The 115,343-nt window shown below is 36.1% G+C and carries 110 protein-coding genes and 1 other RNA gene (1 of these 111 only partly in view); 63 read left to right on the forward strand and 48 right to left on the reverse strand.

Going from position 1 to position 115,343, the window contains the following annotated elements; all coding sequences use genetic code 11:
* From RNZ47_RS05550 to RNZ47_RS05600, 11 genes are all read right to left on the reverse strand, one after another.
* Window positions 1-110: the 5' end (the start) of an LptF/LptG family permease gene (locus RNZ47_RS05550; protein WP_311937628.1), read on the reverse strand. Its footprint begins 1,879 nt before the window's first position; the window shows 110 of its 1,989 coding nt (coding positions 1-110); the start codon lies at window positions 108-110; its stop codon lies beyond the left edge, outside the window.
* 9 nt (window positions 111-119) lie between these two features.
* A complete protein-coding gene (gene lolA1, locus RNZ47_RS05555; protein WP_311937630.1) occupies window positions 120-755 on the reverse strand; it encodes an outer membrane lipoprotein periplasmic chaperone LolA1 in 636 nt (211 codons plus the stop codon).
* A 61-nt stretch (window positions 756-816) separates the two neighbouring features.
* Entirely contained in the window at window positions 817-3,192 is a 2,376-nt protein-coding gene (locus RNZ47_RS05560) for an FtsK/SpoIIIE family DNA translocase (protein ID WP_311937632.1), read from the reverse strand.
* 112 nt (window positions 3,193-3,304) lie between these two features.
* Window positions 3,305-3,553, reverse strand: coding sequence for a hypothetical protein (locus RNZ47_RS05565; RefSeq protein WP_311937634.1), 249 nt, complete (start codon window positions 3,551-3,553; stop codon window positions 3,305-3,307).
* A 305-nt stretch (window positions 3,554-3,858) separates the two neighbouring features.
* Complete coding sequence (locus RNZ47_RS05570; protein ID WP_311937637.1) at window positions 3,859-4,227, reverse strand: diacylglycerol kinase; 369 nt, start codon at window positions 4,225-4,227, stop codon at window positions 3,859-3,861.
* On the reverse strand, window positions 4,220-4,726 hold the full coding sequence (gene tpx, locus RNZ47_RS05575) for a thiol peroxidase (RefSeq protein ID WP_311937639.1): 507 nt from the start codon (window positions 4,724-4,726) through the stop codon (window positions 4,220-4,222). Before tpx ends, RNZ47_RS05570 begins: the two co-directional genes overlap by 8 nt.
* Before the next feature lie 142 nt (window positions 4,727-4,868).
* Window positions 4,869-5,126, reverse strand: a complete 258-nt coding sequence (locus RNZ47_RS05580; protein ID WP_311937641.1) for a DUF6952 family protein — start codon at window positions 5,124-5,126, stop codon at window positions 4,869-4,871.
* Window positions 5,127-5,234: 108 nt separating this feature from the next.
* On the reverse strand, window positions 5,235-5,543 hold the full coding sequence (locus RNZ47_RS05585) for a thioredoxin family protein (RefSeq protein WP_311937643.1): 309 nt from the start codon (window positions 5,541-5,543) through the stop codon (window positions 5,235-5,237).
* A 116-nt stretch (window positions 5,544-5,659) separates the two neighbouring features.
* A complete protein-coding gene (locus tag RNZ47_RS05590) occupies window positions 5,660-6,298 on the reverse strand; it encodes a peroxiredoxin (protein WP_311937645.1) in 639 nt (212 codons plus the stop codon).
* Between the two features lie 134 nt (window positions 6,299-6,432).
* A complete protein-coding gene (nhaC, locus tag RNZ47_RS05595) occupies window positions 6,433-7,929 on the reverse strand; it encodes a Na+/H+ antiporter NhaC (protein ID WP_311937647.1) in 1,497 nt (498 codons plus the stop codon).
* Between the two features lie 124 nt (window positions 7,930-8,053).
* The gene (locus tag RNZ47_RS05600) at window positions 8,054-9,253 is read right to left on the reverse strand and encodes an aminotransferase class I/II-fold pyridoxal phosphate-dependent enzyme (RefSeq protein WP_311937649.1); all 1,200 of its coding nucleotides are present in this window, start codon (window positions 9,251-9,253) and stop codon (window positions 8,054-8,056) included.
* Window positions 9,254-9,413: 160 nt separating this feature from the next.
* Here RNZ47_RS05600 and RNZ47_RS05605 point away from each other — a divergent pair, with 160 nt between their 5' ends.
* From RNZ47_RS05605 to RNZ47_RS05625, 5 genes are all read left to right on the forward strand, one after another.
* Window positions 9,414-9,872 carry an Lrp/AsnC family transcriptional regulator gene (locus RNZ47_RS05605; RefSeq protein WP_311937651.1) on the forward strand — a complete coding sequence of 153 codons (459 nt, stop codon included), beginning with the start codon at window positions 9,414-9,416 and terminating at the stop codon, window positions 9,870-9,872.
* Window positions 9,873-9,980: 108 nt separating this feature from the next.
* A complete protein-coding gene (locus RNZ47_RS05610) occupies window positions 9,981-10,499 on the forward strand; it encodes a CPBP family intramembrane glutamic endopeptidase (RefSeq protein WP_311937653.1) in 519 nt (172 codons plus the stop codon).
* 102 nt (window positions 10,500-10,601) lie between these two features.
* A complete protein-coding gene (locus tag RNZ47_RS05615) occupies window positions 10,602-11,129 on the forward strand; it encodes a hypothetical protein (RefSeq protein ID WP_311937655.1) in 528 nt (175 codons plus the stop codon).
* Window positions 11,130-11,142: 13 nt separating this feature from the next.
* A complete protein-coding gene (locus RNZ47_RS05620) occupies window positions 11,143-11,853 on the forward strand; it encodes a hypothetical protein (RefSeq protein ID WP_311937657.1) in 711 nt (236 codons plus the stop codon).
* Window positions 11,846-12,667 carry a sensor histidine kinase gene (locus tag RNZ47_RS05625; RefSeq protein ID WP_311937659.1) on the forward strand — a complete coding sequence of 274 codons (822 nt, stop codon included), beginning with the start codon at window positions 11,846-11,848 and terminating at the stop codon, window positions 12,665-12,667. The genes RNZ47_RS05620 and RNZ47_RS05625 overlap by 8 nt, the downstream gene beginning before the upstream one ends.
* Here the strand turns inward: RNZ47_RS05625 and RNZ47_RS05630 are convergent, their stop codons facing one another.
* The 3 genes from RNZ47_RS05630 to panB all read right to left on the reverse strand — a co-directional run bounded on the left by RNZ47_RS05630 (window position 12,668) and on the right by panB (window position 15,691).
* Window positions 12,668-14,050, reverse strand: coding sequence for an aldehyde dehydrogenase (locus tag RNZ47_RS05630; protein ID WP_311937660.1), 1,383 nt, complete (start codon window positions 14,048-14,050; stop codon window positions 12,668-12,670).
* A 22-nt stretch (window positions 14,051-14,072) separates the two neighbouring features.
* Entirely contained in the window at window positions 14,073-14,774 is a 702-nt protein-coding gene (locus tag RNZ47_RS05635) for an RluA family pseudouridine synthase (RefSeq protein ID WP_311937661.1), read from the reverse strand.
* 98 nt (window positions 14,775-14,872) lie between these two features.
* Complete coding sequence (gene panB, locus RNZ47_RS05640) at window positions 14,873-15,691, reverse strand: 3-methyl-2-oxobutanoate hydroxymethyltransferase (protein ID WP_311937663.1); 819 nt, start codon at window positions 15,689-15,691, stop codon at window positions 14,873-14,875.
* Between the two features lie 277 nt (window positions 15,692-15,968).
* Between panB and RNZ47_RS05645 the strand changes: the two genes are divergently transcribed.
* Window positions 15,969-16,106: a hypothetical protein gene (locus RNZ47_RS05645; protein ID WP_311937664.1), complete on the forward strand. Its 138-nt coding sequence runs from the start codon at window positions 15,969-15,971 to the stop codon at window positions 16,104-16,106.
* Window positions 16,107-16,175: 69 nt separating this feature from the next.
* Here RNZ47_RS05645 and RNZ47_RS05650 read toward each other — a convergent pair whose 3' ends face one another.
* Complete coding sequence (locus tag RNZ47_RS05650; protein ID WP_311937666.1) at window positions 16,176-17,711, reverse strand: helicase associated domain-containing protein; 1,536 nt, start codon at window positions 17,709-17,711, stop codon at window positions 16,176-16,178.
* Between the two features lie 169 nt (window positions 17,712-17,880).
* The gene (locus RNZ47_RS05655) at window positions 17,881-19,302 is read right to left on the reverse strand and encodes an L-serine ammonia-lyase (protein ID WP_311939042.1); all 1,422 of its coding nucleotides are present in this window, start codon (window positions 19,300-19,302) and stop codon (window positions 17,881-17,883) included.
* Between the two features lie 814 nt (window positions 19,303-20,116).
* Here RNZ47_RS05655 and dnaK point away from each other — a divergent pair.
* From dnaK to RNZ47_RS05675, 4 genes are all read left to right on the forward strand, one after another.
* Entirely contained in the window at window positions 20,117-22,024 is a 1,908-nt protein-coding gene (dnaK, locus tag RNZ47_RS05660; RefSeq protein ID WP_311937667.1) for a molecular chaperone DnaK, read from the forward strand.
* A 282-nt stretch (window positions 22,025-22,306) separates the two neighbouring features.
* Complete coding sequence (locus RNZ47_RS05665; RefSeq protein WP_376717819.1) at window positions 22,307-23,536, forward strand: class I SAM-dependent rRNA methyltransferase; 1,230 nt, start codon at window positions 22,307-22,309, stop codon at window positions 23,534-23,536.
* 62 nt (window positions 23,537-23,598) lie between these two features.
* Window positions 23,599-24,546, forward strand: coding sequence for an NAD(P)H-dependent flavin oxidoreductase (locus RNZ47_RS05670; RefSeq protein ID WP_311937671.1), 948 nt, complete (start codon window positions 23,599-23,601; stop codon window positions 24,544-24,546).
* A gap of 61 nt (window positions 24,547-24,607) precedes the next feature.
* The gene (locus RNZ47_RS05675) at window positions 24,608-25,885 is read left to right on the forward strand and encodes a hypothetical protein (protein ID WP_311937673.1); all 1,278 of its coding nucleotides are present in this window, start codon (window positions 24,608-24,610) and stop codon (window positions 25,883-25,885) included.
* Between the two features lie 264 nt (window positions 25,886-26,149).
* On the opposite strand, the gene RNZ47_RS05680 is transcribed toward RNZ47_RS05675, so the two are convergent.
* The 4 genes from RNZ47_RS05680 to RNZ47_RS05695 form a co-directional block, all read right to left on the reverse strand.
* Window positions 26,150-26,989 carry an OmpA family protein gene (locus tag RNZ47_RS05680; protein ID WP_311937675.1) on the reverse strand — a complete coding sequence of 280 codons (840 nt, stop codon included), beginning with the start codon at window positions 26,987-26,989 and terminating at the stop codon, window positions 26,150-26,152.
* A 98-nt stretch (window positions 26,990-27,087) separates the two neighbouring features.
* Window positions 27,088-28,077, reverse strand: a complete 990-nt coding sequence (locus RNZ47_RS05685) for a glycosyltransferase family 2 protein (protein WP_311937677.1) — start codon at window positions 28,075-28,077, stop codon at window positions 27,088-27,090.
* Complete coding sequence (locus tag RNZ47_RS05690; protein WP_311937679.1) at window positions 28,078-28,374, reverse strand: barstar family protein; 297 nt, start codon at window positions 28,372-28,374, stop codon at window positions 28,078-28,080.
* A gap of 13 nt (window positions 28,375-28,387) precedes the next feature.
* A complete protein-coding gene (locus RNZ47_RS05695) occupies window positions 28,388-28,843 on the reverse strand; it encodes a type I restriction enzyme HsdR N-terminal domain-containing protein (protein ID WP_311937681.1) in 456 nt (151 codons plus the stop codon).
* Between the two features lie 109 nt (window positions 28,844-28,952).
* Between RNZ47_RS05695 and holA the strand changes: the two genes are divergently transcribed.
* Window positions 28,953-29,957 carry a DNA polymerase III subunit delta gene (gene holA, locus RNZ47_RS05700; protein ID WP_311937683.1) on the forward strand — a complete coding sequence of 335 codons (1,005 nt, stop codon included), beginning with the start codon at window positions 28,953-28,955 and terminating at the stop codon, window positions 29,955-29,957.
* Between the two features lie 4 nt (window positions 29,958-29,961).
* On the opposite strand, the gene RNZ47_RS05705 is transcribed toward holA, so the two are convergent.
* A complete protein-coding gene (locus RNZ47_RS05705) occupies window positions 29,962-31,455 on the reverse strand; it encodes a YfcC family protein (protein ID WP_311937685.1) in 1,494 nt (497 codons plus the stop codon).
* A gap of 63 nt (window positions 31,456-31,518) precedes the next feature.
* Here RNZ47_RS05705 and RNZ47_RS05710 point away from each other — a divergent pair, with 63 nt between their 5' ends.
* Window positions 31,519-32,184, forward strand: a complete 666-nt coding sequence (locus RNZ47_RS05710; protein ID WP_311937687.1) for a uracil-DNA glycosylase — start codon at window positions 31,519-31,521, stop codon at window positions 32,182-32,184.
* Window positions 32,185-32,195: 11 nt separating this feature from the next.
* On the opposite strand, the gene RNZ47_RS05715 is transcribed toward RNZ47_RS05710, so the two are convergent.
* Window positions 32,196-32,372 (reverse strand): hypothetical protein, encoded by a 177-nt coding sequence (locus RNZ47_RS05715; RefSeq protein ID WP_311937689.1) that lies wholly within the window; start codon window positions 32,370-32,372, stop codon window positions 32,196-32,198.
* A 143-nt stretch (window positions 32,373-32,515) separates the two neighbouring features.
* Window positions 32,516-33,622 (reverse strand): C1 family peptidase, encoded by a 1,107-nt coding sequence (locus RNZ47_RS05720; RefSeq protein ID WP_311937691.1) that lies wholly within the window; start codon window positions 33,620-33,622, stop codon window positions 32,516-32,518.
* A 54-nt stretch (window positions 33,623-33,676) separates the two neighbouring features.
* Between RNZ47_RS05720 and RNZ47_RS05725 the strand changes: the two genes are divergently transcribed.
* From RNZ47_RS05725 to RNZ47_RS05735, 3 genes are read left to right on the forward strand one after another with little or no spacing between them, the layout of a single operon-like run.
* Complete coding sequence (locus RNZ47_RS05725; RefSeq protein WP_311937693.1) at window positions 33,677-34,516, forward strand: 1,4-dihydroxy-2-naphthoyl-CoA synthase; 840 nt, start codon at window positions 33,677-33,679, stop codon at window positions 34,514-34,516.
* Complete coding sequence (menA, locus tag RNZ47_RS05730; RefSeq protein WP_311937696.1) at window positions 34,517-35,419, forward strand: 1,4-dihydroxy-2-naphthoate octaprenyltransferase; 903 nt, start codon at window positions 34,517-34,519, stop codon at window positions 35,417-35,419.
* Between the two features lie 32 nt (window positions 35,420-35,451).
* The gene (locus RNZ47_RS05735) at window positions 35,452-36,129 is read left to right on the forward strand and encodes a metal-dependent hydrolase (protein ID WP_311937698.1); all 678 of its coding nucleotides are present in this window, start codon (window positions 35,452-35,454) and stop codon (window positions 36,127-36,129) included.
* 5 nt (window positions 36,130-36,134) lie between these two features.
* Here the strand turns inward: RNZ47_RS05735 and RNZ47_RS05740 are convergent, their stop codons facing one another.
* Entirely contained in the window at window positions 36,135-37,046 is a 912-nt protein-coding gene (locus RNZ47_RS05740) for a sterol desaturase family protein (RefSeq protein WP_311937700.1), read from the reverse strand.
* Between the two features lie 65 nt (window positions 37,047-37,111).
* Between RNZ47_RS05740 and RNZ47_RS05745 the strand changes: the two genes are divergently transcribed.
* The 5 genes from RNZ47_RS05745 to RNZ47_RS05765 all read left to right on the forward strand — a co-directional run bounded on the left by RNZ47_RS05745 (window position 37,112) and on the right by RNZ47_RS05765 (window position 45,473).
* The gene (locus RNZ47_RS05745) at window positions 37,112-38,152 is read left to right on the forward strand and encodes an o-succinylbenzoate synthase (protein WP_311937702.1); all 1,041 of its coding nucleotides are present in this window, start codon (window positions 37,112-37,114) and stop codon (window positions 38,150-38,152) included.
* A 9-nt stretch (window positions 38,153-38,161) separates the two neighbouring features.
* A complete protein-coding gene (locus tag RNZ47_RS05750) occupies window positions 38,162-39,145 on the forward strand; it encodes a CPBP family intramembrane glutamic endopeptidase (protein ID WP_311937703.1) in 984 nt (327 codons plus the stop codon).
* Window positions 39,129-40,211, forward strand: a complete 1,083-nt coding sequence (locus RNZ47_RS05755; protein WP_311937706.1) for an AMP-binding protein — start codon at window positions 39,129-39,131, stop codon at window positions 40,209-40,211. The genes RNZ47_RS05750 and RNZ47_RS05755 overlap by 17 nt, the downstream gene beginning before the upstream one ends.
* A gap of 47 nt (window positions 40,212-40,258) precedes the next feature.
* A complete protein-coding gene (gene sppA / locus RNZ47_RS05760) occupies window positions 40,259-42,022 on the forward strand; it encodes a signal peptide peptidase SppA (RefSeq protein WP_311937708.1) in 1,764 nt (587 codons plus the stop codon).
* A 151-nt stretch (window positions 42,023-42,173) separates the two neighbouring features.
* On the forward strand, window positions 42,174-45,473 hold the full coding sequence (locus RNZ47_RS05765; RefSeq protein WP_311937710.1) for a DUF2135 domain-containing protein: 3,300 nt from the start codon (window positions 42,174-42,176) through the stop codon (window positions 45,471-45,473).
* A 154-nt stretch (window positions 45,474-45,627) separates the two neighbouring features.
* Here RNZ47_RS05765 and RNZ47_RS05770 read toward each other — a convergent pair whose 3' ends face one another.
* Both RNZ47_RS05770 and RNZ47_RS05775 read right to left on the reverse strand, forming a co-directional pair.
* The gene (locus RNZ47_RS05770) at window positions 45,628-46,050 is read right to left on the reverse strand and encodes a DoxX family protein (RefSeq protein ID WP_311937712.1); all 423 of its coding nucleotides are present in this window, start codon (window positions 46,048-46,050) and stop codon (window positions 45,628-45,630) included.
* A gap of 57 nt (window positions 46,051-46,107) precedes the next feature.
* Window positions 46,108-47,736 carry an acyl-CoA carboxylase subunit beta gene (locus RNZ47_RS05775; protein WP_311937715.1) on the reverse strand — a complete coding sequence of 543 codons (1,629 nt, stop codon included), beginning with the start codon at window positions 47,734-47,736 and terminating at the stop codon, window positions 46,108-46,110.
* Window positions 47,737-47,888: 152 nt separating this feature from the next.
* Here RNZ47_RS05775 and RNZ47_RS05780 point away from each other — a divergent pair, with 152 nt between their 5' ends.
* From RNZ47_RS05780 to ettA, 7 genes are all read left to right on the forward strand, one after another.
* A complete protein-coding gene (locus RNZ47_RS05780; protein WP_311937717.1) occupies window positions 47,889-48,245 on the forward strand; it encodes a DoxX family protein in 357 nt (118 codons plus the stop codon).
* Window positions 48,246-48,776: an NADPH-dependent FMN reductase gene (locus RNZ47_RS05785; protein WP_311937719.1), complete on the forward strand. Its 531-nt coding sequence runs from the start codon at window positions 48,246-48,248 to the stop codon at window positions 48,774-48,776. It begins immediately after the preceding gene.
* Window position 48,777: 1 nt separating this feature from the next.
* A complete protein-coding gene (locus tag RNZ47_RS05790; RefSeq protein WP_311937721.1) occupies window positions 48,778-49,062 on the forward strand; it encodes a GNAT family N-acetyltransferase in 285 nt (94 codons plus the stop codon).
* A gap of 41 nt (window positions 49,063-49,103) precedes the next feature.
* The gene (locus RNZ47_RS05795) at window positions 49,104-49,541 is read left to right on the forward strand and encodes a MarR family winged helix-turn-helix transcriptional regulator (RefSeq protein WP_311937724.1); all 438 of its coding nucleotides are present in this window, start codon (window positions 49,104-49,106) and stop codon (window positions 49,539-49,541) included.
* A gap of 49 nt (window positions 49,542-49,590) precedes the next feature.
* On the forward strand, window positions 49,591-50,463 hold the full coding sequence (locus RNZ47_RS05800; RefSeq protein WP_311937726.1) for a pirin family protein: 873 nt from the start codon (window positions 49,591-49,593) through the stop codon (window positions 50,461-50,463).
* Between the two features lie 88 nt (window positions 50,464-50,551).
* On the forward strand, window positions 50,552-50,734 hold the full coding sequence (locus RNZ47_RS05805) for a CAL67264 family membrane protein (protein WP_311937728.1): 183 nt from the start codon (window positions 50,552-50,554) through the stop codon (window positions 50,732-50,734).
* Window positions 50,735-50,771: 37 nt separating this feature from the next.
* Window positions 50,772-52,463: an energy-dependent translational throttle protein EttA gene (gene ettA / locus RNZ47_RS05810; RefSeq protein WP_311937730.1), complete on the forward strand. Its 1,692-nt coding sequence runs from the start codon at window positions 50,772-50,774 to the stop codon at window positions 52,461-52,463.
* 63 nt (window positions 52,464-52,526) lie between these two features.
* On the opposite strand, the gene RNZ47_RS05815 is transcribed toward ettA, so the two are convergent.
* Entirely contained in the window at window positions 52,527-52,733 is a 207-nt protein-coding gene (locus RNZ47_RS05815) for a hypothetical protein (protein ID WP_311937732.1), read from the reverse strand.
* Window positions 52,734-53,071: 338 nt separating this feature from the next.
* On the opposite strand from RNZ47_RS05815, the gene RNZ47_RS05820 reads away from it, so the two are divergent.
* From RNZ47_RS05820 to RNZ47_RS05890, 15 genes are all read left to right on the forward strand, one after another.
* On the forward strand, window positions 53,072-54,418 hold the full coding sequence (locus RNZ47_RS05820) for a microtubule-binding protein (protein ID WP_311937734.1): 1,347 nt from the start codon (window positions 53,072-53,074) through the stop codon (window positions 54,416-54,418).
* 221 nt (window positions 54,419-54,639) lie between these two features.
* Window positions 54,640-55,704 carry a hypothetical protein gene (locus tag RNZ47_RS05825; RefSeq protein ID WP_311937736.1) on the forward strand — a complete coding sequence of 355 codons (1,065 nt, stop codon included), beginning with the start codon at window positions 54,640-54,642 and terminating at the stop codon, window positions 55,702-55,704.
* A 90-nt stretch (window positions 55,705-55,794) separates the two neighbouring features.
* Window positions 55,795-57,759, forward strand: a complete 1,965-nt coding sequence (locus RNZ47_RS05830; RefSeq protein WP_311937738.1) for an AAA family ATPase — start codon at window positions 55,795-55,797, stop codon at window positions 57,757-57,759.
* Window positions 57,759-58,040: a hypothetical protein gene (locus tag RNZ47_RS05835; RefSeq protein WP_311937740.1), complete on the forward strand. Its 282-nt coding sequence runs from the start codon at window positions 57,759-57,761 to the stop codon at window positions 58,038-58,040. The genes RNZ47_RS05830 and RNZ47_RS05835 overlap by 1 nt, the downstream gene beginning before the upstream one ends.
* The gene (locus RNZ47_RS05840) at window positions 58,037-58,621 is read left to right on the forward strand and encodes an NUDIX domain-containing protein (RefSeq protein WP_311937742.1); all 585 of its coding nucleotides are present in this window, start codon (window positions 58,037-58,039) and stop codon (window positions 58,619-58,621) included. Before RNZ47_RS05835 ends, RNZ47_RS05840 begins: the two co-directional genes overlap by 4 nt.
* 120 nt (window positions 58,622-58,741) lie before the next feature.
* Window positions 58,742-59,977 (forward strand): DUF6638 family protein, encoded by a 1,236-nt coding sequence (locus tag RNZ47_RS05845; RefSeq protein WP_311937744.1) that lies wholly within the window; start codon window positions 58,742-58,744, stop codon window positions 59,975-59,977.
* A gap of 66 nt (window positions 59,978-60,043) precedes the next feature.
* Complete coding sequence (locus tag RNZ47_RS05850; protein ID WP_311937746.1) at window positions 60,044-60,283, forward strand: four helix bundle protein; 240 nt, start codon at window positions 60,044-60,046, stop codon at window positions 60,281-60,283.
* Between the two features lie 182 nt (window positions 60,284-60,465).
* Window positions 60,466-60,999: a hypothetical protein gene (locus RNZ47_RS05855; RefSeq protein WP_311937748.1), complete on the forward strand. Its 534-nt coding sequence runs from the start codon at window positions 60,466-60,468 to the stop codon at window positions 60,997-60,999.
* A gap of 87 nt (window positions 61,000-61,086) precedes the next feature.
* Entirely contained in the window at window positions 61,087-62,781 is a 1,695-nt protein-coding gene (locus tag RNZ47_RS05860) for a DUF308 domain-containing protein (protein ID WP_311937750.1), read from the forward strand.
* 7 nt (window positions 62,782-62,788) lie between these two features.
* Window positions 62,789-63,061 carry a hypothetical protein gene (locus tag RNZ47_RS05865; RefSeq protein ID WP_311937752.1) on the forward strand — a complete coding sequence of 91 codons (273 nt, stop codon included), beginning with the start codon at window positions 62,789-62,791 and terminating at the stop codon, window positions 63,059-63,061.
* Between the two features lie 109 nt (window positions 63,062-63,170).
* Window positions 63,171-65,336, forward strand: a complete 2,166-nt coding sequence (locus tag RNZ47_RS05870; RefSeq protein WP_311937754.1) for a S9 family peptidase — start codon at window positions 63,171-63,173, stop codon at window positions 65,334-65,336.
* A 140-nt stretch (window positions 65,337-65,476) separates the two neighbouring features.
* Entirely contained in the window at window positions 65,477-66,016 is a 540-nt protein-coding gene (pyrR, locus tag RNZ47_RS05875; protein WP_311937756.1) for a bifunctional pyr operon transcriptional regulator/uracil phosphoribosyltransferase PyrR, read from the forward strand.
* Between the two features lie 78 nt (window positions 66,017-66,094).
* Window positions 66,095-67,024, forward strand: coding sequence for an aspartate carbamoyltransferase catalytic subunit (locus RNZ47_RS05880; RefSeq protein ID WP_311937758.1), 930 nt, complete (start codon window positions 66,095-66,097; stop codon window positions 67,022-67,024).
* A gap of 3 nt (window positions 67,025-67,027) precedes the next feature.
* The gene (locus tag RNZ47_RS05885; RefSeq protein WP_311937761.1) at window positions 67,028-67,360 is read left to right on the forward strand and encodes a ribonuclease Z; all 333 of its coding nucleotides are present in this window, start codon (window positions 67,028-67,030) and stop codon (window positions 67,358-67,360) included.
* Between the two features lie 72 nt (window positions 67,361-67,432).
* On the forward strand, window positions 67,433-68,338 hold the full coding sequence (locus RNZ47_RS05890; protein WP_311937763.1) for a ribonuclease Z: 906 nt from the start codon (window positions 67,433-67,435) through the stop codon (window positions 68,336-68,338).
* Window positions 68,339-68,341: 3 nt separating this feature from the next.
* Here RNZ47_RS05890 and RNZ47_RS05895 read toward each other — a convergent pair whose 3' ends face one another.
* From RNZ47_RS05895 to RNZ47_RS05910, 4 genes are all read right to left on the reverse strand, one after another.
* Entirely contained in the window at window positions 68,342-68,764 is a 423-nt protein-coding gene (locus RNZ47_RS05895) for a hypothetical protein (RefSeq protein ID WP_311937765.1), read from the reverse strand.
* Between the two features lie 202 nt (window positions 68,765-68,966).
* Window positions 68,967-69,380 (reverse strand): hypothetical protein, encoded by a 414-nt coding sequence (locus tag RNZ47_RS05900; protein WP_311937766.1) that lies wholly within the window; start codon window positions 69,378-69,380, stop codon window positions 68,967-68,969.
* A 135-nt stretch (window positions 69,381-69,515) separates the two neighbouring features.
* The gene (locus tag RNZ47_RS05905; RefSeq protein WP_311937767.1) at window positions 69,516-69,944 is read right to left on the reverse strand and encodes an SRPBCC family protein; all 429 of its coding nucleotides are present in this window, start codon (window positions 69,942-69,944) and stop codon (window positions 69,516-69,518) included.
* Between the two features lie 2 nt (window positions 69,945-69,946).
* A complete protein-coding gene (locus RNZ47_RS05910) occupies window positions 69,947-70,249 on the reverse strand; it encodes a DUF3784 domain-containing protein (protein WP_311937768.1) in 303 nt (100 codons plus the stop codon).
* A 53-nt stretch (window positions 70,250-70,302) separates the two neighbouring features.
* Between RNZ47_RS05910 and pdxH the strand changes: the two genes are divergently transcribed.
* Complete coding sequence (pdxH, locus tag RNZ47_RS05915; protein WP_311937769.1) at window positions 70,303-70,950, forward strand: pyridoxamine 5'-phosphate oxidase; 648 nt, start codon at window positions 70,303-70,305, stop codon at window positions 70,948-70,950.
* 165 nt (window positions 70,951-71,115) lie between these two features.
* A complete protein-coding gene (locus tag RNZ47_RS05920) occupies window positions 71,116-71,610 on the forward strand; it encodes a CAP domain-containing protein (RefSeq protein WP_311937770.1) in 495 nt (164 codons plus the stop codon).
* A 256-nt stretch (window positions 71,611-71,866) separates the two neighbouring features.
* On the opposite strand, the gene RNZ47_RS05925 is transcribed toward RNZ47_RS05920, so the two are convergent.
* From RNZ47_RS05925 to RNZ47_RS05950, 6 genes are all read right to left on the reverse strand, one after another.
* Window positions 71,867-72,904: a T9SS type A sorting domain-containing protein gene (locus RNZ47_RS05925; RefSeq protein WP_311937772.1), complete on the reverse strand. Its 1,038-nt coding sequence runs from the start codon at window positions 72,902-72,904 to the stop codon at window positions 71,867-71,869.
* Between the two features lie 114 nt (window positions 72,905-73,018).
* Complete coding sequence (locus RNZ47_RS05930) at window positions 73,019-74,938, reverse strand: OmpA family protein (protein WP_311937773.1); 1,920 nt, start codon at window positions 74,936-74,938, stop codon at window positions 73,019-73,021.
* Between the two features lie 43 nt (window positions 74,939-74,981).
* On the reverse strand, window positions 74,982-76,898 hold the full coding sequence (locus tag RNZ47_RS05935; RefSeq protein ID WP_311937775.1) for an OmpA family protein: 1,917 nt from the start codon (window positions 76,896-76,898) through the stop codon (window positions 74,982-74,984).
* Between the two features lie 18 nt (window positions 76,899-76,916).
* A complete protein-coding gene (locus tag RNZ47_RS05940) occupies window positions 76,917-77,846 on the reverse strand; it encodes a PorP/SprF family type IX secretion system membrane protein (protein ID WP_311937777.1) in 930 nt (309 codons plus the stop codon).
* A gap of 10 nt (window positions 77,847-77,856) precedes the next feature.
* A complete protein-coding gene (locus tag RNZ47_RS05945; protein ID WP_311937779.1) occupies window positions 77,857-83,679 on the reverse strand; it encodes an HYR-like domain-containing protein in 5,823 nt (1,940 codons plus the stop codon).
* A gap of 32 nt (window positions 83,680-83,711) precedes the next feature.
* The gene (locus tag RNZ47_RS05950; protein WP_311937781.1) at window positions 83,712-84,221 is read right to left on the reverse strand and encodes a hypothetical protein; all 510 of its coding nucleotides are present in this window, start codon (window positions 84,219-84,221) and stop codon (window positions 83,712-83,714) included.
* Between the two features lie 462 nt (window positions 84,222-84,683).
* Between RNZ47_RS05950 and RNZ47_RS05955 the strand changes: the two genes are divergently transcribed.
* The 4 genes from RNZ47_RS05955 to RNZ47_RS05970 all read left to right on the forward strand — a co-directional run bounded on the left by RNZ47_RS05955 (window position 84,684) and on the right by RNZ47_RS05970 (window position 88,920).
* Window positions 84,684-85,169, forward strand: coding sequence for a SixA phosphatase family protein (locus tag RNZ47_RS05955; protein WP_311937783.1), 486 nt, complete (start codon window positions 84,684-84,686; stop codon window positions 85,167-85,169).
* Between the two features lie 82 nt (window positions 85,170-85,251).
* The gene (ppk1, locus tag RNZ47_RS05960; protein ID WP_311937785.1) at window positions 85,252-87,315 is read left to right on the forward strand and encodes a polyphosphate kinase 1; all 2,064 of its coding nucleotides are present in this window, start codon (window positions 85,252-85,254) and stop codon (window positions 87,313-87,315) included.
* A gap of 1 nt (window position 87,316) precedes the next feature.
* Window positions 87,317-88,222, forward strand: coding sequence for a Ppx/GppA phosphatase family protein (locus RNZ47_RS05965; RefSeq protein ID WP_311937787.1), 906 nt, complete (start codon window positions 87,317-87,319; stop codon window positions 88,220-88,222).
* Between the two features lie 107 nt (window positions 88,223-88,329).
* Window positions 88,330-88,920, forward strand: coding sequence for a porin family protein (locus tag RNZ47_RS05970; protein ID WP_311937789.1), 591 nt, complete (start codon window positions 88,330-88,332; stop codon window positions 88,918-88,920).
* Window positions 88,921-88,990: 70 nt separating this feature from the next.
* On the opposite strand, the gene RNZ47_RS05975 is transcribed toward RNZ47_RS05970, so the two are convergent.
* The 3 genes from RNZ47_RS05975 to RNZ47_RS05985 are packed head-to-tail and all read right to left on the reverse strand — an operon-like array spanning window position 88,991 to window position 91,885.
* Window positions 88,991-89,572 (reverse strand): MiaE family protein, encoded by a 582-nt coding sequence (locus tag RNZ47_RS05975; RefSeq protein ID WP_311937791.1) that lies wholly within the window; start codon window positions 89,570-89,572, stop codon window positions 88,991-88,993.
* A gap of 2 nt (window positions 89,573-89,574) precedes the next feature.
* On the reverse strand, window positions 89,575-90,144 hold the full coding sequence (locus tag RNZ47_RS05980) for a hypothetical protein (RefSeq protein ID WP_311937793.1): 570 nt from the start codon (window positions 90,142-90,144) through the stop codon (window positions 89,575-89,577).
* A 10-nt stretch (window positions 90,145-90,154) separates the two neighbouring features.
* Window positions 90,155-91,885 carry a DNA polymerase III subunit gamma/tau gene (locus RNZ47_RS05985; RefSeq protein ID WP_311937795.1) on the reverse strand — a complete coding sequence of 577 codons (1,731 nt, stop codon included), beginning with the start codon at window positions 91,883-91,885 and terminating at the stop codon, window positions 90,155-90,157.
* Between the two features lie 350 nt (window positions 91,886-92,235).
* Between RNZ47_RS05985 and rnpB the strand changes: the two genes are divergently transcribed.
* An RNA gene (gene rnpB / locus RNZ47_RS05990) (RNase P RNA component class A) lies at window positions 92,236-92,558 on the forward strand.
* Between the two features lie 63 nt (window positions 92,559-92,621).
* On the opposite strand, the gene RNZ47_RS05995 is transcribed toward rnpB, so the two are convergent.
* The 5 genes from RNZ47_RS05995 to RNZ47_RS06015 form a co-directional block, all read right to left on the reverse strand.
* Window positions 92,622-93,374: a hypothetical protein gene (locus RNZ47_RS05995; protein ID WP_311937796.1), complete on the reverse strand. Its 753-nt coding sequence runs from the start codon at window positions 93,372-93,374 to the stop codon at window positions 92,622-92,624.
* A gap of 78 nt (window positions 93,375-93,452) precedes the next feature.
* Window positions 93,453-93,977, reverse strand: a complete 525-nt coding sequence (locus RNZ47_RS06000) for a nuclear transport factor 2 family protein (RefSeq protein WP_311937798.1) — start codon at window positions 93,975-93,977, stop codon at window positions 93,453-93,455.
* A 167-nt stretch (window positions 93,978-94,144) separates the two neighbouring features.
* Window positions 94,145-94,684, reverse strand: a complete 540-nt coding sequence (locus RNZ47_RS06005) for an RsmD family RNA methyltransferase (RefSeq protein ID WP_311937799.1) — start codon at window positions 94,682-94,684, stop codon at window positions 94,145-94,147.
* Window positions 94,684-95,505 carry a DUF3822 family protein gene (locus RNZ47_RS06010; RefSeq protein WP_311937801.1) on the reverse strand — a complete coding sequence of 274 codons (822 nt, stop codon included), beginning with the start codon at window positions 95,503-95,505 and terminating at the stop codon, window positions 94,684-94,686. The genes RNZ47_RS06005 and RNZ47_RS06010 overlap by 1 nt, the downstream gene beginning before the upstream one ends.
* Entirely contained in the window at window positions 95,489-96,226 is a 738-nt protein-coding gene (locus RNZ47_RS06015; protein WP_311939044.1) for a hypothetical protein, read from the reverse strand. Before RNZ47_RS06015 ends, RNZ47_RS06010 begins: the two co-directional genes overlap by 17 nt.
* 126 nt (window positions 96,227-96,352) lie before the next feature.
* On the opposite strand from RNZ47_RS06015, the gene RNZ47_RS06020 reads away from it, so the two are divergent.
* The 6 genes from RNZ47_RS06020 (at window position 96,353) to RNZ47_RS06045 (ending at window position 101,992) form a co-directional block, all read left to right on the forward strand.
* Window positions 96,353-97,777, forward strand: coding sequence for an ATP-dependent DNA helicase (locus tag RNZ47_RS06020; protein ID WP_311937803.1), 1,425 nt, complete (start codon window positions 96,353-96,355; stop codon window positions 97,775-97,777).
* Window positions 97,778-98,113: 336 nt separating this feature from the next.
* A complete protein-coding gene (locus RNZ47_RS06025) occupies window positions 98,114-98,689 on the forward strand; it encodes a DUF4126 domain-containing protein (RefSeq protein WP_311937805.1) in 576 nt (191 codons plus the stop codon).
* A 38-nt stretch (window positions 98,690-98,727) separates the two neighbouring features.
* On the forward strand, window positions 98,728-99,456 hold the full coding sequence (gene kdsB / locus RNZ47_RS06030) for a 3-deoxy-manno-octulosonate cytidylyltransferase (protein WP_311937807.1): 729 nt from the start codon (window positions 98,728-98,730) through the stop codon (window positions 99,454-99,456).
* 114 nt (window positions 99,457-99,570) lie between these two features.
* Window positions 99,571-100,275 (forward strand): HAD family hydrolase, encoded by a 705-nt coding sequence (locus RNZ47_RS06035; protein ID WP_311937809.1) that lies wholly within the window; start codon window positions 99,571-99,573, stop codon window positions 100,273-100,275.
* Window positions 100,276-100,359: 84 nt separating this feature from the next.
* Window positions 100,360-101,442, forward strand: a complete 1,083-nt coding sequence (locus RNZ47_RS06040) for an iron-containing alcohol dehydrogenase family protein (protein WP_311937811.1) — start codon at window positions 100,360-100,362, stop codon at window positions 101,440-101,442.
* 1 nt (window position 101,443) lies between these two features.
* On the forward strand, window positions 101,444-101,992 hold the full coding sequence (locus tag RNZ47_RS06045; RefSeq protein WP_311937813.1) for a 1-acyl-sn-glycerol-3-phosphate acyltransferase: 549 nt from the start codon (window positions 101,444-101,446) through the stop codon (window positions 101,990-101,992).
* Window positions 101,993-102,153: 161 nt separating this feature from the next.
* Here the strand turns inward: RNZ47_RS06045 and RNZ47_RS06050 are convergent, their stop codons facing one another.
* Both RNZ47_RS06050 and RNZ47_RS06055 read right to left on the reverse strand, forming a co-directional pair.
* Window positions 102,154-103,344, reverse strand: a complete 1,191-nt coding sequence (locus tag RNZ47_RS06050) for a retropepsin-like aspartic protease (protein ID WP_311937815.1) — start codon at window positions 103,342-103,344, stop codon at window positions 102,154-102,156.
* Window positions 103,345-103,441: 97 nt separating this feature from the next.
* Window positions 103,442-106,045, reverse strand: a complete 2,604-nt coding sequence (locus RNZ47_RS06055; protein WP_311937817.1) for a zinc-dependent metalloprotease — start codon at window positions 106,043-106,045, stop codon at window positions 103,442-103,444.
* 382 nt (window positions 106,046-106,427) lie between these two features.
* Here RNZ47_RS06055 and RNZ47_RS06060 point away from each other — a divergent pair, with 382 nt between their 5' ends.
* Window positions 106,428-107,156 (forward strand): NYN domain-containing protein, encoded by a 729-nt coding sequence (locus RNZ47_RS06060; RefSeq protein ID WP_311937819.1) that lies wholly within the window; start codon window positions 106,428-106,430, stop codon window positions 107,154-107,156.
* 63 nt (window positions 107,157-107,219) lie between these two features.
* Here the strand turns inward: RNZ47_RS06060 and RNZ47_RS06065 are convergent, their stop codons facing one another.
* A complete protein-coding gene (locus RNZ47_RS06065; RefSeq protein WP_311937821.1) occupies window positions 107,220-108,002 on the reverse strand; it encodes a S1/P1 nuclease in 783 nt (260 codons plus the stop codon).
* Window positions 108,003-108,207: 205 nt separating this feature from the next.
* Here RNZ47_RS06065 and RNZ47_RS06070 point away from each other — a divergent pair, with 205 nt between their 5' ends.
* The 7 genes from RNZ47_RS06070 (at window position 108,208) to RNZ47_RS06100 (ending at window position 115,307) form a co-directional block, all read left to right on the forward strand.
* A complete protein-coding gene (locus RNZ47_RS06070) occupies window positions 108,208-108,783 on the forward strand; it encodes an RNA polymerase sigma factor (protein WP_311937822.1) in 576 nt (191 codons plus the stop codon).
* The gene (locus tag RNZ47_RS06075; protein ID WP_311937824.1) at window positions 108,783-108,968 is read left to right on the forward strand and encodes a hypothetical protein; all 186 of its coding nucleotides are present in this window, start codon (window positions 108,783-108,785) and stop codon (window positions 108,966-108,968) included. The genes RNZ47_RS06070 and RNZ47_RS06075 overlap by 1 nt, the downstream gene beginning before the upstream one ends.
* A gap of 10 nt (window positions 108,969-108,978) precedes the next feature.
* On the forward strand, window positions 108,979-109,794 hold the full coding sequence (locus tag RNZ47_RS06080) for a mechanosensitive ion channel family protein (RefSeq protein WP_311937826.1): 816 nt from the start codon (window positions 108,979-108,981) through the stop codon (window positions 109,792-109,794).
* Window positions 109,795-109,977: 183 nt separating this feature from the next.
* Window positions 109,978-111,276 (forward strand): serine hydrolase domain-containing protein, encoded by a 1,299-nt coding sequence (locus RNZ47_RS06085; protein WP_311937828.1) that lies wholly within the window; start codon window positions 109,978-109,980, stop codon window positions 111,274-111,276.
* A gap of 182 nt (window positions 111,277-111,458) precedes the next feature.
* The gene (locus tag RNZ47_RS06090; protein WP_311937830.1) at window positions 111,459-112,004 is read left to right on the forward strand and encodes an SRPBCC family protein; all 546 of its coding nucleotides are present in this window, start codon (window positions 111,459-111,461) and stop codon (window positions 112,002-112,004) included.
* A gap of 237 nt (window positions 112,005-112,241) precedes the next feature.
* The gene (locus RNZ47_RS06095) at window positions 112,242-114,392 is read left to right on the forward strand and encodes an Ig-like domain-containing protein (RefSeq protein ID WP_311937832.1); all 2,151 of its coding nucleotides are present in this window, start codon (window positions 112,242-112,244) and stop codon (window positions 114,390-114,392) included.
* 84 nt (window positions 114,393-114,476) lie between these two features.
* Window positions 114,477-115,307: a DUF4261 domain-containing protein gene (locus RNZ47_RS06100; protein ID WP_311937833.1), complete on the forward strand. Its 831-nt coding sequence runs from the start codon at window positions 114,477-114,479 to the stop codon at window positions 115,305-115,307.
* Window positions 115,308-115,343: the final 36 nt, after the last annotated feature.

The raw sequence follows: 115,343 nt of genomic DNA on the forward strand, positions 1-115,343 counted from the left end.
TTTATATACAGCCAAATGGTTTGCAAAACAAAAATCAGCAAAAGAATTACAAATACGCTGAGAAAAGTTTTAAGATATGTGGTTAGTATGTAACGGTCAAGAATTTTCACAAAAGTTACCTAATCTAATTTATTGATGTAATAATCTTTGTATTTATTGGCATCAAAGGTAAATAAGCTTTTTGATAAAGGTTCGTTTGTTTTAAAAGAATTAACAGTAAGCGTTGTTTTGGTTCCGTTTTTACCGATTTGAATGAGGTTATAAATGTGTTTGGTTTGCTTATCTACACCCAAAAGAATGTGCTTGATTTCAGAGTTCGAATCAATGGGTGTTAACTTAACGTACTGTACTTTTCGGCCTTGTATATTTTGCTCAATATCCAAAGCATAGGTATAGCCATCTTCGTAAAACGACAGCATTTTACTTGGGGTAATGTTGTCTTCGTCGTCGGTATTATCAGATGAAATGGTAACTTCTTCGTCTTCGGGACTAATGCTGTATGTTGTTTTACCGTCGAAAAGACGCGTAATTCCCAAAATGTTCAATCGGTATTTTTCACCTTGCATCACCACATCGCCACGGGTTTCCTGTTTGATGTTTTCTGAGGTATTTTCAAGGACATATTTGAAATCTATTGAAATATTATCGTAGCTTTTTACTTTGGCCGAAACGTCTTGTAATAACGATTTACCTTCGTTTTGAGAAAAGGCACTAACTGAAAGAGTGAGTAATAAAATGCTAATAATTTTTTTCATTGAATAACTTTTTTTTCATTTCCGCACTTCGACTGCGCTCAGTGAAGCTATGGAAATCTAATTATAATTCGTTTTCTAAATGCTGATCGAGCGCCAATAAATCGGGTATTAAAACCTGTCTGGCTTTGCTGCCTTCAAAAGGCCCAACTATACCGGCGGCCTCTAATTGGTCTATTATTCTGCCCGCTCTGTTGTATCCTAATTTTAATTTTCGTTGCAATAAAGAAGCCGACCCTTGTTGCGCCGTTACAATAACAATGGCGGCGTCTTTAAACAGTTTGTCCCGATCTGATATATCTATATCAAGACTTGTGCCACTTTCCTCCCCAACATACTCGGGTAAAAGATAGGCCTCGGGATAGGCTTTTTGCGAGCCAATATAATCGGTAATGCGTTCTACTTCGGGGGTGTCAACAAAGGCGCATTGCACACGAATTACATCGTTACCTTGCGTAAACAGCATATCACCACGACCGATAAGTTGGTCGGCACCAGAGCCATCTAAAATGGTTCGTGAATCTATTTTGCTGGTTACCCTAAACGCAATTCGCGCCGGGAAATTGGCTTTAATAATACCTGTGATAACGTTAACCGACGGACGCTGTGTGGCAATAATTAAGTGAATACCAATGGCACGCGCCAATTGAGCTAAACGCGCAATGGGTGTTTCAACCTCTTTACCGGCAGTCATTATTAAATCTGCAAACTCATCAACAACCAAAACGATGTATGGTAAAAATTGATGACCGTCGTTCGGGTTTAACTTTCGTGCTTTAAACTTCGCGTTGTATTCGGCTATGTTTCTACATAAGGCATTTTTAAGCAACTCGTAGCGGTTATCCATTTCAATACATAATGAATTTAATGTATTGATTACCTTTGTGTTATCCGTGATAATGGCTTCTTCGCTATCTGGTAGTTTTGCTAAATAATGGCGTTCGATTTTATTGAAAAGCGTCAGTTCCACTTTTTTAGGATCGACTAAAATAAACTTAACCTCTGCCGGATGTTTTTTGTATAAAAGCGATGTTAATACCGCATTTAATCCCACCGATTTACCTTGTCCGGTTGCACCCGCCATAAGTAAGTGTGGCATTTTTGCAAGATCGACAACAAAGGTTTCGTTGCTAATGGTTTTACCTAAAGCAATAGGCAATTGCATTTCGGAAGTCTGGAACTTTTTTGAAGCGATTACCGAACGCATCGACACAATGGTTGAATTTTTATTGGGCACCTCAATACCAATAGTGCCTTTTCCAGGAATGGGCGCAATAATACGAATACCCAGAGCGGAGAGCGATAAAGCGATATCGTCTTCTAAATTCTTGATTTTCGAAATTCGCACGCCGGCTTCGGGAACAATTTCATACAAGGTAACCGTTGGGCCAATAGTGGCTTTTATGCTGGCAATGCCAATTTTGTAATTGCTTAAGGTTTCAACAATTTTATTTTTATTTTCCTCAAGCTCTTCTTGATTGATGGTAATGCCTTCGGTATCGTATTTTTTAAGAAGATCCAGTGGCGGAAATTGATAGTTGCTCAACTCCAAAGTAGGGTCGAATTGCCCGAAATCCTCAACCAATTTATTGGCCAAATTATCGGTTTCCGATTGTTCTTCGGCTACGGTTTCAACCTTCATTTCTAAATCCGGTTCTTCTTCCTCGGTTATTTTGACCTCCAAAGGTGTTGCGGTTTCGGGTTTAGTTTCTTTTTTTGCGGTTGGTGGTTTATTTTCCAAAGGAATGTCAAAAGCGGTTTTTATAGCTTCGGCTTCTTCAGATAAATTATTATCAAGCGGAATAGAAAACTCATCATTGGCTTTAGAAAATTCATCTTTTATATCTTTTTTGGCCGATTTGAAAAGTTTAGCAATACTGTGGAACGTCACTTTAAAACGAATGGCTAAATAGGTGATTAAACCAAATAAAAGTAGGAGTGAAGTGCCTATTTTACCGATATAATCTTGTAGAAACATATTTATTTCGAAACCGATTGTCCCTCCGAGAATATCCTTTTTATCGCCAAAAAAACCAAAAAGAACAGATATCCAAATGATGATGAATATGCCCCAGAACCAATGTTTGCGCAATTTTGCTTTGGCAATATCCATAAGGACGTAAACACCGGAAAGAAATAGCAATCCGGAAAATATAAAGGATGCGACGCCAAACCCGCGCTGTATAAATAAATCGCTTAACCAAGCGCCACTTTTGCTTAACCAGTTTTGGGTTTCTGCTTCGCGATTTGTGAAATTTGACAAGCTACTTTGGTCGGCTTCACCCGTAAAGAAAAACGAAATAAAAGCAATGCACAACAGTAAACCCAAAATAACCAAAAAGCTACCCAATACCAGTTTTTGCTGGCTAGACAACTTAAAATTAGGTTTTTTAATTCTTCGTTTTGGTGTTTTGTTGGTCTTTGTTTTTTTCTTCGCCATTAATGGTGTTTAATATCAATTTGAGACACTGAAACGAGTTCAGGGTTATATCGTTAAAAACGATTGAGCAAAAATACAAATTACTAACGTTTATCCTAAGGGTAATCGTATATTAAAAATCTTTAGAAAAGATATTATTTGATTTTAAAAAATCTTTTCTTGATTTCACGATTTTATATGGCTCTTTGTGTTTGTTTTTAATTTTAATAGCTGTATCATAATCAGTTAAATCTCCTTCTAGAAAAGCTTTACCATACTTGATTAAATCATTATTCGCTAATTCAATGTCTTGTTTTAATTCACTTGAAGAAGGAAGATTATAAGTCGCTAATTTTTTATCTGTTAAAGATTTTAATCTCAATATCGAAATCGATTTCCAGTCATATTCAAAGAAATCTTCACTATCTCCTTCACCTAAAAGAATATCAAAAGTATATGGATAGTCTTGGGGATAAGTTGAAGCACTAATTTTGACATATTAATTATTTTTTCTCCATATTATTGAAGTTGAATAATACTCAATAGACTCACTATGTTTAATGAAATTGAAGTTTGTTAATGTTGACCCTACTATCTTATTTGCCAATTTTGAAAAGTCGCGATGCTGTTTTGATGATTTTGATATTATACTTCTAAAGAAACTGAAAAATATCATAACCTTTATGTTTAAAAAATCTTAGGAAGGTAAATTATAAACCCAATTATGATAGCAAAAACACTGGCAATAAAAACGGCACCAGCAGCAATGTCTTTTATAAGTCCGATTTTTATATGGTGCTCCGGATGCATAAAATCGGCAATTTCTTCAATCGCGGTATTTATGCCCTCAACGCTCATAACCATGCCAATGGCTAGGCATTGCACAATCCATTCGTAGGTTGAAATATTAAAATAGAATCCAGCTATAGTCATTAAAATGGCTATAAAAAACTGTATTTTTATGCTGGATTCGGTTTTTAAAAGTAGTAAAGCGCCTTTAAAAGCATAGCCCACACTTTTTATGCGGTTGAACAAAAAGGACTCTTTTTTACTCATCTAATAAGGCCTCTAATGCCGCTTTGTAATTGGGCTCGTCTACGGTTTCGCTTACTTGTTCGGTGTATTTAACGGTATGGTTTTCGTCCAAAACCACCACACAACGCGAATGTAAAGCCTCTAAAGGGCCATCAATAAAGTTTAAACCGTAATCTTTACCGAATCTTCCATCTTTATAATCTGATAAACTGATGACATCTTCTAAACCTTCGGCGCCACAAAAACGTGCATGGGCGAATGGTAAATCGTGCGAAATGCAAAGTACTTTAGTGTTTTCCAATTCGCTGGCTTCTTGATTGAAGGTTCGTACAGATTGAGCGCAGGTGCCCGTATCAATGCTCGGGAAAATGTTTAAAACCAATTTACTTCCTTTATAGTTACTTAGGCTATGGGTAGATAAATCTGTTGCCGTAAGTAAAAAGTCCGGTGCTTTTGTTCCTATTGCAGGTAAACTTCCTGAGGTATTTATTGGGTTACCTTTTAATGTTACTGTTGCCATTTTATTTGTTTATTGGTTAAGAATTTAAAAATATGAATATTTAATGTTTTTACGCTTATCATTTTTAAAATTGTTTCAACAAAAAAACGCTTTATCCGTTAAATGGGACAAAGCGTTTAATATTTATTATAAAGGCAATCTTTTAAGTATCGATTGAGCCTAATACACGTTTCATAAAACTATTTAAGGCCTCTTTTTTGGGTGTACCGTCTTTTATCAATTTATTGACTTCGATAGCGCCGTACATGTTGGAAATTAACTCACCAATAACATCTAATTCTTCATCTTTTAAAGAAGATACTTCTGTTAAAGCCTCTAGGGTTTCAATAGTTTCTATTACAAAATCTTCATCGTTTTCTTCAATGAATTCTGTTAGGTGTTTAATTATTGGTAGCTTCATCAGTTATTCTGTTTTTTTATATCCGTTCTTCGACTATCGCTCAAGATAAACTTCGGCGGAAAACTTTTTAATTTTAAATACTGCTATTTTTTCACTTTCGCGGAAATTTTAGATAACGCCTTCAACAAGTTCTTTTAAAACATCGAATTTGTTGGTTTGTACTTGGTTTACAAAATTACCGTTTTTAAAGGTTGCAAAAGTTGGTAAATTATCAACGGTTGCTAATTTTCTGGATTCTGGAAATTTTTCGGCGTCGGCCATAACAAATGTAGCGTTTTCGGTTTCAGAAGCCAATTTCTTGAATTTAGGTTTCATAATTCTACAGTTGCCGCACCAAGAGGCAGAATATTGTACAATTACGGTATCGTTATTTGAAATGATGTCTCCTAAATTATCTTGTTCTAATTCTTGTACCATAATGTTTTGATTTTTTAAATTATAAGTACCAAATTCCAATTTATCTTTTTTGGAATTTGGTACTTTTTTATTGAATTTTTGTGAAAGTTTTTTAACCTAACTGGTTAGTGCAAACTCTAGTGAGTTGCTAAATACGCAGCAGTACCTTTGGCATTGGCTTGCATGGCATCTTTACCTTCTTCCCAGTTAGCTGGACAAACCTCGCCTTTTACTTGTACGTGCGTTAAAGCATCAACCAAACGAAGATATTCACCAACGTTTCTGCCTAAAGGCATGTTATTAATGCTTTCGTGCTGTACGATACCGTCTTCATCGATAATGTAAGTAGCTCGATATGTTACGTTGTCGCCTTCAACCTGAACGGTTCCGGTTTCTTCGTCGTAAGTTTCGTTTGTAATATCTAAAATACCTAAAATGCTTGACAGGTTTCGGTTGCTATCCGCTAAAATAGGATAGGTTACACCTTCAATACCGCCATTGTCTTTGGCTGTACTTAACCAAGCAAAATGAACTTCTGGTGTATCACAAGACGCGCCAATAACGATTGTGTTGCGTTTTTCAAATTCTGGTAAAGCTTCTTGAAAGGCGTGTAACTCTGTTGGACACACAAACGTAAAATCTTTTGGGTACCAAAATAACACCACTTTTTTCTTGTTATTTACTGCTTCTTCTAATACGTTTACTTTAAAAGTATCGCCCATTTCGTTCATGGCGTTTACGTTTAAGTCTGGAAATTTTTTACCTACAAATGACATGTGAATTTTATTTTTAATTGTTAATAATTTCTTCCATACAAAGATACTATACCCTTTCAATTTTATGAGGAAATAAAATTCTTATTATTTATCTGTCGATAGATTTTAATTATGGTAAAAAACAATATCAATAGTTATTTGTTATTCTCTTTCAATTGCTTGATTTTAATCGAAAAAGCGGCAAAAAGCAAAGTCATAATCGGACTTAAGATGCTAAAGAATGCGTAGGGAATATAAGCCGTAGCTCCGGCGTAACCAAAAAGGACTTTTGAATGATAGGCGCCACAGGTGTTCCACGGAATTAAAACCGAGGTTACCGTTCCGGAGTCTTCAAGCGTTCTACTTAAGTTTTCTGGCGCTAAGCCTTTGTCTTCATAAGCTTGTTTAAACATTTTACCGGGAACAACAATAGCCAGGTATTGATCGGATGCCGTTAAATTCAATGCCAAACAACTGGCAACGGTGCTCGCAAATAGCCCAAATGTAGTATGCGCCATCTTTAAGAGCGATTTTGTAATTCTGGATAAAGCACCAATAGCATCCATAACGCCTCCAAAAACCATGGCGCAAATTATGAGCCAAATGGTACCAAGCATGCCTTTCATACCGCCCGCGGTAAATAAATCATTAAGTTCTTCACTACTTGTCGTTACTGCGGTATCAATGGTTAAGGCATTCATAACGCCTTTGTATGCAGAATGAAAGTTTATCGATTCGGCACCTGCGATATTGGCAACAATATTTGGTTGTGCAATAATGGCAGCAGCACCACCTAAAAGGGCGCCTAATAAAAGGGCGATAAGTGGTGGTTTCTTTTTAATGATTAAAAAAATCACAAATCCAGGAATAATAAATAACCAAGGGCTTATATTAAATACGGCATCCATAGCGTCCAATTTATCTTGAATAACTGGCGCACTGGTCGTACCTAAATTTAAACCAATAATTATAAAGATAATGAGGGTAATTACTATGGTTGGTACCGTAGTAAGTGTCATGTATTTGATGTGTGTAAACAATTCGCTGCCAGCCATGGCGGGTGCTAAGTTTGTGGTATCGCTAAGGGGCGATAATTTATCTCCAAAATAAGCTCCAGAAAGTACGGCGCCTGCAGTCATGCCCATAGAAATGCCTAAAGTTTCGCCAATGCCAACCAAAGCAATACCTACGGTTGCAGATGTGGTCCAGGAACTTCCCGTTGCGATAGAAATAATGGAACAGATAATTACACAAGCCGCCAGAAAAATAGTTGGATTAAGTATTTGCAAGCCGTAATAAATCATGGTTGGAATAATGCCGCTTATTAACCACGTACCGGCCAAAGCGCCCACCATTAATAAAATTAAAATGGCACCAGTTGTAGATTTAACGTTTTCTGCAACTTCGGCAATCATGAGTTTATGGGGTACTTTGTTTTTGTAACCTACAATTGCCGCTACTGCAGCTCCCATTAAAAGTATGAATTGATTACTGCCGCTCAAGGCATTATCGCCATAAATGTAAATGTTGTAAGCCAGCATACCAATAAGTGCAACTACGGGTATTAAAGCTTCCCAAATGTTTAATTCTGTATTGTCAATTATTTTTTGATTTTTAATTTTTATCTCTGAAATATTTTTTTCGTCTTGCATCTGCTCGTTTTTGGTCTCGTAATGTTACGATTTTCATAAGATGTATGCAAATAGAAATGCTTTTGAAGTCGCTTTGTTTGTTTTCTTGAGAGGTTATGTTTTTTTCCGACCAATATAAAGTCGGCTACATAATGTTTAACGCTTTCATACAGTCATGCATCATTTTATAAGTCCGTTCAATATCGGCATCCAATCCAATGGAAAATCGAATTAAGCCATCGCTTAAGCCCATTTCTTTTTGTTCGTCTTCGGGTATTTCTGACGAGGTGGAGCTTCCAGGAGCAGAAAACAGGGTTTTGTAAAAACCAAGGCTCACGGCCAAATAGCCTAGGTTCCTGTTTTGCATCAATTCCATAAGTTCGTTGGCTTTTTCCAACGAGCCCACATCAATGGTTAGCATACCTCCAAAGCCGTATTTATCATTCATCATGGATTTAAATAGGTTGTGCGAAGGATGCGATTTTAAACCCGGATACACTGTTTTTAAACCATCAGCTTCAAATTTTTCAGCCAAAAAAGTAGCGTTAAAACTGTGTTGTTGCATACGAATGTGCAAGGTTCTTAAATTCTTTAAAACCGATGCCGCTCGCAAGCTATCCATGGTAGAGCCCAATAACATAGATGCGCCGTTGTTCACATTACGCAAATCGTTTATAAAATCTTGAGTGCCACAAACCACGCCTCCAACCGTATCGCTCGATCCGTTAATAAATTTTGTTAAACTGTGTATTACCACATCGGCTCCTAAAATGGCCGGGGAAATGGATAATGGCGAAAACGTATTATCCACCACTAATTTTAAATTGTGTTTTTTTGTCAAAGCTGCCAGCCCTTTAATGTCGGCAACTTCCAAAAGCGGATTGCTAACCGATTCGCAGTACAAAATCTTAGTGTTTTTTTTAATGGCGGCTTCAACCACATCGAGCTTTGTAATATCGACAAACGAAGTTTCAATATTAAAACGTGGCGTAAAGTTTTTAAGAAACGCGTAAGTGCCGCCGTAAATCGTCCGGCTTGAAACAATATGGTCGCCAGCCCCACAAAGTTGCAATAAAACCGGTGTGATTGCACCCATACCCGAAGCTGAAACGTTGGCGGTTTCGGTGCCTTCCATGGCGGCTAAAGCTTCACCTAAATACAAATTAGAAGGCGATGAATGGCGCGAATATAGATAACAGCCATCGGCGTTTCCTTCAAAAGTATCAAACATGGTTTTTGCCGATAAAAAAGTGTAAGTTGAAGAGTCGGATATTGAAGGGTTAACGCCGCCAAATTCGCCAAAGTATTGTAAATCTTGAATGTTGTTTGCAGGTTTAAAAGCCATAATAATTGATTTTAGTCGTTTTTACAAAACTCCATTAATTTAGATTATAATACAATATATATGATGTTGTTTAGAAAATAAATCTATAATAATAGTACAATACAGATATAAAGTTTATAGTTTCTTCATAAAATGTTATCTTTATGAAAAATTTTCGATTATGATTTTTGATGATATTGATAAAAAACTATTGTTTTATTTGCAAAAGGATAGTAAGCAGACCAATAAAGAGCTTTCAAATAAATTAAACCTATCGGTTACGGCGGTTTACGAACGTATTAAAAAACTGGAAAAGGAAGGGTTTATCAATAAATATGTAGCTCTGGTTAACAAGGAAAAAACCGATAAAGCTTTTGTGGCGTATTGTCATATAAAACTTGAAAAGCACAGTCAGGATTTTGTGGTTAGTTTTGAAAAGGAAGTCAATCGTTTAACAGAAGTTTTGGAGTGCTATCACGTAAGTGGCGATTACGACTATCTTTTAAAAGTATTGGTAAAGGACATGGCAGCCTTTAGGGAGTTTATGGTAAAAAAACTAACCACCATCAACCATATTGGCAGTACACACAGCATGTTTGTTATTAACGAGGTAAAACACACCACAGCAATTAAGGTTTAGATGAATTTGGTTTTATATAAAGGTTTCGAGTTTTTTATCATTTTTATTTTGATCCCCTTGAGTTTGGTTTTAAGCTATCCGTTTTGGATCAAATTAGGTATCGGGTTTATGGGCTTTTTCTACATTGTTTTTATGTTGTTGAAGGTTGAAAAGGAAAAATTCCGTATCGCCAAAAATTTAAATTTTCGGTTATTCATTAAACAAACGCTTGTTAAGTTTTTGGTAATTGTTTGCATAACGACGCTTTTTGTTTGGCTTACCAATAAAGAAGCACTTTTTATGGTGCTCATCAATAAACCAAAATTATGGCTTTTTATCTTGTTTATTTACAGCGCTTTTTCAGTGTACCCTCAAGAATTGGTTTACAGAACATTTTATTTTAAACGCTATCACAACCTTTTTAAAAACAAAAACCTTTTCATTTTTTTAAATGCCGTGGTTTTTTCTTTAGGACATATCTTCTTTAAAAACACATTGGTAATAGTGTTAACTTTTTTAGGCGGCTTATTATTCGCCATAACCTATAATAAAACAAAGTCCACACTTTTGGTTACTATTGAGCACGCCATTTACGGTTGTTGGTTGTTTACGGTTGGCATGGGAGATATGCTAGGTTTTCCTGAATAATGTATAAGCGAATTTTATTAAAACATAGGTAATGGTAACTCTAATAAAAACTTTTTACTATTTTAGACCAGCTATTACTAATATTAAAAACCGAATTATCACATGAAAAAACTAAGCTACATTATTTTAGGATTTATTGTTGGCGCACTCGCTACATATTATTTTTGCCCAAGACAAGTTGACGATGGAATAGATGATATAAAATTTGTAAAACCCAAAGGCGTTATTTCACCAGATCAGGCAAAAACATTAAATAATAATTGGACGATGTACAGAAAGGCGGCCGTAGATTCCGCGGCAAGCATGCAAGGTAGAAAGGTGGATAACCGCTCAACTTGGTGGTCTTTAGATGATATTGAAAACTACTTAGCTTTTGCTAAACATGAATCTGATAGTTTGGGTTATAGCATGACGGGAATTCGAGTTTACCTGGGTGTGTACGGTGAAAATGCTGGACAGGATAAAAAAGATTACACAACCATGTTTATGGTGCCAACAGCAAAAAAAGGTACAGATAGAGCCAGTATGAATCCGTTTGCTTTTCAGGGAGATGAAGAGGATTGTCCAGAATGTTCTCCTTTAAATGATGGAGGCACAGGTTATCCGCCAGGGGCACCATATCCTAATTAATAAATATTGAATATTGGAAGATTTTTTTAGACAAAACTATTTATTACTCACACATAGTTTTGAAATATTGGCAGCTATAACTGGTTTGGTTTTATATAAAAAATACAAGTTTGTAGCTGCTAAGTATTTTATATGGTTCTTGGTTTTTGTTGTATTGGCAGAGTTTATATCGACTTATACGCTATACATTGACAACGATGGTTACTTTGGTTTTTTAAAAGGGACCGTATTTCAAAAGAATTATTGGTGGGGCACAATCTATTGGAGTATAGGCAGTATAATGTTTTTTTCATTTTATTTTATAAGAGTTTTAGAAGCTAAATCTCATAGATTAATTCTGCGATTAACGTCATATTCCTTCTTGCTTTTCTCTGTTTTATACATCATTTTTAATTGGGAGGCGTATTTTACAAGAAACCTAACAACAATTAGAATTTTTGGCGCCCTTATTGTTTTTTTATGTGCTGTTTTTTATTTTGTAGAGGTTTTAATGAGCGATAAGATTTTAAACTTTTATAAGTCCATAAATTTCTATATTGCGATAACCATATTTGTGTGGTGGTTAATTACAACCCCATTAATGTTTTATGATATTTACTTTAGAAGTGTAGATTGGAATTTTATAATTCTTAAATGGCAAATCTATTTATTCGTAAATATATTTATGTACTCCACTTTTACTTTTGCACTCATTTATTGTAAACCAGATATTAATAATGATTAACTATTTAACTGTTTTTTTAGCCCAAACCCAACCTGTTACTACACCAGCCGAACGCTACTTGCTCGTGTACATGATTATGGTTTTAATCATTATTACAGCTTTGGTTGTGGTGTTTTTTGTGGTGTTTCAAAAACGAAAAAACAAGTTGCTTTTAGATAGGATTAAACAACAGCAAGCCTTTGAAAAGGAAATTGCCATGGCCCAAACCGAAAGCCAAGAACAAACGCTAAAAAATATTGGTTGGGAATTGCACGACAATGTGGGTCAGCTCTTGGCTTTTGCAAGTATGCAATTAAGTATTTTAAAAACCCAATTTACCGATAGCGATATAAAAGATAAGTTTAAAGACACCTCTGATGCGCTAAAGGAAAGTTTAAAAGAAGTCCGTTCGCTTTCAAAAACCTTAAACAATGAAGTGGTGTTGAACATTGGATTTGAAAAATCGATTAACAATGAATTGAATCGTTTAAAAAAAATGAAATTTACCAGTGCCGAATTAGTGATTAAGGGCGATAAGGTAGATTTTGAAAACAGAAAACACGAAATTATTATTTTTAGAATTTTACAAGAATTTTTATCCAATTCAGTGAAGTATTCTGAAGCTAAAAACCTTAAAATAGTTTTGGAGTACCAACCAAAACGTATTACCATTATAGCTTCAGATGACGGTAAAGGCTTTGATATGAATACCGTTGAAAAAGGCTCAGGTTTAATAAATATGAAAAGTAGGGCAGCTTTGATTAATGCCACATTGGATTTATACTCAAAACCAAACGAAGGTGTTACACTTACGCTAAATTACCCAACGTCGTAACTACGAAAACCACTTAAACATGGTTTTAATCAATCTTAAGTTGCTCGTGCTGTACGGCGCATATCTAAATGGCGGGTCAACCCAATTGCCGCGTTTAACAATCGCCTTATTATGGGTAAACGTATCGAAACCAAACTTGCCATGGTAAGCTCCAATACCACTGGCGCCAATACCTCCAAACGGCAAATTGGCGTTGCCATAATGAATTAAAGTATCGTTAATGGCTCCACCGCCAAAACTGAATTTTTCAATTGTGTTTTCAACAAAACGTTTGTTTTTTGAAAAAACGTAAAGCGACAAAGGCCTGTCAAAATGCTGTATAATGGACGTTATATCGTCTTCGGTTTCATAAGAAAGAATGGGTAAAATAGGTCCGAAAATCTCATCTTTCATAACCTCACTATCTAACGGCGGTTCATCAATAAGTGTGGGCGCAAGGTATAATTCCTCTTCATTATAATCGCCACCAAAAGCAATCGTTACACCTTTTAAAAGCTGTGTTAACCGTGTAAAGTTTTTACGGTTAATAATCCTTGGGTAATCTTCAGAATTTTTAGCATCGCCATAAGCTTTAAGTATTTCATTCTTTAATGCATCGATCAAATCATTTTTTATGGATGTTTTTACAATCAAATAATCCGGTGCTATACAGGTTTGACCGCCATTAAAAAACTTGCCCCAAACCAAACGTTTCGCCGTTAGGTTTAAATTAGTGGTGTCGTCAATAATGCAAGGCGATTTTCCGCCCAATTCCAAGGTTACGGGCGTTAAGTGTTTTGCTGCCGCCTGTGCCACTATTTTACCAACCGAAACGCTGCCCGTAAAAAAAATATAGTCCCAATGCTGTTTTAAAAGCTCGGTAGAAACGTCAACGCTACCCTGAACCACCGTAGCCATCTCTTTTGGGAAAATATCTTTTACAATATCTGCTACCAATTGCGATGTATTTGGTGTGAGCTCACTCGGTTTTAAAACTACCGTATTACCAGCGGCTATGGCCATAATTAAAGGGTTTATGGCAAGTTGAAACGGGTAATTCCAAGGGCCAATAATAAGCACTGTGCCGTAGGGCGATTTATAAATATAATCCTTGGATGGAAATAAAAGAACAGACGATTTAACCCGCTCTGGTTTGCTCCACGATTTTAGGTGTTTTATGGCGAGGTTTATTTCGGCAATAACCAAACCGTTTTCGCTTAAAAAGGCTTCAAACGATGGTTTTTTAAAATCGTTGTGCAAGGCTTCAAAAATGTCTTTTTCGCGACTTATAATCGCCTGTTTTAACTTTTTAAGCACATTTATCCTAAACGAGACATCTTTAGTTTTTTGTGTGTTAAAAAAGGCCTTTTGATTTGAAATTATGTCTGGAATGTTATTCAACATGTTTTTTTATAAAGATACAGAATTAAGACAAACAAGCATCCCAAATTGGGTCTATGGGTAGCGGTGCAGTAATATGAATGGTTATTTGGGAAACAGGATGAATAAACTTAATTTCCCTGGCGTGCAAATGAATGCCCGCATCTTTGTTGCTTCTGTCAAATCCGTATTTTAAATCGCCTTTAATGGGGCAACCTATGGTTGATAATTGGCTGCGTATTTGATGGTGCCTTCCGGTTTCCAAATGAACCTCCAGTAAAAAGTAATTGTCGAGTTTTTTTATGGTTTTGTAATGTAAAATCGCTTTTTTGCTATCGGTTACCTCTTTGTTGTGGGCATACGATTTATTGTTTTTCGGATTCTTTTTAAGCCAATTAATAAGCGTGTCTTCCTGTTTTGGAGGTTGGTTTTTTACAACTGCCCAATAGATTTTACTAATATCTTTTGAAACAAATAATTTGTTGAGCCTCGGTAAAACCTTACTCGTTTTAGCAAAAATCACGAGGCCTGAAGTGGGTCGGTCCAACCGATGTACGGTGCCTAAATACACGTTTCCCGGTTTGTTGTATTTCTCTTTAATATAGGCTTTTACAACATCGCTTAAGGGTTTGTCGCCCGTTCTGTCTCCCTGTACAATGTCGCCCACACGTTTGTTAACAATAATGATGTGGTTGTCTTCGTAAAGCACATTGAGGTTTGATTTATTTGATAGAACTTTTTCGGCCACTAATTCACGAATATTTAATTACTGATATTTTTTGTTGAATTATAAATCAAGGTTTTTGCGTTTGAGCGAAACTGGATACTGCGACTGCGAACGGAAACTTAATACTGCTCGGAATCATTTGGGAAATCCCGCGATTTAACATCATCCACATATTGCGAAATGGAGCTGGTCATGTCTTCAAATAAATTCATATATCGACGTAAAAAACGGGGATTAAACTCATGGGTCATTCCCAACATATCGTGCAATACCAAAACCTGTCCGTCAACACCATTACCAGCACCAATACCAATAATTGGGATGCTGACACTTTCGGCAACCTGTTTGGCAAGTTTGGCTGGAATTTTTTCGAGCACAATGGCAAAACATCCAATTTTTTCGAGCATTTTGGCATCGTCAATAAGTTGTTCGGCTTCAACTTCTTCTTTCGCCCTAACCGTATAAGTTCCAAATTTATATATCGATTGTGGCGTTAAACCCAAATGCCCCATCACTGGAATACCGGCATTCAAAATGCGTTTTATAGATTCCTTTATTTCGCGTCCGCCTTCCATTTTTACCGAGTGCGCACCGCTTTCCTTCATAATGCGAATGGCCGAACGCAGGGCTTCTTTAGGGTCGCTTTGGTAGCTTCCAAAAGGCAAGTCTACAACCACCAAACATCTTTCTATGGCTCGAATCACAGACGATGCGTGGTATATCATCTGGTCCAACGTAATGGGCAATGTGGTTTCGTGGCCCGCCATAACATTACTGGCCGAATCGCCCACAAGAATAACGTCAATTCCGGCGCCATCAACAATTTTCGCCATGGTATAATCGTATGCGGTAAGCATCGATATTTTTTCGCCATTGGCTTTCATATCAACCAATGTTTTTACGGTAATGCGCTTGTATTCCTTTTTTGCTGTAGACATAGTTTTTGCTTTGTTTTGATAGTTGGTAAAAATAGTAAATTAAGGTTTATTTGGTGTTTTTGTTAAACTTTTCTTTATGAGGTGCTGATTATGAGGTGTATCGCGTATTTTTAGATTAAAATTCAGAATTATGGCACGCGCAATATTATATTTAGCCATGTTGATTGCATCCACGGTTTTTGGTTAAACACATAAAAAAACACAAGTTAAAGTAACTGTCGATACGTTTTTTGAAGGTTTTCATAAAAATGACACAGCACTTATGAAATCTGTGAGGATGGATAAAATAATCTTGCAAACAGCTTATACCAATAAAAACAATGAGGCCACTGTAATGGATACCGGAAGAAAAGAAGCGTGCCAAGAATGGATTGTTGGATTTTTAAAAGGGAAGGTAGTTGTAGCTCACGTGTAACTGTTTTTGGTTAAGCTTAAATACGTAATTTTTTAACTCAGTTCTTTGTTGTGCTTTCGTGTTTTTTAGTTATTCAATAGGAAATCCTTCATTTTTTAATTCTTTTAACTCTTCTTGGTTAAATTTGTCAATTACTAAATCCATTTTACTTTTATTCTTTCTTTTACCCCAAACCCATTCATAAATATTTCCCATGTATGGTTTTGGCTTAAACCATTTTCCTTCTGGATTAATAGATTTATTATTTCTAAATTTTTTCCATTCCTCTGTATAATCTTTAACTCTTGACTTTTTTATCCAACTTCTATCTTCTTTAAATTTCTGTTTCCACAATTTATTTATTTCATTGATTAGATAATCTGGTATTTTATCTTTTCTATGAATGATTCTTGAATTAAATAAAGTCTGATATTTGGATTTTTTTGGATTTATATCCTCTTCGAGGTGTGCTAAAAACCTTATTGCAGAATTTTTAGGACTTCTACTTTTTTTGTTATAATCAAAACCCGTTTTTTCAATTAAAGCTCTTGTTTCTGGGTCTTTTTTAGATTCTTGTAACCATGTTCCAAGATTTTCTCCCTCAAATGTGTAACTATGAATTTGACTAACTTCTTCTCCTTGTTTTAAAGCTTTACTTAATAATTTTAACCATCTTTTTCGGATGAAATCACTTCTTTCATCTTTTCCATCTCCGAAATAAAAATCAATTGATTCTAATTTTTTTAAATGCTCTTCAGGCATTTCAAGTTCAGAGTCATTATAAATCCATTTTTGTTTGTAATACCATCCAATTAAAGTTTTATCATCTGTATTATTTTTACTAACAGTAGTACGACCAAACTTTTCTTTATAGGCTTTCATGCGTTCAAACATTCCATCCCATTTTTCTAAATACTCTTCTGTTATTTTAAATTTATATTTTTTTGATTGACGAGCATTTTCGGTTATTTCTATTTCGCCAAGTGTTCCTATTTCAGGGTTTTTAAAACGTCTTTTAGAATTGTCGTGAAAGTCCAATAGCGAATTTTCATCAGATTCATATTTTTCAATTGAAATTAGAGACTCGTTTGCTAAATAATCTATGTGTTCTTGAGTGACTTTATCAAGATTATCACTTGTGAATTCCAATAAAGGTGAGAAGTAATCTTTGAGTTGATTCAAAACCTTATTTCCACCTTTGTCTTCATTTGTAAAGTCGAGTAAAATAGATGATTCTATGTTATAGAATAGACCTGATTTTGTTAGGTTGGAAGAGCCAGTAATAATTCGGTTCCTAACATCTCCTTCAAACACATAAACTTTTGGATGATAAATGTACTGTTTAGATGAATATACGTAACTGTCAATTTTCAATTCCAACAGCATTTCAAGAGCTTCTTTTGATGTAATCTTATCATCGATACCAATAAAAAAAGTGAAATTAGTTCCATTTTCCTGCGCTTTTTTTATGAAAGGTTTAAGTTTTTCAAGACCTTTTGACCTTAAAAAAGCATTAAAAAAAGTTACTTCGTTAAATGAAATTTTATTCAGAGTAGAACACACGTGATTTCCGATACTTTCTTCGGTATCTTCAAACAATCCTTGTCCTATGAATTCTGCAATCATTTATTTGATAGGTTTTTCGACATGAAGCACAACAATCATATATAATTAATATTAACTATATATTTATTATGTACGAAATATATCTTTAATTTTCGTACACGAATTTAGAAATTTTTTCTGACAAATTCAAGTTTTAAATAAAGCTAACCAGAGTAACGGGTTGCCCAAACTAACAATCGGTAAGATGCACACCAACCGCTAAACCGCCTTCGCTGGTTTCTTTGTATTTGGTATTCATGTCTTTGGCGGTTTCCCACATGGTATTTACCACTTTATCCAAAGGTACTTTTACATTATTTGGGTCGGTGTCCAAAGCCAATTCTGCGGCATTAATGGCCTTAATGGCGCCCATGGCATTGCGCTCTATACACGGTATTTGCACGAGTCCGCCAATGGGGTCGCAGGTTAGCCCTAAATGGTGTTCCATGGCAATTTCGGCGGCTACCAAAACCTGTTCCGGGGTGCCTCCAAGCAATTCGGTTAAGGCGCCGGCCGCCATGGCCGACGACACGCCAATTTCGGCTTGACAGCCACCCATGGCCGCACTTATGGTGGCGCCTTTTTTAAAGATGCTTCCAATTTCGCCAGCCACTAATAAAAAACGTTTGATGTCTTCAAAATCGCCATCGTGGTTTTCAATAACCAAATAATACATAAGCACTGCGGGAATAACACCTGCGCTTCCGTTTGTTGGTGCCGTAACCACCCGACCCAAGGAGGCATTAACCTCGTTTACCGCCAATGCAAAACAGCTTACCCATTTAATGATTTGCCTAAATTTTACTTCGGTATCCCTAATGGAATAAATCCATTCTACAGGTGTTGTATAGGGTTTGCCGCTTTTTAGGTTTTGGTGCATATCGTAAGCGCGTCGCCGTACATTTAAACCACCAGGGAGATGGCCTTCGGTATGGCAGCCGATATACATGCATTCCAGCATGGTGTCCCAAATGCGTTTTAGTTCGCTATCGATTTTTTCTTCTTCGCGGATGGATTTTTCGTTTTCCAAAACGACCTGCGAAATTGGTAAATTCAGGTTTTTACAAAACTGTAAAAGCTCTGTGCCTTTTTCGATTGGGTACGGAAAGGTGCACTTGATTTCAAAATTTCGTTTATGGTTTGTGCGTTCTTCTTTTACAACAAAACCGCCACCGATGGAGTAGAAGGTCGATTTTGATTTCCTACCATTGATGAGGGCAGTAAAAATCATGGCATTGGCATGAAACGGTAAAAACTTTTTATTAAAAACAATGTCGGTTTCTGGGTTAAACGCAAGGGTTTTTTCGTTGTTAAAACGTATTGTTTTAGTGTTTTTTATGGCCGCAATGGTTGAATTAATGTGTTCTGTAGGAATGGTTTCCGGGTCGGCACCGCTTAAACCAAGCATAATGGCAAAATCGGTGGCATGCCCTTTGCCTGTTAATGACAGCGAACCGTACAAATCGACGGAGATGGCTTCAACTTTATCAAACTTGTTTGCCGTTTTTAATTCTTTAATCCAACGTTCGGCGGCGCGCCAAGGCCCGAGTGTATGCGAGCTTGAAGGGCCAACGCCTATTTTTAGCATATCGAAAACCGAAATACATTCCATAATTACGCAATCGTTATAGTTTGGCAAATATAGAGAGTTTGTTTTTGATTCATAATTTTTTTTGACACGGATTTCACCGATTTTCACGGAAGGGTTAGTATTGTGGATGTTACACGGAGATTAGCGGAGGTTGTTTATAGTTTTACTTACATTGGAAAAAAGAGATGAGATGATATGTAAAAGATAGAAAGCCGATGACCGAAGGTTTTGTTGCGTTTGAGTGCGATTGAATACTGCGACTGTGACTTAAAACCTTTATGTCGCGCAAAGATGCTAAGGGACAAAGTGTTGTGTTGAAAAAATATTAGGCGTTAAGTTACTGTTGCTGCGAGCAAGTGCGCAAGGGATTGCAGCGGCAGCTTTTGGCGAGGCGCGCATCGAGCCAAAACTATAAGCGGAAAGCCCGACCTGCCACCCTGAACGCAGCCGAAGGGCAAAGGTTGCGCCCATATTAAAAAATGAGATGAGAGAATACGCAGAAGGCAGGAGACCGATGACAGGAGGCCGCAGTTTTTGTTGTATTTGAGTGTGACTGTAAACTGCTTACTGTCGACTAAAATATGACACTGTGTCATACTTTTTGAGTTGGCATAATGATTGACTTAACCTACCTGAAATTAAAAATGAACATTGAGAAGATTTACATGTTATGAGAACAAAAAATAATTTATTTACCTTAAAGCTTAATGCTAATAAAAAGGGACATACTTGGAACGAGAAAAGGCGTTACAATAATGTTAGATAAGTAGAAATTGAGAATTAAAAAAGACTAATTATAAAAAGTAAACACAACAAATTAAAAGTATAAAATATTATGAGTAAAATTATTGGAATCGATTTAGGAACAACCAACTCTTGCGTTTCTGTTATGGAGGGTAACGACCCTGTTGTTATCCCAAACGCAGAAGGTAAACGCACGACACCATCGGTTATCGCTTTTGTTGAAGGCGGTGAGATTAAAGTTGGTGATCCTGCAAAAAGACAAGCGGTAACTAACCCTACAAAAACTGTTTATTCGATTAAACGTTTTATGGGTAATAAATATTCTGAATCTAAAAAAGAAGCAGAACGTGTACCATATAAAGTGGTAAAAGGTGATAACGATACACCACGAGTTGATATTGACGGACGTTTGTATACGCCTCAAGAATTATCGGCCATGATTCTTCAAAAAATGAAGAAAACAGCCGAGGATTATTTAGGCGCAACGGTAACCGAAGCGGTTATTACCGTACCGGCTTATTTTAACGATGCACAACGTCAGGCTACCAAAGAAGCAGGTGAGATTGCAGGTTTAAAAGTTAGAAGAATTATTAACGAACCTACAGCTGCAGCTTTAGCTTACGGCATGGACAAAAAGAGTACAGACCAAAAAATTGCTGTATTTGATTTTGGTGGAGGAACACATGATGTATCCATTCTTGAATTAGGTGATGGTGTTTTTGAAGTATTATCTACTGAAGGCGATACCCACTTAGGTGGTGATGATGTTGACGAAAAAATCATTAACTGGTTAGCTGATGAGTTTAAAGCAGAAGAGTCTTTGGATTTACGCAAAGACCCGATGTCTTTACAACGATTAAAAGAAGCAGCCGAAAAAGCGAAGATTGAATTATCATCTTCTGAGCAAACAGAAATTAACTTGCCATATATTACAGCAACAGCGAGTGGACCAAAGCACTTGGTGCGAACTTTAACACGTTCTAAATTTGAGCAATTAATTGACGACTTGGTAAAACGTACTATCGAGCCTTGCCAATCTGCATTAAAAGCAGCTGGTTTATCAAAAGGAGATATCAACGAAGTTATTTTGGTTGGTGGTTCAACACGTATTCCTGCCGTACAAAAAGCCGTTGAGAAATTCTTCGGAAAAGTACCGAGCAAAGGTGTAAACCCAGACGAGGTGGTATCTTTAGGAGCTGGAATTCAAGGTGGTGTTTTATCAGGAGATGTTAAAGACGTATTGCTTTTGGATGTAACGCCTTTATCATTAGGTATTGAAACCATGGGTAATGTAATGACGAAGCTTATTGAAGCGAATACTACGATTCCTACCAAGAAATCGCAAGTGTTCTCTACAGCTGCCGATAATCAACCATCGGTTGAGATTCACGTATTACAAGGTGAGCGTGCTATGGCTGCCGACAACAAAACCATTGGACGTTTTCACTTAGATGGTATTCCACCTGCAAGACGTGGTACACCGCAAATTGAAGTGACTTTCGATATTGATGCAAACGGTATTATTCACGTTACTGCAACAGATAAAGCAACAAATAAAACCCAAGATATTCGTATTGAAGCATCTTCTGGTTTAACTGAAGAGGAAATCCAAAAAATGAAAGCAGATGCTGAAGCGAATGCTGAAGCTGATGCAAAAGCAGCGGAAAATGCTAAGAAATTAAACGAAGCAGATTCTATGATTTTCCAAACCGAAAAGCAATTGGAAGAGTTTGGCGATAAATTATCCGATGATAAAAAGAAGCCTATCGAAGATGCTTTGGAAGAGTTGAAAAAAGCTTACGAAACTAAAGACATTGAGGTGATTACGCCAGCTTTAGACAAAATAAACGAAGCTTGGAAAGTAGCTAGCGAAGAAATGTACAAAGCACAAGCTGAAGCTCAAGGTGGCGGAGAAGCGCAACCCGGACCAGATGCCAGCCAAAACGGTCAAGCAGAAGGTAGCGATGTGGAAGATGTAGATTTTGAGGAAGTGAAGTAAGTTGTCATTCCTGCGAAGGCAGGAATCTCATCAAAATATTCTGTGTGCATGGGTTCGATTCCCATATTCTCCACAAGTAATTAATATTGGGGAATTAGCTTAGTGGAAGAGCAGCAGGTTGATAATAATAAAAAACGCAATCATTAATTTGGTTGCGTTTTTTTGTTTCTGAAAAATAGAACGTATAATTATGACCTTAAGTTCCGATGGCGTCCGAATCGAAGCAAAATGAATCAGAAAAAGCGTTTCTTTGTAAATTCAATCGTTATAATTAAAATTTTAATGCCTTTTTCACCAAAAATAAAATCAAATTACAAACCAAAACGTTTAGCCGTTAAGCTTAGCGCTAAAGGCGAACAGTTTGTTGTAAAAGGACATCCGTGGGTTTTTTCCAATAATATTGTAAAAATAAACGATGATGCCAAAACCGGGGATTTGGCCATCATTTTTGGTAAAAATAAAAACCGGGTTATAGGTTTGGGGTTGTATGATGCGCATTCGCCCATTCGCATTAAGATGCTTTATAGCGAGCAGGAAAAGGTTCAAATCAATGCCGCTTTTTTTCAAGATAAAATTGAGGAAGCGTATGCGAAACGGCTTGGTTTATTAAAAACAAATACGAATAGTTATCGTTTACTATTTGGTGAAAACGATGGGTTTCCGGGTTTAATAGCCGACGTTTATGCCACTGTATTGGTTGTTAAAATTTATTCTGAGATTTGGCTGCCGTATTTAGATGCCATTATTCCGAGTTTGCAACAAACCTCGAAAGCTGAAACCGTTGTGCTTCGATTAAGCAGAGGTTTAGAGCAGTCTAAAAACCATCAATTTAAAAACGGCGATGTTGTTTTTGGAGCCTTGGAACATGATGTCGTTCAGTTTGTTGAACATGGTGTTAATTTTTCAGCTAACGTAATCAAAGGTCATAAAACCGGTTATTTTTTAGATCATCGCGCCAATAGAAAACAAGTGGGTATGTGGAGCAAAAACAAATCGGTTTTGGATGTGTTTAGTTATGCTGGTGGGTTTTCGGTTCATGCACTGGCAAATGGCGCCAAAGAAGTAACCAGTTTGGATATTAGCAAACAAGCTTTGGAAATCGCCATTGAAAACGGAAAATTAAACACTTACACCGGAACACATAAAACCATTGCTGATGATGCTTTTAAAGCGTTAAATGATCTTATAAAAAACAAAACAACTTTTGATGTTGTTGTTATCGATCCACCTAGTTTTGCCAAACAAGCTTCGGAAATTGCGCTAGCCAAAAAAAAATATGCGCAATTGGCAGCATTGGGTGAACAGCTTACAAGTAAAAACGGATTGTTGGTATTGGCATCGTGTTCGTCCCGTATCCAGGCACAGGTTTTTTACGATATTAACAATCAAGTGCTATTGGAAACCCAAAGAGCATTTAAGGTGCTTTTAAAAACACAGCACGATATCGATCATCCAATAGGTTTCCCCGAAGGCGCTTATCTTAAAACCGGCTATTATCGTTTTTTAGATTAGATTTATCTTAATTTGTTATGCGTGCATAATATTTATTATATTTGCTCAAATCAATTTAAAAAATGGCAACCAAACTCACACAACTTTTAAATATTAAATACCCCATCATTCAAGCGCCCATGTTTTTGGTATCAAACGTGGCCATGGTTACTGAAGCCATGAAAGGCGGTATTGCAGGCTGTATTCCGGCACTTAATTATAGAACACTTGATGAATTACGAGCGGCTATAAAAGAATTGCATGCCAACAAAGTTGAAGGTGGTTCGTTTGGTTTTAATTTAATTGTAAACAAATCGAATGTTAAATATAAAGATCAGTTACGCGTAATTTGTGAAGAAGGTTGCGATTTTATAATAACCTCGTTAGGCAGTCCGGAAGAAACCATTATCCAAGCACATAAAGCTGGTATCAAAGTGTTTTGCGATGTGGTGGATTTAAAGTTCGCCAAAAAAGTTGAAGACTTAGGTGCCGATGCTGTTATAGCTGTGAACAACAAAGCCGGTGGCCATAGAGGTGGTAAATCGCCTGAAGATTTGATTAAGCAATTGGTGTCTAATTGCAACATTCCCATAATTTCTGCCGGTGGCGTAGGTTGTAAAGCAGATGTTGATAAGATGTTGAGTTACGGCGCAGCGGGTGTATCGGTGGGCAGTCCGTTTATTGCATCAACCGAAGCCAGTGTTACCGAAGAATACAAACAAGCTTGTGTAGATTACGGCGCTGACGACATTGTGGTGACCGAACGTATTTCGGGCACGCCGTGTACAGTTATCAATACACCTTATGTCCAAAAAATAGGTACTAAGGCCACATGGATTGAAAATTTACTCAATAAGAATAAAAAGCTCAAAAAATGGGTGAAGATGATTCGTTTCTCCATTGGGATGAATGCCACAAAAAATGCAGCAACCAAGGCGACTTACAAAACAGTTTGGGTGGCAGGTCCAAGTATTGAGCACACCACAGAAATTTTACCCACCAAAGCTATTATTGAACGTTTGGTTGTTTAATTAAACATGAAACAGGTTGTGAGTTATAGTGTTTGAGGTAATAAATTCTTAAATTGCTGTAATGAAAAAGTTTTTATTATTCCTATTACTGTTTTTAATACTTGCCATTGGTTTAATATATTGGTCTGTTTCCAGTACAGACAAAGAGTTTGAGCGCGGACATCTTATAAATATCGATAACGTAGAGTCGATAAATTTTAAAGATTACGATTCGGTTCGTATCGCAGCAAGCATGCTATACGAGGGTGAAACCATTAAAAAACTCATTCAAGGCGAACAATATAGAGAGGCATGGGCAACACCAATAAAAGCACCGGTTGTTTATCTAGATACGCTTTTTGGAGGGATGAGCATAATTAAAGAAGGTGGCGGTAAACAAACACACTCGTTAAAGCTCAAGGCACCAAGTGGAATTGTTTACACTTTACGAAGCGTTAATAAGGATCCACAGCCTTTAATCCCCGAGTTTTTAAGAACCCTAGGCCTCGAAAATATAGTTGTTGATGGTATTTCAGCACAGCATCCTTATGGTGCTATACTAGCGGCAGAACTGGCCGAATCATCAAAAGTACTGCACACACATCCCAAGTTGGTTTTTATTCCCAAGCAAAAATTATTGGGTGATTTTAATGATAAATTTGGAAATCGATTGTTTTTGTTGGAATACGAATCGGACAGCAAAAAAAATTGGACTGCACTTGAAAATATCATTGAAATTTTGGATACTGAAGACTTGCAAGAACTTAAACGCAATCATCCAGAAACAGTAAGCATAGATAAAAATGCATTGGTGCGCTCGCGCTTATTCGATTTTTTAATTGGTGATTGGGATAGGCACACAAAACAATGGGGTTGGGCGATTCAAAAAAACAACAATCAATATACGGGCATACCAATTGCAGCAGACCGTGATAATGCTTTTTTTAATATTGAAGGAGTTATTCCGTCGTTAATTGCTAATAAAAATATAGAACCCATGTTGCGACCATTTGAAAAAGATATAGATTTTTTACCTGGTCTTGTTTACCCCTTTGACAGATATTTTCTGCTTAATACACCGGAATCTATTTTTATAGGAGAAGCCAAGTTTTTACAGAAAAAATTAACGGATAAAACCATTGAATCCGCTTTGCATGTTTGGGACAAAGCCATTGCCAACCGTGATGGAGAGGAGATTGTTGAAAAAATTAAAAGCCGAAGGGACAACCTTGTGCAGTATGCCATTGAATTTAAAAAAGTAATTGATGAACGAGGTAAACTCCATGAGGCATTAAAAGGTTCGGAGGATATAGATTTACCAGACTCATTAATAGCGTGTTTTGAATGTTATAGTGAATGAGTTTTGTTGTTTTACCAAAAATGCCAATATTAAAATGGACTTTAATCAAGAGCTACACTTGGCAAATAAGCGCGTTAAGGATTGCAGTGGCATCCTTTTTTGAGTGCGCGAAAAAAAGATATAACGGAAAGCCTGACCCCACTTGCCCTGAGCAGAGTCGAAGGGTGGGGTAACGCCATAATATTGAAATGCATTCAGCTAAAATCAGCATAAAAAAAAGCCCAATCGAAAGATTGGGCTTTTAAAATTATAATTGAGAGCTAATTAGTTTCCACCAGCTTCTAGGTTTTTCATTTCCTTTTCAATCATTTCGTAGAACTGATCGATTTTAGGTAGCACAACAACACGTGTACGTCTGTTTGTTGCTCTGTTTTCAGCAGTATCGTTATCAACTAAAGGCACGTAATGGCTACGTCCGGCTGCGATTAATTGTCCTGGGTTTACACCAAGATCCTGTAACTCACGAACAATTGATGTAGCGCGCTTAACACTTAAATCCCAGTTGTCTAACAACACACCTTTTTGGAACGATCGGCTATCGGTATGACCTTCGATCATTGCTTCAAATTCTGGTTTGCTGTTTATAACTTTAGCCACTTTGGCTAAAACTTCTTTGGCTCTAGGAGTTACGTTGTAGCTTGCGGTTTTAAACAATAGTTTATCGGCAATTGAAATAAATACAACACCTTTTTCTACGTTTACCTCAATATCCGGATCGTTAATACCAACCTCACGTTTAAGGCTAGTTACCAATGCCAATGTTACGCTGTCTTTTTTGGTAAGCGCATCTTGTAAACGCGTTATTTTTAGTTCTTTTTCTTTTATGCTTTCAAGTGTTTTTTCAATGCTACTTGCACCTTTGGCAGATAATATTTGTAGGTTGTCGTTGCTTTTACGCAAATCTGCAATTTGCTCTTCTAAAGCGGTTGCTCTTGCTGTTACAGCTGCTTTGTCTGCTAAACAAGAGTTTAGTTTAACGGTTGCAGAATTTAACAAATCCTGAGTTTCTTTTTGTTTTGCTTGTAAGTCGGTAAATTGTTTTTTTGATACACATGAGCTTAATAAAAAAATAGTTGCTAAGCTAAGTAATAAAACTTTTTTCATAATTATTAAATGGATTAAAATTTCTGTTTTTGTTGATACGCAAAAGTATGAAAAAAACTCCTGATTAAGGCATTGTTAACAAAACTTTTACTACCCTTTCATAAACTTTTATAAAGGGTATTTTTATTTACGAAATATGCAAATACTATGGATGTTTTTTGATAATATTTTATGGTTTGATTTAGTGTTTTTCGCTGTTTGAGTAAATAGGGTAAATGCGCGTAAAAACCAACATGCGCTTTAATAATGGCTAAAATATGTTTAAACTTTAATTCGAATAAAAATTTTACGCCTGCAACGCCATCTAGAATTAATCGGGCAAGTATTAAAAAGAAAAGGTTGCCCTTAGCGTTTTTTGTTACGGCGAATAAACTGTTTCTGAAATTTAAAAAAGTTTTTTTCGGATGGGTATTGCTTAAAGTGGCACCGCCCACATGAAAAATTGTTGAGCTGCCAACATATTTTACCTTGTATCCCAAATTATTGGCGCGCCAGCATAAATCTATTTCTTCCATGTGTGCAAAAAAGGCTTCATCAAATCCGTTTAAGGTATTAAAAACCTCTTTTCTGATAAACAAGCAGGCACCCGATGCCCAAAAAACCTCAGTGGTATCGTTATATTGTCCGTTGTCTTTTTCAAGGGTGTTAAATATGCGTCCGCGACAATACGGATACCCAAATTTGTCGATAAAACCACCGGCTGCTCCGGCGTATTCAAAATAATCCCTTTTGTTGTAATCTAAAATTTTAGGCTGGATTATCGCGGTATTTTCTTCAGCATTAAACGTATCTATAATAGGAGTGAGCCATTTTTTGGTCACTTCCACATCACTGTTCAACAAACAAAACACATCAGCTTCAATATTTTTTAACGCTTCATTGTACCCTTTGGCATAACCGCCGTTTTCTTTATTTTGAATGATTTTAATTGTAGGGAAAGTGGTTTTGATGAATGCGACAGAGTCATCGGTCGAGGCATTATCGGCTACATAAATTTCAGCTTCGTTTGAATGCTGAATGACCGATGGCAAAAATTGCTCCAACAATTTTTTTCCGTTCCAGTTTAATATGACGATGGCTGTTTTCATTTAATTAACCTTAATGAATGTAATATTTTCACTTTCATCAATAATTTCCAATACTCTATTTAAAAAAGCTTGACTAAGGTATTCTTCACTTTTTTTGAAGTTTTTCCACTTCAATATTATTTTTTCATCACAGTCAAAACGACCGAATCCACCACGAAGAACATCATTAAAAGCATTTAAATTTCTTCCAATTTTCCATGTCAAACCAAAAGTGAGTTGCTTTTCTACTTGATTGTAAAAACTTTTTTCACTTTTGATACTACTCCCGTTTAAAATATATTCTGACTTTGTTTTCATTGACTGTGGCTGTTTACCGCGACTGCTTACTATATTTTGGAATTTCCTTTAAAAAATTATAGCGCTCCTTTTCAAAATCCATTTGGCAATAATAGTGATTTAATCCGTTGGTTACCATTAAATAACTCGCGTTAAGCACCAAATTATATTGTGCAATTTGATCGAAAGTATTTTGGTTAATCGCAATGTTTGGCGCTTTGCACTCTACAATTAAATGGATGCTTCCGTCTGGATTAAAAACCACAATATCGTATCGCTTTTTTAACGTGTTCACAATCAATTCCTTTTCAACGTTAATTAAAGATATCGGATAGCCTTTTTCTTCTATTAAATATTGAACACAATGTTGTCGCACCCATTCTTCGGGTTGTAAAACCACAAATTTTTTACGAATACTATCGAATATAGAAATTTTATTTTCGCTACTTTTGAAACGAAACGAAAACTTTGGAAAGTTGAGCTCTTGCAATGCGATATTAATATTTTTTCAAAGTTAAACACAAAATAACAAATCGCAATATTCAAATACCAAATTCCAATAGATTGTTGTTTCTTTTGGAGTTTTAAATTTACATGGTGTGGACGAAGTCAAACAATTAGTTACCGATATAAAAAACAAAAACCTTAAACCTATTTATTTTTTAATGGGCGAGGAGCCGTATTATATTGATAGGATTTCAGATTTTATTGAAGATAATGTGCTTTTAGAAGAAGAAAAAGGGTTTAACCAAATGGTGCTTTACGGACGCGATGTGACCATTGACGATATTGTTGGGAATGCCAAACGTTACCCCATGATGGCAGAGCGTCAAGTGGTAATAGTAAAAGAGGCACAAGATTTATCGCGTACCATTGAAAAGCTTGTGGATTATGCAAACAATCCGCAACAAACCACGGTTTTGGTGGTAAACTATAAGTACAAAAAAATTGATAAACGCAAGGCCTTATATAAAGCTGTTAAAAAAGTTGGGGTTGTTTACGAAAGCAAAAAATTGTACGAAAACCAAGTCGCCGATTGGATTCGCAGAGTGCTATCGTCAAAAAAATATACCATTTCCCCTAAAGCGGCGCAAATGTTGGTTGAGTTTTTGGGTACCGATTTGAGTAAAATCAATAACGAGTTGGAAAAACTTCAAATTATTTTGCCCAAAGGCACTCAAATTTCGCCCGAACATATCGAAGAGAACATTGGTATTAGCAAAGACTTTAATAATTTTGAATTACGAAAGGCTATTGGCGATAGAAACGCTGTTAAAGCGTATCAGATCATTAATTATTTTGCCGAAAACCCAAAGGACAACCCCATGGTTGTTACGGTGTCGCTTTTGTTTAATTTCTTTTCGCAACTGCTTCATTTTCATGGGTTAAATGATAAATCGCCCCGTAACGTGGCATCGGCATTAAAGGTGAATCCTTATTTTGTAAACGAATATATTACGGCGGCCAAAAACTACCCGATGCGAAAAGTTAGTACCATTGTTTCTGTGTTGCGCGAGTTTGATGTAAAAAGCAAAGGTGTTGGTAGTAATGCCGTGCCTCAAGGGGATTTGTTAAAGGAGTTGTTGGTTAGGATTCTGTCGTGATTTTTTATATATAAACCGAAATAGTTAGTACAAGCATCGTAAATAGCAACAGGATGATAACCAATGGCATTACAAATTTCAACCATTTGTTGTAGCCTACTTTTACAATGGCCAAAGAAGCTAAAATTAACCCTGTTGGATTTACAAATGCGAACAAGCCCATACCGTATTGGTAAGCGTTTACTACCATTTCCCTTCCCATACCAACGCCATCAGCTAACGGAGACATTATAGGCATAGTTAATACCGCCATTCCAGAAGATGAAGGAATAAAGAACGACAATCCGCCATAAATATATAGCATAACATTTATAAATAGACCTTTATTCATGCCGTTAGTTGTGTTGCTGGCATAGTACAAAAGGGTGTCACTAATTTGTCCGTCATTCATTATTATAGTAACACCTCTGGCAATTCCGATAATAATGGCGACACCCAATAAATCGCCGGCGCCTTTTACAAAAACATCTACAAAAACGTGTTCTTTTATTTTTCCAATAACACCTATGGCAATGGCGCCTATTAAGAATACTACGGTCATTTCTACAAACCACCATTCCAATTGAGAAACCCCATAAATCATAACGATAAAGCACATAATAAAAATGAAAAGGATAATGCGTAACCGCGTAGTTAATTTTAAAGAAGCGTTTGTAGTATTGCCAAAGTGTTGTTCTATGTCTTCTTTTTGATCGTAGATAATAGATTTTGTAGGGTCTTTTTTTACACGTGTTGCATATCTAATGATATACAAAATACAAATAAGTGTGCCTAAACCCAACATGATAAACCTTCCGGTAATTCCCGTTGTCCAATTTATACCAGCCGCATCAGATGCTATAATAGAGCTAAAAGGATTTGTAGTAGAGCCCATAGTACCAATAGTAGAGCCAATATAAATACATGCTAACGGCACCAAGGCATCATATTTAGCCGCTAAAAATATAGGAATGAGAATAGGGTAAAAGGCTATGGTTTCTTCTGCTAAACCAAAGGTGGTCCCTCCAGCAGCAATAAGTAAGGTAACTAAAATAATTAAAATATACTCGTTTCCTTTTAATGTTTCTGCCAACCAAGAAATACCAGCATCAAAGGCACCTGTAAAATTTATAATACCAATTAACCCGCCAATAATTAACACTAAAAAAATAATATCTGCACCTTCAATAATACCTTTAATGGGAGATTTTATAAATTCAACAAAGCCTTGAGGAGAGGCTTCAACTTCCTTATATGTATTTGGGATGCTTATAGGTTTCCATATATCGCCATTAGTGAATTTCTCTAACGGAATTTTAATTTCCAGGGCATTTAAGGTTTCTTGAGTAGCTGCTAATTCTACAGTTTTATTTAAACTTGTTTTGGTAAACGTATTTTCGGTTTTATTATAGGCTAATGAATCGTATTTTCCTGAAGGAACTAACCAGGTTAAAATAGCAACTAAGCCAGCAATTATTAATAGTATGGTTTGGGCCGTTGGAAATTTTATTTTTTTCAATCCTGATTGTTTTATTTAATCGAAAGATAGTAATATTTTTAGTGTAATTTTAGATATATAAAAATGACCTTAGAAATTCACAAAAGTTGGCAACCCTATTTACAAACCGAATTTGATAAAGCGTATTTTAAAAAACTTGCTGATTTTGTTAAATCTGAGTATAAAAATGAAACCTGTTTTCCTCCTGAAAACCAGATATTCAATGCTTTTAATCAGTGCCATTTTAACGATGTAAAGGTTGTAATTATTGGTCAGGATCCCTATCATGGCGTTGGGCAAGCAAATGGTTTGTGCTTTTCGGTAAATGAAGGTATCGCACATCCGCCATCGTTAATTAATATTTTTAAGGAAATTGAAAGCGATTTAGGCATACCGTATCCTAAAAACGGAAACTTATCACGTTGGGCAAACCAAGGTGTTTTATTGTTAAATGCCACGTTAACAGTAAGGGCGCATCTAGCAGGTAGCCATCAAAAAAAAGGCTGGGAACTGTTTACAAATGCAGTGATAAAGCTAATAAGTGATAATAAAGAAGGAGTTGTATTTTTACTTTGGGGCGGTTTTGCAAAACAAAAAGCCAAATTAATCAATACGAAAAAGCATTGTATTTTAGAGTCGGGACATCCTTCTCCGTTAAGCGCAAATAGAGGATATTGGTTTGGCAATAAGCACTTTAGTAAAGTGAATTTACTATTAAATCAAAAAGGGAATAAAACGATAGCCTGGTAAAATATATGCTGTTAACTTCCTGTAGGTGCAAGTTTTTCAGATTCTTGTTTTAAAACAATAGTTGGCTTTAAAACAATAGGTTTTTTATTTACTTTTGAGGTTCTGTTTGTTTTGTTGCTGCTAAATTTTAACAATAAAAAATTTATAGCAACGAGCGTAGAAATTGAAATGGTAATTGTAAATAGCATAGATGTTGGGATTAAATAATCGATAAAATAAAAAACAGGTTAAAGTGCTTGTTTTTACCGATTAAATTTTAAATCTGGACAAAAATAATAAATAAAAGACTACAAACCTATGTTTTTCAATTTATTTTCAAATTTATTTCATTTTAATTCAATAAATTTTTTGGCAAAACATCTTTATGCACCATGATAGAAATGGTTTTTAACCTAAAATAAGACTCACTCATATATATATAACCGTCATTTGCTACACGGTCTGAATTTTTACCCCAAGAATTCTTTACCTTATAATACGTCGTTCCATTTTGGTCTTTTAGAATTCCGGTAATATGCATTAAATGGTCGTCGGTGGTATTGTAATTTTCAAATTCTTGTTGCCTTAAACCTTGGGTGATTTCTTTTTCCGGCAGTACACGTTCCAAAGCTTCAATTTGGTTAATGGTATCCTCAGGAATTACCGCTAAACCATGTTTTGATGAAAAGGTTTTTTCGCTTACATCGCAATCCAATTCAACAGTATAACCCGCTTTTAGCGCCTTATTTGTTATGTCCACTAAATCGTCTAGCTTAACGTTTAAAAACGACCCGTTGGAAAAATTATCCGGAATGTTTAGTATAAAGCTTGAATTAAAAGGTTTGTGTGAAAACGAGGTAATGCTAATATAATCTTTCGGGTTTATTTTAGTCATTTTTAAAAATGATTTCGGGGTGTATTGTACGCCCTCATAATTAAAAGTTGATATGTTTTTGCCCAAATAAATATCCAAAACACTTTCGGTTACCTGTTTCCATTTTGGAGATAACTGGCGCCCGGGATTTTCAATATAAACATCGAGAATGCCCTTTAAAACGGCTATCATTTCAGCGTGATTGTGTCTTGTTGTATGAGCTTCCAAACCAGGATACACAGCGTTTGGTACCAAGCCATAATCTGCAACACTATTAATTACATCGTGGGCTAAACCGCCTTCGCTAAACTGTGCTTTGCCTTGTCGCATAATGTAATTCCAAGCCTTTTTCGGATAGGTGTTTCGTACGGTGTACATTTCTGATAAATCTATTTTTTTGCCCGTAGTACGCATGATTTCACTTTCCAAAAACGACGATGCAGAAAAACTCCAGCAAGTTCCCGTATTGCCTTGGCTAATCACATCGGTTGTTTCTAAATCTATTAGGGTTTCAAATTCATAAGATTGCGAATTGCTTAAAAATGAAACAAAAATTAAAATGACTACAATAAGGCTATTTTTCATGCTGAAACAAGTGTTTTAATGAAATAAAATTTATTTTTGACTAAAATATAAAAAATGGAACAAGCAAAATGGGTAACCGCTAAAGAATATCAAGATATTACCTATAAAAAATATAATGGCGTAGCACGAATTGCGTTTAATAGACCAAATGTTCGAAATGCTTTCCGTCCAAAAACAACCAGCGAGCTTTATGATGCCTTTTATGATGCCAACGAAGATGTAAATATAGGGGTGGTATTGTTATCGGCCGAAGGGCCATCAACCAAAGATGGCGTTTGGAGTTTTTGTTCGGGTGGTGACCAAAAAGCCAGGGGACATCAAGGTTATGTGGGAGAAGATGGCTACCACCGGTTAAACATATTGGAAGTGCAACGGCTTATCCGGTTTATGCCAAAGGCAGTTATTGCAGTGGTTCCTGGTTGGGCAGTAGGAGGCGGACATAGTTTACATGTGGTTTGCGATTTAACTTTAGCAAGCAAAGAGCACGCTATCTTTAAACAAACCGATGCCGATGTAACCAGTTTTGATGGCGGCTATGGGTCGGCATATTTGGCAAAAATGGTGGGACAGAAAAAAGCCCGTGAAATCTTCTTTTTGGGTCGGAATTATTCCGCTCAGGAAGCTAACGATATGGGTATGGTAAATGCCGTAATTCCGCATGACGAATTAGAGGATACCGCTTATAACTGGGCTCAGGAAATATTGGCAAAATCGCCAACATCAATTAAAATGCTAAAATTCGCTATGAATTTAACTGATGATGGCATGGTAGGGCAACAGGTATTTGCTGGCGAAGCAACCCGTTTAGCCTATATGACCGACGAGGCTATTGAAGGTCGAAATGCTTTTCTTGAAAAACGAAAACCTAACTTTGTAAAAAAATGGATTCCGTAAATGAAAAATATCTCTATTTGGATTTCAACCATGCGTTTACGAACGCTACCGCTATCGGTTTCCGGAATTATTTTAGCGACTTGTTTAGCGGCATATAATGGTTATTTTAACTGGAAAATCTGTGTTCTGGCTATTTTAACGACCCTAAGTTTACAGATACTTTCCAATTTGGCAAACGATTATGGCGATGGTATTAAAGGCACCGATAATAAAGACCGTATAGGGCCGGAGCGCGCCATTCAAAGTGGTAAAATATCACCCGATGATATGTTTCATGCCATCCGAATTAATATTTTAATTTCAATAACATTGGCTTTCGCTCTAGTATTTACGGCTTTTGGCGTTAAACATTTTTTACTCACCTTGCTCTTCTTTGTATTGGGTATTGCAAGTGTTGTAGCGGCAATGCGCTATACTATTGGAAAAAATGCTTATGGCTACCGAGGTTTAGGCGATGTTTTTGTTTTTGTTTTTTTTGGATTGGTAAGCGTTATTGGTTGTTATGTACTGTACGCGAAAACCATTGACCATGTGGTTTTTTTGCCAGCCTGCACTATCGGCTTGTTGAGTATGGGCGTTTTAAATTTGAACAACATGCGTGATATAATTTCGGATGAAAAATCGAATAAAATTACACTAGCGGTAAAATTGGGACAAAATAAAGTTAAAATTTATCACACGGTGCTTATAGTATCCGCTATAATTTTATCGGGGTTATTCGGCATTTTGTATTATACCTCGCCATTAAATTTAATTTTTGTGGTTGCCTATTGGCCATTAATTGTTCACATAAAAAAAATAAACAACATTAAAGAGCCTAAATTGTTAGATCCCGAACTGAAAAAATTAGCCTTAACCACGGTGTTTTTAGCTATTTTAATGGGAATTGGACATTTGTTATAGTTTTTGTATTTTTCTGTTAAAATTTAGAACACATGAAAATCACATTTTACGGTCACGCGAGTTTGGGCATTCAAGTTGAGGACACTCATATTTTAGTCGATCCTTTCATTACGGGAAATGATAAAGCGTCACATATTGATATAAATACGCTTAAGGCAGATTATATTTTGCTAACCCATGCGCACCAAGATCATATTTTGGATGTTGAAGCCATTGCAAAACGAACCGATGCCGTTATTGTTTCTAATTTTGAAATTGTTTCGCACTTCGAGAATTTGGGATTGGAAGGCCATCCCATGAATCATGGTGGCACTTGGGATTTCGAGTTCGGAAGTGTAAAATACGTTAATGCCATTCATACGTCATCATTTCCCGATGGTAGTTATGGTGGGCAACCAGGTGGTTTTGTAATTGAAGGCGAGCACAAAAATATTTATATCGCCGGCGATACGGCTTTAACTTTTGATATGAAATTGATTCCACTTCAAACAAAATTAGATTTAGCGATTCTTCCAATTGGCGATAATTTCACAATGGGTATCGATGATGCTATTTTGGCCAGCGATTTTGTAGCATGTGATAAAATTTTAGGCTATCATTTTGATACGTTTGGCTATATTGAAATTGATCACGAAGTTGCCAAACGCAAGTTTTTTGAAAAAGGTAAAGATTTAATGCTATTAAAAATTGGCGAGAGTTTGGAGTTGTAGTTTGTTTACATTCTTTTTTCACTGCCAACTGAATCCATCCATTCTTTGCGTAAATCGTCAGAGATTTTGCCTGTGCCATCGTGTCTCCAACCCGGTGGTTTTATAAAGTATAGAAATCTTTTAGTAATGGATTTTCTACCGGAAAACACATCTTTAAACATATTAAACCATTCAATAAATGCAATCTTGATAGGGTTGTAGGTGTCGATGTTTTTCACCAATCCGTAAATCACTTTTTCATCTTTAAGTTCTGGCTGAAAGGTGCCAAACAACTTATCCCAAATAATTAAGATGCCCGCATGATTTCTATCCAAATAAATGGGGTTGCTGCCATGGTGCACGCGGTGGTGCGAGGGTGTATTAAATACAGCTTCGAACCACTTGGGCATTTTATCAATTGTTTCGGTATGTATCCAAAATTGATAGAGTAAACTAATAGACATTTGCAACATAATCATCGCGGGATGAAACCCGAGCAATGGCAGCCACAACCAAAAAATAAACGAATAAAAACCCCCGGACCAGGTTTGTCGTAACGCCGTACTTAAATTGTAATGCTGCGACGAGTGGTGCACCACATGCGATGCCCAAAACAAACGACACTCATGCGAAATGCGATGAAACCAATAGTAGGCAAAATCATCAGCAAAAAAAATAAGCACAAAACTCCACCATGCAACGGGGATGGTAAACAATCTAAAGTGTTCATAAACAAATAAAAACGACAACAAAACCAGAGCTTTGCTAAAATACCCTAAAAACACGTTGCCCAAACCCATGGTAATGGACGATATGGCATCTTTTTTTTCGTAAGAATTAATGCCTTCCTTTACCGTTAAATATAATTCGATAATCATGGAAAGGATAAAAAAAGGAATAGCAAATAGTATAATATCAGGAAATTCGGGAGACTGCATGGTTTTTAAATTAGTTTTAAAGCTTTACAAATTAAACATTTTTATTGATTATTTTTGAAAATTCTATGATTGCAACGTACCACAAATACATTTTAAACTTTAAACAAGCCAGCGGAACATCACGCGGGGTTTTAAAAACCAAGGAAACTTGGTTTATTGTTATTGAGCACAACGGAAAAAAAGGCATTGGCGAATGTGGTGTTTTTCGTGGTTTGAGTGTTGACGATGTGCCGCATTACGAAGATATTTTACAATGGACCTGTGTGAACATTCATTTAGGATTAGGGCTGTTATTGGATGAGTTGAAAAAATTCCCCAGCATACAATTCGGGTTGGAAATGGCCTTTAAATCTTTAGAAAGCGAAAATAAATTTGAATTATTCCCTTCCGAATTTACAAAAGGCAATGCATCAATTCCTATAAACGGACTCATTTGGATGGGTTCCGAGGCATTTATGAAACAGCAAATAAAAGAAAAGATTTCTGCCGGTTTCCATTGTATAAAAATGAAAATTGGAGCGATTGATTTTCAAACGGAAATTAATCTGATTAAATCGATTAGAAAGGAATTTTCATCAAAAGATATTGAATTACGTGTGGATGCCAACGGCGCTTTTTCAAAAGATGAAGCTTTGGAAAAGTTGAAGATGTTGTCGGATTTCGATTTGCATTCCATCGAGCAACCCATAAAACAGGGTCAAATTGAATCCATGGCAAACCTTTGCGAAAATACGCCATTGCCCATAGCTTTAGACGAAGAATTAATAGGGGTTTTTTCTGTAACAAAAAAACAGGAACTGCTACAAACCATATGTCCGCAATACATCATTTTAAAACCCAGTTTAGTGGGCGGTTTTAAAGGTAGCGATGTGTGGATAGAAATTGCTGAAAAATTGAATATTGGTTGGTGGATTACCAGTGCTTTGGAAAGTAATATTGGGCTAAATGCCATAGCCCAATACACTTTTGTAAAGCAAAGTGATTTACCCCAAGGACTTGGTACTGGCGCATTATTTACCAATAATTTTGATAGCCCATTACAAGTAAAAAATGGTACATTGCAATACCATAAAAAACGAGCTTGGAATTTAGAACTTTTAACATAAAATTTTATAATGTATATAAATCAAACATTTAATGTATTACACGATTGGTGGCGGTATTTAGTAGGCTCTGTTTTGGTATTTGTTGCGTGGCAATTAATAGGGATGATTCCTTTAGCCATAGGCATAGGTATAAAAGTTATGGGCGGTGGCGATATTCCGGGAGACATACCGCAAATGGTAGCGCTTTTAGGCAATAATTTGTTTTTGTTTTTAATGCTTTTATCGTTTGCCATTGGTTTGGTTGGCTTGCTTTTAACAACAAAGTTTTTACACAAACAGCCTTTAACACACTTAACAACAGCTCGAAAAAAAATAGATTGGAAACGCTTTTGGTTTATATTTTTTCTATGGGGCATAGTGTCTAGCGGTTTTGTGCTTGTCGATTATTTTTTCTTAACACCCGAAGATTACGTTCTCAACTTTCAATTACAGCCCTTTTTAATATTATGTGTTATAGCTATTTTGCTTGTGCCTTTACAAACCAGTTTTGAAGAATATTTATTTAGAGGCTATTTAATGCAAGGGTTTGGGGTTGTTTTAAAAAATAAATGGGCGCCATTATTAATCACATCTATAGGTTTTGGCTTGCTACATATTGCAAACCCGGAAGTTGAAAAATTAGGATATATCATAATGGTATATTATATTGGGACAGGCTTGTTTTTAGGTATCATTACCTTAATGGACGATGGTTTGGAGCTGGCCTTAGGTTTTCATGCGGCAAACAATTTGTTTACGGCTTTGTTGGTTACGGCAGATTGGACAGCGTTTCAAACGGATTCAATTTTAAAGGATATGTCTGATCCAGAAAAAATGGGAATAGCCGAAATATTTGTCCCCGTATTTGTTATATTTCCAATACTGCTTTTCATCTTATCAAAAAAATACAATTGGTCCAATTGGAAAGACAGGTTGTTGGGCGATGTTGTAGAGCCTCCAAAAGAAAATTATAAAATAATAGAAGAAATAGGAAATCATGATACCCGATTATAGTAAAGTACATTCAAAATTCAAACTCGATAGAAATCATTATTCATTTGAAGACCTTGATGAGGTGGCCTATAGTTTTGTAAAAGAAGGCCGCCCTTTTGAGCAGGATATTGGCAATTTTCTACTCGATTGGTTGGATAAAAAAGATTATATAACGGTAAACACTTCGGGCTCTACGGGCAAACCAAAACCTATTAAGATAAGCAAGCAAGGCATGGTGAATTCGGCCGTTGCGACGGGCAATTACCTTAAATTAAACCCGGGCGATACGGCTTTATATTGTTTGCCAGCACATTATATTGCAGGTAAAATGATGCTGGTTAGAGCCATCATTTTAGGCTTGGAACTAGATTTAACACAGCCTACATCGCAACCTATTTTCGATTACAAAAAGCATTACGATTTTGTGGCTATGGTGCCTTTGCAACTTGAAAAAATCTACGGCTATTGCGATGCCATTAAAACCATTATTGTTGGTGGAGCTCCCGTTTCAAACAACTTGAAAAAAGTTATTCAAGGTATAAAATCAAATGTTTATGAAACTTATGGAATGACGGAAACCATAACGCATATCGCATTAAAAAAGCTTAACAATTTTAATGAAGCAGGGTCTGTTGCTTCATCCCATTTTAAAACACTGCCAAATATTTTATTGTCTCAAGACGAGCGAAATTGTTTGGTAATTGATGCTCCTAAAATTTCAACCGAGCCCATAGTAACCAACGATATTGTAAAGTTGTATTCTGAAACCGAATTTGAATGGCTGGGTCGTTTTGATAACATTATAAACTCGGGAGGCATTAAGTTTTCCCCGGAACAGATAGAGGCCAAACTTCAAAATAAAATAAAACAACGCTTTTTTATAGCTTCTGAAAAAGATGAAAGATTGGGCGAACAGGTAATTTTGGTTGTTGAAGATGAATCCAACACCATGGCTGATTCCGTGTTTTCAGAGTTGGAAAAGTTCGAGAAACCAAAAGCTATTTACAACGTTGCACAATTTAATGAAACCACTTCGGGCAAAATCCAGCGCAGCAAAATCTTAAAACAATTAAAAGTTCAAAATTAATTGTAACATTGCCACCGTTTAATCTACTAACCATCAAAATTTAAAATATGAACTTTATAAAGCGCGTCCTTTCTACCGTTACGGGAATTTTTGTATTCCTGTTTATTTGTTTTGCATTACTCATAGTAATCGGGTTGTTGGCAGGTTCGTCGGCAGATGACAATATTATTGTTAAAAACAATTCGGTGTTAAACCTGAAACTGGATTTCCCTATAAAAGACTATGCCGGAAAAACGGTTTTTAAGCAATATAGCTTTTTAAATGAAGATAGAAAAGATGGTCTTTTTAATATTATTGATGCCATAAAATATGCGGCTACCGATGATAAAATAAAAGGCATCACTATTGATAATAATTTTATTCAAGCGGGAATTTCGCAAACCAAAGCGATTAGAGATGCCCTTTTGGAGTTTAAAAAATCGGATAAGTTTATTGTGGCGTACGCCGATATTTATACGCAAAAGGACTATTATTTAAGTTCTGTTGCCGATACTATTTACATGAATCCCGCAGGTATGATGGAGTTTAACGGCTTATCTACAGAGCATTTGTACTTTAAGGATTTCCAGGAAAAATCGGGGATTAAAATGGAGGTCATCCGTTTAGGTAAATATAAAAGTGCCGTTGAGCCTTTTCTGGAAAACGAAATGAGCGCCAATAATCGCGAGCAAATCGAAGGGTATTTAAATGGGATTTGGAGCGAACTTAAAAAAGAAATTTCTGTAAGCAGAAATATATCTGCTGAACGCTTAAACACTATTGCCGACAGTTTGTTGTCGAGAACTGCACCATTGGCAAAAGCATCAAAAATGATTGATAAGATTGCATATTTCGATGAGTTTCAAAATGGTTTAAGACACGCTCTAGATTTGGAATCTTTAAAAAAGATAAACAGCATTTCTATAAAGGATTATGCCATTCATACGGCCAATAAACTTAAAACAACATCAAGCAGTAATCACATTGCTGTTATTTATGCCGAAGGTGAAATTATATATGGCGAGGGCGACGAGAAATATGTCGGTCAAGGCGCTGTAAACCGTTCGTTAAAAAAAGCCAGAGAAGACGATAAGGTTAAAGCAGTGGTAATTCGTGTAAATTCACCGGGTGGAAACGCTTTGGCAAGCGAACTTATTTGGCGCGAAATAGAACTGACCAAAAAAGTAAAACCGGTTATAGTATCGATGGGCGATGTGGCCGCTTCAGGTGGTTATTACATAGCCAGTAATGCCGATAAAATTATAGCGGAACCTACAACAATTACTGGCAGCATAGGTGTTTTTGGCATGCTACCAAATGTAAAAGGGCTCGCCGATAAATGGGGCATAAATGCCGAACAGGTTTCAACCAATAAAAACGCCGTGGTTTATAGTTTGTTTGAACCCATGAGCGATACCCAAGAAGCTTTTATAAAAGAAAGTATCAATAATATTTATGAGTTGTTCACTAATAGGGTTGCCGAAGGTAGAAATATGACACAAGATGATGTTAAAGCCATTGCACAGGGCAGGGTGTGGACAGGTGTTGACGCCTTAGACAATGGACTGGTTGACGAACTTGGTGGTTTGGAAGTGGCACTAAAACATGCCGCAGACATGGCGCAAATTGAGGATTATAAAATTAAAGAGTTCCCCGTTTTTGAGAAAGACCTCGATAAAATTTTGCAAAGTTTTGGTTTGGCTAAAACAAAAGAAACTATATTAAAAGAAGAATTAGGTGAGGCCAATTACAAAATCATGCAGGATATAAAAGCGATGTCGCAACGAAAAGGCATTCAGTTGCTGCTTCCTTTTAGTACCGACATTAAATAATAATAGTAAATCAATAATTTAAAAGGTTAGGCGAGAGCTTAACCTTTTTTGCTTTTATAGTTAACTCACCCAAAAGCACGCTTCACTCATTTCTGGTTTTTTAATATATAGTTTGATGATAGTTTTATGCTAAACTTAAAAATCAACTATTATGAAAACCTTATTAAAAGTTATTTTTTTAATCCTTCCGATTGCTTTCTTTTCCCAAAATATGCCATCAATAAAAGTAGGGAACGATAAGTTGGGAATTACATCGTTAGATGTAAAAGTAGACGTTGTTGGAAACATAGCTACCACGACTTACGACATGCTTTTTTATAACCCGACATCCAATGTTTTAGAAGGCGAATTGGCTTTTCCGTTAGGCGAAGGGCAACGTGTATCGAGATTGGCGCTTGAAGTAAACGGAAAACTTAGAGAAGCCGTTGTAGTGGAAAAAGAACAAGGTCGCGTTGCTTTTGAAGCTGTAGTAAGACGACGCGTAGACCCTGTTTTATTGGAAAAAGGAACCGGTAATAATTACAAAGCAAGAATTTACCCGATTCCGGCAAAAGGTTATAAAAGAGTGGTTTTGGCACACGAGCAAGAATTGATTTTTAGTGAAGAGGCGCATTACTTTCATTTGCCTTTGGGGTTTAAAAAACATTTAGATCATTTTGTTTTGGAAATGAATGTGTTCGATCAAAAAATGAAACCTTCATTAAAAGAAGGACATATTGAAAATTTTCAATTTAAAGCCTTGTATAATAATTTTTACGCTAAAGTTGAAAAGAAGAATTACACCCCGAGTGAGTCTTTAACCATTAAAATTCCACAGTATTTCAACAGTAATAAAACCATAACTTATGATGATTATTTCTATATCTATAAAACCTTAAAAACCAATAAAGAACTCAGGGAAAAAGCTGGTGAAATTAGTATTTATTGGGATGCATCATTATCAATGAAATCAAGAGATTTGGAAAAAGAACTTGAGTTTTTAGATAATTACATCAACCATTTAAAAGATGTAAAAGTAGAACTGGTAAAATTCAGTAATCAAATACTATCGACTAAAAACTATATAATAACTAAGGGAAATTGGTCAAATCTTAAACAAGCATTAATAAATACGGTTTATGATGGTGGTACATCTTATGCTAATTTATTTTTGAATAATTCATCCCAAGAAATTCTAATGTTTTCTGATGGCATGAAAAGTTTAAGCGAATTGGCAGTTAATACAAGTCAGCCCATTTATGTTGTAAACAGTATTGTTAAAGCAAATCATAGCGAGCTGAATAGTATTTGCGAAGCTACCAACGGAAAGTATATCAATCTAAAAAATGCTACCGTTAAAGAATCAGTTGATAAAGTGATGTATCAATCTTTTAAGTTTTTAGGTTTTGAGTCTTCAAACAAAAACTTGGAAGTTTATCCGAATAATGCCATAACCGTTTCAACGGATTTTTCGTTTACCGGTAAAAATTTTAAGAAAAATGATATGGTGATTTTGCAGTTTGGTTACGGAAACAAGATTACTCAAAAAGACACTTTAGTTATACAATCGGAGGCTTCAAATAATTTAGTAAAACGTATTTGGGCTCAAAAGAAACTAAATAAACTTCAGCAAGAAAGCGATATGAATAAAGATGAAATCGTAAAACACAGTATGTTTTATACTTTGGTAAGTAATCACACGTCTTTAATTGTTTTGGAAACCGTTTGGGATTATGTGCGATATAAAATTACGCCACCGGAAGAATTACTTGAAGAATACTATAGAATCATCAACAGAAATAATGGTAAAAAGGTTATTGCTGTACAGGAAAATGAAACCCAAACTGAAGAAAGACAAACAAACCAAACACCGAATTCTGGGAATATTTCAGGAACAGTTTTAGACAAATCTGGACTGCCACTTCCAGGAGTTAATGTAATTTTAAAAGGAACAAACACAGGAACACAAACCGATTTTGATGGTAATTTTTCGATAAATGCAGATGAAGGCGCAGACTTAATATTTAGCTACATCGGCATGCAAACTCTTGAAACAACAATAGGCAGGTCATCAACGGTAAACATTTCAATGCAAGAAGATTCGGCGCAGTTAGATGAAGTTGTTGGATACGGTACTCAAAAAAGGAAATCATTGACAGGTTCGGTTACAACCATAAAAAGTGAAGATTTGAGTACTGGATATCATGGAAATATTGCCAGTGCTTTACAAGGAAGAATTGCTGGTGTACAAGTAGGTTCTGGAAATAATCCAGGTGCTAGTTCTAATATTATGATAAGAGGCGCTACGTCATTAAATGGCAACAATCAACCGTTATATGTCATTGATGGTGTACCAGTAAGTGGCGATGTTGACGACTTAATCGATGTTAATAATATTGAAAGCATATCAGTGCTAAAAGGCCCTTCTGCCGGAGCTTTATACGGCAGTAGAGCGGCAAATGGCGTTATTATTATAACGAGTACGTTTAATAATAATAGAACGAATACAGCGCGCAATTTTAATAGCTCAAGAAAGAACAAAAACCGATATAAAGGACGATTAAAAATAAAAGCACAAACACTGAATGCACCGTATATTGTTGAATTGAACAATTCGAAATCTTTGGAAGATGCCTATAAAACCTACTTGTCTCAAAGGGGAAAATATGAACACGTACCCGCGTATTATATTGATGTGTTCGATTATTTTAAAACATGGAACAATAAAGAAATTGCGCTAAGAATATTAACGAACATAGCCGAATTGGATTTCGATAACTACGAACTTTTAAGGGTTTTGGGTTACAAATTAGAAGAAGCAAATAATTATGGGTTGGCCGCTTATATTTACAATCAAGTATTAAAATTGCGACCGGAAGATTCACAATCGTACAGAGACTTAGCTTTGGTTTATCAAGAAATAGGTTTGGCTCAGGAGTCTTTTAATTTATTAAACGGTATTGTTAGTGGTGCTATTTACAAAAATAACGACCGAAGAAACTTTGCAGGCATACAGCAAATTTCGAGAAATGAAATCAATACATTACTTCAAAATAATGCTGAAATAAAAAAAGAAGATTTCATAAATACAAATAAAAAAGAGGCATCGTTTGATATAAGAGTTGTTATAGATTGGAACCATAACGACACCGATATTGATTTGCATATTATTGACCCTAATCTTGAAGAATGTTATTACAGCCACCCAAAAACCAAAACAGGAGGTAGGTTATCGCAAGATATGACCCAAGGTTTTGGACCAGAGGAATTCACGTTAAAGCATGCAAAAGAAGGGAGGTATTTTATAAAAGTGAATTATTTTGGAGATCGATATCAAAAAATAGAAAACCCAACGTTTATGAAGGTTACCATGTTTAAAAATTTTGGAAAACCAAATGAAACAAAAGACATTAAAATAATTCGATTAACCAAAACCAAAGACAAACAAATAGTTGCTAAAATTGAAGTATAGTTTAAATATTAAAAGAGGTCGTCCAAAAAAGTCAATTTCTATTCTAAATGTCACATTGAGCGCAGTCGAAATGCTTTGGTTTTCAAAACATAAAAACTTAGACTGTGCTCAATTTTACACTGGATTATCACGTACTAGATAACCTTTTTAAATCTCACTGCTGCATCTTAAAATAATAATCTGCCGAGTGTTTTCCCGAGCCGTAAAACAAAAAGAAAACACAAACTAAAAACGTGATTAATGCCAATGTTAAATTGTCCGAATTCATCTCGCCCAAAAAATTAATGGCAATCGCGCCAATTAATATTGGCAATTGCGCCATTATAGCCCAACGAGTTAATAAACCAAAGGCAATTAAAATACCGCCAATAAAGTGTGCCGGTGCCACATAATGGATAATAAACATGCCACCGGCCATATTTTGAACAGGTTCAAAAAGGCTCATAAGCATTTCACTGTTTCCCATAAAGTTGATGCCTTTAATAAAAAGAAAGACACCAAGGGCAATGCGAATTAAATCAAGTGGCAAGTAAGTATGCGCATTGGCCCATTTGTTTAATGATTTTATTGTTCCCATGATTGAAATTATTGATTTTCAATACAAAAGGTACAAAATTTTCGTAAGATTGAAAAATTACACTTGCAAAACACCCATGTTAAATTGCTTTTCAATGGGCGCGTGATTAGCCGCTTCAATCCCCATTGAAATCCATTTTCTGGTGTCTAATGGGTCTATAATGGCATCGGTCCAAATTCGAGCAGCCGCATAATATGGCGAAACTTGGTTGTCGTATCTGTCCTTTATCTTTTTGTATAGTGCATCTTCTTTTTCTTTGGTGAATTTTTCACCCTGTTTTTCAAGTGATGCTTTTTCAATTTGGAGTAAAACCTTGGCTGCAGAATTCCCGCTCATAACAGCCAGTTCTGCACTTGGCCATGCCACAATTAATTTGGGGTCGTATGCTTTTCCGCACATGGCATAATTTCCTGCGCCATACGAATTACCTATAATAATGGTGAATTTAGGAACCACACTATTGCTTACTGCGTTTACCATTTTAGCACCGTCTTTTATAATGCCCGAATGTTCAGATTTACTGCCAACCATAAAGCCCGTAACATCTTGTAAAAACACTAAGGGTATTTTCTTTTGGTTGCAGTTGGCAATAAACCGCGTCGCTTTGTCGGCGCTATCATTATAAATAACGCCACCAAATTGCATTTCGCCCTTTTTGGTTTTTACCAATTTGCGTTGGTTGGCCACAATACCAACGGCCCAACCGTCAATTCTGGCGTAGCAAGTAATAATGGTTTGTCCGTAGCCTGCTTTGTATTCATCGTATTCCGAATGATCAACTAAACGCTTAATAATGTCGTACATATCGTATTGGCCGGCACGACTTTTCGGGATAATACCATAAATATCTTCAGGGTTTTCTTTTGGCTTTTTTGATTCACTTCGGTTAAAACCAGCTTTGTCAAAATCGCCAATTTTATCCATAATGTTTTTTATGGTATTTAAGGCATCGGCATCATCTTTTGCTTTATAATCGGTTACACCAGAGATTTCACAATGTGTTGTGGCACCGCCCAAAGTTTCATTATCAATGGTTTCCCCAATGGCAGCTTTAACCAAATAACTTCCGGCTAGAAAAATGCTTCCTGTTTTATCAACAATCAACGCCTCATCGCTCATAATCGGCAAATAGGCGCCACCGGCAACACAACTACCCATTACCGCAGCAATTTGGGTAATGCCCAAACTGCTCATTACAGCATTGTTCCTAAAAATGCGTCCAAAGTGTTCTTTATCCGGAAAAATTTCATCTTGCATGGGTAAATACACGCCGGCAGAGTCGACTAAATATATTATCGGAAGTTTGTTTTCAATGGCGATTTCCTGTGCCCTTAAATTCTTTTTTCCCGTAATGGGAAACCAAGCGCCGGCCTTAACCGTAGCGTCGTTGGCAACAACAATACACTGTTTGCCTTTTATATAACCCATTTTAACCACTACGCCACCAGACGGACAACCACCGTGTTCGGCATACATATCTTCGCCGGCGAAAGCCGCAATTTCTATGGTGTTCCTTTTGGAGTCCAGAAGATAATCAATGCGTTCCCTCGCGGTCATTTTACCTTTGGCTTTATGTTTTTCGATTCGCGATTTACCGCCACCGAGGCTAACTTTTGCTAATTTTTTATTTAATTCGGAAAGTAGAAGTTTATTGTGGTCTTCGTTTTTATTGAAGTTAATATCCATGTATTTTAAGTTTGACGCTAATGTACAAAAGTTTCAAATTTTATTTTCGAGTTTGTTGATGAATTCGCAAAAACAGTTACATGGAAATATATTCCTAGGAATATAAATATTTTTATGCTATATTTGCAGTATTAATAAATATATAAATTAAAATGAAACGAGACAAAATAATTTATTACACGGCCACAGGATTGCTAACGGCAATAATGCTATTTTCAGTAAGCATGTATTTTTTTCAACACGAAGCTATTAAAGAAGCTTTTACAGGTTTTGGATATCCAACCTATATTATTTACCCCTTTGCTACAGCAAAATTACTTGGTTTGATTGCTGTTTGGAATCCGAATTTTAAAGCCATTAAAGAGTGGGCTTATGCAGGCTATTTTTATGCCTTTATATTAGCGTTTTTTGCTCATTACATGATAGGCGATGGGCAAGAAGGAACCGCTGTTTTGGCTATTGTGGCATTAATTGTATCTTACATTTTTAATAAAAGAATAGCTAAATAAATGAAAAACATTATAGTGTTTGCAGGAAGCAATAGTAAAACCTCAATTAATAAGCAATTAGCGACTTATGCTTCTGGTTTGGTTGAAAATGTTAAAACTGATATTTTAGATTTAAATGATTTTGAATTACCGCTTTTTGGGGTTGATTTGGAAAAAAAATCAGGAATTCCAGAACCTGCTCATCAATTTTTGAAATTAATAAAGGAATCTGATGGCATTGTTTTATCGCTTGCCGAACATAACGGGGCGTATTCAACGGCATTTAAAAATATTTTTGATTGGATGTCGAGAATTGAAGCAAAAACTTTTTACGGAAAACCCATGCTATTGATGGCGGCATCACCGGGCGGAAGAGGTGGTGCATCGGTATTGGCTATGGCCCAAGATCGTTTCCCTAGGCACGACGCCCATATTGTTGAAACGTTTTCATTGCCTTTTTTTGGTGATAATTTTTCAGAAGGTAAAATCGTGAATAAGGATTTAAATTCAGCATTAAAAAATAAAGTACAAACATTTCAAAAAGCACTATAATATGGAAATCAAACAATTTGACGACGGCAAAAAAGGAAAGTTCTATATAGAGATTGAAGGCAGTCAAGAGGCTGAAATGACCTATACCTATGCAGGAAAAGAGAAGATTATTATTGACCATACCGAAGTTAGCGAAAAATTAAAAGGAAAGGGTGTTGGTTATAAATTAGTAGAAGCGGTAGTAGATTTTATGCGAGCGAATAATATTAAAGCTATACCGTTATGCCCATTCGCCGCCGCTGTTTTTAAAAAGAAGCACGACGCGTATAAAGATGTCTTATCTTGATAGGATGATTGAATGTTTTAACCATAATTTGAAGATGTGCCATGGGCGATATTTCTAAAGATGTTAACTCGAAGTTTGAAAACAACAAAGTAAAAGCGTTAATCAATATTTTATTTACCGCAAATTGGATTACGTCACATCAAAATGCTTTTTTTAAGCCTTTCGGTATTTCGCCACAGCAGTACAATATTTTAAGAATTTTGCGCGGTGCCAAAACACCTTTAAAAGTACAAACGATTAAAGAACGCATGATTGACAGGGCACCAAATGCAACACGGTTAATGGATAAGCTTTGCGCTAAAAATCTCATCGAGCGCATGCCTTGTAGTAGTGATAGGCGGGTAGTTCATATTCAAATTACCAAAGCGGGATTAGCGCTTTTAGAAAAAATATCAATAGATTTTAATGTGGATTTACTGGATAATTTAACAGAAAAAGAGGCAGAACAATTAAGCGATTTACTCGATAAAATACGCTAGTGCTTTTTTTTGCCCACATAGTTTCCATGGAAATTAAAATGCCAACATTATGAAACAAAACACAATAAAAACCATAGGACGAAGCGATTTTGTAAACATGGGCCCCATAAAATTGCGCCAACCTATACCTACACAACACATCGATATGATAGACCCGTTTGTATTATTACACCATTACGGACCCTATGCTATTGATGAAAGAAACAACCCGTTCGATTTAGGCCCGCATCCGCATCGTGGTTTTGAGCCCATCACATTTTTGGTTCAGGGCGAACAATTGCACCGCGATTCTTTGGGGCACGAAAGCGTGGTAAAAGCCGGAGACGTACAATGGACTACCGCGGGCAGAGGGATTATTCATGCAGAGCGACCAACAAAAACCTTTGTAGAAAAAGGTGGCACTTTAGAAGGTATTCAATTATGGTTGAATTTACCAGCCGAAAAAAAAATGATTCAACCCAATTATCAGCATGTTAAAAAAGATGAATTTAACCTGGTTTTTTCCGAAGACAAAAAAGTAAGCATTCAAGTAATAGCCGGAAGTTTAGAAGGTAAAAACGGAAAAATTGCCACGCAAACGCCGGTTAATGTATATATGATTGATGTTGAAGCAGGTGGTAAGCACCATATCAAAATTGATAACGAGCATCAACCAGTACTGTATTTGCTCAGCGGAAACGTAAAAGTGAATAATGAAGTCGATTTAATTCAAAATAAAAATCAATTGATTGAATTTAATCAAGACGGCAATCAGTTTTCAATAGAGGCAAAGGCAGAGAGCAAGCTTTTATTTTTATCGGGAAAACCATTCCATGAAAAGGTAACAACTTATGGCCCTTACGTTATGAATACGCAAACCGAAATTATGGAGGCCATGCGCGACTACCAAATGGGTAAAATGGGGTTTCTTCCAAACAGTTAATAAAAAGCATCCGTTAAAGGGTGCTTTTTTTATGTAAAAAAGCGATATTTGCTTTTAAACTAACCATCAAAAATTTAAGAATAAGATTATGGCAATGAATAAAAACACGGTATTGGCTTGGGCTACTTGGATTATGATTTTTGTAGGCCTTGGCTTAATAGGATTGGGCGCTTTTAGATATGACGATGTTGCAGGATGGGGATTTGCAGCCGTTGGAGGTGGCTTTTTCTGTATCGCTTGGGTATTTAATGCTTTAAAAGGTAGGGTATAGCCTTTATGTACAACTTAACAAATTACAACAAACAAAAATGAGCGACGATAAAAAGATAATCTTCTCAATGTCGGGGGTTACAAAAACATTCCCGAGTGCCAATACACCCGTTTTAAAAAATATATATTTAAGTTTTTTCTACGGTGCCAAAATTGGAATCCTTGGTTTAAACGGTTCGGGTAAATCCACTTTGCTAAAAATTATTGCGGGTGTAGATAAAAACTACCAGGGCGATGTGGTGTTTTCGCAAGATTATTCCGTGGGCTATTTAGAGCAAGAACCAAAACTCGACGAGAACAAAACCGTAATGGAAATTGTTCGAGAAGGCGCAGCAGAAACGGTTGCCATACTTGACGAATACAACAAAATTAACGATATGTTTGGGCTGGAAGAAGTCTATGGCGACCCAGACAAAATGGAGAAATTGATGAACCGTCAAGCAGTACTTCAAGATCAAATTGATGCAGCAAATGCTTGGGAGCTCGATACAAAACTTGAAATTGCCATGGACGCGCTGCGTACACCTGATGGCGATAAAAAAATCTCGATATTATCTGGTGGGGAACGCCGTCGTGTAGCCTTATGTCGCTTACTTTTACAAGAGCCGGATGTGTTATTGCTGGATGAGCCAACCAACCACTTAGATGCGGAATCTGTACATTGGTTAGAGCATCATTTGGCACAATATAAAGGCACCGTAATTGCAGTAACCCACGATAGATATTTTTTAGATAATGTGGCTGGCTGGATTCTCGAGCTCGATAGAGGCGAAGGGATCCCTTGGAAAGGCAACTACTCCTCTTGGTTAGACCAAAAATCGAAACGAATGGCTCAAGAAGGTAAAGCGGCATCAAAACGCCAAAAAACGCTTGAGCGCGAGCTGGAATGGGTGCGACAAGGAGCAAAAGGCAGACAGACCAAACAAAAGGCACGTTTGAAGAATTATGACAAACTCATGAGTCAAGACCAAAAACAGCTCGATGAAAAATTGGAGATTTACATTCCTAATGGGCCACGGTTGGGTACCAACGTTATCGAAGCCATCGGCGTTAGCAAAGGTTACGATGATAAATTGCTTTACGAAGATTTAAACTTTAACCTGCCACAAGCGGGAATTGTGGGTGTTATTGGACCAAACGGTGCTGGTAAAACCACTATTTTTAGAATGATAATGGGCGAAGAAACCCCAGATAAAGGCGAGTTTAAGGTAGGCGATACGGCAAAAATTGCCTACGTAGACCAGAGTCATTCCAATATAGACCCAGAAAAAACGATTTGGCAAAACTTTAGCGACGAGCAAGAGTTGATTATGATGGGCGGAAAGCAAGTAAATTCCCGAGCTTATTTAAGTCGTTTCAACTTCTCTGGGAGTGAGCAAAACAAAATAGTAAAATTACTTTCCGGTGGTGAGCGTAACCGTTTGCACTTGGCTATGACGCTAAAAGAAGAAGGTAACGTGCTGCTTTTGGATGAGCCAACCAACGACTTGGATGTTAACACATTGCGAGCTTTAGAGGAAGGCTTGGAGAACTTTGCAGGTTGTGCCGTTGTAATTAGTCACGACCGTTGGTTTTTAGATAGAATATGTACGCACATTTTAGCATTTGAAGGCAATTCGCAAGTGTATTTCTTCGAGGGTAGTTTTAGCGATTATGAAGAAAACAAAAAGAAACGATTGGGTGGCGATTTGATGCCCAAACGAATAAAATACAAGAAATTAATACGGTAATGCTTAAATTAAAAAGCCTGCAATTGCAGGCTTTTTAATTTTAAAGCGTTTTGTCTTTTTTAATTAGTTGCCACCATACATGTGCCCATCGGTAAAATCTTTATAGGGCTTTTCATTTTCTTCTTCAATAGTTGTATTCATACTGTTTAAACGGTCGTTTTCTTTTTTTAGCATATAAGATTTTCTAACACCAAGTATCAACAGAAAAGAGAAAATAACAACAACAATAATTAACACGGTAACTATATCAATTTGTGTAATTAATGGCATGCGGAAAAATGAGAGACTTATGTAATTTACAAGCATTTACGGTGCTTTATTTGGGTTAATAGCTATTCAAATATACCATTTTTTTGTTAACTATTATAAATAATAATGGTATCGCATTGGATTTTAGAGGTTTAAATTGTGCTAAAAGTCCGATGTTTATTCCCTTCCCGTAAAAAAATATTTTTTAAAATAAGTTTTGATGGCACCTATAAAATTCAATGTAACATTTTGTAAAAAAAACATACCAATAATTTAAGCAGGATTAATTTTGAAATTGATATTTTTTAACGAAATTGCTTGTTTATAAAAATTGTTAAACCTAAAATACAAGATATACCATGTCAGATGATTTTGATTTATTAGAAACCTCTTCAAACGAAAAGAACGAAAAAGTAGATGTCAATTGGGGAAAAGCCATTGATACGATGAAATCTAAATTGTCTCAAGAAGATGACCCGGAAGTTCGGCAAAAAATACTGAATGCCACTTTGGATGATGTGGTGCACATGGCCGAAAAAGACAGAACCACACTTTTGGATGCCATTAAAGATTTAACCGATTATCAAGATGAGGTGGGCATTATTTTTGAAAAATTCTCATCGCTTAACGCAACCGAACAAAAAGTAATTGACGATGCCCAAAAAGCATTGGATCGGGCGAGAATAGAGTTGGAGGATGCTAAAAACAAGCCAGACACTTGGTGGAACAACCTTTGGGGCCGCAAAAGCAAGATTAAAAAGGAAGAGGAAGAATTTAAAGCCGCCGAAAAAGTACGTGCCGGAGCCGATAATAAGGCCAAAGCCATGTTTCAGGAGCGTATTGAGAACGCCGATGTTCAAACGCTTTTAAGTGAGTTGTCTTATAAAAGTCAAGCCGCTGTTAGCCGTTTAAAAAACAGGGAAATAGAGATAAAAGAAGTTGAAGAAAAACTAAAAGATGCCATTGTTGAGGCTTCTAAAAACCATACTAAAGCCTTAGAAAAAAAGAACGAAGTTGAAGCTAAATTAGAGGAACGCTACGCGCTTTTAAAACAGGCCCGCCAGGAACTTGGGGACATTGCCGATAAACAATCTCCAGAATACTCCGAGGCTATTGGTAAAGTAACCGCTTTAGAGCAAAAGGTTGAAGAACTGGAAGGTCTTAAAAACGCCTATACAACGCTTGCAGCAAGTAAAGACAGCTTTGTGCACAAGCACAATTTAACCATTAAAGTATTAACATCGTTACGCAGTAACTTGCAAACACATCGCGCCAAATTAAAGAGTGATACCGAAGAGCGCCTTAAATATTACGATGGTTACGTGGTGGCTTTAAAAGCGAGAACCGACCAGGAATTTGCTGCTATTTTAGAACATTTAGGCGTTAAAACCGATGAGCATATTGGCGAAACCTTAGCGTCTATGCATACGGCAAGTGCCAAGGCACGACAAGATATGATGGACAATATTCCGGTGCACGAAAAAGTGATGCAAGGTGTTTATAGCAGTTATGCCGAGGCTTTACAGGAAATTCGTGCGAAGGATAGCGACATCCAAAAGAATTTTGCTGAGCGCTACGGCATCGATATGAAAGAGATTTTTGAAGATTATTATAACGCCGATGCCAACAAACCAGCTGATGGCGGCGGAAAAGGCGATAAGCCTAACCCGAAACCAGAAGCTAAAGAAGACGATCTATTAAGTTAGCTGTCATTCCTGCCAAGGCAGGAATCTTATTAAAGGGCGTTGTAAGTTTAAAACCAGTTTCGTTTTCCGCGTTAGGGATTGAGCGGTATGTTTGAGCTCGCCGACGATAGGAGGAAGCGAGTAGTGAAAGCCCGACCCCTCGGGTAACGCCCAAATTATTAAAATATTAGTGTATTCGTGGCAAAACTGCTTATTGGATACTGCATACTGAAGACTAAAAAATGTCCATAAACCACATAGTAACACCATTGGATTCTGCTGTTCTCGATTCTAAAGAGCATTATGTTTTCTATCATAAAATGGTCGATTTTGCTTTTAAGGAATTGATTGTTGCCGTGCAACGCCAAAAGATTTGTAATGACGTTGAGGTGCAATTGTTTAAGCAATACTGCGATTTGTTATTGTACTCTATTGAAGCCATGCGCATTAAATATATGTACGACGACGAGGATAATATGAAGGTGGATTTAACGTATTCTGGGTTTCCCAATTATTTGGAATTTAGGTATTTGTTTAACGATTTGGAGTTGCGCGATGAGTATTTGGGCAAGCTTACACCCATTGATACTTTTAAGGAAGAGTTTTTGGATACCTTAATGCGAAAAAAAGAACCGATTAAGAAAAGCAGGTTGTTTCAGGCGGCATCGATAGTGTATTACTCGTCGGTTAAAAAGGAATATATTTTCAATCGGTTTGTGCAGGGAAAAATACTGAAGGCTCCAGAAAAATCGGTTGCCGATTTGTTGGTGAGCTGGAGTTTTTATGATGTATCGCATAACCGGCCCTTTATATGTTTTATGTATTTTAATTATGACGGAAAGGATGTAAACGATTATAAAGATGCTATTTACGAGGTTTTAAAAACGGTTGCCGACAGAGACATGACCCTGGATACCATGGCCTATACCATTGATAGAAAACTGTCAAAGGTTTTGCCAAAACTGATAAAACGCATTGATTTGGGTCCCATGCACAATGTGTTTGCAAAAGATGAAAACGAAATAACGCATGCCCTTTTAAAGGCTATTGGTAAAAAGGATATTCCGTTGGAATCGTATGCCATTTCGTTACGATTGGATGAAGTTAGCTCCGGTAGCGAATTTAAGGAAGGCGGTTTTTTTAGCAAGCAAACGCTGCAAAAATGGGATGCTATTTTTAAACGAAAATATGTGTTTGCTCCCCACAGGATCATTCAATTATTATATAACAAAACTCCGGAGATTATGAATGGGCTTGAAAAAGCTCCGATTCAGATAGCTGGTTTAGAAATAGATTTAAAAAATTAACGTCATAACGAGGAGCAAAGCGACGTGGTTATCTCATCAAATTTAACAGATTGCCACGTTTCACTCGCAATGACGTAAAAGAATAAACATATGAACCACAACTCAACTTTCCCAATAAAACTAACCGAACTCGACATGATTCGCGACGAAGCGTCATCGTATTTAAAATCTATACAATGGGTTCAAGGTGACCGTGCTAAAAACCGAGAAAAAGATGCAAAAGATGAATCTATTTTACTGTATTTATCGCGTGCCAATAACGGTAGTAAATCGACTGAAATCACCGCGGTTTCAAAAACAATTTTGGCTTTAAAAAAGCGATTGTTGCCAGATTCGGTAGCGATTCCTGTTTATTTAAACCAAGCCCTGTATGCCGTTCAAGAAGGTATCACATTAGGGATTTGGATTAAGGATAGCTATTACGACGCCTCGGGTTTATCGAGTTTGAACGAGAATAAATCGGCTTTGGATAACAACGGAAAGCGCGAGTTTGAAAGCAAAATGCACACCGCAACGGCGTTTATGCTTTTTGCTACGGCATACAAAATATTACACGATTTAAAACCCCACGCTTCAGACGATTTAAGTGTGATGAAACAGAAGTTTGCCGGTATTCCGGAAGTGTCTTTCTTATCGCCCTTAAAAGGCATATCGTGCAGTTTGTTCTATTTTGATAAGTATTTGAGTCATCCTGAAATTATAAAGTCCGATAAAGATGTTATCAATTTTACGGTGGTTTATTTTGAAGCTTTGATTGATGAAATCCAACTACGCAAAAGTACTTTGGAATACACCGAAACCATTGAAGACAGAACCTATAAATTGGAGAAATCGGAATTCGCCGTTTCCGGTTGGAACAATGTGTTTTCGGGAACCGCAAAAAGCATCGAGTTCAATAAAATCCAATTCGAACAAATTGTGGGTAATCGGGATGCCAAACATTTTGCACGCCGATTAACCGAGCGTATGTTGAGTTACGATTTTATCGCCAAAAAAAATCCGTTTCAAGAATTAGGCGGTTTTATGCCCGTTTTTATGGGTTATGGCATTCCGGGAACCGGAAAAAGCATGCTTATTGCCGCCATTGCAACGCTTCTAAAAGAGCATTGCGATCATTTGGATATTCCGTTTTTGTTTCACCCCATGCCAGATACTTTGATTAGTACATTTCAAGGTGGTTCTGCTGAAAAAATGGTAGAATGGATGAAGCCTTTACAAGACCCATCAAAACTCATTTTTGCTCCTATTGACGATGCCGAAAATAATTTACAGGAGCGAACAGCGCAGGGTGTTTCGGCGGGTGTAAAAGAAGTTATTGGCGTATTTTTAAGATATACCGAAGGCGCTTATGCGGTTAATTACGGCAACAGTTCCATCGGGTTATTCACCAATCTTCCCGAAATGTTGGATAAGGCTGTGATTTCGCGTGTGCAAGGGCGTTTTAAAATTGATGGCGCACGTACCGAACACGACTTTTTAGATCAAGATTATCTGTGGTGGAAAAAGTTTGATAAGACCATGCCCGATTTCGTGAATATGCAAAACCCACAAGGTTATAGCTATTTAAAAGACCAAGGGTTGGCAAAAAGCATGGGCGATATTTTAAATGTTATTGAAAGACCATCGGAAGAGCGGGTTTTAGAGGCTTTTAAAAAAGCGGATAAAATGCACGACACCAACGAGCATCTGTTTTACGCGAGTTTGTATAAAGAAATCCAAAAGATATTTCCGTTCTTTTCATCGCGTGATGTTCGGAATATTCAAAGTGCCATTTCTTTGCGTTTAACCGATTTCGATTTGGAAACCGATTGGTTCGACAATCCCGAAATTTATTTCAAAAAAGATTACGATACCAAATTTGGGATGCTTCAAGAACTCATGAAAGCGAATATGAAAGGTTTGGATTTTTCTGAAATTCGCCGACAAGAAGTGGTGCGTTATTTAGATAATGTGGCCACCATTGCCGATACTGATTTTAAACGAAAAGTAGATGCCAGAGTAAATCAATTGAATATAGAAACTGAGGCTAGAGCACAATTTAAAAAAGATAGTTAATGACTAATCTGAAATTTAGATATACTCTAACAATTTTAAATACTTCAGTATTTATTGGAGAATTAATAGTTATAGTTTTCACTATTTTCAAATGGGACGAATTATCTAGAGGAGAAGGCTGGGGTGTGGTTTATATGATAGGATTTGGTGTTTTTATTGCAGCAGGTTTACTTGTGGACTTAATATTGCAAATAACTTTAAAACATAGACCGCTATTAAATGGTGTCGGGCTCTTTGTTGTATTAGTGTATTTATATATGATTTTTTTAGGTGATTTATGAACAGAATAAAAAACATTACATCAACCGTATTATCCCAATTTTGGGGCAAATTGGAACGCATCGATTTCGATTTTAAATTTAAAAACGGCAATTGGAAACGCTTGTCGCACGAAGCTTACGGCAAGAGCGATGGTGTAGCGATATTATTGTATAACTCAGAAACCAAAAAAGTTGTTTTATCAAAGCAGTTCAGGATACCGGTTTACATTTCCGGGGTTTCCCAAGGCGTTTCTATCGAAGTTTGCGGTGGCGCGATTGACGAGGGCGAATTGCCAGAAACAACGGTAATTAGAGAAGCCAAGGAAGAGTTGGGGTATCATATTTCAAATTTAAAAGCCATAAATACTGTGTTTTTATCCCCGGGCATAGTGAGAGAGCGCGTGCACTTATTTATTGGAGAATATAAAGATTCCGATAAAATTGATAACCACGGCGGCGGTTTGGAAATTGAAGGGGAAGAAATTGAAGTGATGGAAATACCTTTTAACAAAGCTATGGAAATGATTGATTCACGAGAAATTATTGATGCCAGAACGATTATGTTGTTACAGCATATAAAAATTAAAGGATTGTTAAGTTAGTTTGTCATTAATGCTATGGCAGGAACCCAGTTTTGAAAAGATATTGTATTCGTGAATTCGTGGCAAATAAAAAAATATAAAAATAAATAATGAGATTCCTGCCCGCGCAGGAATAAAAAAATGGAAAAACTAAAACAAGCTAAACTATACAGAAACGAACTCATTCCCGTAAGCGGAAAATTGGTTGAGCGTTACAATAAATGCTTGAAAAAACTTGGGTTTACAGAAACAAAACTGAAAACTTTTTCTATTGATGGCATTGGCTGGAGCCCGGAGATTGCTGAAGAAAAACAACAACTCCATTACTTAAATAATGGTGAATCCAATCCGCATGGCATCATCATTACGCCATTGCAAAAGGGCAAGCCGGTGTATGTGCCGTTTCATACGTTTGATAGGGATTTAATGAAATTCGTTTTCAAAGTTCACGGCAACAAAATAAACGATATTACACGAGATTGTGCCATTTGTTTGGATTTCGACCAAAATATCGATGCGTTTTACGAGCCTTTGGATGTTTTAAAATACAATGCGATTACTATCAGTTTTCATTTAATAAACGATTTAGACAAAATTAAAGCGCAGCAACTGGAACTCGTTGAAACCTTCAATAGAGGCAATAATTTTATAGACGAAGCCATGCATCAACAATTGTTGGAATCGGCAAAAACCTATGGCGATTTACGGCATCGCGATTTAGATTTGCACGAGCTTCAGTTTACCACAGATTCCTTTTATACCAGAGCCTTTGGTGGCGTTTACGTGTTGCGCGATTTCATTAAACCCATCGTGGTGTTTGAGGATAAAAAATGGCATAAAGAAGCTATTAAAGACGTGAGTTACGATGTGCTTATCTACCATATCCATCAACCCGAATTAATGGCTAAACTCCGCGATCATGTGATTATTGAATACGATTTAGAAGCCGTTGTAAAAACAAAGCGCTATGAGCGCATCAAGAAATTCGAAATGTTTCAGGCCCTAAAAAAAACGCAACATCCCATAAAGAATATTTTAAACGACCCTTTGTTGTACAAGAGTTACCTTAATAAATTAGATATCAAAGCTCGGAAAAAAGTAATGAGTGTGGAGCGCTATTTAGAAAAATTGGAAATAAGTAATGAGTACAAAATAGCCGATATTGTTGACGAAAAACTCTTTGAAGCCTTGCATCAGCCACATTCCTCATTGGAGGGAAAGCACCAAGATTTAATTTGGATGCTTTTGGTAAACATATCACCAAAAGATGTGCTTTATCTGTATTGGTACGATAAGGAAGCGTTTTATAATAGTTTTAAAACTTGGGACGATTCCTTTAAGGATTGGGTAATTGAAACAATTGGTAACAATATATAAGTTGGAAGCACGAAGTTGGAAGCACGGAGTTTGAAGTTTGTTTATAGGTAATTTAATGGAATTAATATGAAGTTTAAATTCGAAAGTTTGATTATTTGGCAAAAAGGAATGGATTTAGGTGAGGATATGAATACTTTATCTAAAAAGTTTCCAAAGGAAGAACTATTTAATTTATCGTCACAATTAAAACGAGCTGCCGATTCCATTGCTTTAAACATTTCAGAAGGTTCCATATTGCAATCAGGAAAAGAGTATAGAAAATTTTTAGGCTACTCTATTAGGTCTATTGCAGAAGTTGTAACTTGATTGCACAAAGCAAAAAGAAGAAATTATATTAAATTAGATGAATTTGAAATATTCTATAAAAACTGTTTCGACTTAATGAATATGACTATAGCATTTAGAAATAAAATAAAAGATTAAAATATAAACCAAGCACAAGAGTAAGCAACTTCATGCTTCCAACTCCAAGCTTCAAACTTAACACTATGGGACTAGAATTAGTAATATTTATTGCGGCGATACTTTTTGGTATCTTTTTATATTGGCGGGAATCCAACGGAAATGGATTGTACCGTTTTGTTAACAAAATGGTAAACTCCAAAGCACTTCAAATGAAACCGGAAAACAAGAAAGGCTTTGTGTACAAACAAGCTTTTTTGCCACGATTGGTTTTTGTTGCTACCGTTTTTTTATTGATAGGATTGATATTTCAATTTTTAACACCTTTTAAAATATTTGGTAGTTATAACGGTATTTCGGCATTCGCATCAATCGTTTTTGGAACATTAATTGGCACTTATTTGGCAAATTTTGTGTTAAAATCTGGTAAAGTAATCGAGGAGAAGAGCGATTCTCTTGGAGATATTATGGAAGATGCTGTTGAAAAAGGAAAAGATTTTATCGAAGATTTAAAAGCTAAAGATACCGATACAATTGAAGAAAATGAAGCTATAGAAGAACCTCCAAAACCCCAGGAGAAAAGTGCGCGCGAACGATTAAAGGATAAAGGATTGTTGTAGTTGTCATTCCTGCGAAGGCAGGAATCCAATTTTAAACAATTTAGTATAAATAAAAAGATTCCTGCTTTCGCAGGAATGACAAAGATTATGATTAAAAACTACTGGAATAAAGGAAAAAAGCAGAAAAAAATAACTGTCATTGTCGGTTTAATTTTATTAATCGCTTTGTTTGTGTTGCGCGACGATTATCAACCAGCCTTATTATTTATTAGAAAATTCATTTTCATAATCCTGTTAAGTGCCGCAGTCTTGTTTTTTGGTTTACATAAGTTTAGAAACTCAGCCAGTACGGGATCTCGTTTGGGTATCTTAGGGTTGCTGGTTCTTTTCTTCGGAATTTTATATGTAATTGGTTGGCATTTTAAAATGTACGATTATATGAAAACCTACAATGTGTTCAATAATCTCAATCGTATTGAAATAAACGAATTACCTTTAACACAAAACGAGCGCATTCAGCCCTTGCAAAACATTACCTCAATGGCAAATGAAAGCGTAGGCGAAACCAAGGATGTGTCTTTGCCACATTTGGTTAGGGTTGATGGCGAAAACAAATGGACTATGGCCATCCAGCCCACCGAAAAGTACGTGTGGCAGGGTATAACCGATAATACCGAGGAGGTTTTTTCGGTATCGAGTACCACGCCATTTCCTAGATTTTCGAGCGAAAACCGGATTCCGGTTACATTCTCCATTGGCGAATCTTTAAAATTTAGCCGAAACACCTATAATGCGGTGGTGCAGCGCTTCAATCTGTTGCAGTTATTTACCATGGAACCCAGCGATACGTTTTACATGAAAAACGATACCGGACAATGGGTGCAAGTGGTGAGTTTAATAAAATGGAAAGGTTTTTTGTTTCCGTATCCAACCTTTGGTGGCGTGATGGTAATTGATAATGGCGCGCACGATTTTAACGATTATATCGAGCGTATTTTAATAGGAAAGGGGACTTATATAAGTCCGAGTGACATGAAAAATTATCCGTATTTAAACGGACAAAACACCTTGGCCGAAAAGGTATCTAGGATTCAGGCTGAATCTTTAAAGTTTTTAGGTGGTTTTAGCGATCCCTTACCTTGGAACATGGAAACGGCTGTAAAAATACCGCAGCTACCAAAAGACCAAAATCAGCAGCCCTTTGTAACCGATTTTGATTTTTCGGATACTGACTCAAATGCATACAGCGGCTTGTACCATTGGTTTGGCTTAGAGCCTGTGGGCGACGAGCGTACCAGTTTAACCTTTAGTGTTTTTGTACCCGCCGATGGCAGTAACGCGTTGTATTATTACGACCATGCTTCGAAAAAACAAGGTTACGCGGGTGTTTCGGCAATGCCGTTAAAGGTAAAAGAATCGAGAAAAGAATACGATTGGACCGCCAATACACCAGTCGAGTTCCGACCCTACATTAAAGACATTGCAGGCAGAAAACGCATGTTCTTTTTAGGCACCGTGTCCGCTATTAGCGAAAAAAATGCAGGACAATTTGACGGCTCAGCGACACCAGATTTGGTGTTGATTGATAGCGAATACCGCGATGTGATTTGGATTGATGTAAAAAAACCTAGCCAATGGGATAAAACCGTTTACGACCAGTTAAATGAAGCGTGGAGGTCCAGCGAAGGCATTGGTTATTATTTTGCCGAAGAGACTAAAACCATTGATATGGTTGAACAGGTTTCAGATTCAACGTTGGTAATTCCTGTTGTTGATAAAAAGTCAGAAGAGATTGAGCGTTTACAAAAGCAGATAGATTCTTTAAAGGCAACAAGTAACTGATTGAATTATGCATGGAAGTTTAGGGCATTTTAAAGCAACATTACAAAGAAAAATGGAACGTAAAGCTAAAGCTGAAGGCAGATTTGATAAAAAGAGGCTTAAGTATAAAGCTTCAGAAAATAAAGCAGAATTCAATTTTCCTGTACTTACTAAATCTGAAATAGATAAAGTAAAAAGGGAAATAAGAAATAAAATGAGAAGAGAGAAGCTATTAAATTCGGTTTTAGTTTTTGCTGTTTTTTTAGGTCTTCTATTGGCATTCTATTTTTTACTTTACTAATTCTCTAAAGAAAGACTTTTCTTTTTTTTGATATAGTTTATAGCTCTAAATTTTAACAAAACATTTAGAAATTATTTCCGTTCCTTTACATACCAACAAACACTAAATTATGAAAAATTCCATTTACGCTTTTTTAACTTTAACGATTCTGATTTCATCTTGTAAATCAAATGAAACCGAAAGACCGCACGCGTCTCTCGAAACTCCAATTGCTAAAAAAATTCCCAAAGAATTAACCGTTCACGACGATACGCGGACCGATAATTATTTCTGGATGCGCTTAAGCGACGAGCAAAAAAATGCCGAAACGCCAGATGCACAAACCCAAGACGTGTTGGATTACTTAAATGCCGAAAACGAGTATTTGGGTAAAGCCATGGCGCATACCCAAGGGCTTCAAGACAAGTTGTACAACGAAATTGTAGGCCGTATAAAAAAGGACGATCAATCCGTTCCGGTAAAAGACAACGGCTATACCTATTATACGCGCTTTGAAGAAGGTGGCGATTATGCTTTGTATTGCAGAAAAAAATTAGAAGAAGGCGCAAAAGAGGAGATTATGCTTAACGGACCTGAATTGGCAATGGGTTATGCCTATTATGGCTTTGGCGGACGTTCGGTTAGTCCAGACAATAAAATGCTGGCCTTTGGTATCGATACCATTTCCAGACGCCAATACACCATTTATTTTAAAAATTTGGAAACCGGCGAGTTACTAAAAGACAAACTCAGTAATACGGGTGGTAGCGCCGTTTGGGCAAACGATGGAAAAACCGTGTTTTACACCACAAAAGACCCTCAAACATTGCGTCAAAACAAAATTGTAAAGCATGTTATTGGCACCAATCAATCAGACGATGTGGTGGTTTACGAAGAAAAAGATGATACGTTTAGATGCTGGGTAAGCAAAACAAAATCGGATGCTTATTTGCTTATTGGAAGTTTTCAAACCTTATCTACAGAATACAGGGTTTTAGATGCCAATACTCCAAATGGTGAGTGGAAAGTGATTCAACCCAGAGAGAAAAATTTAGAATATACCATCGATCATTTTGAAGACCATTTTTATATCAGAACCAATAAAGATGCTAAAAATTTTAAACTGGTAAAAACTCCGGTAAATAAAACCGAAAAAGAGCATTGGGTAGATGTTATTCCGCATCGCGATAATGTGTATTTTCAAGGGATGGATTTGTTTAAAAATTATTTAGTTGCTGAAGAACGAAAAGATGGTTTACGAACCATTAGAGTTATAAAATGGGACGGAACAGACGACCATTATATCCAATTTAACGACCCTGCATATTTTGCCGCAACAACCTCTAATTTAGATTTTGACACCGACGTTTTGCGCTACAGATACAGTTCGTTAACCACGCCAAATAGCACTTTTGAGTATAATATGACCGATAAAAGTCAAGTGCTTTTGAAACAAGATGAAGTTATTGATTCGTCATTTTCCGTTGATAATTATACATCAGAGCGTTTATTTGCAACAGCTGCCGATGGAACAAAAATCCCCGTATCCATTATTTACAAAAAAGGTGTCGAAAAAAACGGTAAAAACCCGTTATTACTTTACGCCTATGGATCTTACGGAAATAGTATGGAGCCCACATTTAGTTCTACCCGTTTAAGTTTACTCGATAGAGGTTTTGTTTACGCCATTGCCCATATTCGTGGTGGTCAGGAAATGGGAAGGGATTGGTACGAAAACGGCAAGCTGCTTAAAAAGAAAAATACCTTCACCGATTTTATTGATGTCGGCAAATTTTTAATTGATGAAAAATTCACAACAAGCAACCATTTATATGCTTACGGCGGATCTGCCGGCGGCTTGTTAATGGGCGCTATTTTAAATATGGAACCCGATATGTGGAATGGTGTTATTGCCGCTGTTCCTTTTGTTGATGTAGTTTCAACCATGCTGGATGAAACCATTCCGTTAACAACGTTTGAATTTGACGAATGGGGAAATCCGAAAAACAAAGAATATTATAATTATATGAAATCGTATTCGCCGTATGATAATGTTGAAGCCAAAGATTACCCAAGCATTCTCATTACCACAGGGTATTGGGATAGCCAGGTACAATATTGGGAACCTGCAAAATGGATTGCTAAATTACGCGAGTTAAAAACCGATGATAATTTATTAATTATGGATTGCAATATGGAAACCGGTCACGGTGGAGCATCCGGACGTTTCGAGCGTTATAAAACCTTGGCGTTAACCTATGCTTTTATGCTTGATTTAGAAGGTGTTACAGAGTAAAAATTAAACTAATCACGATAATTTATTAAGGCCTGTTAAGTTTTTAAAACCTAACAGGTCTTTTATTTATTAGGCACAAATACCCTTTTATTTTTAAAATTTTGCATTACCTTTGTATTCCAAATACGTTTGGATAAAATATGAGTCAAAAAGTTTTACTTAACGCAAAAGAGGTAAACATCATTCTTCATCGATTGGCTTGTCAACTTATTGAAAAACATAACGATTTCTCTAACACCGTTTTAATTGGCTTACAGCCTCGTGGCATTTTTTTGGCCGATAGACTGGCTAAAATATTAACCGAAGACTATAAGGTTAAAAACATAAAATTAGGGCACTTGGATATTACATTTTTTAGAGATGATTTTCGAAGAAGTGACAAACCCTTGGAAGCTAATGCCACTAAAATTAATTTTTTGGTTGAAGATAAAAACATAGTGTTTATTGATGATGTGTTGTACACCGGACGCAGTATTAGAGCCGCATTAACAGCCATCCAATCTTTTGGAAGACCAAACGAAATAGAACTGCTAACGTTGATAGATAGACGTTTCAGTAGGCATTTACCCATTCAACCCGATTACAGAGGGCGACAAGTAGATGTGATAAATAATGAAAAAGTAAAGGTAAACTGGAAAGAGCACGACAATGAAGATTCGGTTTATTTAATTGAAAAATAATAATGAACAACTAAAGTTTGAGTTTTAGATACGCATGGGTAACTTTTAACTTTTGACTTTTAACTTTTAACTTTGACGATGAGCGAATTAAGTGTCAATCACTTATTAGGAATAAAATATCTTAACAAGGAAGATATTCAACTTATTTTTGAAACTGCCGATCATTTTAAAGAAGTGATTAACAGACCTATTAAAAAAGTGCCCTCGCTTAGAGATATTACCATTGCCAACTTATTTTTTGAAAACTCAACTCGCACAAAGCTATCTTTCGAGCTGGCTGAAAAACGGTTGTCTGCCGATGTTATTAATTTTTCCTCGTCACAATCTTCAGTAAAAAAGGGCGAAACTTTAATTGATACGGTAAACAATATTTTATCTATGAAAGTAGATATGGTTGTTATGCGGCATCCAAATCCTGGAGCTGGTGTGTTTTTGTCAAAACACGTAAAAGCAAGTATTATAAATGCCGGCGATGGTGCGCACGAGCACCCAACACAAGCCTTGTTGGATTCGTATTCAATTAGAGAAAAATTAGGTACTGTTAAAGGTAAAAAAGTAGTAATAGTGGGCGATATTTTACATAGTAGGGTAGCGCTTTCAAATATATTTGCTTTACAGTTACAGGGTGCTCAAGTTATGGTTTGTGGCCCAAAAACCTTAATACCAAAGTACATCGATAAGTTGGGGGTGAAGGTGGAGACAAACCTGCGCAAAGCCTTAAATTGGTGCGATGTGGCCAATATGCTGCGCGTGCAAAACGAACGGATGGACATTAGTTATTTTCCATCAACAAGAGAATATACACAACAGTTTGGAGTTAATAGAGAACTACTGGATTCTTTAAATAAAGACATAACCATCATGCACCCGGGCCCCATAAATAGAGGTGTGGAAATTACCAGTGATGTTGCCGACTCAAAGCAAGCCATCATTTTAAATCAGGTTGAAAACGGCGTAGCTATACGTATGGCCGTTATTTATTTATTAGCTTCAAAAATAAAACAGTAAGTCATGATTTTAGACCAACACGAGAATACCGCTATCATTACCCAAGAAAAAGCTACCATTGTTGAATTGGTAAAAAAAATTCAAGCTTTATATCCTAAGTTTAAAACCAATAATATTATTGTCTGCCTAACAACACTTTCTAAAATTAGTTTGTCCGAAATTGTTGAATTCCTTGAATTGTCCAATACGCACAGAGCCTCAAAACTCTCGTTTGTTATTGTTTCGGATAAAGTAGATTTGGATGAGATGCCAGACGAAATTGTAGTTGTGCCAACCATTCAAGAGGCATACGATATTATTGAAATGGAAGACATGGAACGCGATTTAGGGTTTTAAAGTTCATTCGCTAGTCGTTTAGTTGTTTAGCTGATTCGACTCAACGACTTAACAACAAACAAAAGACATGTAATGAAATTAACTATTCTAGGCTGTTACAGCGCCACACCGCGCGCTTTAAATAATACAACTTCGCAGGTTTTAGAAATTAATAATCACATGTTTTTAATTGATTGTGGCGAGGGCACCCAAGTTCAGTTACGCAAACATCGTATTAAATTCAATCGCATAAAGCACATTTTTATATCGCATTTACATGGCGACCATTTTTTTGGTTTAGTGGGATTAATTTCAACATTCCGATTATTGACTCGCGAAACCGATTTGCATATTTATGGGCCAAAAGGCATCAAAGAAGTGATTACGCTTCAAATGAAATTAGCCGATTCGTGGACCAACTACAATCTTATTTTTCATGAGTTAACCTCAAAGAAATCCAAATTGGTTTTTGAAGATGATAAGGTTGTGGTACACACTATTCCGTTAAATCATCGGGTTTACACCAATGGTTTCCTTTTTAAAGAAAAAGAAGGCGAACGCAAATTGGATATTGTGGCTGTTGAAAACGCCAATATCGATACCGCCTATTTTAGAAAATTAAAGCAAGGTTTTGATGTAGAAAATAGAGATGGTGTTTTAATTGATAACAAAAAGGTTACCAAACCAGCCAAAAAACCTAAGAGTTATGCCTTTTGTAGCGATACCATGTATAAAGAAGATATTGTGCCAATTATTAAAAATGTAGATGTGCTTTACCACGAGTCTACTTTTTTAGAAAAGCACGCAAATTTGGCACTGAAAACAAAGCACTCAACCGCAAAAGAAGCCGCTAAAATTGCCAAATTCGCTAATGTTGGTACGTTGGTTCTTGGGCATTATTCTACGCGTTACGATGGATTAAACGCGTTTAAAGAAGAAGCGCAAACTGTTTTTGATAATGTTGAATTGAGCGAAGACGGAAAGGTTTTTAATTTTTAGTATTTATTCATTTTGGCTTATAGCCCACTCAATGGCTTCATCTAAAGTATGGCAGCATTTAATATTGGCTTTGGAAAACATTTTTTCAATGGAGGCATTGGTATACGACCAACTGCTGTATGTAACAATAGCGCGTGTGTAGGAAACCCCAAATTTGGCCTCGGTTTTTATCCATGAATTTGGGTCCAATGAATAGGAGTTTATTTTATTGGTAATGTAAATTAATTTTTTGGGATCTTGTGTTTTGGAATCTTTGTAAAATTTTATAACCTCTTCTGAGATAATATCAATCATTTGACAATTGAAATGCACACCCTCGTGAATTTCGGAAATAGCAAATTGATCTAAAAAATAAAAATTACCAAATGGTTTTTCTACTTTTTTGTGATTTAAAATTTTAAAATATTTTGAATCTTCAAACTTCATTTTAGATTTTTATACAGGGTAATTTAGGAATTTTCTTTAAAATCAAAAAAAAGAAAAAATTGTTTTTGGTTGTTTCACTGGCATGTTGTAGGTAAATACTTTTTTTATAATCAGAACTTATTTTAATTGGTTTTAAATGGAATACACCTTCATTATTAAACCCTGCGGATTTGTGTTGGGCAAATACAAAAAAATTCAGGCATTAATTAAATTCTTTTAAATTTTGCATCCAATCAATGGCTTCTTTTAAAGACAAGCATCGCTTAATACTTTTTTGCGTAAACTGCTTTTCAATTGAAGCATTCATATAAGTTGAACTGTTGTACATAACAATGGCACTGGCAATAATTAAACTATACTTTTCTTCAACTTTTTTCCAATTATTCGGATCTACAGAGTAGTGGTTTATTCTATTGGAAATAAACCCGATTATAGCATCGTCGCCATAAAATTCAAAAACCTTTTTTATAATTTGTTCTGCTTTGTCCCAATCAAAATGGACGCCTTCATCCAATTCAACAATTAAGAATTTTTCGCATAAATAATAGGTGCCAAAAGGCATTACCAACTTGGTAGGGTTTAAAATTTTAAAATATTCAGAATTTTCAAACTTCATTTTTAGGTAAATTAGGGACTGCAAACTTAATAAGAATAAAAATGAATAGGTAGGATAAATGGCATGTAATTTGTTTAAAATGATGGAAATATTTTAAACCGCAAAACTCAACTGAATATATTTTAACCCGATATTTTATTGTTTTTCGCAAAAGGATTTAAACCTTAGCAACCACTTGTCCACCTGTTTTTTAAACATATTCGGAAACAGTTTTGCCATTAGTTTTATAAAAAAACCTTTAAATTCGGTGTAATCAATTTCAGCGGTCAATGCAGTTTCGTTATCATTCAAAGCAGTAAACTTCGAGCGCATGGTATTTGTCATGCTTTTATGTTCGTATTTAGCATAAAATTCGTCGGGTAGTTTATTATGGATTATCGTCTCAATTAAATCAAATTTCTTATAAATTAATTTAGATTTAGCGCCAGCTTCACCTTGGTTTCCGCTTAAATGCTCCATCCTTAAAAAATCTTTTTGAGATTGTTTTAAAGCTTCAGGATCTTCAAAATGTTTTGCAACTTCTAGTTTAGGTTTCTTAACGTTTATTGAACAAGTGAATTTCATTTTTAATATTTTTTATGCGCATTTATAAGCGTGTAAAGCAATCCGAAAACAAGAATTATTACGCTAATTAAAAGTCTGTAAAAATGCTCTACATCTAAAAGGAATAATAAAGAAGTTGCCATTATTGCCAGAGCACCGGTAATTATTAAACCGTTGTGCAATAAGGTTGGAAATTTTTTAATGTCGATGTTCTTTTTTTCTTCGGCAGTCATGGTGTTGTAACCCGCAATTAAGTTTGGGTATTTTTTTACTAAAAGGCCGCAAATAATAAAAATGGCGCCCACAAGCGTTTCTACAAAAAGCATTTTACGTAAATTTGAATACTTAAAGTTACAATTTATTTCAATTATCATATGTTATGCAAAAAGATTTAAGCGATTACAGAAAATCTTACGAAAAAGGTGAGCTGCTTTTGGCAAACGTACCAGAAAACCCGATGGAATTGTTCCAGAAATGGTTTTATGAAGTCGATAGGTTTTTTGCCGAAGATGAAACCAATGCGATGACGGTTTCAACCATAGGAATAGATGGTTACCCAAAGAATAGGGTGGTGCTTCTTAAAAAATACACCTACGAAGGTTTTATATTTTATACGAATTATGAAAGCGAAAAAGGCAAAGCCATAGCACAAAATCCAAATGTGTGTTTATCGTTTTTTTGGCAAGGTGCCGAAAGGCAAATTATAATAAAAGGTAATGCAGAAAAGATTGCAGAAAATTTAAGCGACGGTTATTTTGAATCCAGACCACGCGGTAGCCAATTGGGTGCTTTGGTTTCACATCAAAGTGAAGCTATTGAAAGTCGCGAATATATTGAAGACAAGTTGCAAAAACTAGAACAAAAATATGAAGGCAAAGAGATTCCCAGGCCAGAGTATTGGGGCGGCTATATTGTAAAGCCTGTTGAAATTGAGTTTTGGCAAGGGCGCCCAAATAGATTGCACGATAGAATACGCTATAAATTACAAAGCGATTACAATTGGAAGATAAATCGATTATCTCCTTAAAACATCGATTTTTTACTTCTTTTTACTACAGAAAAATGCGTTTCATCGATTAAAAACAATTATTAACGATAAACAACACGTTTTTCATCGATTTTAACATTTAATTAACATTTACTTCTAAGTAGGCTGTTAAATTTACGGCACCAAATCTAAATTTACCTACTTATGAAGTTATTACAAAAACTGCCAGTATTGGCATTGTTTGCTGTTTTGACATTTTCTTGCTCAACCGATAGCATGGATGAAAAAGCAGATTTACTTGTTGAAAACTTAGTTGTTCCACCTACAAAAACAATTGAGACAGAAACTTTAGAGCTAATTAATAATCATAGATTATCTTTAGGCTTGAATCCTTTAGCCGATTTAAAAATTGTAAAGTCTGTAGCTTACAGTCATACCGATTATATGGTTGATAAGGAGCAAATATCCCATGATAATTTTTATACGCGCAGCAACTATTTAAAAGCCAATGCCGGCGCTAAAAAAGTATCGGAAAATGTTGCTTACGGATACAGTAGTGCCGAATCTGTGGTTAAAGCTTGGCTTAAAAGCGACGGACACCGCGCCACTATTGAAGGCGACTTTACAAACTTTAATATTTCGGCTGAAAAAAGTGCCGAAGGAAAATGGTATTACACAAACATTTTCATAAAAAAATAAAATTGTTTTTATAAAACAATTACAACATAGCCTTTTAATTTACTCATTTTTAGTACATGCTGTATTAGGTATGCAACACGAGTGATTGACTGGTTATATTTTAATAACTATGTAGTTATTGAATTTAGCTTTAGGTATAAAATCCTCTCAGTTTTCTGAGGGGATTTTTTGATTGGCTTTTATAAAAATTATAGGTAAATATAACACAAAAGTTGTTGTCTATTTAAATATAAACCTTATATAGTGTTTGGATTATTTACTGTTTTAAAAATTTTAAGATGTTTCCGTTATCAAATTTAATAAGGTATAGTCCATTGCTTAGGTTTTGAATGTCTATATTTTCATTTAAAGACATGTTACCGTTGCTTTGTTTAATTCCTAAAATATTGTATAAAGTATAATTTTCTTTTTGCGTTAATCCTAATATTTTAATAAAATCTGTTGAAGGATTTGGTAAAACGGTTAAATTCTTTTTAAATGTGTTTTCACTTACTGATAGACTCGATAAATTAAATTTTGAAACTTTGTTTCCTCTGAATTCAGCATAATACAGATCGTTTCCATTTACCTCAATTTCATAACAGCCTTGTAGCCCAGTCAAAATATTGGTTGTTGTTGGTATTGTGGACGTTATGTCTATTTTAGAAATTTTATCATTGCTAGCAATAAATAAATCATTACCATTTAAAGTTAGCCCATAAGGATAAGAAATTCCTGTAACAACATCAATTGGGGTTGGTGTTGATACGGAAATATCTATTTTAGATACTTTATTACTACCATATTCTGCGATGTATAAATCGTTACCTTCTAGGACCAAGTCGTACGGATTGTTAAGTCCTGTAACGACATCTATTGGAGTCGGTGTGGTTGCCGTAATATCTACTTTAGATATTTTATTGGCATATACTTCCGCAATATAAAGTTCATTTCCGCTCAAAGCTAACCCATAAGGATAATTTAGTCCAGAAACTAAAACAGACGCTGTTGGTGTGCCAGCCGATATGTCTGTTTTATAAATATTTCCACCCGATGCTGTGAAAAGATCGTTGCCATTGGTTTCAATATAACGCGGGTTGTTAATATATACCACTTGTACTGCAGTAGTTGGTGTTGGTGCAGAAATATCTACTTTAAAAAGACCACCACCGTCTGATGCTGTTATGTATAGATCGTTACCATTGATTTTTAAACCAAAAGGCTCTGCGATATACGTTACTTCGGTAGCCGTTTGGGCATTAAGATTAAATGTACTTAAAAACAATACAGCAATAAGGAAATATAGTTGTTTCATAATTAATATGTTTTTTTCACTTAGTTTATAAATTGGTGTTGATAAAACATATGTATTAAAAACACCAAAAAAATCATTTTGGGGTTTTTAACGATAACCAAATTCAGCGTTAAGTTATTCCATTTTAACCACAATAAATTGCGTGCGCCTGTTTAGCTCATGTTGTGCTTCGGTACAGTTTTTAGTGCCATCGCAATCGTTGGTTAATTTACGCTCTCCAAAGCCGTTGTATTCGGTTATTCTTGAGGCATCAACGCCATGGGCAATTAAATACTTATAGGTGGCATTGGCTCGCTCTTTTGAAAGTTTATCGTTGTATTCCGATGGGCCTCTCGAATCGGTGTGCGATTCAATTTTAATAACCATGTTTGGATATTTGTTCATCATTAAATTTACAATTCTATCTAACTCCGCTGTACCATCACGACGGATGTCATATTTATTAAAATCGAAGTAAATAGGGTAGAGCTCAGTTATTGGTAATTCTTTTTTTGTAACAGGGTTTAAAACAAAATTGGCTTTTATGCGCGTTACACTGTTTGCAATGCCTTTTGTAGTTACCATTCTAGAATCATCAATATAGTTGTCTTTTTTGGTGTTTAGTTTATAATCGGTATCTCTGTCGATATTGATTTCAAAATGTCCGTTTTCATCGGTTTGTAAATCTGCAATTTTGTTGTCGTTGCTGTCCATCAACGTAACCACTGCGTTTGGCACGGGTGCATTTGTAGTAGCATCGGTTATTGTGCCTTCTATTTTTAATTGCGGAATTCTGTCGTAGGCATAAATATCGTCTCCACCAACGCCACCAGCTCTATTGGATGCGAAGAAACCAGACAACCCGTCATCATTCATAAAAAATGAAAAATCGTCTTTACTTGAATTTACCGGAACACCAAGATTTATGACACTTTTAATTTGGTTGTTCTCATCGGAAACCGTTCCGAAAATATCCAACATACCTAAACCTGGGTGTCCGTCGGATGAGAAAAACAGGGCATTTTCGCTATTTACAAACGGAAACATTTCGTTTTTATCGGTGTTTATTATGTTACCTAAATTTTGTGGTGTACCAAAGGTACCGTCGGCATTAATATCCACATAATAAATATCCGAACCTCCAAAACCACCAGGTTTATCCGAAGTGAAATATAATTTTGTATCGTCCTTATTTAGTGCCGGATGCCCGTTGGAATACGAATTGCTGTTAAAACCAAGGGCTTCCACATTTGTCCATTTACCATCAACCAATGTGGCTTTATAAATGTTTAAATGCGTAACACCTTCATCATCTTTTCCTAAAACATTTTTGTTAAGATCGTTTCTTGAAAAATACATGGTTTTGCCATCTTTGGAAATGGTTAAAGGGCCATCGTGATATACGGAATTGATGTCGCCTTTTATTTTGGATTTATGATTTACAATGCTATCGCTACGATTTCCAGTGGTGTAAATATCTAAAAAAGGTTCTTCGTTCCAGCCGTAAACATGTTTTGTTGAAACGCCTAAATCTTTTGACGAAGCAAAATAAATTATGCCATCCTTTTCGAAAGCACCGAAATCGCTATACTTAGAGTTGAAATTAACATCGGCTAAAAAGTACTGCTGTTTGTTATTATATATAGAAGTGATAAAATCGCTATCTTTTAAATATTTGTCTTTTTTAATAACGCCGCCCGCTTCTTTAAAGCGCTTCAACCATGTACGGGATGTTTTATAGTCTTTTATGCCCCTTAGAGCTTGGGCATAATTGTAATAATATTCAATAGGGATATTTTCCTGTTGCACCGCTTTTTGGTAATAAACAACGGCACTGTCAGGGTTTCGCATAAAGGCATAACTATCGGCCAATTGTCTGGTTGCATATTGGGCATTAAAATCTTTTTCGATAAGATGATGATACACCTTTGCAGCACTTACAAATGAAAATTTATTGAATAAATTATCAGCTTTTTTCTGAGAGCCATATTGTGCTGAAGCCGTAAAGCTTAGCGCCAATATAACGTAGGTTAGCATGTGGTTTTTTAGTTTCATTGGGACGATATTTTAAACACAATTAGGTTAGTATTGTGCGGTTTTATTCCATTTTTACAACTATAAATTGAGTACGTCTGTTTAATTGATGGTCTTCTTCTTCACATTTTTGTCCATCCTCACATCCGTTGGTTAATCTGCGCTCACCAAATCCTTGGTGTTCGGTAATTCTTTCAGGATCTACACCTTTCGATATTAAATACTCGTAGGTTGAATTGGCCCTGTCTATCGATAGTTTATCGTTATAAGATAATTCACCACGAGAATCGGTATGCGATTCAATTCTAATGACCATTTCTGGGTAATCATTCAACATTAAATTCACTATTTTATCCAATTCCAAAGCTGCATCTTTTCTAATATTGTGCTTATCAAAATCAAAATAAATGGTATTTAATTCGGCAAGTTTTACAACATTTGGCTTAGGGTTAAGCAATAAATTTGCTGTAATGGTTACAAGTTCTGTTTGCAGGTTTTTTGATGTAAACGTGCGATAATCATCAATATATTTATCTTGACTACCAACAATTTTATAATCTTGATTCCTGTCTATATTTATTTGATAGAAGCCGTTTTCATCGGTTTCCATATAGGCTATTTGATTGTTTTTGTCATCATATAACGTGATTACAGAATTGGCAATAGGTTTGGTGTTAATGGCATCGGTTACCACACCTTCAACTTGCATGATGGGTTCTCGGTAATACGCATAAATATCGTCATCGCCACGGCCACCTCTTCGGTTTGAAGCAAAATAACCCGTAATCCCGTTGGGATTCATTGTAAAAGAAAAATCATCACTATTGGAATTGACAGGAATACCTAAGTTTACAACATCAACAAAGTCATCATTTTCACCTTTAATAGTGGCGAAAATATCAAGCAATCCAAGGCCTACGTGTCCATCGGATGAAAAAAACAGCACCCCTTCGTTATTAATAAATGGGAAGCCTTCGGCGTTTTCGGTGTTTACAACATTTCCTAGATTTATGGGTTCGCCCAATGTGCCGTCAGGGTTGATATCAACAACATAAATATCCGATCCGCCAAAGCCACCAGGTCTATCTGATGCAAAATATAGTTTGGTGTCATCGCTATTTAAAGCTGCGTGCTGTGTTGAAAAATCATCACTATTTATGGGCAGGTCTTCAATATTTGTCCAAACACTATCTTGTAATGTGGCACGGTATATTTTCATGGCCGTTAAGCCATTGTTGTCTTTTTTTCTAACTTGGTCGTTGTAGTTGTTTCTTGAGAAATACATGGTACGACCATCTTTAGTTATGGTCACAGGGCCATCGTGATAAATAGAGTTTACATCGCCTTTTAATTTTGCGGTGTGATCAACATTTCTTCGCGACCCTACTTTGGCTACGTAAACATCTAAAAAGGGCTGTTCGTTCCAGCCATACAAGCGTTTAACCGCGACACCTTCGTCTCTTGAAGATGCGAAATATACTTTTCCGTCGTGTTCAAACGCACCAAAATCGCTGTATTTTGAATTGAAGCGCACCCGATCTAAAAAGTACTGCTGTTTGGCGTTAAATACACTGGTAATAAAATTGACGTTTTTAGAAAAATCGTTAGCGTTTACCACACCTCCGGAATCTTTAAATCGCTGCAACCATATTTGCGATTCTTCATACTTTTTAATACCACGAAGGGATTGGGCGTAGCTGTAATAATACTCTATGGGTACATTATCTTGCTCAACCACTCTTTTATAATATCGAGAAGCTTTTTGTGGATTCCTTAAATAGGCATAACAATCGGCCAACTTTCTGGTGGCATAGTCTTTATTGTAGTTGTTTTCAATAAGATCTTGATAAACTTCTGCCGCTTTTACAAAAGAGAATTTATTGAATAACGTATCGGCTCTTTTTTGTTTTCCTTGTTGTGAAAAAGCAGAGATACTGAGCAATAAAGCTAAACAAATTACTATGTGGTTTTTTATTTTCATCTATACAATAATTTCTTATTAGAAATATCTAGGTGATTTTAATTTAGAACTTAAGAATTTAAATTCGTAAATTAATAAAATCTCGTGGGTTCCAGTGGTATATCTTGCGATATCTGAAATGGGTTTTTCATAAGCATACCCTACACGTAGTTGTCTTGACACTTGAAAATCGGCAAAACCTCCAATGGCCGCTGCTTCTCTGTTAAGTCGGTACGAACCGCCCAACCAAAATTTCTCATTAAAAAGGAAACTTCCGGTAAAATCGTAAGATATGGGTGCACCGTTGGTTGCTTTTAATAACACCGCAGGTTTAAGTTTTATGTTTTTACTTAAATCGACTACAAAACCACCAGTAAAATAGTAGCTAATTCGCTCTAAGGCTTCAAACTCTTTCTGTTGGTTGCTAAAATCGTTAGTTAATATCCTTGGTGCGGATAAACCAGCATATATTCTATTATTACTCCAGTAAACACCAGCACCGATATTTGGTGTCCATCTATCTTCGGTACCAAAGATTAAAGGGTCGTTTACATTACCGGGATCATTACGAAAATCGGCATCAAAACTAAATTGGGTAAAACCGGCTTTTAAGCCAAATGCTAATTTACCATCTGTACCCGTTGGAATAGAGTAAGAAAAATCACCATAAACATACGTGAAGTTTTGAGGACCTAAATCGTCTTCAATAAACGACAAGCCTAAACCAATCCTATCATTCCTAAGCGGTGTATGAATAGACAGTGTTTGTGTTATGGGACCGCCTTTAAAACCAACCCATTGACTTCTGTGTAATCCAACAACGCTTAATGCCTCTCTACTACCTGCATACGCTGGATTTACAGAGATTGTATTGAACATATACTGTGTGAATTGCGGTAACTGTTGTGCAACTCCAATCGTACAGCTGAACAATGCAATAGCGATTATGTTATGTTTAATAAGTTTCATAGGTTAAGTTTTATTTGGTTCCTAAGTAAATTGGACCGGTTAATGGTTTCAATCCACTGTTTTGTAAATGAATGATATAATAATAAGTTCCGTTCGGTAATTTACCCTTGCCACCTATTGATGATTTAGGTGAAGAGCCTCTCCAGCTACCAGATCCTTCGCCTACTTGATAGTTGTTGGATTCGTAAACTAAAGCACCCCAACGGTTAAAAATTTTAATGTCGGCAGTAAATCCGCATAATTCAATACCAGTTATATCAAAGGTCTCATTATAGCCATCACCGTTAGGTGTTAACGCTTTCGAGATTACAATATCGTTTTCACCACAAGGGAGTACCTCGCAGTAATTTAGTGTCACCACGATATCGGTAATACTTATACAACCTGCGTCTGTTGTTGTATATCTAAATCTATAATCTATACCTGTTTGTACTGTAATTGAATCCCATTCTACATTTGTAGGATCAAAAACACTTCCAGTTAGTATGGCTCCCGAGCCGCCATCTATTAGTTCCCAAGTTCCGTTGGTGTTAAGGGTTTCGGGTGTGTAATTATTTAAATCTACAGCACCTTCATCGAAACACAAATCTGGAGCTACTATATCTATAAGAACTTCATCAAGCGATACATTTAATGTTTGTGTATAGGTTTCTTGATTTGCGCATTCATCGGTAGCGGTCCACGTTCGAATGATTTGGTAATCTGTTAATGCAATTTCATCGAAGGTATTGGTTTCTTCAAAAACCACGGTTATACCGGCGCTAACAGAACAGTTATCGGAAAACTCTAAAGCCGGAGCATCAGGAACATCCGTACAGCTAACATCCAATGTTTCTTCAAAGGTTGTTGTTGGTGCTGGAGCCGTTGTGTCTTGAACCGTTATTATTTGTGTGTGCGTAGTAATCAATCCACAGGCATCCGTTGCCACCCAAGTTCGTGCAATGATATAGTTGTTTGCACAATTTCCGTTTGTTAAAGCATCACTTACCGCCACAGTGGCGTCACTACAATTGTCAATTGCTGTTAAGGTTGTAGCATTAGGGACAGCATCGCATTCTACGGTTATGTCTTCAGGTAAATCTTCTACAAATTCTGGTCTGGTTGTGTCTTGAACGGTTATGTTTTGTGTATGGACCGTTGTAAGCCCACTAGCATCTGTTGCAGTCCAAGTACGTACTAATGTGTAATTAGAAGCACAAGAACCATCTATTCTTTCTTCACTAAAAGTTACTTCGGCAGAACCACAATTATCGGTTGCCGTAAGTACTTCAGCATCTGGAATTTCGCTACATTCTACAGTTATATCAACAGGTAACGCTTCAACAAATATTGGGTCGATATTATCAATTACGGTTACAACTTGTGTACAGGTTACCGTGTTGCCAGCTTCATCGGTAATCGTCCATGTTACTATGGTATCACCTTGTGGAAAAGCAGTAGGGGCATCATTACTAATTGTAACTGATGTACAATCGGTGGCACTTGGTGTGCCTAAATCTACATTGGTTGCCGAACATAAACCTGCATCTACATTTACGGTAACATCAATTGGACACGTAATTGAAGGGTCAGCATCGTCAACTACTGTTACTGTTTGCGTACAAGTGGCTGTGTTTCCAGAGCCATCGGTTACCGTCCAAGTTACTGTCGTATCGCCCAACGGATAGGTTGTTGGAGCATCGTTGGTTACGGTATCTACCGAACAATTGTCATCCGTCGTAGGTGTTCCTAAATTTACGCTAGAAGCCGTACATAATCCTGGATCCACATTTACTGAAACATCAGCAGGACATATTATAGTTGGGTTAATATTATCGGTTACCGTTACTGTTTGGGTGCAAGTAGCGGTGTTACCAGAGCCATCGATTACCGTCCAAGTTACAGTGGTAGCTCCTAAAGGAAATACTGCTGGCGCATCGTTGGTTACGGTATCCACTGAACAGTTATCGTCTGTAGTTGGTGCACCTAAGTTTACGTTAGACGCCGTACATAATCCGGTATCTACATTTACCGAAACATCTGCAGGACAGGTAATTGTTGGGTCAATATCATCAGATACCGTTACTGTTTGTGTACAAGTTGCTGTGTTTCCTGAACCATCGGTGACTGTCCACGTTACAATGGTGTCACCTAAAGGAAACACTGCTGGCGCATCGTTGGTTACAGTGTCAACTGAACAATTATCGTCAGTTGTTGGTGTACCTAAGTTTACGCTAGACGCGGTACATAAACCAGCATCTACATTTAAAGATATGTTTGATGGACAAGAAATGGTTGGGTCAATATCATCAGTTACCGTTACTATTTGTGTACAAGTTGCTGTGTTGCCCGAGCCATCTGTTACTGTCCAAGTTACTGTGGTATTACCCAATGGGTATATCGCAGGTGCATCGTTGGTTACGGAGTCTACTGAACAATTATCGTCTGTTACTGGTGTGCCTAAGGTTACGCCCGACGCTGTACATAAACCAGCATCAACATTAACTGAAACATTCGCCTGACAAGTAATAGTTGGGTTTATAGTGTCTTCGACGATTACATTTTGATCAACATCAATGATATTGCCGTTACCATCGTCAAAAGTCCATGTAATAGTAAAGGTTCCTTGGGTGTTATAGGTTAGCGGATCGTTTGTTGTACCTGTAATTGAAGTGCCATTACAATTATCTGTAATTACGGGTGCAGTTGCGGTTACCGAACATTGTCCTATTAAATCCGGAAGGGTTGGTTCTTGAGGTGCAGTTGTGTCATCAACAATTACTGTTTGACCCACATCGATACTGTTACCGTTGCCGTCATCAAATGTCCAGGTGACTACAAACGTACCCTGAGTATTATAGGTAGTGGGGTCCGTTGTAGTACCTGTAATAGTGCCGGAACAGTTATCATTTGTAGTAGGTGCTATTGCCGTTACGCCACATTGCCCGGTTAAATCTTCCAATCTCGGGGTGTCTGGATTTGTTGTATCATTTACAATTACCGTTTGATCAACATCGATACTGTTACCGTTACCATCGTCGAAGGTCCATGTAATGGTAAACGTGCCCTGTGAGTTATAGGTTGTAGGATCTGTTGTTGTTGCAGTGATTGTGCCCAAACAGTTATCATTTGTTATTGGTGCGGTAGCTGTTACCGAACACTCACCTGTTAAATCTGACAAGATTGGAGCAACTGGGTTTGTAGTATCATTTACAATGACGTTTTGATCAACATCAATGCTATTGCCGTTGCCATCGTCAAATGTCCAAGTGATTACAAATGTGCCTTGTGTATTATAGGTTAATGGGTCGCTAGTTGTTCCAGAAATTGCAGAACCATTACAATTATCTGCAATTATAGGTACAGGTGCAGTAACCGAGCATTGCCCTATTAAATCAGCAAGGGTTGGTGCTTCGGGTTCTGTGGTGTCATCGACAATTACTGTTTGATCAACATCAATACTATTGCCGTTACCATCGTCAAAGGTCCAAGTGATTACAAATGTACCTTGTGTATTATAAGTTAACGGGTCTGTAGTTGTACCTGTAATGGTGCCAGAACAGTTATCCTCTGTAGTTGGCGCCGTTGCGGTTACACTACATTGCCCTGTTAAAACCGCTAGTCTTGGTGTATCTGGATCAGTGGTATCATTAACAATGACGTTTTGATCAACATCAATGCTATTGCCGTTGCCATCGTCAAAGGTCCAAGTGATAACAAATGTGCCTTGTGTATTATAGGTTAATGGGTCTGAAGTTGTACCCGTAATGATTCCCGAACAAGCATCACCTGCAGTTGGTACCGTTGCGGTTACCGAACACTGCCCTGTTAAATCGGGTAGTGTTGGTGTACTCGGGCCTGTTGTATCGGTAATGGTTATGGTCTGTGTTACATTAATTGAATTGTTACAATCATCGGTTACGCTATATGTTCTCGTAATAATTTCAGGGTTTGTACCACCATCCGAAACATCGGAGACGAATGCTACTGTAGGGGTAAAACCAGAATTATCAGCTTCATCGGTAACTACCAAAACATCTGGAGGAGGTATAGTGCCACCACATTCAATATCAACGGGAGCAGGGTTACTTGCTGTTGGCGGTTCATTTATATAATCTAAATAGTTGATGCCTATGATAATAGGAGTAGGTATTGGCTCTCCGGCACAATTTCCTGTGGTTTCATAGCCTTGTATCAACGGAAAATCAAACGGAACATTAGATACAGCACCAACACCCGTTATGGTTCCACTGAGTGAAACATTAGGATCAAAAGAGGGGTCGGTTAACATGGTACAATCCCGAGTTACCGTTAGACTAAAACTAATAGTTGCCAACACATCATCTGGAGAAGGGGGAACAGGTAATGTGCCTAAATCCCATATTATAGATCCGTTTGGACCAAATCCTGGACCTGTCATGTAAATAGGATTGTTTGTTGTTGAAAATATACCGGGATTGGGAAAGCCTGTTGAAATATTTAAATTACTTGGGTCTATAGTTTCAGGTATAGGAATGGTAATTAGCGTATTATCTGTAGCTTCGGTTCCCGTATTTCTTATTTCAAGTGTGTATTCTGAAAATTGCCCCGGTTCCAAAATGTCTGGTGGGTTAGGGGTATTTCCGTTAACAGAAGTTATATTTAGTACACCTTCTGGTTCTGGAACATAGGCATCAACAGCAAAGGTTACATTAAAAATGGTATAGGTATCTTGAAAAGTACCATAATTAAATGATGTTTGAGTTTGCCCATTAGCAATTATACTGTTTCCTGTATTATCAACATCAAACATGACTACATCTATACCTGTATTATTGTATAGGTTCGGATCACGGGCGTTACCATCAGTTAAAATAGATCCAGTAAAAAAATTATCAGGGGTATTATTTGAATGTGATAAAGGAATATAAGTTGGTGTGTTTAGTTGTTGGATTGAAAAGAAATCGCCTATAAAGCCTCTTTCGCCTTCACCACCCATAATACCTAATTTTAAGTTTACTTCACCGCTTTGAGCAGCGTTAAAACCGGATACCGGTATTGTAAAAACATCGGCATTAGCACTTCTCACGAAAGCATAGCCATCAAAAACAGTAACGTCCCTCCATTTCATTTTTGAGTTTTCGTACACTACAACCATGCCCCAGCCACCAGATAGTCCTGTGCCATCTATTGTTCCTTCTCTAGTTGGTAAATCGCCAACAAAATATTCACCAATACCATTTAATTGTACGTAGTCGGTAATTTCAACATAGCCAGTAAATATATTTCTATATATGTCTTCAGGAAATAAAATGCTATTTGCGGGTGTCGCGGTAAATGTTGTATAATCGGTTGCGTCTGGCCCTTTAATGCGAATTCTGCGTTTATCGAATTGTTTTGTAACTCCATTTTTGGTTACGTTAAATGTATTGGGGTCACCATCACCATCAGCATCTGCATCAACGCCTTGATCGACTCTTCCAGTCCAATAGATACCCGCATAAATAATTTTTGAACAGCCAGGATCTGCTCTATTCTCAGTTGATAGAGCAAGTGTTGCAGAAGAAGAGTTAAAAGTATCAAATGTGTTGCCAGGAAAAACCACATCATCACGATCAACAAATCTCATGTCTTCGTTGTTGTTACCAGTATCAGAGTAATTAACTAAGGTCAGGTTTGTATTGCCCATCATAGTAAAATCACCTTTTATAGTATATATGGTTTTGCTGGGCGAGTTTACAGAGGTTCTTGGAGTAAAATCCACCTCTACTTGACCATAACTATTTGAAGAAAACAAAAAAAGAATACAGGCAATTACGATGATTTTCGCATAGCCAGTATTAATTAATGCTTTAGTAGCGTATAGTTTTTTCATGTGTTAATCTTTAAAAATTAATCTTGTGCTTTTTATGATGGTATTTCGGTCGAATAAAAAACCCTTACATTAGAGTTTGATGTTATAAATTTTTCTATTTGGTCAGCTGTACATTTAAAATAACATTTTATAAATACATATTTAAGCTTACCAAGGTTCTTATTTACGGTTAAATCCAATCTATTATTCAAATCACTTTGCTTTTTTAAAGTTATGGTAATTAACTCGACATTGTTATAGTCGCTATTGTTTAACACACCAAAAGATTGACTATCGCCAAAAGTTATCTTCTGAACTGTGCCTTCGCCATAAATTTTACTAATAGCATTGTTATTAATATATGCTGTTGTATGTAGGTTTTGTGCCAACTTATAAAAACCATCTCTGTCGTTCGACTTAGATACCGCAGTTTTTAATAGGGTGTTATTGTTCGTAATCTCGAAAATACCATATTCTTGGGCTGTAGCATTTTCTACAGTTAATATAGACACAATGCAGGTAAGCAGTAAAGTGTAATAGGTTAAAGCTGATTTATTTTTCATAATAATTAAATTTAAAACTATACTATTATAAACACTGTGGTCGTTTTTTTAATTACAATAAGTAACTGAAAAAACACGGCAGAGTAAAAATTTTTGAGGGAAAAAATTGTGAGGGAAAACATTGAAAATCAATGTTGTATTAAATATGCAAATTGGATTCGGGATCATAGCTTGTCTAAATTTTTAAGTAGGTAAGACAAAAAAACGTATATGAATCTGCTTTATCAAAAAAAAATGTTAAATCACTTATAAATTCGTTAAAAAGGCAGTGGTCAACATTTTGTCGGTTTAATAAATCAACTCAACGACCTCAATATGCAAACAAAAACTTATTGTTTTGCTTAAAATTTTCTCCATTCCTTTTTTTTAATTAAATTTCTAAAATATTAAAATACAAATAAATTGGTTTTCATCGATAAAAACAACCTTTAATCGATGAAAAATGCATTTAATCGAATTGTTATGAAAACATTGATATTAGTTCGCCACGCAAAATCCTCTTGGAAACACAACGTTATTGATCATGAAAGGCCTTTAAACAAAAGGGGGCAAAATGATGCTGAAATTGTTTCTAAGTATTTGAAATCAAGCGATTTAAAAATTGATAAAGTGCTATCAAGCGATGCCGTTCGTGCAAAAACCACGGCAGAAGCTTTTGTTTTAAACCTAGAAATAGATAAAAACATAATGGATTTAGATCATAATTTATATGATTTTTCAGGATACAATCTCATTAAAACCATTAAGGACATTGATGCTTCAGTTAACAACCTCATGGTTTTTGGCCATAATCACGCCATTACGGATTTTGTTAATACTTATGGCGATAAGCCCATTGATAACGTACCAACCTGTGGCGTAACAATTATTGATTTCGACATTGATAATTGGGCAGATTTAAACTCAGGGAAAACCGTTTACACGTTGTTCCCCAAGGATTTGAAGTAATCCCTGTTTTTATAGAGAAATTCCGTATAAATTATTAGAGCAAATAGAATATATTTGTTATCATATTCCCTTAATTAAAAACATGACGAAAGCCGAAAAACACAACAATAGTTATATAAATAGAGAAATAAGCTGGTTGCAATTTAATGCCAGGGTTTTACAAGAGGCCACAGACGAGACCGTACCATTAATAGAGCGTTTGCGTTTTTTGGGTATTTTTTCTAATAACTTAGATGAGTTTTTTAAAGTGCGCTACGCCACCGTGAAACGTATTGTAGAAGCGGGCAAAGGCGGTAAAAACGAACTTGGGGGCATTAAAGCAAAGGAGTTGTTGGAAATTATTACTCAAATTGTTATTAAACAACAAAGCGAGAGTTTGGGTATTTTAGATACGATAAAATCTAAATTGGAAAATGAAAACATTTATATAATTGATGAAACCCAAATTGACAATGCCCAACACAATTTTATAAAAAAGTATTTTGTTCAAAATGTAAGTCCAGCGCTGGTTACAATCATTTTAAATGATTTGGTGCAGCTTCCAAACTTAAAAGACTCGGGCGCATATTTGGCAGTTAGAATGTTAATGGCAAATGGCCATAAACAATTTGCCCTTTTGGAAATACCAAAGTCCATTAACCGATTTGTGGTGTTGCCCAAACAGGGCGATAAACGCTATATAATTTTAATTGATGATTTATTGCGCCATTGTTTAGGCGACATATTTAATATTTTCGATTACAAAAGCATATCGGCGCACATGATTAAAATATCGCGTGATGCGGAATTGGATTTTGAAAGTGATTTAAGTAAAAGTTTTATCGAAAAAATATCCGATAGTGTAAAGCATAGGCAAATAGGTGAACCCGTAAGATTTGTTTACGATAAAACCATTGATGACGATACTTTGGAGTATTTAATGACGAAGATGGAAATTGATGATACCGATAGTATTATTCCCGGAGGCCGTTATCACAACCGTCGCGATTACATGAGTTTTCCAAGTTTAGGAAGAACAGACCTCCTTTATGACAAAATAGAACCTTTGCCCATTGAAGGCCTGAGTTTCGAATCCAGTATTTTTGAAGCTATTGCCACCAAGGAATATTTGCTTTACGCACCGTATCACACGTTTTCTTATGTTGTTAAGTTTTTAAGGGAAGCTGCATTGGATCCGCAGGTAAAAACCATTAAAATTACCATTTACCGGTTGGCTGAAATCTCGCATGTGGCAAGTTCACTAATAAACGCTGCCATTAACGGTAAAACGGTTACCGTTTCAATTGAATTGCAGGCCCGTTTTGATGAGGAAGCCAATATTAATTACGCGCAACAAATGGAAGATGAGGGCGTCAACCTAATCTTTGGTGTTCAAGGTTTAAAAGTGCACAGTAAAATGTGTGTTATTGAACGTGAGGAAAAAAATAAAATAAAACGCTACGGCTTTATAAGTACTGGGAATTTTAACGAATCGACAGCCAAAATATACACCGATCACACGTTTTTTACTTCAGACCAAAGTATCCTAAAAGACGTCAATAAAATTTTTAACTTTTTTGATGCCAATTATAAAATATTCAGATATAAACACTTAATTACTTCGCCCCACAATACGCAAAAAGCTGTTTTCAAATTAATAGATGCAGAAATTGAAAAGGTTAAAAAGGGAGAAACGGGTAGAATCCGTTTAAAAATGAACAGTATTTCTAGTTATGTGATGATTGATAAATTATACCAAGCTAGTAGGGCAGGTGTTAAAATTCAAATGATAGTAAGAGGTATTTGCTGTTTGATTCCCGGGGTGAAAGGGATGAGCGACAATATTGAAATTATTAGTGTGGTCGATAAATTTTTAGAACACTCCAGACTTTATATCTTTGGGGAAGACCACAACAGTAAAGTATACATTTCTTCTGCAGATTGGATGACGAGAAATATTGATAATAGGGTAGAGGTCAGCTGTCCTATTTATAACGACGCCATAAAACAAGAAATAATTGATACCTATAAAATCTGTTGGAACGACAATGTAAAGGCTAGATTGTTAAACACAGCCAAAGAAAATGAGTATCGCATAAACGATAAACCAAAAGTAAGGTCACAAATTGCTATTTACGATTATTATTTAAACAAGTTGCAAAAATAATATGCTTTCAATAAAAAAATACGCCGCCATCGATATAGGCTCAAATGCTGTACGACTACTAATTTCAAACATTATTGAAGAAAAAGGGAAACCGGTGTTGTTTAAAAAAAACTCATTAGTGCGTGTCCCCATTCGATTAGGTGCCGATGTTTTTATTAAGCAAAAAATCTCAAAAGAAAACACACAGCGTATTTTAGACACCATGTTGGCCTTTAAGCTTTTAATGAAATCGCATAAAGTAGTAAAATACAAAGCCTGTGCTACATCGGCGATGCGGGAATCTTCAAATGGCAAAAAAATAGTCGACTTGGTTTTAAAACATTCAGACATTAGTATTGATGTCATTGAAGGTGAAGAAGAAGCAGCCATTATTGCCGCAACCGATTTGAATAAATTTATAGACGATAACAAAACCTATTTGTATGTAGATGTTGGTGGTGGTAGTACCGAGTTTAGCATTATTCATCGTGGAAAACAAGAGACTTCAAAATCGTTTAAAATAGGAACGGTAAGGCTTCTTAACGACATGGTTAAAAAGGAAGCGTGGGAAGAATTAGAGCATTGGATTAAAACCAGTGTAAAGAATTACGATAAAATAGATGTTTTGGGTTCTGGTGGCAACATCAATAAAATATTCAAAATATCAGGAAAAGCCTTAGGTAAACCACTTACTTATTTTTATTTAAGTTCTTATTTCCATCTGCTGCAAAGCTATTCTTATGAAGAGCGAATCACCGAACTTTCATTAAATCAAGACCGTGCCGATGTAATTATTCCTGCCATGCGCATTTACCTTTCGGCCATGAAATGGAGTGGTTCAAAATACATATATGTTCCAAAAATAGGACTTGCCGATGGCATTATAAAAAGTATATATTACGATACCGTTTCTAGCAATACACAGTAAAATTTTACCATTCATCTTTTAAAATACGGGTATTATAATTTTATAATATATATTCGTCAACCTAATACTACTAGAGTTTTAAACCCAAACCTATTAAATAATAACTTATGAAAAAATTAATACTATTTACAGTACTACTTGGTTTTTCATTTTTTGGATTTTCTCAAGATAAAGATTCTGATAAGGCTGCGGATTCGGTAAAAGTAAAGTCGAAAGGCATTGCATTTCAAGGCGTTATGTACGGTGTAAGAGGTGGTTTTAATATTTCAAACCTTAGTTTTGATACTGCACCAAACATGGAAAATAAGCACAGAAACAGCATATTTGTTGGTTTTTTTGCCAACATTGGTTTGTCCAAAACCATTTCACTAATGCCAGAAATCCAGTTTTCTGCTGAAGGTGCAAACGAAGAAAAATTACATTTGGACTATATTCAAGCACCTATCTTTTTCAGGTTTAGACTTAGTGAAAAAATACATATTGGCGCTGGACCACAAGTAGGTTTAAAAGTACATAAGGTTGATGATGGTATAAAAAACTTTGCCTATTCGGGCGTTGGCGGTATTGAGTACAAGCTATCGCACATGCTTTTTGCCGATTTAAGATATACCTATGGTTTCTCAAATATTTTTGACGACGATTTAAGCGTTGAAGCTAAAAACACAAATATTCAAATAGGTGTTGGTTATAAATTTTAACACTTATTGTGTTTAATTTTTTAACACTTTTAGTGTTATACTTTTAACACTTTTAGTGTTTAACTAACGTTTAACCATGAATGGTTTCGGATTTTCCGAGATTAGCCATAATTTTACTCTCATATTCAAGAAGTTGTTGCCATTTGGTGTCAACTTCTTTTTTATTGCCGTACTGTCTGGCAAAGCCTAAAAACATGGTGTAGTGATTTGCTTCGCTTACCATGAGTTTTCTGTAAAAATCGGCCAATTCTTTGTCCTGTAATTCCTCAGAAAGCAATCTAAAACGCTCACAGCTTCTAGCTTCAATTAAAGCCGCATATAGCAACCGGTGCACAAGTTGTGTGGTTCTGCTGCCGCCTTTTGGAAAAAATTTAAGCAATTGCACCACATAATCATCGCGTCGGTCTCTACCTAAAGTCCAACCACGTTTTAATATAATATCGTGTACCATCTTAAAATGGCTGATTTCCTCTTTTACCAAAGCCACCATTTCTTGCACCAAATCGGTGTATTCGGGAAAACTTACAATTAAGGATATGGCGGTACTTGTTGCCTTTTGCTCACAAAAGGCATGATCGGTGAGGATGTCTTCAATATTTTTTTCTACAATGTTAACCCAACGCGGATCGGTTGGTAATTTTAATCCTAGCATAATTATAGTACGTTTTCAAGAAGATTGACTTCTTTTATTTTAACCGCACCAAAGGTATCAATTATTATGCTAAAGTCTTTGTAAATATCTGTTTCCGGAATGTTAAAAGAAGTGTTAATGCTTATAAAATCGGCGGTTGAGTTTTCATAATCTATCCAAACAAACTGCATGATGGCTTGTTTCCAAAAAGCAGGAGATTCAAATTTTTTGAACACGTCTTTATTGATAACATGTTGGGCGATTATTTGGTTGTTTTTTAAGACTTGAAACTGAGCTTCAAAATTTTTAAAATGAAGTGTTTTATTTATAAGGCTTGAAGTCTTTATCGTTTTTGACGAATACGCTTTGTCGAGGGCATAGTATTGTATTTTAACCCGAAAACCGGTACTTAAAATGGTGTCTGTTAAAATCTCGGTACGTAGTTCGGGGATGTATTTTATTTCCTCTGAAAAAGAATCAAACAGTTTGTTTTCCTTTAAAACCTCGGCATTGGTTTTATGTATCCTGTCACGTCCATCACAACTTATTAAAGTGATAATTAATGCGCAACATAAAATAGATAAATTCCTCATAAATAACAGTTTATATATCTAGCCCAAAAGTGTTCTTTAAAGTTTCTATATTCGGGTTTTTAGCCTTTAGTTTTTCAAATTTATCCGCACTTGTATAGGCGTATTTTTTTTCTAAAACCTCATTTACGGTAATCGATAAATTGATGTCAAAATTATTTAAGGTCTTTCTTATATAGCCCAATAAATCGAATTGCTGACGTTCGACTTCCAACTTGTTGGTTTCGTTGGGAAATTCCAAATGAATCGTCGTGTCTTTTAATTTGGGTTTATCAATCCGCAAAATAGAAGCTAGGTTGTACTGCCCTTTGTCTTCAACTATTTTAACATAGGCATTCCAAGTGTCTACCATTTGCTTTTCGGTAAAAGCATCTTTGGGTAGATTTTCTTCATCAATAACAACATCCATTTGCCGTATTTGATGTTCTTTTTTAGCCCTAATACTGCTTAACGACAATCCAGATGTACGCTTGTTATCTTGCTTTAAAACAATTTTTGGTGGTTCTTTTACCTGTAAACTAGCAACCGCGGCGGGCACCTCTGCTTTTTTAGCAATGGTTTCCGTGGCTTCATGGTTTGCTTGGTTATCGGCAGCTTTTGAAGGTACGGTAACGGGAATAGGTGTGATGCCTTTATTTTTAAAATACGAAGGCGGTATTATGTAATGTTTGCTATTTTTTTTTTCTCCATCAAAAGTGATAGAGGCAAGCTGCATTAAACAAAGCTCAACAAGTAAGCGTTGGTTTTTACTGGTTTTATACTTGAGGTCGCAATCGTTGGCAAGATTGATGCCCTGCATTAAAAAAGCTTGCGAGGCTTTTTTGGATTGCTCTAAATATTTGTTTTTGGTTTTTTCGCCAACTTCGAGAAGTTCGATGGTTTCTGGGGTTTTACTAACCAGTAAATCCCTAAAATGCGACGCTAATCCCGCTATATAATGATGGCCGTCAAACCCTTTTGAAAGCGTATTGTTAAACTGAATTAATAATTCAGGGATTTTATTTTCTAAAATAAGGTCGGTGCTCGTAAAATAGGTTTCGTAATCCAGCACGTTTAAATTCTCGGTAACCGCTTGTCGTGTTAAATTTTTGCCCGAAAAGCTAACCACACGATCAAAAATAGAAAGCGCATCGCGCATGGCACCATCTGCTTTTTGTGCGATAATGTGTAGCGCGTCATCCTCGGCAGTTATACCTTGTTCTTCAGCAATGTATTTTAAATATGCCTTGGCATCTTTAACGGTAATGCGTTTAAAATCGAAAATCTGGCAACGCGATAAAATCGTTGGGATTATTTTGTGTTTCTCGGTAGTAGCGAGAATAAAAATACAGTGTTTTGGTGGCTCTTCTAAGGTTTTTAAAAAGGCATTAAAAGCTGCTTGCGATAGCATGTGCACCTCATCAATAATATACACTTTGTATTTGCCCACTTGTGGCGGAATACGAACCTGATCGGTTAAATTTCTAATATCATCAACCGAGTTGTTTGAAGCCGCATCCAATTCAAAAATATTAAAAGCGAAATCTTCGTCACCTGTTTCGGTACCATCGCTATTAATCATTTTAGCCAATATACGGGCACAGGTTGTTTTACCAACACCACGAGGACCAGTAAATAATAGGGCTTGTGCTAAATGGTTGTTTTCAATAGCATTTAACAGGGTGTTTGTAATAGCTTGCTGCCCCACCACGTCTTTAAACGTTTGGGGTCTGTACTTACGTGCCGATACTACAAAGTGCTCCAATGTTATTATTGCTTTTTGAATAGATAACAAAGTTAAAAATTCAATTTTGAATTCAGTATTTTGAACTTAGAATTTAATAGGAGTTATTAACAAGTTATTGTTGTTAAGTTGATGTGGGTTTTAATGGTTTTATGTGTAAATAATTGGCTTATCCAAAAACTAAACGACTTCCTGTTTTAAAAACAAAAACCGGCAAATAAATCCGCGTTAAGGATTGAACGATCTGTTTGAGCTCGCCGACGATAGGAGGAAGCGAGTAGTGAAAGCCTGACCCCGACCAAAGGAGGGTTAACGCCCAAATAATTGAATATTCATGAAAAAGTAGCATTTGTTTGTTGTAATTTTGCAGGCAAGTAAATCGCCTTATCGCTGTTTCGATTCGTCGGGATGGAGGAAAGTCCGAACACCGTAGTGCAACATAGTGGTTAATGGCCACCAACCGTGAGGTTAGGAAAAGTGCAACAGAAAGTATGTACAGGTAATGCTGTAGTGAAACCGGGTAAACTCTATGTGGTGCAATGTCATGTAAACCAGTGCTTGAGGGCGGCACGCTCGATGCTGGAGGGTAGGCAGCTAAAGTGTATGGGTAACCATGCACTCAGATAAATGATAAGGGTGTTTTGAGTTTTAAATTCAGGACATACAGAATTCGGCTTATAGATTTGCTTGGAAATAAATAAACCCTTCTTTACATTGTTAAAGAAGGGTTTATAGTTAAAATTGGTTGGTAAAAAAATTAATCTTCTTTTGGTGCATACGATAAATCCGGACGCATTTCGCCTGTGTACTCTTCCGTTCTTGTGGTGTAATTCATTACTTTGGCAAAAGTGTCCCATCGGTCTGGGCCTAAAACTTCTTTGTTTGCTTCGCCTCTTTTAGCCGAATCTATAGCGTCTTTTGCAGGGATAGAAACAAAATAATAGCTTTCCATTTGCCCAAATCCGTTGCGGTATACATTGTAATATTCCGTTGAGCCTTTGCTTTTAAACATGGCTTTAACGGCTTTCATGCCTTCGCGCATTTTTTTGGCATTTTCTGGCTTATAATACATGTAAAACCAAGTTCGGTAGTTTTCGGCCTCGGCTGGTTGGGCATCTTCGGCGGGACTGTAACTTAGCGCGTCGTCTTTTACAATGATGTAAGTACCGTGCGAGTCGTAACATGCATCAAAACGATCGAACATTTCTCCAAATTTGTCGCCCATGGCTTTTGCCATGTCTGCAAATGGGTTTTTATCTAATTCTGCAAAGTTTTCAATGGGCGTAACGTAAAAATATTTGAAATCATGGCTCATAGCCGAAAACCACGAGGTTTGTAAATTGTGCTCAATACATGCTGCTTGGAATTCTTTCGCAATTTTTTCGTATTCCATGAACTTGGAAGGCTTTACATTGTCTTGATGAATTTGATAGGCTTGTTGTGAATTGGAAAAGTTTACCGTAAGGCATAGCATTAATGCCAAAAGCATAGTTGTTTTGATTGTCTTCATAATTAATTGTTTTAATTGGTTGGTTATTTAAATGTTGATAATAGCTAATAATTTATCTAAAAAGGGAGTTGTTTTATACTAATTTAATGCTTCTCCCATAGCGGAATTGCTTTCCATCTCTGCAGCTTCAATTTCTATAAAGGCTGCCGTGATTGAGGCGGTATCGTAATATCCGTATTCCTTGACCACTTTTCCATCCGCAAATTGAGAGGTTAAATGCACAGGTATGATCAATTCTTTGCCATTGGCTTTTAGCTTACCGCTCCAAACGGACCAGTAATTCACCCATTTTTTGCCTTCTTTGTCGATGACCATTTCCAATACCGTTTTATCATCTGAAAAACCGTAGGATGAGAAATTGGAAATCATGTCTTGATGGCGTTTCATACTTTCCAGATACGGTATTCCCGTGTTTTTGTTGTGAAATACTTGTGCGGTATCGGCAAAGTGGGATTTCCAAGCATCCCAATCTTGGGCTTCATAGGCTTTTACTCTTTCTTTTATGGATTCAATTTCTGGTGACTCTGAAAAATAACGTTGTGGTTCCTGATTACAGGATACCACTAGGGTTAATATAAGCCCTAATAGGATAAGTTTTTTCATTTTATTTAAGGTTTTAATTAATAGTACTGATAAATTGCCATAACCAAACTTAAAAAAAGACCTGCTTTTTTAGAGAGAATAAAGTTTATGTTTAGAGCCGGGGACTATTAAGGTGAAATCTAATTTACTGAAAAAAAAGCAATTAAGTATGAAATGTTAAAGAAAACTTAGTTGGCTTCAAAAAAACTGAACATATTGCCACCATAACTTTTGGAATAGCTAAATTGGCTTAGATGAGATAAATCGGTGTGTTTGGAATGTTCGATGATTAGCAAACCATCTTCTAATAATAAATTATTCTGAAATACTAATTCTGGGATTTTTGCAAACTGTTCTTCAGGAAAAGCGTAGGGCGGATCTGCAAAAACAATATGGGTTTGTAAAGTGGATTTTTCTAAAAACTTAAACACATCGCTTTTAATGGTGTTTATGGGCATATTGAATTTCTCAGCGATTTGATTTATAAATTTTATACAGCCATAATCCTGATCGACACTAGTGATTTGTTGGGTGCCTCTTGATGCAAACTCGTAGCTTATATTGCCTGTTCCTGCAAATAAATCGAGTACGGAAATAGCATCGAAATAAAAACGATTGTTTAAAATATTGAACAGCGATTCCTTAGCCATGTCGGTTGTAGGGCGCACCGGCAAGTTTTTTGGTGCTACAATTTTTCTGCTTTTATATAATCCTGAAATAATCCGCATTAAAAACTGTGTATTAAAGTGAAGTTTGAATGGTTGGGTTCAACGGGTTGTGAATACTTGTAATTGTCCAATCGCTTCCCAAAGCTTACATGCCTAATGTAAGTATAAGCTATGTTGTATAATTCATCATCTTTCGAAATATTTCCAATAAGAATTAAATGTAGCGTTTCCGGGTTAAGTTTTAATTGTTCGGCGGTAAAAAGAATGTAATAAATAAAATCTTCTTTTGTACTGTATTCAAAAGTGTTATAAAGGATGAGTTTTCCTTTATCTGTTACAATAATTTCAAAATGAGCTGCATTTACATTGACATAAACCTTGGTGCCATCCGCATTTTTTTCGATAGATAGAATGCGTTCTATTAAAATGGTGGAAAAATGTTTGTATGTAAAGCTTCCGAATTTTTCGTAAATAAAATTGTTGATATTTATATACGGGACGTAAACGTTAACACTGTCGTTGGTTTCGATAATATCGAAAGCGATAAAATCGGATTTAAGGATTTTTGAATTAAACTTTAAATAATCGGCTAAACAAGCTTCTTTAAACAATGGTTTTGGCACTAGGGTTGAAAGCTCGTTGGTATGAATAACGTTAACATTTTTAAACGAAACCTGTAAGGCAACCTCGGTGTTAAACAAGTGGATTAGCTGGTCTAAAACTTCAAACGGATTTAGCTTTTTTTCAAAATCAACATGCTTTAAAGCCGTAATTGTTTTGGTATCCCTTTGCAGTATACAAAAAGAAAGTCCACTCAAACTTATTTGAATGGACAATTCCAGATTAGTTAGTTTGTTATAGTTTTTATTCGTTAGCGCCATATGTTTTTGGCCAGTTTCCAGCGGTATTTACTTCGTCCATAGAGCCTACTTTTAAGGCATTTCCGTTAACACCATCAACAGACACTATTTGGTTTTCCTGTAAAACAAGGTCTCTATCTTGATCAAATAAAATCACGTCTTTTTTAACCTTTGCTTCAAACACTGCTATTTTTGTATTGTTTTGCTCTATAAAACCGGCTTTAAGTTCAAATTTTTCACCTTCTTTTCCAACAGGCACATTCATCATGGTTTTATAACGGTCGGAGTTTTTAAATAAGGAGTCTTTTACGGGTACAAATCCCAAAGTATCTATAATAACAATATCTTTAAACATATCAACACCAAATTGCTTGGATAAAACCTCGTCTCTTACACTAGAGTCTCTACGTTGTGTAATCGTAAATTGTGCGGTATCAACAAACTTAATCAAATTATCAAAGTCTCCTGAGAACTTTCCCGTTACTTTTCTGTGCGCCAATTGTGCATCTCTTATATCATTTAAGCTTTTAATGACTTCGGCGTAACGCTTGTTTTTTAGTTTGTTAAAGTGAACCGGACCGTAAACAGATTGGAATGTATTATATCCTAAAAAAGCAATAGTTATCCAAAGCACAACTTGCAACAAAGGTTTAAATTTAGTGGGAATAAATTTGTCAACTAACTTAACTAAGCCAATTGTTACAAGAATTACAGCAATTGCAACGAGAATTAATTTCATGATACGTTATTTATTAAATAAATTTATTAATGGTATTTAGCAAATCTACAATTTTTTTTTAATCGTAAAAACCAAAGTACGTAAAAATCATTTCTATATTTGAATAATTTATTAATTATTTTGTTTTAAATGACCTCATCCGAATTTTACGCCCTTATAAAACAGCAGTTTCCGTTTCAACCCACGTTAAAACAAAATATTGTACTCCAACAGCTTTCAGAATTTATTTTCAGCAAAACACCAAACGCCCTGTATTTGTTAAAAGGTTATGCCGGTACGGGTAAAACCACTATTGTTGGTACCATTGTTACCAATTTATGGAAAGCAAAAAAAAGCGCTGTGTTAATGGCGCCAACGGGAAGGGCGGCTAAAGTGATTTCGAATTATTCAAACAAAGAAGCCTTTACCATTCACAAAAAAATTTATTTTCCTAAAAAAGATAAGGGTGGCGGTGTGAAATTTATTTTACAACCCAATAAGCACAAAAACACCATTTTTATTGTTGATGAAGCTTCCATGATTCCTGATACGCCCGGGGAATCTAAATTTTTTGAAAACGGATCGTTGCTGGACGATTTAATGCAATATGTATATTCCGGTCACCAATGTAAATTGCTTTTAATTGGTGATACCGCCCAATTACCTCCGGTAAAACTCGATTTAAGCCCAGCATTGGATGAAAATAAATTGGCTTTGAATTACAACAAAGAGGTTACAAAAATGGAGTTGGACGAAGTGATGCGACAAGAGCAGGATTCGGGAATTTTAGAAAACGCCACGGTGCTGCGCGAGGCTTTATCAAGAAATGTCCACGATGCTTTTAAATTCGATTTAAACGGTTTTACCGATATTGTAAGATTGGTTGATGGCTACGATATTATGGAGGCCATAAACGATGCCTACAGCAGTTTAGGGAACGAGGAAACCGCTATTATCGTTCGCAGCAATAAGCGCGCTAACCTATATAACCAGCAAATACGAAGTCGGATTTTATTTAACGAACACGAGTTAACCGCGGGCGATTATTTAATGGTGGTTAAGAATAATTATTTTTGGATTAAGCCCACAAGCGAAGCCGGTTTTATTGCCAATGGCGATATAATTGAGGTTTTAGAAATTTTTTCGATTAAGGAATTATACGGATTTCGCTTCGCGGAAGTTAAGGTACGCATGGTTGATTACCCAAAAATGAGACCATTTGAAACCGTTTTGCTATTAGATACCATTGATGCCGAAACGCCCTCGCTACCTTACGAAGAGTCGAATAGACTCTATCAAGAAGTCCAAAAAGACTACGAAAACGAAACGAGCAATTACAAAAGATTCTTAAAAATAAAAGGTAATAAACATTTTAATGCGTTGCAGGTTAAGTTTTCTTATGCCATAACCTGTCATAAATCCCAAGGTGGACAATGGCACACTGTTTTTGTCGAGCAACCCTATTTGCCCAATGGTGTAGATAAAGATTATTTGCGTTGGCTGTACACCGCCGTAACCAGGGCCAAGGATAAATTGTATCTTATAGGTTTTAAGGATGATTTTTTTGAGGAATAGCGCTAAGTTGAAAGTTGGAAGACCGAAGACGGATGTTCACTCAGGGTAAGACGGAAATTTGTTTGCGTACAAAATCTCACCGTATTAACGTTGCGGAAATGTGTACAAATTAATAAATCACTTTTTAATTTATAAAAGTGAGAGTTCCCCTCCTTAAAGGGGCTAGGGGTGGGTTTTAAATTAAAGAGTTAGAAGATAAGTTTTGACTGAAAACTACTGATTTTGGAGTTTTTTTATCAACCAATTAACTTTAAAAATCTTTGTAAATTAGCATAGTATTTTAGCTTTGAATGATTATTAATCTTTAAAAAAATTCCCGAAAGGGGATTTAGGCTTATGACAGTAGAAACCATTATTAGTATATGTTTAGGTGTTGGTCTAGCCGCATCGGTTGGGTTCAGGGTGTTTTTGCCGTTGTTCGCATTGAGTTTGGCTGCTTATTTTGATGTTTGGCCACTCAACGAATCTTGGGAATGGATTGGCAGTACCACCGCATTAATAACTTTAGGCGTTGCTACGCTGGTAGAAATTTTTGCCTATTTTATACCTTATATCGACAATTTATTGGATAGTATCGCGGTGCCTTTGGCGGCACTTGCAGGAACGGCGGTAATGATGTCTACGGTGGCCGATTTAAGCCCCGTTATAACCTGGTCGTTAGCCATTGTCGCAGGTGGCGGAACGGCGGCGGCCATTGCCGGAACCTCAAGTACAACACGATTGGCATCCACGGCCACAACGGGTGGTTTAGGAAATCCCATAGTATCGACCATTGAAACCGTTACGGCTACAGTAATGTCGGTTATTTCAATATTCCTCCCCATTTTAGCTATCATTTTAGTAGCAATCATATTATTTATAATTTTCCGATTGTATAAAAAGTTTAAACCATCTAAAGTTAAAAATCAGTAATATTTATAGTATTTTTGAACTACATTATTTAGAAGTAGATGAAAATAATCTCAATGATTCCCGCGCGATACAGCGCCACTCGTTTCCCCGGAAAGCTCATGCAGGATTTAGGCGGAAAAACCGTTATCCGTCGGACTTATGAAGCCACCGTTGCCACCAATTTATTTGATGATGTTTTTGTAGTTACCGATAGCGATATCATTTACAAAGAGATAGTTAACAACGGCGGTAAAGCCATTATGAGCATTAAGGAACACGATTGCGGTAGCGATAGAATAGCCGAAGCTGTTGAAGATTTAGATATTGATATCGTTATAAACGTGCAGGGCGATGAGCCTTTTACTGATGCAGAATCATTAAAAAAACTGATTGAAGTCTTTAAAGATGATTACGATAATACCATAGATTTAGCCTCATTAATGGTTCATATTACAGATGACGAGGAAATTAAAAACCCAAATACGGTGAAGGTTATTGTCGATAATACTAATTTCGCATTATATTTTTCGCGTAGCGTAATCCCATTCCCAAGAGATAAAACCGTTGATGTAAAATATTACAAACACAAAGGCGTTTATGCATTTAGAAAAGCAGCTTTATTGGACTTTTATCGATTGCCTATGCTTGCTTTAGAAGCTTCTGAAAAGCTGGAACAATTGCGCTATTTAGAATACGGCAAACGCATAAAAATGGTTGAAACCGATGTGCAGGGTATCGAGATTGATACCCCGGAAGATTTAGAACGCGCAAATAAATTATGGAAGTGACGAAGTCATTCCCTTGAAATCGTAAGATTCATGAATTCATTATTATAAAATGTTAAATAATGAATAAAAAGGGAATCTTTTTAAAGTGAATTAGAATTATTATAAACAAAAAAATTGAAAAAAGAGTATCAACACATTAAAGTAATTGGATTTGATGCCGATGATACACTTTGGGTTAACGAAACCTATTTTCGTGAGGCCGAGGAGGAGATTCAACGCTTGTTGTCAAAATACGAAACCCCAAATAAAATAGACCAAGAGCTGTTTAAAATGGAAATGAAAAATCTTCCGCTTTATGGCTATGGCGTTAAGGCTTTCATTTTATCGATGGTAGAAGTGGCTTTAGAGTTGTCAAACTATAATATTTCAAATAAAACCATCGAAGCCATTTTGAATATTGGCAAAAACATGCTTGAAAAACCGGTAGAGTTGCTTAATGGCGTTGAAGACGTTTTAAGCGTGCTTTCAAAAAAATACAGATTGATATTGGCTACCAAAGGCGATTTATTGGACCAAGAACGCAAACTGGAAAAATCTGGTTTAACCAAATATTTTCATCATATCGAAGTGTTAAGCGATAAGCAAGAGCGTAATTATTCCAATCTTTTAAATCATTTGGATATTAAACCCACAGAGTTTTTAATGATAGGAAACTCTTTAAAATCGGATGTTTTGCCCTTGGTAAATATTAAAGCCCACGCCATTCATATCCCATTTCATACCACTTGGGCGCACGAAACGGTAAGCAAAAAAGAAACGAACGGTAAAACGTACAAAACCATTGGTGGTTTAAGAGAGGTTTTAGATTTATTGGATTAATTGGTAAGATATTTCATTGCCTTTTAATCGAGTAAAAATGAAAATTGTACTATTTTTACAATTTGAAAAAAGAAATTACATTAAATGAATTATAGAAACTTTCCCATGGTGCCAAGAGTAATTTTTGGCAGAGGTAGTTTTAATCAGTTAAATGATATTATTGCCCCAAAACGATTAAGCGTTAACGCACCATTTATTTTTTTGGTAGATGATATTTTTAAAAACAACAACTGGTTGTCGTCTCGAATACCTACGTCTTACGATGACCGAATTATTTATATATCAGCAAATGAGGAACCCAGAACATCGCAAGTCGATGAGCTGGTTGAAGATATTATTTTAAATACCAAAGAACGCCCTTCCGGTATTATTGGAATTGGTGGAGGCACTATTTTAGATTTGGCCAAAGCGGTATCTATCATGATTACCAACAAAGGAGAAGCCAAAGATTATCAAGGTTGGGATTTGGTTAAAAACCCAGCTATTTATCATGTGGGCATTCCCACTATATCTGGTACAGGGGCCGAGGTTTCGAGGACTACGGTGTTAACGGGGCCGGAAAGAAAACTAGGTATAAATTCAGATTATACACCTTTTGATCAGGTTGTTTTAGATTCCGAACTTACCAAAGATGTGCCAACCGAACAGTGGTTTTACACCGGTATGGACTGTTATATCCATTGCATTGAATCGCTTACGGGAACCTATTTAAACGCCTTTAGCCAAAGTTATGGCGATATGGCTTTACAATTATGTGAAGAGATATTTTTAACCGATACTTTATCAAGTGTTGATGCCCAGGAAAAACTCATGATGGCATCGTGGCACGGTGGTATGAGCATTGCCTACTCGCAAGTTGGTGTGGCACACGCCATGAGTTACGGATTATCTTATTTATTGGGAACAAGGCACGGTATAGGCAATTGCATTGTTTTCAATCATTTGGAAGAATTTTATCCCGAAGGCGTAAAGGTATTTAAAGCCATGAAAAAGAAGCATAATATTGTGTTGCCTAAAGGGATATGCGCCAATTTAAGCGATAGGGAATTTGATATCATGATAAATATATCGCTTAGTTTAGAACCGCTTTGGGAAAATGCGCTGGGTAAAAATTGGAAAAAAATAATGACGCCCAAAAAATTAAAAGAACTTTACCAAAAAATGTAATATGCGGTGGTTAGCCAAATTCATTTACTTTAAGCTTTTAGGTTGGAAAGCTGTTGGCAACACCAATTTTTCTAACGATACAATTAAAAAAGCGGTAATTATTGCTGCACCACATACCAGTTGGCACGACTTTTATATCGGCGTTTTATTGCGTTCTGTGCTCGGCATTAAAACAAATTTTGTTGGTAAAAAAGAATTGTTTGTTTTTCCTATTGGTTGGTTTTTTAAAGCTTTGGGAGGTGCGCCAATTAACCGGCAATCCAATGAAAACAAAGTGCAGGCCATAGCAAAGTTATTTGCTGAAAAAGACGAGTTTAGAATGGCGATGGCTCCAGAAGGCACCAGAAAAAAAGTTGACACATGGCGCACCGGTTTTTATTATATCGCTAAAGAAGCCAAGGTACCCATTATTATGTTTACGCTGGATTTTGAAAATAAACAAAACAAGATTTCAGAGCCCTTTTATCCTACAGATGATACGAAAGCAGATTTCGAATTCATGTATAATTTCTATAAAGATGTAAAAGGAAAAGTACCTGAATATTCGTAAGGCTTTTAATTAAAAATTGTCTTTCAAAATAAATTTTGGCATACATTTTGAATGCTAATAAATAGAATTGCGAATGAAACATAAAGTAAACCAGTCACTGGCTCTAAAAAGAAACATTCGGATAATAAACACTTAAAGCTACTTTACCTAAAGTAGCTTTTTTATTGGGGCCATGTTTTTTCAATCCGTACTGTTTTATATAAACCTTCAGAAGTTTTCACAGTTAATTCCAAAGTGTCTTTTTTAGTATAACTTGCTTTTGAAGTTATAAAATCACAAATATCAATTTGCGGTACATCGAGCGCATTTAACTTTATAATTTCATCGCCAAAGCTAATTTCCTTTTTCAAATTATCATCCCAAACAACTCCAACAACAAGTTTGTTGTTAATTGCCGTAGGGCTAAATCCCCATAATTTTTCCGCTAAATCATTAGTGGATTCGTACGAGGAAAAATAGAATTTCTTATTTAAAAAATCCATGGTCATCACACCATGCTTTAACGCTTCAGAACCAATCCTCGAGTTATCGTCGCTGGTGGTTGCCGTGGTTACATTTTTAAAAATGGTTTGGTTTATTTTTAAGGTGTCAACCGTAACCCTGTAAAGTTTGCTCTTTTCCGCAGCACCAAAAAAACCAATGCTTTTACTGCCAATGCCTTCACTCTGCACCTTGAATATCTTGTTTTTTTGAAGTGCGTTAAAGTTTTTAAGCGACACATCGTAAAACCCTTTCATGCCCGTATCGATTAACAAATGCTCTTTGGCTCTTTTTTTTCCATGTAAATCAATCCAGATATACGGGCTTTTTTGCCTGCCAATTAAATGCAGTTTTGTAGCATCGCTTTTGTTTAAAGTGAGTTTCTTTTTTTTGTTGGTTAGCCGAATCACATTCTTTTTTAAATCTATTTGAACTATCGATTTTTGCAGCATATTGCTCCCAATGATACCATCAATTTCAAAACAGTCGAAAATAAAATTTTGCTTATTCGCGTCAACTAAAGTGGGGCAGTTTTTAAAAGAAACACCGCCAATTGTTATTTCTGGCACCGATACAACCGCTAAACTATTTCGTTTACTTGTTGCATCTTTAATGTTGATACTTTTTATAGCATTGATTTCAATATCATTTTTAATTTGAGTCGATATTAAGTTTGGCGCACCCGTATCAAATAAAAAACGATAGGTTTTGTTTTCAATGGTAACCGGAATAATTATTTTTTCTGAAATATATTCAAATTCAATTTCTGTGTAATAGTTTTTTGGTGTAACTAAACCCTTGGTGAATAAGTTTTTTTGACCAATAGATTGAATGGAAACTAACAAAAAAATGAGAGCTACAATTTTTTTCATTTTAAGAAAATTATTTTTTTTATTAAGATACCAATAAAAATAAAAAAGCCATATCATTTTTAACGATATGGCTTTTGTTTGTTGTATAAAATGCGTGTTATTTAACTTCTTTTAACGCATTGTCAATAAGCGTTCTTAAATGTTGTTTGTGCGCTCTTGATGCTATATTTCCAGAAGGTGCAGCCATGGTTCGTATATTTTTTAAATTATATAAAGCCATAGATTTCGCATTATTGGAATACCTGCTGCTTTGTTTGCCTGTTAGCATATCAATAAGCATGTTGGTGTATTCCAATTGTAAATTTTGTCTGAATGAATTGACGTTGGAATAAATATCCGCTTTAAAAATAGCATGGTTTAAATCGCTCATTACCATGGATAATTTATACGAGTTACCGTACAATTCAGAATCCGTAATACGCTGTAATGTATTGGGGTGCAGCAAGTGGTTTAATACGTTTTTTTGATAACCCAATACTTGACTGTGTATTTTAGGGTCTTCTGTTGAACGCATAAACCCAAAACCACGGCGTTGCATGGCTAAGTAGTTGTATAAATCGTTTGGCGCATCAAAAGCATTTGGTGCAAAAACGTGTTTGTTTAAGGTTGCCATGGCTCTTTTTTGGTCGTTTAAACTCACCGGGGTGTAAGGTTGCGTTTCACCTGCTTGACCTGCCATAGATCGATCTACATAAACACCGCCAATAAATCTGGAAACAACATTGGCAGCACTTCCTCTTTGACTGCTTAAAATATAATACGCTTGCCTTAATTCTTGGTATGATTGACCAGATTTAGAAAACTTATCCTTAATACCTTCCATCATCGTGTTAATAACCTCAAAACGATCGTTTGAATAGGTAATTTGATCGTTTGATAAATCGCCAACCATAACGCGTGGGTCTATGGCTTTTCCTGGAGAACGCATGTCGTCGGCATCATTACCAAAAATGAGTTCGGGTTTGGTCGATTGATTTAATAAAGCTTCTCTTTCAGCCCCACTTTCAAAGGGTGTGTACCCAAATTGAATGGCCCAAACATCGTAAGGTCCAACGGCGGTATCGTAATACTGTCCTTGTTTACTTCTATCTTTTGTAATGTTTATGGCCGCATAATCCATAACCGAACCGGTTAAACATTTACCTTTAATAAATTCGGCATCGGCAAGTTGTTCCGGCGAGAATAACTGACTCGCTTTCATGTTGTGATTTAAACCTAAGGTATGCCCAACTTCGTGCATGATCAACGCCGTCATCGCTTCTTTTTTCATGCGTTTCATCTCTAAATCGGTCGCGTTCGATGCCTGTAAAACCGCCTTGCCAAATAATGTGTTTTCGTGCATCAGATGGCCTAAGGAACAGTACATTTTATCGTCTTCATAATTTTCAGAATCATCAAAAGTTTGGCTTAACGAGGCTAAATCGAATAGCTTATCGTACATCACCCTATTGGTAAAATGCACGTATTCCAACATAATATCCGCACCCAGAATTTGTCCGGTTTTCGGATTTACAAAACTGGGGCCGTAACCACCAAAAGGCGGTTGTGGAGACGATGTCCAACGCAGTACATTATAACGTATATCGCCAGCATCCCATTCGGCATCATCGGGTTGTATTTTTACGGCCATAGCGTTTTTAAAGCCTGCTTTTTCAAAAGCCACGTTCCATTGCAAAACCGCGTTTTTAATGGTTTCTCTCCACTCCATTGGCGTAGAATTTTCTATCCACCAAGTAATGGGTTCAACAGGCTCAGAGATGGCGGCATTGGGGTCTTTCTTTTTTAAGTTCCAACGGTGCACCAAATCCCGATACGGTGTAGCACTCGTAGAGGTTTGGTCGTTAACCTGTGTTAAAAAATACCCAACCCTTGGGTCGTCGAATCGTATTTCGTAATCGTTATCAGGCATTTCCATTAAACTATGGAACACTTTAATACTCACGTTTCTGCCATCGGCAACCGCGTTGGATCCGCCATTTAAAACAGAAGGCGAGGAGTACACATACTCCACTTGCAAATTGGTGTTTTCTTCGTAATTTCTAATCGAATTAATCTTGGTTTTCGTTTTACTTAAACTACCCAGCTTAAAAGCGGTTGGCGATGCGCCTGGAAACCTCGGATTTTTTATTTGAGAAAATGTTTCACTTAAAAACAAACCATCCGCTTTAATTAAGTAAAGGCCTTTCTTTTTATCGTGTGCTTCAACTTTAATGCTGGCCATATTACCGTGGCTAATATTGGCATCTTTTGATTTTGAAAGAGCACTTTCCGGATCGAAATAAAACGAATTGTTCTGCGTTTCAAATTCAATTTTATCAAAGTGCTTTTTTATTTTAAAAACTTTTGAGCCTCTGTACATGCCTCTTATAATTCTTCCGGCATCCATAACGCCATCTGCAATTTGACTAAAATAAATGTACTCATTTTCAATTTGGTCATCAGAAATCAACATTTGTAAAGATCCCGTAATCGTATCTTGGTAGATGGTAAATAAACCTTCAATTTTTTTACTGGATTTTACAAGGTCTTCAATCTTTTTTTCTTTTGATTTTTTTGGAGCAGGTTTAGCCGGAGCTTCGACTTGGTTTTTTTTCTTTCCGCGTTTCTTTTTTTGAGCTTCGGCATTAAGCGGAACAAGGAAAAGCGCTAGCATAAATGCAAGGCTTAAAAATTTTAAAGCTCTGAGTTTTTGGTGTTTCATGAAATAAATGTTTTAAAGGATTTAAACCCGATTGATTATTTGAAAATTAGTCTTGCTAAAAATAGAAATAATGAAATGTTTATTTCTTTATAAAATGTTAAAAACGCCCAAAAGGGTTTGTTTATGGAATTAAAAAGAAGAAGGTCTGCCGAATGTTTATATGCTGTTACCCGTTGTATATTTTGGCAAAATTCTGTCAATTCGAGTGAATTTTAAGATTGAAATGAGTAAAATTTGTATCGAGAACAATAATTTTTTGAACCATAAATGGATTCTCGATACAATTTTTCGTTGCTCAAAATCACTCGAACTGTAACATAGAAATTATTTTCATTAAAAATGCAGAACGGATTTCTGTTATATTTAAGTACCTTTATAAATTATGAAAGAAGACACAAAAATTGCCGTTTTGATTGACGGCGACAACATCCCATCAAAGTATATTTCTGAAATGATGGAAGAAATAACAAAATACGGCACACCAACCATTAAAAGAATTTATGGCGATTGGACCAAACCGCATTTGTCAAAATGGAAAAATATCCTGCTTGAAAATGCCATAACCCCCATTCAGCAATACGGTTATACGACGGGCAAAAATGCCACCGATTCTGCGATGATTATCGATGCGATGGATATATTGTATTCTGAAAAAGTAAACGGTTTTTGTTTGGTATCGTCCGATAGCGATTTTACTAAACTCGCTACACGATTGCGGGAAGCCGGTATGGTAGTTTATGGCATGGGCGAGAAAAAAACACCCAATCCGTTTATTGTAGCCTGCGATAAGTTTATTTACTTGGAAATCTTAAAAAGTGATAACGATAAAGATGAAAAGGGCCGAAAAACCAAAAAGGAAAACCTATATAGCATCACGCCTAAAGTCATTAAACTGCTCCAAAACTCGGTTGACGATGCCGCCGATGACGATGGGTGGGCATTTCTTGGCGATGTGGGCTCGTTAATACTTAAAAAGCAACCTAATTTTGATCCAAGAAACTTTGGGTTTACTAAATTAACACCGCTTTTTAAATCGCTTCCTCAATTTGACATGGAACAACGCGACCAAAGCAATGCCCGGTTTAAGTTGATTTATGTGAAGAATAAATAGAAAACAAAAAAGCCCAAAGTGTTTTCACGCTTTGGGCTTTTTTGTTTGTGTTTACATATTTTCCTAAAACAAGTCGTTTAAAACTTTAGCCAATCGAATGCCAGCAATTTGCAATTGGCTTCTTACGGTTTCAAAATTATCATACGAATATCGGTATCTCAAATTCTCGCCGGGTTTTACCGTGCTGTACACCTTTTTGGTTAATTGATGGGTTTCGTTTACCCAATCTACAACGGTGCCTTGTTGTATGGCCTTAACTTGGTGTTTGGATAAAACATCGGTATTTTCAGCTAATTCTGTATAGCTCATATCATATTGATCAATCATTTGGGAATCCCAAACACGGTGTAGGTTAGAATCCTTGTAAAACCACTGTAATTTAAAATCGTTTCCGCCCTTGTCCTCTTGTAAGCCAACATGCATAGGTTGGTGCAAATCGCCAATTAAATGAATCAATAATTTCAGATAAAAGGCCTTATCGTCGTCTGATGCATTTTCATCTTTTATAACGCTTTTGCAATAGGCAATACCCGTTACCAAATCGCCATCTGGATTCTTTTTTGAGTTCTCGTAAGTTTCATCCAAAGGCATATTTATATAATGCCACGTATAGTATTTGTTATATTTTTTATCAGATTTTATTTCATCGGCAAAGGTAGAAACAAAGGCTAACGATTTTCTTTTTAAAAGTCTGTTAACCTCTTTTTTTGCTTTTCTGTTAAGGTGCTTATCCGCTATTTTACCAACAACCCTGTGTCCTGTGGCGCTCCAATAATCTTCTGGTGCTTTGGGGTGTGTTGCTGCCGAAAATAATAACGTAATTAAATAAATGCTTAGTAGTTTCATAAAAATATTTTTTCAAAATTAGGAATAAAATCGCTAATAATTTTGCTTTAGTTTTTAATAAATTGTAAAAATAATATTATATTTCGGTAAGAAGAAAATGGGTGTATTCATTTTTGTGAAATATAGCATTTACTTTGAATATTGTGTGACTTATTTAATAAGTCTGTGTCTTAACTAAAACAACTAAAAGAGCCGTAAGCTACATTTGAAAACCCTAACAGATACTAGTAATTTGCCCGATGAAGATTTGGTAAAAGCCATTGTTAAAACCAATAACACTGTGCTTTTCGAGATACTTTACGACAGGTATGCTACATTGGTATATAACAAGTGTTTTGGGTTTGCAAAAGATACCGACGAAGCTAAAGATTTAACACAAGATGTGTTTTTAAAACTCTTTGTTAAGTTGGCGAGTTTTAAACGGAAATCGAAATTTTCAACCTGGTTGTATGCGTTTACCTATAACCATTGTGTAAATTATGTAACAAGAAATACGGCTAAAAAATTTGAGAAACAATCCGTAGATTATAAGGATATTGAAAACCTTTCTTATACCGATGAAAGCGATACCAGTTTTCTGGATATGAAAGTTGATAAATTAAAAGTGGCCTTAGAGCTCATTTCTCCAGAAGAGAAAATGATATTATTGTTAAAATACCAAGATTTTCTTTCCATAAAAGATATTGAAAGTGTTTTAGGAATAGGTGAAAGTGCAGTTAAAATGAGAATTAAACGCGCAAAAGACAAGCTAAAAACCGTATATACTAACAACCTTAAATAATGGATAATCCATTTAAACTTATAAACCAACCACTAAAGGAAGTTCCGCCAGAGTTAAAGACAAAGGTAATGAACGATATTGCCATGGCTAAACTCATCATGGAACTGGCTGCTTTGTTTTCTTATAATTTTAGCCATGTTATAGAAACGGTGATTAGCAAGCGACAAAAAAACAACCAATTATAACCCATCAATTATGAAATTTTTAGAACAGTTAAAAGAATCATTGCAAAATTTATGGCTTGATATTGCGGCATCTGCACCCAAAATTATTGGCGTACTTGTGTTGATTATTATTTTTTTAATCATTGTAAAAATCATTAGCAGTGTATTAAAAAAAGTGCTCTTAAAAGCCAATGTAAATAAACTAGGAGACAAGCTCAACCAGATTGAATTATCAGAGGGCAAAACCTTGAATATTAATTTGGTAAACATTCTTGTTAAAACCATCAAATGGTTGCTGTATATTGTTTTGATTTCCATTGTTGCCGATATTTTGGAGCTCACCATGGTATCAGAAGGTTTAAAAAGCTTTATGGGATATTTGCCAAAACTGTTTACGGCTTTGGCCATTGTAACCTTAGGTTTGCTGTTTGCAACTTTTGTTAAAAAATCGTTGCAGAGTTTATTTGAATCTTTGGAGTTGTCTGGAGGCAAGCTGTTAAGCCAATTGGTCTTTTTATTGTTAATGGTATTAATAAGTGTAACGGCTCTAAATCAAGCTGAAATAAATACCGAAATAATTACGAGTAACATAAAAATGATACTCGCCGCATTTTTATTGGCTTTTGCCTTGGCGTTTGGTTTAGGAGCTCGAAATGTTATTGAAAAAGTATTGCACACCTTTTACACCAGAAAATTATACGAAGTAGGTAAGGTGATTGAATTTAATGGTATCCGAGGCGAGGTAGAGTCTATAAACAGTATATCGGTAACGATAAAAACAGAAGAAGGAAAATTAATAGTCCCTATTAAAGATATTGTAGAGAGCCAAGTTAAAATACAGGACTAATTTTAAGTTAGGGTTAAAATTTGGTTGGTTACTGCCTGTATGTTAAGCAACTCTCTACATGTTATATCCCTTTTCATTTATTTGAAAAGGGATTTTTTTTACCATTAAGCTGATGCTTTTTATAAATGGTTTAAAAAAAGTAACTTAGCTATTTATGTCTAACCAAAACCACTAGTTTTCACCATGAAAAAACTACTATATATTTTAGCTATTTCCTTCTTTTTTCTAAGCTGTTTTAAATCGAAAGACCCCACGCAAACACAAGCATCCAAAACATTTTCTGAAGCCCAAGCTGATGAGGTTGGGATGTCAGAATTCAGATTGAGTTATATTGATACGATGCTCAACCAAGCCGTTTCAGACGATGTTATTCCCGGTGCTGTGGCATTGGTTTCGCGACACGGAAAAATAGTGTACCACAAAGCCTTTGGAATGGCGGATAATGCTTCGGAAAGAGCTTTGCAACAATCGGACATTTTTCGAATCGCCTCACAATCAAAAGCCATCACATCAACAGCGGTTATGATGCTTTGGGAAGAAGGCAAGTTTAATTTAGACGACCCCATTTCAAAATACATTCCGGAATTTAAAGACGAACAAATTTTAGAAACGTTTAACGAAAGCGATTCATCGTACACCACCAAACCCACAGAAAAACAAATCACCATTCGGCATTTATTAACCCACACTTCGGGACTTGGTTATGGCGTTATTGATGGCGACCGTCGATTTAAAAAACTGTACAATAAAGCTGGTATTATCGATTTGTTTACAACCGAAAACATCAGTATTGAAGATAACATTAAAAAGCTGGCAAAACTGCCACTGCACCATAACCCAGGCGAAAAGTTTACCTATAGCGAAGGGCTCGATGTGTTGGGTTATTTTATTGAAATCGTATCGGGAATGCCTTTTGATGAGTTTTTAAAAACCAGAATTTTTGAACCATTGGGCATGCACGACACCCAGTTCTATCTTCCGGAATCCAAATACAATCGTTTGGTTACCGTACAAACCAAAGAAGATGATAAGTGGATAAAATATCCAAATACATTTTACGATACCGATTACCCCATTAAAGGCGCAAAACGCTTTTTCTCCGGGGGTGCGGGATTATCAAGCACCGCAAAAGATTACGCTGCTTTTTTACAAATGTATTTGAACCATGGCACCTTAAACGGCAATAGATTGTTAAGCAGAACCACCGTTGAAACCATTTTAACCAACCAAATACCATACATTTCGGAAGATATAAAAGCAGTTTATGGATTGGCTTTCGGGTTGGTTGATAAAAAAGGACAGGATTTAGGTGGCAACGGAAGCGAAGGCACTTTTGTTTGGGGCGGCTATTTTAATACTACGTATTTTGCAGACCCGAAAGAGCAGGTAATTGGTGTGCTTTTAAAACAAACCCAACGCATTAATGGCGATGATACTTCCAATAAATTCAGAAAATTGGTGATGCAAGCTGTTGATGATTAAGCATTCTTTTTTAGTAATTTTAGACGCTTATAATTGAATTTGTCTTAAATTTATAAAACAAATTTTGACTATCGACAGAATTAACCGATTGAAACCAATTAAGACTTCAATCGTTTTAAAAAATTAAATTTCTTGTATCACTCAAACAGAAATACTCAAGTGTTAAATTAAAATTTTATATTATGAAATACTTAAAATATATCCTTGGAATTTTAGCCATTTTGGTTATCGGGTTTTTCCTTTTAGGGTTTATAAAAACAGAGTTGTCTTATGAATGCGAAGTACTCGTAGATAAGCCTTTAGCCGAATCTTGGGCAGTTAGTCAAGATGAAGAAAAAATGTCCGATTGGTTAATGGGGTTTCAAAAAATTGAACATGTTAGCGGCACGCCCGGTGAAGTGGGAGCCGTATCAGATGTATATTTTGTGACTGATGGCGAGGAAATGACTATTCGAGAAAAAATTACAGAAATCGTTCCAAACGAATCGGTATCTATGTTGTTTACTTCCGACTTCATGAATATGGATTATAAGCTCAAAATGACCTCAATCGATGGGAAAACAAAAATCAATTCAAGCACTACTTGCGAAGGAAATGGAATGGTTTCTAAATCTATAATTGCTTTGATGGGAAACACAATCAAAACGCAAGAGGAAACCAATCTCACCAATCTTAAAAATACCATTGAGAAAAACTCGAAAGACTATTTTTCCACCGAAGAAAACTAGTTGGAAATTCAGAAGCTCCTGCTGGTATTCTAAATAAGGATTACGGGCCTTTTTGATAATTCTGCCTCCTGCGCATCCCGATAACCATCGGGCAGGAATCCACTCGATAACAAAATGGTTAACGTTTAAAAAATCATCAATTCAGCATTTACCACTTACCGATAAAAAGAGGGATACTTTTTTATTTATCAGATATTTTCGTACGTTTGATATTAAATAAATCATACAAATAAGCCCATGCGGATTTTTCAACTAGCCTTCGTTCTTTCCTTTTTTATTATTTTCAACTCCTGTTCAAAAGACGGTGAAACACCAGACACGGTGCCTCCAACAGTATCGTTAACAATTTTGGGTGTTCCAACTTTTTCTGGTGGAGAACCTATAGTTGTGAGCAATCAAATAGAGGTTAGCGTTGATGCTAAAGATGCTAATGGCGTTAGCAAGATTGAGGTGTTTATAGACAATGAAAAGAAAGGTGAAGATAGTTCGGCCCCTTATCATGTTGTAATCGATATATCCTCGTATGCCTCTAATAAAAATTATACTTTAAAAGTTGAAGCTACGGACAAGGCAGGCAATACCTCCTCAACACAACAAGCTATTAGCATTGACAATGAAATACCTGTGATTACCGATGTTTCTTTAGCCCAAGATTCGGTTATAACGGGAAGTGAAAATACGGTTACATTTAACGTATCTGACAATGAGGAGCTTTCATCTGTAATGGTTTATGTTAATAGCGAATTATTTGCAGATATTAAGGATAAAAATTACGAGGTAAATATAGATTCCAAGGTGTTACAAGATGGCGAAAACAAACTGATGATTGAAGCCAAGGATCCAGCTGGAAATATAGGGAGCTATGCTGTTAATTTTATAATTGATAATACAGGTCCAGCCATTACTTTAAATTCAATTACAGAAAATCAGATTTTAGATGAATCTATGCTTTTACAGCCCGAAGTAGCGGATGCTTTTTCAGACGTTGTGTCTGTTGAAGTGTTTTTAGGCGAAACGAGTATATTCCAGTTTGATGAAAATTCCAGTAATTATGATATGGATTTCGTGCCTGATAATTACCCCGTTGGAACGACTGTTTTTAAGTTAATAGCAATAGATAGTTTAGGGAACGAGTCTGTGTTGGAAATTAATATTGAAATTTTAAGACTTTTGATAAAAGTAGCTTTACCAGATGGTTTTTTAAGTCCATATTGGTCTAGCTTTTGGATTTTCGCTTCAGAAATGAATGGTGTGCCCATTGCTTCCAAATCGGTAGGAGCGGAAGACAATAGTGTTAAAATACATGCGCCATCAGAATTCGATTTTGATAAAAAATACATGATAACGTTGTTGGCCGACGAGAACACGAATCCGAATTCCTTTAATAGAATTACAAATATTCAAGGAATAACAAGGAATAGCCTATCCGAAATAAACTTTAATTTACCTCAAAGAAAAACGGTTATCAGTAATGCTACCGTGTCTATGGTTGGGTTTGGCACTAATGAAACAGTAGCGGGAGATGGGCTCGATTATAGTTTTAACCACTATACTTCAGAGACCTCCGGTAATTTTGAATTAACCAGTCTTAATACTACAAGTAATGCTTCGTCTGATTATTTTTTGTATAGTACAAATTTAGACGGGTTTCCTTATGCTTATTTTAGCTTTTCTGAACCTTTGACAAACGAAAGTATAATCAATAAAACAGATTTAAATACCGATACGGCAATAAGTAATGCTACATTTAACATAACCAACGATCCGGGAATATCAAATAGTCAATTGATAATAAATGGATTCCGTACCAACGAGGATCTTCAAAACGGTATTTACCATAAAATTTATTCAGGGAGTCCACAGCAAGTGTTTGGTGTTGAATATGAATATTATTTCTGCTCTAATTTTGACTCTTACTCGCATCAGTTAATTTTGGATGATTATTTAACTTTCAGAAAAGGGCTTCCAAACAACACCTATAATATTCCGGATTGGAGTGTCGATTATCTACAAAATGGAAACGAAATAACCATTACAAAAAGCGGAACCGAGCATGTTTTAGGCAGACTCCAACTGATGCCAACTACTGGAGAAGATTACATTATGACGGTTTTGTTTGACAGTCAAAACACAGACGTAGTTACCCTGCCACAAATTCCAGAGGACATGAAAGATTTACACATTTACACGGTTGCACAAAATCAAGGTTTTGATATGAATCAAATTCATTTTTCGTCTTACAATACGATTACGTCTTACACTGATTATTTAGATAGCGTTATTAAAGGAGATGGTAATGAAACTGATGTTTCAGATATGATTACAACTAAAATGAAAGCTAAAAACGGTGCTTCAGTTACACCGTTTAAAACGTATAATTTTGATTAGATAAAGGCTTTTTGCTCGATCAAGTATGAAATCGGACTTATAAATTATTCAAACGAATTCATACGTTAATTGTTATAAAACAATATGAGAAAAATTTTAACCATAATATTAATCGGAATTATTTTAATGGGATTATTTAGCTTTTTAAAGAAAGAAAAGAAGATTGAAGCAAGCACAAATTCAGTTATATTAGGAATGGTTCTTCTCGAAGAACCTAATTCTTTTGATCTAAAGGGAACAGTTAACGAATTAAGAAAAAAATGGAATTTAAAAGTTAATGATAAAGATGCCGATGATAAAGCGGCCGTTTTAATTATTGATAATTATAATATCGCTATAGCAACTATGCAAATGGCTATTCCTGAAAATGAAGTAGAAAATGTAGCTGAATATAATTACTTTTGGAAAAATGCAGTTCAAGAAACTTCCAAGCATAAAGGACATATTGTTTTGTCAATAATGAACGCTGGAAAAAATGCAGTTCAGGAAAACTTATTATACAGCAAATTAGCTTCTGCTGTAATGAATAATAGTAAATCATTGGGAATTTACATTGGTGGTAGGACTTTAGTTTTGAAAAAGGAATTTTACCAAGCAAATGTGGAAATGATGTCTGAAACAGACCTTCCATTATACAATTGGATTTACTTTGGTTTAAGACAAGAAAATGGAAAACAATCTGTTTTTACTTATGGACTTGCAGACTTTGGTAAAAAGGAAATGGAAATTGTGGATTCTGAAAATTCACTCGATGAACTGAATGAAATGATGTTTAATTTAACTCATTATGTAATTGCTTATGATGTTAAATTAAAGGACGGAGAAACAATTGGAATTTCTGCAGACCAAAAACTAAAAATATCGGAATCAAAAGGTAGGTTTTTAGAAGGATTGACATTAAAAATTGAATACTAAAAACAATGCTGCATTTTATAGAGGTTTCAATTTCCT

The organism is Hwangdonia seohaensis (assembly GCF_031932625.1).
GTDB classification, from domain to species: domain Bacteria; phylum Bacteroidota; class Bacteroidia; order Flavobacteriales; family Flavobacteriaceae; genus Hwangdonia; species Hwangdonia seohaensis.

What these genes read in the sequence shown, in the direction of transcription:
- lolA1 (WP_311937630.1), bottom strand. Translation starts at nt 755, where the DNA reads ATGAAAAAAATTATTAGCATTTTATTACTCACTCTTTCAGTTAGTGCC.
- RNZ47_RS05560 (WP_311937632.1), bottom strand. Translation starts at nt 3,192, where the DNA reads ATGGCGAAGAAAAAAACAAAGACCAACAAAACACCAAAACGAAGAATT.
- RNZ47_RS05570 (WP_311937637.1), bottom strand. Translation starts at nt 4,227, where the DNA reads ATGAGTAAAAAAGAGTCCTTTTTGTTCAACCGCATAAAAAGTGTGGGC.
- tpx (WP_311937639.1), bottom strand. Translation starts at nt 4,726, where the DNA reads ATGGCAACAGTAACATTAAAAGGTAACCCAATAAATACCTCAGGAAGT.
- RNZ47_RS05580 (WP_311937641.1), bottom strand. Translation starts at nt 5,126, where the DNA reads ATGAAGCTACCAATAATTAAACACCTAACAGAATTCATTGAAGAAAAC.
- RNZ47_RS05585 (WP_311937643.1), bottom strand. Translation starts at nt 5,543, where the DNA reads ATGGTACAAGAATTAGAACAAGATAATTTAGGAGACATCATTTCAAAT.
- RNZ47_RS05590 (WP_311937645.1), bottom strand. Translation starts at nt 6,298, where the DNA reads ATGTCATTTGTAGGTAAAAAATTTCCAGACTTAAACGTAAACGCCATG.
- nhaC (WP_311937647.1), bottom strand. Translation starts at nt 7,929, where the DNA reads ATGCAAGACGAAAAAAATATTTCAGAGATAAAAATTAAAAATCAAAAA.
- RNZ47_RS05600 (WP_311937649.1), bottom strand. Translation starts at nt 9,253, where the DNA reads ATGGCTTTTAAACCTGCAAACAACATTCAAGATTTACAATACTTTGGC.
- RNZ47_RS05605 (WP_311937651.1), top strand. Translation starts at nt 9,414, where the DNA reads ATGATTTTTGATGATATTGATAAAAAACTATTGTTTTATTTGCAAAAG.
- RNZ47_RS05610 (WP_311937653.1), top strand. Translation starts at nt 9,981, where the DNA reads ATGGGCTTTTTCTACATTGTTTTTATGTTGTTGAAGGTTGAAAAGGAA.
- RNZ47_RS05615 (WP_311937655.1), top strand. Translation starts at nt 10,602, where the DNA reads ATGAAAAAACTAAGCTACATTATTTTAGGATTTATTGTTGGCGCACTC.
- RNZ47_RS05625 (WP_311937659.1), top strand. Translation starts at nt 11,846, where the DNA reads ATGATTAACTATTTAACTGTTTTTTTAGCCCAAACCCAACCTGTTACT.
- RNZ47_RS05630 (WP_311937660.1), bottom strand. Translation starts at nt 14,050, where the DNA reads ATGTTGAATAACATTCCAGACATAATTTCAAATCAAAAGGCCTTTTTT.
- panB (WP_311937663.1), bottom strand. Translation starts at nt 15,691, where the DNA reads ATGTCTACAGCAAAAAAGGAATACAAGCGCATTACCGTAAAAACATTG.
- RNZ47_RS05645 (WP_311937664.1), top strand. Translation starts at nt 15,969, where the DNA reads ATGGATAAAATAATCTTGCAAACAGCTTATACCAATAAAAACAATGAG.
- RNZ47_RS05650 (WP_311937666.1), bottom strand. Translation starts at nt 17,711, where the DNA reads ATGATTGCAGAATTCATAGGACAAGGATTGTTTGAAGATACCGAAGAA.
- RNZ47_RS05655 (WP_311939042.1), bottom strand. Translation starts at nt 19,302, where the DNA reads ATGGAATGTATTTCGGTTTTCGATATGCTAAAAATAGGCGTTGGCCCT.
- dnaK (WP_311937667.1), top strand. Translation starts at nt 20,117, where the DNA reads ATGAGTAAAATTATTGGAATCGATTTAGGAACAACCAACTCTTGCGTT.
- RNZ47_RS05665 (WP_376717819.1), top strand. Translation starts at nt 22,307, where the DNA reads ATGCCTTTTTCACCAAAAATAAAATCAAATTACAAACCAAAACGTTTA.
- RNZ47_RS05670 (WP_311937671.1), top strand. Translation starts at nt 23,599, where the DNA reads ATGGCAACCAAACTCACACAACTTTTAAATATTAAATACCCCATCATT.
- RNZ47_RS05675 (WP_311937673.1), top strand. Translation starts at nt 24,608, where the DNA reads ATGAAAAAGTTTTTATTATTCCTATTACTGTTTTTAATACTTGCCATT.
- RNZ47_RS05680 (WP_311937675.1), bottom strand. Translation starts at nt 26,989, where the DNA reads ATGAAAAAAGTTTTATTACTTAGCTTAGCAACTATTTTTTTATTAAGC.
- RNZ47_RS05685 (WP_311937677.1), bottom strand. Translation starts at nt 28,077, where the DNA reads ATGAAAACAGCCATCGTCATATTAAACTGGAACGGAAAAAAATTGTTG.
- RNZ47_RS05690 (WP_311937679.1), bottom strand. Translation starts at nt 28,374, where the DNA reads ATGAAAACAAAGTCAGAATATATTTTAAACGGGAGTAGTATCAAAAGT.
- RNZ47_RS05710 (WP_311937687.1), top strand. Translation starts at nt 31,519, where the DNA reads ATGACCTTAGAAATTCACAAAAGTTGGCAACCCTATTTACAAACCGAA.
- RNZ47_RS05715 (WP_311937689.1), bottom strand. Translation starts at nt 32,372, where the DNA reads ATGCTATTTACAATTACCATTTCAATTTCTACGCTCGTTGCTATAAAT.
- RNZ47_RS05720 (WP_311937691.1), bottom strand. Translation starts at nt 33,622, where the DNA reads ATGAAAAATAGCCTTATTGTAGTCATTTTAATTTTTGTTTCATTTTTA.
- RNZ47_RS05725 (WP_311937693.1), top strand. Translation starts at nt 33,677, where the DNA reads ATGGAACAAGCAAAATGGGTAACCGCTAAAGAATATCAAGATATTACC.
- menA (WP_311937696.1), top strand. Translation starts at nt 34,517, where the DNA reads ATGAAAAATATCTCTATTTGGATTTCAACCATGCGTTTACGAACGCTA.
- RNZ47_RS05735 (WP_311937698.1), top strand. Translation starts at nt 35,452, where the DNA reads ATGAAAATCACATTTTACGGTCACGCGAGTTTGGGCATTCAAGTTGAG.
- RNZ47_RS05740 (WP_311937700.1), bottom strand. Translation starts at nt 37,046, where the DNA reads ATGCAGTCTCCCGAATTTCCTGATATTATACTATTTGCTATTCCTTTT.
- RNZ47_RS05745 (WP_311937702.1), top strand. Translation starts at nt 37,112, where the DNA reads ATGATTGCAACGTACCACAAATACATTTTAAACTTTAAACAAGCCAGC.
- RNZ47_RS05750 (WP_311937703.1), top strand. Translation starts at nt 38,162, where the DNA reads ATGTATATAAATCAAACATTTAATGTATTACACGATTGGTGGCGGTAT.
- RNZ47_RS05755 (WP_311937706.1), top strand. Translation starts at nt 39,129, where the DNA reads ATGATACCCGATTATAGTAAAGTACATTCAAAATTCAAACTCGATAGA.
- sppA (WP_311937708.1), top strand. Translation starts at nt 40,259, where the DNA reads ATGAACTTTATAAAGCGCGTCCTTTCTACCGTTACGGGAATTTTTGTA.
- RNZ47_RS05765 (WP_311937710.1), top strand. Translation starts at nt 42,174, where the DNA reads ATGAAAACCTTATTAAAAGTTATTTTTTTAATCCTTCCGATTGCTTTC.
- RNZ47_RS05770 (WP_311937712.1), bottom strand. Translation starts at nt 46,050, where the DNA reads ATGGGAACAATAAAATCATTAAACAAATGGGCCAATGCGCATACTTAC.
- RNZ47_RS05775 (WP_311937715.1), bottom strand. Translation starts at nt 47,736, where the DNA reads ATGGATATTAACTTCAATAAAAACGAAGACCACAATAAACTTCTACTT.
- RNZ47_RS05780 (WP_311937717.1), top strand. Translation starts at nt 47,889, where the DNA reads ATGAAACGAGACAAAATAATTTATTACACGGCCACAGGATTGCTAACG.
- RNZ47_RS05785 (WP_311937719.1), top strand. Translation starts at nt 48,246, where the DNA reads ATGAAAAACATTATAGTGTTTGCAGGAAGCAATAGTAAAACCTCAATT.
- RNZ47_RS05790 (WP_311937721.1), top strand. Translation starts at nt 48,778, where the DNA reads ATGGAAATCAAACAATTTGACGACGGCAAAAAAGGAAAGTTCTATATA.
- RNZ47_RS05795 (WP_311937724.1), top strand. Translation starts at nt 49,104, where the DNA reads ATGGGCGATATTTCTAAAGATGTTAACTCGAAGTTTGAAAACAACAAA.
- RNZ47_RS05800 (WP_311937726.1), top strand. Translation starts at nt 49,591, where the DNA reads ATGAAACAAAACACAATAAAAACCATAGGACGAAGCGATTTTGTAAAC.
- RNZ47_RS05805 (WP_311937728.1), top strand. Translation starts at nt 50,552, where the DNA reads ATGGCAATGAATAAAAACACGGTATTGGCTTGGGCTACTTGGATTATG.
- ettA (WP_311937730.1), top strand. Translation starts at nt 50,772, where the DNA reads ATGAGCGACGATAAAAAGATAATCTTCTCAATGTCGGGGGTTACAAAA.
- RNZ47_RS05815 (WP_311937732.1), bottom strand. Translation starts at nt 52,733, where the DNA reads ATGCCATTAATTACACAAATTGATATAGTTACCGTGTTAATTATTGTT.
- RNZ47_RS05820 (WP_311937734.1), top strand. Translation starts at nt 53,072, where the DNA reads ATGTCAGATGATTTTGATTTATTAGAAACCTCTTCAAACGAAAAGAAC.
- RNZ47_RS05825 (WP_311937736.1), top strand. Translation starts at nt 54,640, where the DNA reads ATGTCCATAAACCACATAGTAACACCATTGGATTCTGCTGTTCTCGAT.
- RNZ47_RS05830 (WP_311937738.1), top strand. Translation starts at nt 55,795, where the DNA reads ATGAACCACAACTCAACTTTCCCAATAAAACTAACCGAACTCGACATG.
- RNZ47_RS05835 (WP_311937740.1), top strand. Translation starts at nt 57,759, where the DNA reads ATGACTAATCTGAAATTTAGATATACTCTAACAATTTTAAATACTTCA.
- RNZ47_RS05840 (WP_311937742.1), top strand. Translation starts at nt 58,037, where the DNA reads ATGAACAGAATAAAAAACATTACATCAACCGTATTATCCCAATTTTGG.
- RNZ47_RS05845 (WP_311937744.1), top strand. Translation starts at nt 58,742, where the DNA reads ATGGAAAAACTAAAACAAGCTAAACTATACAGAAACGAACTCATTCCC.
- RNZ47_RS05850 (WP_311937746.1), top strand. Translation starts at nt 60,044, where the DNA reads ATGAAGTTTAAATTCGAAAGTTTGATTATTTGGCAAAAAGGAATGGAT.
- RNZ47_RS05855 (WP_311937748.1), top strand. Translation starts at nt 60,466, where the DNA reads ATGGGACTAGAATTAGTAATATTTATTGCGGCGATACTTTTTGGTATC.
- RNZ47_RS05860 (WP_311937750.1), top strand. Translation starts at nt 61,087, where the DNA reads ATGATTAAAAACTACTGGAATAAAGGAAAAAAGCAGAAAAAAATAACT.
- RNZ47_RS05865 (WP_311937752.1), top strand. Translation starts at nt 62,789, where the DNA reads ATGCATGGAAGTTTAGGGCATTTTAAAGCAACATTACAAAGAAAAATG.
- RNZ47_RS05870 (WP_311937754.1), top strand. Translation starts at nt 63,171, where the DNA reads ATGAAAAATTCCATTTACGCTTTTTTAACTTTAACGATTCTGATTTCA.
- pyrR (WP_311937756.1), top strand. Translation starts at nt 65,477, where the DNA reads ATGAGTCAAAAAGTTTTACTTAACGCAAAAGAGGTAAACATCATTCTT.
- RNZ47_RS05880 (WP_311937758.1), top strand. Translation starts at nt 66,095, where the DNA reads ATGAGCGAATTAAGTGTCAATCACTTATTAGGAATAAAATATCTTAAC.
- RNZ47_RS05885 (WP_311937761.1), top strand. Translation starts at nt 67,028, where the DNA reads ATGATTTTAGACCAACACGAGAATACCGCTATCATTACCCAAGAAAAA.
- RNZ47_RS05890 (WP_311937763.1), top strand. Translation starts at nt 67,433, where the DNA reads ATGAAATTAACTATTCTAGGCTGTTACAGCGCCACACCGCGCGCTTTA.
- RNZ47_RS05895 (WP_311937765.1), bottom strand. Translation starts at nt 68,764, where the DNA reads ATGAAGTTTGAAGATTCAAAATATTTTAAAATTTTAAATCACAAAAAA.
- RNZ47_RS05900 (WP_311937766.1), bottom strand. Translation starts at nt 69,380, where the DNA reads ATGAAGTTTGAAAATTCTGAATATTTTAAAATTTTAAACCCTACCAAG.
- RNZ47_RS05905 (WP_311937767.1), bottom strand. Translation starts at nt 69,944, where the DNA reads ATGAAATTCACTTGTTCAATAAACGTTAAGAAACCTAAACTAGAAGTT.
- RNZ47_RS05910 (WP_311937768.1), bottom strand. Translation starts at nt 70,249, where the DNA reads ATGCTTTTTGTAGAAACGCTTGTGGGCGCCATTTTTATTATTTGCGGC.
- pdxH (WP_311937769.1), top strand. Translation starts at nt 70,303, where the DNA reads ATGCAAAAAGATTTAAGCGATTACAGAAAATCTTACGAAAAAGGTGAG.
- RNZ47_RS05920 (WP_311937770.1), top strand. Translation starts at nt 71,116, where the DNA reads ATGAAGTTATTACAAAAACTGCCAGTATTGGCATTGTTTGCTGTTTTG.
- RNZ47_RS05925 (WP_311937772.1), bottom strand. Translation starts at nt 72,904, where the DNA reads ATGAAACAACTATATTTCCTTATTGCTGTATTGTTTTTAAGTACATTT.
- RNZ47_RS05930 (WP_311937773.1), bottom strand. Translation starts at nt 74,938, where the DNA reads ATGAAACTAAAAAACCACATGCTAACCTACGTTATATTGGCGCTAAGC.
- RNZ47_RS05935 (WP_311937775.1), bottom strand. Translation starts at nt 76,898, where the DNA reads ATGAAAATAAAAAACCACATAGTAATTTGTTTAGCTTTATTGCTCAGT.
- RNZ47_RS05940 (WP_311937777.1), bottom strand. Translation starts at nt 77,846, where the DNA reads ATGAAACTTATTAAACATAACATAATCGCTATTGCATTGTTCAGCTGT.
- RNZ47_RS05945 (WP_311937779.1), bottom strand. Translation starts at nt 83,679, where the DNA reads ATGAAAAAACTATACGCTACTAAAGCATTAATTAATACTGGCTATGCG.
- RNZ47_RS05950 (WP_311937781.1), bottom strand. Translation starts at nt 84,221, where the DNA reads ATGAAAAATAAATCAGCTTTAACCTATTACACTTTACTGCTTACCTGC.
- RNZ47_RS05955 (WP_311937783.1), top strand. Translation starts at nt 84,684, where the DNA reads ATGAAAACATTGATATTAGTTCGCCACGCAAAATCCTCTTGGAAACAC.
- ppk1 (WP_311937785.1), top strand. Translation starts at nt 85,252, where the DNA reads ATGACGAAAGCCGAAAAACACAACAATAGTTATATAAATAGAGAAATA.
- RNZ47_RS05965 (WP_311937787.1), top strand. Translation starts at nt 87,317, where the DNA reads ATGCTTTCAATAAAAAAATACGCCGCCATCGATATAGGCTCAAATGCT.
- RNZ47_RS05970 (WP_311937789.1), top strand. Translation starts at nt 88,330, where the DNA reads ATGAAAAAATTAATACTATTTACAGTACTACTTGGTTTTTCATTTTTT.
- RNZ47_RS05975 (WP_311937791.1), bottom strand. Translation starts at nt 89,572, where the DNA reads ATGCTAGGATTAAAATTACCAACCGATCCGCGTTGGGTTAACATTGTA.
- RNZ47_RS05980 (WP_311937793.1), bottom strand. Translation starts at nt 90,144, where the DNA reads ATGAGGAATTTATCTATTTTATGTTGCGCATTAATTATCACTTTAATA.
- RNZ47_RS05995 (WP_311937796.1), bottom strand. Translation starts at nt 93,374, where the DNA reads ATGAAGACAATCAAAACAACTATGCTTTTGGCATTAATGCTATGCCTT.
- RNZ47_RS06000 (WP_311937798.1), bottom strand. Translation starts at nt 93,977, where the DNA reads ATGAAAAAACTTATCCTATTAGGGCTTATATTAACCCTAGTGGTATCC.
- RNZ47_RS06005 (WP_311937799.1), bottom strand. Translation starts at nt 94,684, where the DNA reads ATGCGGATTATTTCAGGATTATATAAAAGCAGAAAAATTGTAGCACCA.
- RNZ47_RS06010 (WP_311937801.1), bottom strand. Translation starts at nt 95,505, where the DNA reads ATGGCGCTAACGAATAAAAACTATAACAAACTAACTAATCTGGAATTG.
- RNZ47_RS06020 (WP_311937803.1), top strand. Translation starts at nt 96,353, where the DNA reads ATGACCTCATCCGAATTTTACGCCCTTATAAAACAGCAGTTTCCGTTT.
- RNZ47_RS06025 (WP_311937805.1), top strand. Translation starts at nt 98,114, where the DNA reads ATGACAGTAGAAACCATTATTAGTATATGTTTAGGTGTTGGTCTAGCC.
- kdsB (WP_311937807.1), top strand. Translation starts at nt 98,728, where the DNA reads ATGAAAATAATCTCAATGATTCCCGCGCGATACAGCGCCACTCGTTTC.
- RNZ47_RS06040 (WP_311937811.1), top strand. Translation starts at nt 100,360, where the DNA reads ATGAATTATAGAAACTTTCCCATGGTGCCAAGAGTAATTTTTGGCAGA.
- RNZ47_RS06045 (WP_311937813.1), top strand. Translation starts at nt 101,444, where the DNA reads ATGCGGTGGTTAGCCAAATTCATTTACTTTAAGCTTTTAGGTTGGAAA.
- RNZ47_RS06050 (WP_311937815.1), bottom strand. Translation starts at nt 103,344, where the DNA reads ATGAAAAAAATTGTAGCTCTCATTTTTTTGTTAGTTTCCATTCAATCT.
- RNZ47_RS06055 (WP_311937817.1), bottom strand. Translation starts at nt 106,045, where the DNA reads ATGAAACACCAAAAACTCAGAGCTTTAAAATTTTTAAGCCTTGCATTT.
- RNZ47_RS06060 (WP_311937819.1), top strand. Translation starts at nt 106,428, where the DNA reads ATGAAAGAAGACACAAAAATTGCCGTTTTGATTGACGGCGACAACATC.
- RNZ47_RS06065 (WP_311937821.1), bottom strand. Translation starts at nt 108,002, where the DNA reads ATGAAACTACTAAGCATTTATTTAATTACGTTATTATTTTCGGCAGCA.
- RNZ47_RS06075 (WP_311937824.1), top strand. Translation starts at nt 108,783, where the DNA reads ATGGATAATCCATTTAAACTTATAAACCAACCACTAAAGGAAGTTCCG.
- RNZ47_RS06080 (WP_311937826.1), top strand. Translation starts at nt 108,979, where the DNA reads ATGAAATTTTTAGAACAGTTAAAAGAATCATTGCAAAATTTATGGCTT.
- RNZ47_RS06085 (WP_311937828.1), top strand. Translation starts at nt 109,978, where the DNA reads ATGAAAAAACTACTATATATTTTAGCTATTTCCTTCTTTTTTCTAAGC.
- RNZ47_RS06090 (WP_311937830.1), top strand. Translation starts at nt 111,459, where the DNA reads ATGAAATACTTAAAATATATCCTTGGAATTTTAGCCATTTTGGTTATC.
- RNZ47_RS06095 (WP_311937832.1), top strand. Translation starts at nt 112,242, where the DNA reads ATGCGGATTTTTCAACTAGCCTTCGTTCTTTCCTTTTTTATTATTTTC.
- RNZ47_RS06100 (WP_311937833.1), top strand. Translation starts at nt 114,477, where the DNA reads ATGAGAAAAATTTTAACCATAATATTAATCGGAATTATTTTAATGGGA.